The sequence below is a fragment of the Psychrobacter sp. H26 genome, assembly GCF_059073035.1.
Window position 1 is genome coordinate 2,537,546 of record NZ_JCACRW010000001.1, and the last position, 115,343, is coordinate 2,652,888.

Sequence of the window (115,343 nt, forward strand, 5' to 3'; positions counted from 1 at the left end):
CAACGCTATCCGCCATCGCACGGACATGACGTTTTGAGGTACCATCAGCGATGACGATGCGTTCGGTGACGTCGGTCAAGTCTTCTACATTCATTACAGTAATGTTCTTTGCTTTCATATCATCTAGAGCGCTTTGTACTATGGTCAAACATTCTTTTAGGCGTTCTTCAGTCATGGTTTTGGTCATAAACTTTAATCTCTTGAATCGTAAATATTAAAAATAAAGGGGTAAAACGCCAATTTGTCTTATCCGACTGATCACATATTGTCAGTCATGCATAAAAACAGGATAGGAAAAATGACATAGATAAGGCGATTTTAACGGAATTGAGCAGCAGAATATAGCTGATGGGCGATAATATAGTGATAAACAGCAGGATTTAGCCATTTAGCTAATGGATTGAATTCAGTATTGCTAATGATAGCATTTATTGATGCTATAGATGCGATTTGCCTGTCAGCGACGGGTATTTTATTTATTTTTTGTGCCAACTCTTGTAGTTGCTCACGTATTTGTGTGCTAGATACGGCAGTGATGGGCCGCGTATCTATATAAATGCGTCCTTGATTGGCGTTTTTCAAGTCAGAGCTATTTGGATCAGAGCTATTTAAATGAGCGCTGTCTTTCAAGTATTTGGAACTTGAGGTTAATAGTGTCATAGGTGAGTCTGTGATATGGGGCTGCAATGACACTGGCAGTTGCGAGTTGAGAGTAGAGATATCTTGAGCAGTCGTCGTATCTTGTCCAAATGATTGCTTACTGTCAGAAATCCCGTCATTGTTACTATCGTGGCTTGCACGATTGAACACCCATAGATTGACATAGTCAGTGAGTCGTAAACCATCTTTCCATTTGTCCAAGCTATGCGCGCTATCCATACCCATAATAAATATCAAGTTGTCGTTAGGGTATTGCTGCCTGAGTGCGCGCACACTATCAATCGTATAGACAGGTGGCGTTTGCCATAGCTCCAGCTCACTGATTTGTATTGGTGTGTCCTGTGTTGCGAGTCTTAGCATGGCTAAGCGGTGGTTAGGGTCAGTGCTTTGCGTTTTAAATGGTGAGCGTGCATTGGGTAGTAGGTAGACGTGCAAGGCGCGCTGTTTTTGTACGGCGATGGGTAGTAGGTGCTGATAGACAGACATAGCCACTTGTAGATGACCATTATGTACCGGATCAAATGAGCCACCAAGATACGCGCGGATAGCAGGTAGGGGTGAGGTGAGTGTGCTTTGCTGGTTGCTTGTGGTATTAGGCATAGTTATAAAGGGGCAGGCGCTTGTTGTGGTGATAGTACATGAGCTATTAGAGCATGGCAGTCATGAGTAAGTGATAGACCCATTGTAGAGGGCAGGTGAGCATCTGTCACCACTGCTTGTCCCCATAGCAACTGTATATCACCGCATTACCAGTAAAACGACAATAAAAAACCGACCATCATGGCGATAGTCGGCATTATATAAGAGGATAACTAGCAAGACCTATAGCAATTAAATCAAGTCGCTATGTGCTTGGATCGCCGTCAGTGCAATGGTATAGACGATATCATCAACGAGTGCACCGCGAGACAAGTCATTTACCGGTTTATTGAGCCCTTGGAGCATAGGACCGACACTGACGACATTGGCACTGCGCTGTACGGCCTTGTAGGTGGTGTTACCCGTATTGAGATCAGGGAAAATAAAGACATTGGCTTGACCAGCGACAGGCGAGTCAGGTGCTTTTTGTTTACCCACGCTCATGACCGAGGCAGCATCATACTGTAGTGGACCATCGACTTTTAGGTCTGGTGCACGCTCACGGACGATTTGAGTGGCACGGGCGACTTTTTCGACATCCGCGCCAGCGCCTGATGAGCCAGTAGAGTAACTGATCATTGCCACTTTTGGATCGATACCAAATGCGGCAGCTGACTGTGCTGATTGGATAGCAATCTCTGCCAGCTCTTCGGCGTTGGGGTCAGGGTTAATGGCACAGTCACCATAGACCACCACTTGCTCAGGCAACAGCATAAAGAACACAGACGATACTAAAGAGTATTGCGGTGCGGTCTTGATCAACTGAAACGCTGGGCGTACCGTGTTGGCTGTGGTATGAATAGCGCCTGAAACCAAACCATCAACTTCATCCAGTTGCAGCATCATGGTACCAAGATATACCGTGTCTTTTAGATATTCAGCAGCGACATCTTCATTGGTTTTGCCTTTGCGGCGTTCTACTACTGCGCTGATATATTTGCTCATATCGACACTATCAGGATCGATGATTTCTAGCCCTTCTGGCAACGTCAAATCACGGTTTTTGGCAACTTGTTCGACATCGCTACGCTTGGCAAGTAGGACGCAGTTGGCGATACCGCGGCTTTGGCAGATACAGGCCGCCTCAACGGTACGTGGCTCAGACCCTTCGGGCAGTACGATGCGTTTTTTGGCCTGTTGTGATTTTTTGACCAGCTGATGACGGAACGCTGATGGCGAGAGGCGTGGTTCGTGATTACGGCTGAAGTATTCTTTGATCCAGCTCAGATCTAAGTGCGCCGCCACGTAACGAGCCACTTCTTCTGCACGCTCGGTATCGTCGCTTGGAATCTCGGAGCTCATATGCATCAGGCTCTGTACCGTTTCATAACTATCGGTCTCGACACTCATAACAGGGATACCTGTTTTGAGCGCTGACTGCCATAGCTCAGCCACGGTTTTGCCTGGCGTGATACCACCAGTCAGCACCAGTCCTGCAAGTGGAATCCCATTAATACAAGCCAAGCCCGCCGCCAATAATAAGTCATCACGGTCACCAGGGACGACCATCAGTGTGCCACGCTTAAAGACTTCATTGACTCGGGCCACTGAGCGTGCTGTCAAGCTGATACGGTTTATACGACGAGTCTTTGCTTCACCGACATTCAGCCATGTAGCATCCAGCTCTGTCGCGATATCCCACGTACGCGGTACTGACAGTGAGTCACTAAATGGCACCACTCCGATGAGACGGAACGCTTCGGTATTGAACGATGGCGACAAGCGCTGCACTTCTTGCAAAAAGATCGGGTCTAAACTAACAACTGCTTCACCAGGGGCAACCGGTTGGTTATCAAAAGTATTGGGCACGTCTTGTACGCGCATCAAGATCACACCCAGCGTACGGGCATCGATGACACCGCCGAACTCACGGGCATGGACGTCGAGTTTGTCTGCTAAATAGGCAGGTTTACTGATATCTGCCGTACCAACAAAGATGATTTTGGCGTCTAAGGCATGAGCAAGCGCACGGTTGATCTGAGAGGCATAAGACGTCTCAGTGGTAGGTACAAGTCCTTCACAGATGACCACATCATGACCGCTATCCATGGTGTGGTAATTGGCAATTACCTCTTCCATCAAGTCATCTAAATTGTCATCACCTAGCATACGCTCAACGTGCTGACGGCTGATCGATTTGGGCGGTTTTAGACCAAACGCATGCATGGTTAGAGCGTTTGAGCTGTCTAGACTATGTTGCTTATCAAGCGTGTCATCTTGCAAGAATGGCTTCATAAAGCCGGCCTTGATGCCGTTATAATCAAAAGCACGAATCAAACCAAGAGCGGCCGATGTCACGCCAATACCGCGGCTAATGGGAACAAGTAAAATAGTTTGCATAATAAATCCTATGGTTTATTTTATATTTTTATAATGAATGCCAAGTAATCATTGCTCAATACTGCTCAATCTAGCCAAGATTTAGTGCTTGACGGGTCTCTTGAGCGATACGGTACTCTTCATCAGTTGGTACAACCCATAGCTCGACGCTACTATCTTCGGCATGAAAACTGCCTTCTTTACCGCGTATCAAGTTTGCGTTTTTATCAGCATCTATTTTTATACCGAAATGACGCATCACTGCCAAGATTTTGGTACGTGTAATGTCTGAGTTTTCACCGATGCCACCAGTAAAGACAATACCGGTAAATTCAGGTAGCGCACAGCTGAGACTGGCGAGATACTTACCCGCGCGGTAACAGAACATCTCGATAGCAAGCTGTGCGTCTTCATGACCTTCACTGGCTGCTTGTTCGATAGTACGCAAATCATTGGACAGACCTGAGATACCGAGGAGACCACTGTCACTGTTCAACATTTTATCTGTTTCTTCTAGGCTCATACCCAGCTGGCGCTTTAGATGCATGTGCAAGCTTGGGTCGACGTCGCCGCTACGAGTACCCATCATGAGCCCCTCAAGCGGTGTCAGCCCCATGCTGGTATCGAGGCTCTTGCCGTCGTATACAGCAGCAGCAGAACACCCATTGCCTAAGTGCGCCGTTAGCCAGCCATGTGGCCCTGTAGACTCAGTAATTTGGCTGGTGCGTTCTGATACGTAAGCGTGCGACGTCCCATGAAAGCCGTAGCGACGAATTTTGTGCTCTTCGTATAGATACTTTGGTAATGCATAGCGAAACGCGACTGGCGGCATGGTCTGATGAAAGGCGGTATCGAATACGACCACTTGCGGAATATCAGGATAGATAGCTTGAACTGCCTCAATTCCCAGGGCATTGGCAGGGTTGTGTAGGGGTGCCAACGCTTTAAGTCGCTTAACTTCTTCTAATGCATGAGTGTCAACGCGTACCGCTTCTGAGTACTCTCGCCCGCCATGTACCACGCGGTGACCGACAGCGATAAAATGATATTGCTCTAGTAGCTCAAGGATTTTTTGTAGTGCCAGTTTGTGTCGACCACCAGGAATAGATATCTCGAGCTTGTCACCATCTAGGGTAGTGTGTTTGATGCGAGCAGTATCAAGCCCTAAGTTTTCGGCCAGACCTGTGATACGAGTAGAGTTGTCATCACTAATCAACGCGTATTTGATGGAAGACGAGCCGCAGTTCAAAACCAATGTGGGGCTCGTCAGGGTTGATGTTTCAGTGTTCTTGTCATCAAAAGTGGTGGTTAGGTTGTCGCTCATGCTCTATCCTCAGGTTGGTGTTTATTAGGTGGCGCGTCATCATATCGTAAGCGTAATACAACGCGATATAAATAGACGCTTATAGCAATACAGCATTAATATTACTAAATAGTCAGGTCGATATCGTATCGTTTTTATAATAAATACATTAAACAAACATGCTACCGATTTGCATGATACTTATATTAGTTTAGACCAATGATTCTATTTTTTATAAAACAGTCTTAGGCGGCAAATCATCATAGCCACTCATCATAGTGCCAAGGTCGCGCTACAATGTAACATATTTTTGTACCTATACCTCGATGATGGTGTGGCTTAAGAGTGCTGCACAGTAGGCTACCATAACGTTGACATAACTATATTTATGAGTCGTACTTAAGTGCGATAGCCATGAGTACCCAATTGTTTTAGGACAGTATTGTTGGCAGCATAAACAATAAAAGAGCATCAAGTATTGTCAGAAGCATTGTCTAAATTGCGATAAAGCATGTTTTTGCATGGTCATCACCAATCAGTATCGTCAGCAATGTCTGACAATAGTTTCAAAGTAACGCTCAATACACAGCAAATTTATTAGCCATTCATGTTCAGTATACGTACAGCTTTGTGTAATAATGCTATGATTGAAATGATCGCATTGGCAGTTTTTTAGCTGCCTATTTGACTGTCTGTCCATTATGATTTTTTATCGCACTTACACCACTGCACGCTCATAGGTTATACGCTTTATGTCTATTACATCTCGCCCCTCAAACACTGAGCACACCTCATATCTGCTTACCAGTCGCCGTGCCATTGCTACTCTCATTATCGGCAGCGCCGTCATGGTAGGTGTATCAGGCTGCGGACAAAAAGGCGACTTGTATTTAGCTGAGTCCAGTAGCCAAACAGTCGAAGGCAGCTCATCTGTACTCAATAGTACAAGTAACCCACAAGATGCCGCCTTTGCGGGCATCGATGACGATACCTATCAAAAAAACGACTATCTAGATGAGCAGCAATTACTACCTGAACCGAGTACGGACCCCAATGACTATTAGCGTCTGGCTATCAAAGCTTAACGACTGCTGATACCTAATCATTAGGTCGTGCTCGCTACCCAAAATTTATGTTAACCCTGTTACCCTGATTATATTAGAGATGTTTATATGAGTCATTCTGAACTACCTGCTGACTTGACCGACTCTGCAACTGGCGAATCGGTCACTATCCAAACTGAGCAAGGGTTATACATCGACCCCAAAGCCTTGAGTGCTCATTTGCCTGCACTGAGCTATCGCGCTGATGCGCTATATATGGAGCAGGTCAGTGTCGATGAGCTAGCAAAACAATATGGTACGCCATGCTATGTCTACTCAAAGCAGGCGATACTCGACGTCTATCAGGCGTATACGGACAGTTTTGCCAGTCTTGATCATCAGGTATGCTATGCCGTAAAAGCAAACTCTAACCTTGCTGTACTTGGTGTGTTGGCACAGGCAGGTGCTGGGTTTGATATCGTCTCTCGTGGCGAGCTGATGCGTGTACTGGCAGCAGGTGGCGCCGCATCACGCGTTGTGTTTTCGGGTGTTGGCAAAACGTATAGCGATATTGAGTATGCACTGACCCAAGGTATTGGCTGCTTTAACGTCGAGTCTATCAGTGAGTTGACTCTAATCAACGAGGTCGCACAGTCACTTGATAAGCGGGCGCCAATCTCATTGCGTGTGAATCCAAATGTCGATGCCAAAACACACCCCTATATCTCAACCGGCCTCAAAGACAATAAGTTCGGCATCACTCATGAAGACGCACTAGCCGTATATCAGCAAGCGGCAAATCTATCGCATATCGATATCGTTGGTATCGACTGCCATATTGGCTCACAGCTGACAGAAGTGGAGCCGTTTGTCGCGGCATTAGATAAAGTTATTGAGCTGATACATAGCTTGCGCGATAGTGGTATTACGCTACGTCATATTGATCTAGGCGGCGGTCTGGGCGTGCGTTATATTGATGAGACACCAGTATCTATCGATGAATTCGCCGAGGCCTTATTGCCGAAACTTAGCGAGCTTGGATTGACTGTATTCTTTGAGCCGGGTCGTAGTATTGTGGCCAATGCTGGCGTGCTATTGACGCAAGTTGATGTACTTAAGCCAACGGAGCACAAGAACTTTGCGATCGTTGATGCTGCCATGAATGATTTGATTCGTCCTGCTTTATATCAAGCTGAGATGGCCGTGATCCCAAGCACACTCCCAAGCAACGGTATCGATACGGAAGGTACGCAGCCGTGGGATATCGTTGGGGCGATTTGTGAGACAGGTGATTTCTTGGCAAAAGACCGTTTGTTGTCATTAAGCACCAATGATGTCTTGGCCGTGACAGGTGCGGGTGCCTATGGCTTTACAATGAGCAGCAATTATAATTCGCGTCCGCGTGCTAGCGAAGTCATGGTGTCAGGTGATAGCCATCAACTGATCCGTAAGCGCGAAACGGTCGAAGCGTTATATGCTGATGAAATGTTATGGCAGGATAAATAAAACCGCAAAACTGAAACTGTAAAACTGAAACTGTTTTTGAGTAATAAAAAAAACCCACCATGATGATAATGGTGGGTTTTTTATGGCAAACCCTAAGTAACCAAAACAATTTTTAGTCATAACGATAAGTTAGTATTTGAGCGCGGTGATAATTATGATTGTATCTGGCAGCGTGCTAATATAAGCCATACATAAAAATAGGATAGGACATCAAGGATATGCTAATAGAGTTTACTAAAATGCATGGGCTGGGCAATGATTTCATGGTTATCGATTTGGTAACCCAGCGTTTGGAGTTGACTAAGGATTTGGTAGCGTTATTGGGAGATCGCCATTTAGGTATTGGTTTCGATCAATTGCTGGTGGTCGAGCCACCGATGCGCCCTGATGTTGATTTTAGCTACCGTATTTTTAATACTGATGGCACCGAGGTTGAGCAATGCGGCAATGGCGCGCGCTGTTTTGCCCGTTTTGTGCAGGCCCGTAAGCTATCTTTTAAGCAGCGTCTACGTGTGGAGACAGCCAGTGGTATTATTTCTTTGACCACGGATCGGTTTGGCTGGGTAGAGGTGGATATGGGTAAACCTCGGTTTGAACCAAATGAGATTCCTTTTAGTCCGAGAGCCACGACTAAAATTCAAAACACCTATCACCTTGATGTAAATGGCACGCCTGTGCAGCTATACGTTGCCAACATGGGTAACCCGCATGCCGTCATCAAGGTCGATGACGTACTCGATGCTGAAGTTGAAACGTTAGGTAAGGCCATCGAATCTCATCCTGCTTTCCCAGACCGCGTCAATGTAGGATTTATGCAGGTGATGAATCAGCGTCATATTCGTCTGCGTGTATATGAGCGCGGCGTGGGTGAGACTCAAGCTTGCGGTACTGGTGCCTGTGCAGCAGTAGCGGTTGGTATACGCGAAGGCTGGCTCGATGAAGGTGAAGAAGTCCGTGCACAGCTCTATGGTGGCAGCATGATTATCAAATGGCAGCCCGGCTACTCAGTCATGATGACGGGTCCGACTGCCTTTGTTTATGAAGGGGTATTTAGTCCAGATGGGTTAATGGCGCAAGCAGGTATCAAGCCAAACTCTGAAGGCTGATAACGTCTAAAGACTGCTGCCTATCATCAGGAAAATGATATAAATGTCGGGCAAATGATATAAACGGTACAGGTGCTTTTGATATGGTTATGTCCAATAAAGTCAGTCAAGCGATGCAGGCTACACCCTCTATGCCTTGGCTGTCAGATGAGCTGGCAGCCAGTATAGAGTCAGATGCGATATTACGAGAGCTACTGGTCCCTGTGCACCGCTGGCTCAATACCCTATCTATACGTAATCACTCACCGCATACGCTCACGGCTTATTTTGCAGGCTTAAACCAGTTGGCACTATTCTTACGTGGCAAGCGTTTGACATGGACACGCTGTGATAAGCGCCAATTGGCTCAGCATATCAGTCAGCGCCTCGATGAAGACAAACTTGCGCTTGCTAGCGTGCAACAAGAGCTGTCAGCGATTCGGCATTTTTATGGGTGGTTGATAGAAGAGGGCTTAGCACGTATCAATCCAGCCACCGGCTATCAGCTTCAACGTAGCCCTAGACCACTACCGTCTATTGCTGATGTTGATTTATTAACCCAGCTGCTTGATCAAGAAGTTCCCGATATACCAGAGCAGGCGCGCTTATGGCTACGAGATAAAGCGATGTTTGAATTGCTCTATAGTAGTGGTCTACGTGTCGGCGAGTTGGTTGCACTGGATATTGCGGATGTTGACTTGTCTGATTTGCGCGTTCGTGTCACGGGTAAAGGCAATAAGACACGTCTAGTGCCGCTGGGTGCAAAAGCAGCAGAAGCGATTGGACGCTATCTACCACATCGCAATCTATGGGTCGAGCAAATGGATAATGCTTTGTTTATCAGCGAAAAGCTCGGTACTCGGCTATCCACACGTGCTGTACAACAGCGCTTAAAAGTTGCGGCGACACGTGCAGGCATCGCCCAAAACATGTATCCGCATCTATTACGTCATTGTTTTGCTTCACACATGCTGTCAGGCAGTGGCGACTTGCGCGCCGTGCAGGAGATGCTAGGACACAGTGATATTAGTACCACTCAGATCTATACTCATGTTGATTTTGCCAAGCTAACCCAAGTCTATGACCGTGCCCACCCGCGCGCAACCCATGCTCAGAATGAGAGCAATCCTACCTAATAGCAGTCCTATCCACTATCCAATAGCAAACCTAGCGATATAGCAGTTTTGTTTATGCTAAACGATGACAATCAAAGATTGGTAGCTTTTGTCGCCCTTGTATTTGAGCTTGCTTGTCGAGCGAGGCCATGACGACAGCATAGCCTTTATTTGTTTCAGATGCGGTAGAGGAAGTCAGCTCACCACTGTCATGGCTCGTGATGACACTTCCATCAAACGCAGTAATGGCGGTATGTCCCCATGTCTGGCGAGTATTGCCATCTTTGTACCTATGGTCACCGCCTTGTGCGGCACCGATCACCATACATTGACTGTCTAGAGCGCGTGCCTGTAGCAGCAGCGACCAATGCGCTTGCCCAGTCAAATAGGTAAAAGCAGACGGTGCACTCAGTATGTCGGCACCTGCTTGGCGCAAACGCTGCGCCAATGCAGGAAAGCGCAAATCAAAGCACACCATCATGCCCAGCTGATAGACAGAACTGCCTGACTCCAAGGGAGCGACTATCGTCTGAGTGCCTGGCTCAAACGTTGCTGCTTCGTTATAGCTGCCTTGCTTATCAGCGACAGTTGCAGTAAATAAATGTATTTTGTCGTAGCGTGCTACCCGCGTACCGTCCGGTGCAAATAACTGACTGACTTGACGCAATCTACCGTCAGGGACTACAGCACCATCAGGACGATAAGGACAAGGCAATGAGCCTGCAAGTAGGTAAATACCATGAGTGCGAGCATAATCAGCCATCGTCGCTGAAAGCGCGTCAAAACGTTCTGCAGTCGCAAATTGCTGCCCCATACTACAGCAGTTCTCAGGTATAACAACGAGCTCAGCGCCTTGGGACTTAGCATCTATGATGGCAGATTGGATATCTGCTAAATTACTCTCGATACTCTGCTGACTGTTCATTTGGATAGCAGCTATGCTAAATTGAGGGTTGTTTATTGTGTCATTCATAACGGTGTTCTCCGTAACTGCTGAGTTTTAATGGTCGCTCATTGCATTTTATTTATTATAAATATTGGATGCTGTTGAACAGATCATTCATAATTATTGATTGGCTATTGATGCCAAAATGATAAGTTTATATAAAAAATATTTCAGACGTATCTGAGTAGAATATAAATTATCATAGCAAAATTGTGGCAAAAAATGCTATCGTCGTGTCCTAATAAGGTTATGACACAGCCTCGATTGGCACAATAAATATAAAATCACCAAGACTGGAGTTTAATAAGCCGCCCATGAGTATGTCGTTCGGATTGGCGACCACGCTGAGTAACTCACAAAAACTAACGCCGCAAATGCAGCAGGCTATCAAACTGTTGCAGCTCTCTAGTCTTGAACTCGCACAAGAGGTTCAGGCCAAGCTGGATAGTAATCCGCTGCTTGAACGTATTGAAGATGACGAAGAGTACGAGAGTAGCCATGACAATGGGGTAGACGAGTTAAGCGAGCCCCTAACACTTGATAGTTGGAATCAAGGTAGTGACTCATCAAAGACAGGGTCTGAGAGCAATACAGAGTATAGCAGTGACGATGCCACTGATAGCTTAGATAAGTTGCAGCAACCGAGTATCGATGACGGTGCGATGGATAGCGACAGTAGCTTTGATAGAGATAACTATGCCTCTGCCCAAACAGGCTCAGGCAGTAGTAGAAGCGACGAAGACTTTGACAGCTATCAAGGCGGTACCTCCTCTACTATTCAAGATCACGTACGCTGGCAGCTTAACTTTAAGCGCTTATCAGAAGTGGATACGCTGATTGCAGAGTATCTGATGGATTCTATGGATGACATGGGGTTTATTCGGATAGATGTCGATGAGTTATTACAAAGCTTCGATACCATGGCAAACTTCTATCAGTGGGATGAACGGGTCGAACACGATGAAGTCATGGCGGTATTACATATTATCCAGTCTTGCGATCCTATTGGCGTTGGGGCGCGTCACTTAAGTGAATGCTTAGCTATTCAGCTGTCCAAGCTAGATGCGCGCACCGAACATCTTACAGAAGCAAAAGCACTACTCACCGCAGGCGAGCACTTGGTGAGTAATAATATCAAAGCACTTACTGAACTGACGGGACTTGCACCTGAAAAGATCACGCCTGCCATAACTTTGCTACGTACTTTAAATCCTTCACCAGGATTACTATTTCAGATTAGTCAGCCGGACTATACCCAGCAGTCTGATAGTTATGACATTCCAGATGTGCTGGTTACTCCTATAAGAAGCCGTAAAGCGACCACCAACTCTGAAGCGTTAGAAGATGGCTGGCATGTACGCCTAAATCCTGACACGCTACCCAAGCTACGAGTCAACCAAGAATACGCCAATCTAGTCAAACGCGGTGATGACAGTCCTGACAATCAATATCTACGTGAAAACCTGACCGATGCGCGATTATTTATACGCAGTATCGAGGAGCGTAACCAAAACCTGCTAAAAGTAGCGACCAGCATCGTACGCTATCAACAAGAGTTCTTGCAGCATGGTGCAACTGCCATGCAGCCTCTTATCTTAAAGGTTATTGCAGAAGAGGTGGACCTACATGAGTCTACCGTTTCACGCCTTACAACAAGCAAGACCATCTTGACACCGCAAGGGCTGTTTTCGCTAAAGCATTTCTTTTCGTCGCATGTGAGTAGTACCGATGGAGACATTTCATCAACGGCTATCAGTGCTATGATCAAAAAGCTTATCGCCAACGAGGACCCCAAAAAACCACTATCAGACAGTCGACTCAAAGATGAGCTGCTAGCCGACGGTATTGATATTGCCAGAAGAACCGTCGCCAAATATCGCGAGGCAATGAATATAGGTTCGTCTACTCAGCGTAAGCAAAAATATTAAAAAAATCCCCAAAGACTCAGTTAAGCTTATTTAGTTTTCTGAGTCTTACAAGCTAGCCAAGTCATCAAGTCCTATAGCTTTTTGGCTTCTTCCTCGTAAATATTGCGTGCCGCTATCATTCGATCATCGATTTCTTCTAATGTTGATTGTAGCCTCATAAACTCTGCATTAGATTGTAGTTCGGTGTAATGCTGTGAGAGCTCCATCAGTCTAGACAAAGCAATACCCATCTCTGTTTGAGCATTTAGATAAGGTTCTGCTTTTTCCAAGCTTGCAGGTGGTTCTAAGTTAATATCGAAGCGATCTAAAGTTGATTTTTTAGCGGTGACTTGAGTGAAGGTCGACTCATCATTATGAGTATGGTTCCGTATGATTTTGGGAATATTACCTGCTACATCTTGTAAGCGTTGATAATGTACAAATAAAGACCTATATTCGACTTTTCGTTGTTCGTAGAGTGTACGCGCTAAAGCTATCTTCTGTTCTTGAGCGTCTATAGTTGCCAACAAATCTTGAAACACAGCATCAGAACTAAGAGCAGGATATCGATTTGAGATTTCTATAACAGTTGCTAACGAACTACTCAGGTTGGTTTGTGCCTGTTGATATTTTACCAATTCTTGAGTGTCATTAAATGTCTCTACACTCAATTGCAATTTACCTACTTCTGCTCGTGCCTCTTGCAGTTGTTTAAATGCGCTTTGCTCCTCATCATAAGGCTTTTTGACAACAGCTAGTAACTCAGGGACTAACGCCATTCTATTTCGATTTTCGCTTACCATTTCAGACCAAGCAATATTGAGTTTTTCATTTACTTGCTCGATTTCTTTCATAGCAGGTTTCTCATCACTAGTAGACGATTGGTTATCACTGCAGCCAGTCATGGTGAACGAGATTATTAGAGCAGTAAAAATGAGAGCAGGTCGGATAGACGTCATTATCATCATGAATTTAGCTCTTATTTGAATATAAAGTTTTAGGGCAGTAGAAGACGATATAAGTGGTACGCAACCTTTAATAGTAGCGTTAGATTATTTAATTGACCATAGTTTAAAAATAAAATTTTTTGATTATATAGAAACATGATAGAAACAACAGGTATTGTTACACTTAATTACAATTTAATGTCTTGCTACTATCTGATTTTCATGACAAATTAGAGTCATACCAACAACAAAATATAAGTGTCGAAGCATAGTATTTACTTGTAACTAATAAAGGAGACGATAAAAGGATACGTCGACATTTTACTAGAGACACTAGTATAGTAATTGGTAAGGCAAGGTGAAAAGAGCAGGAATGCGACTTCATCTGTTGAATGTAAGTTACAACTAAAAGGACAATAATATGAATGTTTCTATCAGTGGTCACCATATCAGTGTTACCGAAGCTATGGACACAGCAGTTCGCGAAAAGCTTGAAAAAGTAGAGCGACACTTTGATCAGATACAGAGTATTAAGGTGATATTATCGCTAGACAATAGCGGCGCAAGTGATGGTGGTAAAAAGAGCCATAAAGCTGAAGCAATTATGCGCGTCTCAGGTCAAGAAATGTTCGTCCAAGCATTAGAAGATGATATGTATAAAGCCATTAACGAGATGGCAGACAAACTTGATAGACAAGTACGCAAGTATAAAACCCGTCAAGAGCGCAAAAAGACTCAGGGTGCCGGACGAGATGGACGTTATCAAGACATCAGTCCAGCTGAAGCAGTACCAGCTGCCTAGTCTACTAATAAGTAGGGTTAGTTGAGTAGCGAATAGTCCTGCTACAGTTTCGTAAGACTAAAATATAATAAATTAGGAAAATAAAATAAGAAGTACGATAAACAGCTGCTCCATTAAGTAGCGAGCCAGTTAAATAGCAACTTAATGAAAAATCAACAACTAGTGATTTAACAAAGAAAAAAGACCTCAAACGTTTGATACGTTGGGGTCTTTTTTAGTACTGATATCAGAGTTTTAGAGTTGACGAGGGATGACAGTAAACCATAGTACAAAAACTTTCTAACCACCGCCAACAGCTTGCACTACTTCGATATTCATTCCTTCTACGATGTGTAGTTGGGCAAGTTCACTTTTTGGTATCAAATCACCGTCAACTTCGACGGCATAACGCCCTTGACTAAGCCCAAGTTCGTTGACGACCAGTTGTACAGTCTGATGAGTGGTTTGTAGACTTCTACCATTAACAGTAATGGTGCTCATATTAAATGCTCCCTAATGATTTAAGATTCCTTTTGTATCGTTCTATCTTTGCGATTGACGAGCGACTGTCTGGATAGTTGCTCATAGTATCGGCAAAATCTATTGTATAGACGACGAACTGAAGACGAACCCTAGATTAACGCGCGACATCGTTGGATCGAAACGCAGAGACTGCAAGCCATAACCAGCCAGCTATCATAAGTATTCCGCCAATAGGCGTGATCGCGCCAAACCAAAGTGGCGCACCAAGGGTCATAGCATATAGGCTACCAGCAAAGATGATAACACCACTCTGTAGTAACCAAGCCGTTGCCTGAGTGATATACCTCAATCGTATCAGCAGGCCAACAAACAGTAGTCCAAGCGCATGTACAAACAAATATAGCGTAGCCGTATGCCACCATTCGAGCTGTTGCTGGCTGGCTATGTCTTTTAAGCCATGAGCACCGAATGCACCCAAAGCAACAGCAACGGCCATATTGATCGCCGCAATACCAATCCAATTCAACATGACACAACTCTTATGATCATAAGACTATTGAATATCATCTGGTAAGATAACACTATCGATAGTCATGGCATCGCGGATTTTGTCCATCGCATTTTTCTCAATCTGACGCACGCGCTCAGCTGAGATAGAGTAGACCGCTGCCAGCTCATGGAGCGTGGATTTTTGCTCAGAGAGCCAGCGCTGCTCAACGATATCACGTGAACGGTCATCCAATGTACCCATAGCAGCGATTAGCGCTGACGAGTTGTTTTCTTCCCAGTCTTCTTCTTCTAGCTGTTCAGCAGGATCGATACCATCTTCCAAAAACAGCTGCGGTGCATAGCGACCGTCATCATCATCACTTGACTGCGCTTCAAATGAAGCATCGTAAGAGGTAAGACGTGACTCCATCTCTAGCACCTGCTTACGTGTGACATTTAAGTCATTAGCGATTGCGTCTGCTTCTTCTAGTGTCAGCTGGTTGTTGGTCTTTTTTAGGCTACGTAAATTAAAGAACAATTTACGATGGGCTTTGGTCGTCGCGACTTTTACAATACGCCAGTTGCGGATCACAAATTCATGAATCTCAGCTTTGATCCAATGTACCGCAAAAGAAACCAGACGCACGCCTTTATTAGGATCAAAACGTTTGACCGCTTTCATCAGTCCTAAGTTGCCTTCTTGGATCAAATCAGCTTGTGGTAAGCCATAACCTGAATAGCTGCGCGCAATATGAATCACAAAACGCAGATGCGACATCACCAGTAGACGCGCTGCCTCGACATCACCTTCATCATAATAGCGATGGGCGAGTTCTTGTTCTTGGACAGGGGTCAAGATAGGAATTTGATGCACAGTATTGATATAAGCACCCAAATTCACACCTGGCGCTGACAAATGCGTTGGCATCGCAGGCACCAAATCACGTGTATTCATATCACCTAACGTACTGGCATCATAAGGAGGACGCTGTGCAGCTGCTTTTAGTGCAGCATCGCGCGCATCGTTTTTTATAGGAGCTGAGCCGTCTTTTTTATTCGCATTTGCAGCATCAGAAGTAGTAGTAGCCATATTCTTGACCTTGGTTAAATAGTTAAGCAAACAGTCAGATAAAAATCTCTATAGTTATAATTGTAAAGGACAGCAGCGTTTAGTTGCTATCAGTTTTGGTAATGATGAAGTGATATATTGTAGCGAAACGCTGTAATGATGTGCTATCACCTGTCAAATCCGTAACGTCATTGACCATCAGTTTCAGGTCATCAGATGATTGTACTTGCTGGCTTTGTCGGCAAAACGCTGTGATATCAGCTTGTGAGTTGGGATCCGTTGCGACGATATATAGTGACTCACCGATCGCCACATTACGTAGTGCAACTTTAGTTTTCAATAAAGGCATCGGGCATGCAAGACCGCGACCATCAACAAAGTTTCTGATATCTAACAAAGGTAGAGCACTATCCACATCGCTTTTAGAATGATCTGCGATACTATGACTGGCTGGCAATAAATCTAATAGACGAGTCATTTCTTGTTGTACGGCATCGGACAAATCCGTTGATAAGCAAATAGCGTATGATCCTTGCGTGATGAGTGATTGGCTATCAGCGGACATAGAACAAACCTTGTGAATATTATTATTTTTTCATTAACAGATGAGCTGACAGTGCGCTTTCAAAATGGCTCTCTCAAATATACAAATCATGAATGAGAGTTCACTGTTGCGTTCCATTATACCAAATAGCCGATGTATAGTTGTATTTGAATATAGTCAACGTCATATTCGGTTCTCTAGAATCACACAATCATGTTGCACAATAGTGACGGGTCGCTAAGTTATTGGTAGTCAAATGAATAGTAGAATTGACCTGATAGGAACAAGCTCGTATAGTCGAAAAGACGCTATAAAAAATACGATAGGAAATACGCTTGCACTACATTGATAGCAAATCGTCGCGACTCGACAAAAAATATAAACGCTCAAAGACCAAGTTGACTACCAGACACGTCATGAGATTGAGCCTGTCAGTGGCTTTACTAGCGACGTCGACAGGTGCTCATAGTAATGACACCCAAATGCTGTCATTTGGAGAGTATGCGGGGCAAACAATAGACTCACGAGCATTAGAACTACCCAATTTGCGCGGGCAGGGACTAAGCTTTTCTGAGCAGTATCAAAACAAAATGCTTGGTGAATGGTCGCTACAGAATATTAATGGCCGTGTCAAAATGGAGCACGATCCATGGGTACAAGAAACGGTAAAAGACATGACGTGGCGACTGAACGCCCAAGCACGTCAGCAAGCACCGCTTGGTTTGGTAATTCTTGATAACCCTAGTATCAATGCTTTTGCGGCACCTGGTGGGGTCATAGGTATCAACACAGGGACGATATTGGCTGCTAATAGTATGGATGAGCTGGCAAGTGTCATAGCCCATGAAGTGGCGCACATCAGTCAACGTCACTATGAGCACGGCGCAGACGAGCGCAAAAAAGCGTTGCTGATGCAAATAGGGGGTATGTTGGCTGCGATCGCTGCATCAGCCGTCGATGGCGATGCCGCTGCGGCTGTCATGGCGGGTAGCCAGACGGTATCTATGAATAGCAGTATGGCGTTTAGTCGAAACAACGAGCGCGAGGCCGATCGAGTAGGGATGCAAATTATGACCCAAGCGGGCTATGACCCTCGAGCGATGCCGCGGTTTTTTGCCACGATGAATCAGCAAAGCCAGCTCAATCAGGTTGAAAATCGGTTCTTGCCCAGCTTTGTGCGCTCGCATCCGCTCAGTGGTGAACGCTTAAGTGAGTCGCAGAGCCGTGCTGGGCAGTATCCTACGTTGTCACTGAGTCAGCAGCAGCGCCATCAGGCATTGTTTGATCTGCTCTATTGGCGTGTACAAAGTACCGGCAAGCATGCCTCTGAAGTGACGCTCACAACCGCTGCCAAAAACAGTCTGGGAGCCAAGCTGGCATTGATGAGGTGGTATGGCGAGCAGCAGCGCTTTCAAGAGGCTAATAAGGTATTGGCTGAGATAGATAAACTCCCTGTGCTTCAGCGCCAAAAACTAGAGCCTTTACTATCAATTGCCCATAGTGAGCTACTCAGTGAGCAAGGCAAATGGCAGCAAGCGGTAGATATTTTAGAGAGTCAGCAGCGGCTCTATCCTGAGCGCCGTGACCTGCGTCTTTATTTGGCAGAAGCGCTCACCAACAGTAATAAACCGACACAAGCACAGGCATTGCTAAAACCACTTACAACGCAGCAACCAAGCGATCGTTATGCGTGGCAAAGCCTACAGCTGGCTAATGAAAAGCTTGCTAAAACCACAACGTCTCCGACACTGGCAAACATCGCGACCATTAATGCATTGCGCTATCGCAGTTATGATCAGTTGTGGAATGGACGTTATGAGAGTGCGCTCACCTCACTGACGCAAGCCAAGCAGTTGACTGAGAATTTGCAAACCACAGCGCAAGCCAATAGTGTGCGTCCGTTACTGGCCACTATCAACGCAGAGATCAAAGCAATAAAAACCGCCAAAGACTTTGAGCCTTAGGCGGTTTCAGTTTTGTCGAATTATTTTTGTATGATGTTACGTATCATACTTATCAATGCTCACAGTGCAAGCAAAGCTTTAGCCTTGTAACGTCTCTTTGACCATTTTAGAGATTAGGGCAGGATCAGCACGGCCAGCGGTTTTATTCTTTAATACACCCATTACGTTACCCATATCGCGCATAGAGGTGGCACCTTGCTCTTTGATTTCGGCATTGACCAACACCATGATCTCATCATGACTCATTTGCTGCGGCATAAACTCATTGATAAGATCAATCTCAAACTGCTCTTTTGCCGCTAAATCATCACGGCCATTTTCTGTAAAAATAGTGAGCGATTCTTGACGTTGTTTTAGCTGCTTTTGTAGTACCTCTAGTACTTGTGCGTCATCGAGCTCTGTCTGACGATCGATCTCGATCTGTTTAACCACTGACTGTACGTTGCGTAGTACTTTAACGCGCTCAAGCTCACGCGCTTTCATAGAAGTTTTGATACTGTCTGACAAAGTCTGTTTAAGTTGGCTCACTGCTATTATCCTTATTGATTTGTTAACTGCTGTTTATTAGATAGTGTTTAATTAAATTTTGGGGTAAAACCTGCTGATAGCGGGCTTTGATAAAAAGTGGCGTCAGCAGTAATAACAAAAATTGTAGCATAAAAAACGCCACTGATATCGATGGATAACAGTGGCGTTAGTGTAGCGCTTGTACTTAACTAATCAGATTATTGATTAGTACATACGAGTGGTACGAATAGTTTCGCGTTGTAACTTCTTCTTATAACGCTTTACGGCAGCAGCTTTTTTGCGCTTACGTACTTGCGTTGGTTTTTCATAAAACTCACGCTTACGTACGTCTGATAATACACCAGCTTTTTCACAAGAACGTTTGAAACGACGGATAGCGATATCAACTGGTTCGTTTTCTTTAACCTTAACTGCAGGCATGAAGACTCCTCGATTAGGATGAGATATAAGGGCATTAGTTTGGCTGTGTGTTAGTATTTAGCCGTAATATCTCAAGATTACTGGCATCAGCTCAAACTAGGACAATTCTCACGCATAAGTGTGAGGGCAAGTATTTTAATAAAAAATACCAACAAAGTCAATGATTTTAACGATTTATTGCTTATAAGCTATTTATAATTTCATATATGTTCTTTATATAAGTCAGTCTATAAGATCCGCTGCTTTAATTTATCATGCTCATACATGAGAACTCTCTAGAAATAAAAAGTCCTTACGGTCTATAACGGTTTAGTAGGAGTTTATGCTATGATAATTTCCATATTATAGTCAGCATATAAACCGTTTTATGTGTATTTTATTGAGGATTTGGCATGAAAAAGACAGCATTGAGCATGGCGTTTATTCTAGCGTTAGGTGCAGGCGTAAGCGCTTGTAGTGGCGGCGAAGAGCACGAAGAAGTACTAGCAATCGATCGCGTTGATGAAGCTGCTGAGCTTGCAATCAAAAATGGACCACCTGCTCAAGAGATGGAGTTCCCAGAGACGGCACCAATGCCAGCGACTGATGCAGCCACGACAGACGCTGATGGGACAGCGACTGCCGAAGCGGGAATGGCTGACGCTGATATGGCAGAAGCGGCGACTACAGATGGCACTTATACCGAAGCGGCACCCACTGATGAAAGTGCTGATATGGCAACGGAAGACGCAGCAGCCACACCTGCTGAATAAGCCAATTGAAAGGTCAGGTCATGATTGAGATACAGCAGCATATAAATACGCTGAGCTTGTCTGCAATTAGTATAAGCGTATTACTGGCATTAAGCGCTTGTAGTAGTGACAATGAGACGGCGACAGCACCAGTAGAGTCTGACGCTACTGAAGCAACAGTGGCAGCCGATGCAGCAGTCACTGATATCACTGACGATATCGATCCTGCAGAACAAACAACAATGGCAGAAACTGATGTCACTGCTGAGCAAGAAGTTCTGACTGCAAATTCTGGTAGCGCGCTGTATGAATCAAATTGCAAGGTTTGTCATACTGCTGGGTTACTTAATGCGCCAAAATATGGCGATAAAGCAGCTTGGACGGCTCGTTTGACCAAAGATAAAGAGGTGCTATATATGCACTCGGTCAAAGGTTTTAACAAAATGCCGGCTCAAGCGGTAGATGGTGTGACTGAGGAACAAGTCAAAGCGGCTGTTGATTATATGCTCGCGTCAGTAAGCTGATACGGTAGATATAGCATATATCAGCTATTGAAATTTGTTAAAATGACCGTCATTGTGACTGACAATGGCGGTTTTTTTATGCCCATTTTTATTCATATCACTCTCAGACGTTCGACTGGCTGTGTGTCACTTATCTTATTTACTATTGACAGTTTTAGAGTGATATAAAACCAAAGCGGTATAAGACAAAGACGCGACGAAAAGTAGTCCGAAAATAAAAGCATAAAGGCAAAAGTATGAAGGTATTGGGTTTAGAGACCTCTTGTGATGAGACGGGGCTAGCGATTTTTGATAGCGAGCAGATCAACAGCGAGAACCAAGGGTTGGTTGGTCAGGTGCTGTACTCACAGATTGAGCTGCATGCGCTCTATGGCGGCGTTGTACCTGAGCTTGCCAGTCGCGATCATATTCGTAAACTGGTGCCATTGCTCAACGAGCTGCTTGAGCAGTGCAATATGAATAAAAGCGATATCGATGCGATTGCCTATACCAAAGGGCCAGGGTTGATCGGTGCTCTAATGACGGGTGCGTTGTTTGGGCGTAGCTTGGCGTATGGTTTGGATATTCCCGCGATAGGTATTCATCATATGGAAGGGCATTTACTTGCGCCGCTTATGGGTGCCAATCCGCCCGCTTTTCCATTTGTCTCCCTACTGGTATCTGGTGGTCATACCTTACTTATTGCCGCTCATGGTGTGGGGCAGTATGAGATCTTGGGTGAGTCGATCGATGATGCAGCAGGTGAGTGCTTTGACAAAGCTGCCAAGATGCTGGGTCTACCTTATCCGGGTGGTCCTAATATTGCCAAGCTGGCAGAAACTGGCGATCTTGATGCTTATGCACTGCCAAGACCGATGCTCCATCGAGGTCTAGACTTTTCATTTAGCGGTATGAAAACAGCGGTACATAATTTGATTAAAGACACACCACTGTCTGGTGGTTCAGGCAATAGTACTGATAGTGATCCACAAGTCCGTGCCGATATCGCCGCTAGTTTTCAGCATGCGGTAGTCGATACACTGGTAAAAAAATGCGTTAAGGCCCTTAAGCAAGCAGATATGAGCCGTCTGGTCATTGCAGGCGGTGTCAGTGCAAATACCCATTTGCGTGAGATGCTAGAAGCTGAGCTGGCTAAGATAAACGCGACGGTCCACTATGCACCGCCTGCGCTATGTACTGACAATGGTGCGATGATTGCTTATGCAGGGTTTGAGCGCTTGCAAGCTGGTCAAGCAGATGACCTAGCGGTTAGCTGTATTCCGCGCTGGCCGATGACAGAGTTGCCATCTGTATAGTTGAGTATTTAGCCCAACACGTTTACATGAATTAAGGACATTCTATGCAGTGGCTTGCTATCGGTTTGGGAGCAGCGTTCGGTGCTTGTCTGCGAGCATGGCTATCGCGCTTCAACGCCCTGCATGGTTGGATACCACTCGGTACGCTGGGCGCCAATATTTTGGGCGGACTATTAATTGGGCTTGCGCTAGTATGGTTTGAGCGCATGGGCAGCAACTTATCTGAGCATGTGCGCGTGTTTGTGATTACTGGGTTCTTGGGCGGATTGACTACTTTTAGTACGTTTAGTGCAGAAGTGTTTGGCTTTATTCATGACGGGCGGCTGCTGGCAGGCTTAGCGCTCATCGGTTTGCATGTCGGACTGACATTATTGGCAACCGCAATTGGTTTTTATTTCTTTAAGGTCGTACTTTGAGCTTTTATCTATATTACCTGCTTGATCGGTGGTCTGATTTAAGTAGTCACCGAAATACAGTCTGTTTTAAATGGTCTGTTAATAGATTTGAGGAGTGAGATAGTTGGTTCCGTTGGGGGATAGTCAAAGTTTCTTGCTATATATTCTGATGAGTTGAACCCAAAATACATGCTTTGATTTAGACGTAATCAATTAGACAGTGCAGTTAATTTCGAGCTTAACTTGTGACTTTTTCAAGAGGCATAGTCTTCAATTCTATTGTTTTGCATTCAAAAACTATTTCTGTATCACCTAATAAAAATAGTGAATGTATAGTATTATTATCAGGCGTTACGTCTACTTCATGTGCCATTATAGTCATTGGTAATATTTGACAATTAATATCAACATTTATAATATCAGAATAGATGATTTCTATTAAATCTTTGCCATATCTTTGCTCGATCTTCAACGATATTTTATCGTGTTCTAAATCATAATAAATCGACTTGACTATGCCTTTATTAAACGTCTTCTCTCTATTATCTATTCCATTTAAATCATTTGATAAAATCGGGCTTAAATCTTTCCTACTTTTAAGTATCTCAGGTACTACTTCATCATAGTAGTACGTAAAATACCAAGTATGCTCTCCATAAGAATTTACAAAGTGTTTGATATGTTTCATTATAACTGTCCTTACATCTGACCCTACCGTTAATCTCGTAGGAATTAACTTGGGAAATTTTAATCATACAGCTCGATGCCTGTATAGCGCACTGAACATATAATAATGACTCATGGATTGGATATACTACTCTGGAAATGAGTTTAGAGACTAAATTATGTTTAAAGAAGAGTTAATGAAATTCTTATTGTCTACCGAGAGCTTTAATGAGCTTGACGAATCGTATATGTCTGACTTTGATTTTAAGCATGTTCAGGATATTAGTTATGAGCAGGGCTATCCTATGCTGATTGACTGTTGCGAGGTCTGGATACAATATCCGGAGTATACTTGGGAGTTAATAGATATTATGGGTAGTATAAAAAATATGATATCAACTAATACATTCCCAGATATTTTTATTGAGAACAAGCAAAATATCTTAGCTATCTATTTTGATACTGAAAATAGAGTTCGAACCCTAATTAGTAGAGTTCACGAAAGTGATAATGTTGATGAAAAGTTAATTGAAAGCTCTATAGAGTCAGGAATTAAGGATGAGAAACTTATGTTTGCTGGGCTTTTCTACCGCTCTAATATTAACTGGTCTGTTTAAACAGTGAGATGCTTGCAAATATATCCCTAAAATCCTTTTTGTACCCGTAACAATACTTATGATGAACAAAGATGATGTTATCTATTATCGAAGGCTCATTGCATGTATACAACGAAGTACACTGCGACTAACTAAACAACGCAATATACCGATATTATTGACCTACAGCCTAAGATTCAAGTCCTCACTAGGGAACCATCATTTTCCCTAACGCCTATCATAACGTAAGAAAGCGAACAGTATTTCATAACCAAAAAATGTAATAAACAGTGAAATATTAAACTGGCTTTACGATCCCTTCCAATAAATTGGCAAAGCCCTGCATATAAGCAATATCTTGACTAGAAGTACGTGTCGCCGCATACAACTGACAATGTACGCCATCACCTAATGGTCGTGAGACGACCCAGCCTTTTTTCTCATATTCAGTCACCACCCAGTCGGGTAGTGCCGCTACGCCGCGCTCGCTTGCAACCAACTGAATCAGCATCGCGGTCAGCTCTGTCGTACGGACATTCTCAAAGCTTACTTGTGCTGGTGTCATAAAGTTGGCAATGATATCGAGGCGTTTTGCTTCTACGGGATAGGCAATAAGCGTCTCGTTGGTCAAGTCATCTGGCTCGATAAAATCTTGCGCTGCCAAATCATGTGTTGGTGACAGCACCAAACGGCTCTCATACTCAAATAGTGGCTGATAGCTGATACCGTCGAGCGGCAAATCACTGGTGGTAATGAGCAGGTCAATATCACCTTCCATCAAGAGATGATGCGGCTCAGGCTCAAACCCTGTGGCAAAGTCGAGCTCGACATCCGACCACTCACGGCGATAGTGATTGAGTATCGGCATGAGCCAATCAAAACAACTGTGACACTCTGATGCCAGTCGCAACCGACCTGCTTGGCCGTGTGCTAAGCGTTTGAGGTTGGATTTGGTGCGGGTTACTTGTGGCAGGATATTGTCTGCTAATGATAAAACCGCCTTACCCGCTGGAGTAAAGCTAAGCGGACGAGTTCGGCGATTGACCAAGCTGATATCGTAATAGTTCTCAAGCTCTTTTAATTGATGCGAAACGGCAGAGGCGGTGACGTGCAGCTCGTCTGCTGCTGCCGCAAGTGAACCATGCGCACGCAGCGCGGTTAATGTATTAAGATGACGCAACTCAAGCATGATATTACCCAACCGCTACCGTGAGAAAAATTCATTATAGTCAATATAGCGCTGACTTTCACTCATAGTCCATCAGTAATGAGTAGTTAATGAGCAATTAATAAGCAATCAACATTTAGCGCTTACGTAATAACAGCTGTGAGATAACCACCAATACTAGTGAAGCAACCAACAATAATGTCCCTATCGCATTGACCTCTGGCTTGAGTCCTACACGTACCATAGAATAAATACGTAGCGGTAAAATCTCATAGCTTGGCCCTGTGACAAAAGTCGATACCACCACATCATCGAGCGATAAGGTAAAAGCCAGCAACCAACCCGCCATAACCGCTGGCAAAATCACAGGAATCAGTACCGTGCGCACCATCGTCGATTCACTGGCACCCAAGTCACGTGCCGCTTCCATCAAGCGCTCATCTAAGCTGTTCAAACGCGCAAAGACAGTAATGACGACAAAGGGTAGGCAAAAGGTAATATGAGCCAATAGCAGTGAGACAAAGCCCAATTGCAAACCAATCAGTAAGAACAGTGCTAATAACGAGATAGCCAATACAATCTCAGGCGACATCATCAGCACAAATAGCAGCCCATTTAGCAAGCCTTTACCACGAAAATTATAACGGTGTAGCGCCAGTGCGGTGAGCGTGCCTATCAAGGTTGAGACGGTAGCGGCCACCAGTCCTAGTACAATAGAATGCCAAAACGCATCGAGCATCGCTTGGTTGTTAAATAGCGACTCGTACCACTTTAAGCTAAAACCGCCCCAGTTATAACCGATTTTTGACTTATTAAATGACATCACTACCAAGACAATGATAGGTAGATATAACAAGGTATAAATAAGTCCGAGATAGCCTTTGGCAGCGATACTGCCGATTTTCAGCTTACGAGTTGTTTTGTTTGGTGAGCTATAAGACATTAGGCCACCTCATTAAAATCAGTTTTGCCAATACGGCGGCTACTAGCACGGTAAGCCAGCAGTAGTACTGCCATCGCAAGCGTCAATAGCACGCTCGCCGCCGCACCAAAGGGCCAGTCGCGGGCGTCCAAAAACTGGTTTTTGATGATATTACCGACCAGTAAGTTACGTGAACCGCCCAAAATATCTGCCACATAAAACATACCCATCGCCGGCAAGAGCACGAGCAGTACGCCAGAGATGATGCCCGGTGTCGTTAAAGGCAGCACCACGTGCCAAAAGGTTTGCGTTTTCGTAGCGCCCAAATCTTGTGAGGCCAGCAGCATATCATTGCGCAAATCGGTAAACACCGCATATAACGGCAATACCATAAAGGGGAATAACAAGTACGTGAGGCCTGCAATCACCGCGCCTTGTGTATATAAAATATCGATAGGGGTATCGATCACACCGATGGCGAGCAGCGACTTATTAATCAAGCCATTATTAGCAAAGAGCAGTTTGAGCGCATAGGTTCGTACCAAAGAGTTGGTCCAAAATGGCAGTATCAATAGCAGCATAAGTAGCGGTTGCCATCGTACTTTCACCCTAGATACTAGCCACGCAAAAGGGTAGCCCAGTAGCAAGCAGATCACCGTTGTGATACCTGCCATCCATAATGAATGGACAAATACCTCAAAATATAACGGATCAACCATGCGCACATAGCTGTCGATACTGATAGGCAAACTAATAAAATCGCTACTGTCTCGGGTCAAAAAGCTGACCGCGATTACCAATATATTTGGTAGTAGTGCAAAAATAAGTAACCAGCCCCAAATCAGCCAGAGCGTGACCGTACGAAATGGACTTTTGCTGCTTAGGTGATTGCGTGCCATCAGCTACCATCCTTGTGTGCAGTCGAATTATGTACATGGTCAGTATCATCTGGCAATACCCACTCCCAGCCATCGACCCATGAGACTTTTACGCCTTCGTTCAGTTTATAATCAAAGCTTGGGTCATCTTCATCAAAGAATTCAGAGGCCTTGATGATATGACCATTGGCCAATTCAATAATAGAATCTAAGGTACTGCCTTTATAGTTACTTTCGATGACGCGGCCTACTAGTCCGTTATGTTCACTGTCTTTTGGATCATAGATACGCAGATCTTCAGGGCGTAGTAATAAATTGACAATGTCGCCCACTTGCACATCATTAGCAAAATTGGGTCGACGCAGATTACGCCGCGTGGTTGGTCCCTCTTGTGCCTGTGCTTCACAGACTTCGACCTCAATGCGCCCATTGGTCACGTTGCCATTGCGATCTGGCTGGTCTGGATAGACACCTTTGACTTCGGCTCTAAATAGATTGGTCTCACCAATGAATTTGGCGGTAAACAAATTGGCGGGGGTTTCATAAATCTCGATAGGCGTACCGATTTGTTGGAACGTGCCATCTTTCATCACTGCGATACGATCTGACATCGACAACGCTTCTTCTTGATCATGGGTCACAAACACAAAGGTAATGCCCAGCTCGCGCTGCAAGCGCTTTAGCTCAGACTGCATTTGCAACCGCAGTTTGTGATCGAGCGCGGATAGTGGCTCATCGAGCAAGAGTAGCTTAGGTCGATTGATCACCGCGCGCGCGATTGCCACGCGTTGCTGCTGTCCACCAGACAAATCCTGCGGTTTGCGGTTGGCTAAATGCTCCAACTGCACCATGGCCAACATCTCATTCACCCGCGTTTTAATTTCATCTTTCGGTACTTTTTTTAGTGTCAGTCCATACGCGACATTTTGCGCGACGCTCATGTGTGGAAACAATGCGTACTGCTGAAAAACCGTATTGACCGGACGCTTATCAGCAGGCAAGCCTGCCATTTGTACGCCATCCAAGTGTATTGCGCCTGCATTTGGTTGCTCAAAACCAGCAATCAAGCGTAGCAATGTGGTTTTGCCACATCCTGATGGGCCCAGCAGCGTCAGAAACTCACCATGCTTAATATCAAGGTTGATGTCTTTTAGCACTTCGGTTTGATCGTAGGTTTTTTTGAGACCCGTTATTTTCAGTAGTGTCTTGTCATCATGAAGAGACGCAGAAGTAGTGTGCGTGTTTTGAGATGGGTCGGTCATAATATCTGTTCCTAAGCATCCGATATAGTAGCTGGCGTGGCCATCGAGGTCGCTCGCTGTCATCAAAAAACTGGCAGGAGCGTAAGCACGATTTGATTACTGTTTGATTGTTGCCTGATTCCTGCACATTATAGCAAACCCTTGATGCAAATCAGTGCAAGTTCGTTATCAGTGATGCGAGCCTTACCGCTATGACAGCGATAAACACGGCGATGTTTCCAGTGATATGTGCTCTATATAATGACATTTAAACAAAGTTTTTTATCATTTTTTGGCTGTTATTCCTATACAATCACAGTATGGCTGACAAACATCATGCACGTGATAAGCTGGCAGTTGTGCGTATACCCATGTTTGAATATATATGTAAAGCCACTCATAACTCTCATATTATTGATAATAAAGGATCTCTCATGCCTAACGATACACGTCCAACAACCGGTCAAGAAGCGCTTGAGCTGTTAAAAGAAGGTAACGCACGCTACGTCGATAGCCTTACCAGTACCGATGAATATATGCAGCGCCGCCCAGAATTGGTCAAAGACCAGAATCCATTGGCCATTATTTTGGGCTGCTCGGATGCACGAGTACCTGTTGAGATTGTCTTTGATCAAGGCTTGGGAGACTTGTTTGTCATACGTGTTGCGGGCAATGTGGTGGCGCCCTCACAGATAGGCTCAATCGAGTTTGCAGCAGAGGCTTTTGGTACACAGTTGGTGGTTGTGCTTGGACACTCCCAGTGCGGTGCGGTTACCGCTTGCGTTGAGACTTTGATCAATCCTGAACAGAATTACTCGCCTAACTTACAGTCTATCGTTGATCGCATTCGTCCAAGTGTCTATAACTTGCATGAATTGGCGACTGCCAATGGTCAATCTGTCGATGCAGATGAGCTGGTCGATCGCTCTATCCGTGCCAACGTACGTATGTCCGTCAGTCAGCTAAAGCATGGATCACGTGCATTAGAGGACCTGACCAATAGTGGTAAGCTGCTCGTCGTTGGGGCTGAGTATGATTTGGCAACAGGGAAGGTCAAATTCTTAGACAGCTAATATTTGCTTAAATATGAACATACTTTGTTCATACTCTTACAAAACCCTATCACTTATTTTGCTATTTTTTATTATGATGAGAGGGATGCGCGAGTCATGGCAGCCGAGTCTCGCGCAACCATAAATCTATTATTGAATTACATTAGGATAATTATGTCTACTCCCTCTAATAATAATGACTCAATTATAAACCAGCCAGCCAGCAGCGTTAGTACTGATGGCGTTCAATCAATCTCCGCGCAAACGACAGGGTTTACCTTTAACCATACGATGCTACGTGTCAAAGACCCTGCCAAATCACTAGAGTTCTATACGGGCGTTCTGGGTATGACACTGCTTGCGGTCAAAAAGTTCCCTGATATGGGGTTTGATTTGTATTTCTTAGCAAAATTGACGGAGAGCGAGCGTGAAAACCTACCATCTGGTGATGATTTAGAAATTTTTGCGTTCCGTCAGCGTGGTATTTTAGAGCTAACCCATAACTATGGCACTGAGACAAAGCCAGACTTTAGCTACCATGATGGCAATCAAGACCCGCAAGGCTTTGGTCATATTTGTTTTAGCGTACCGAATTTAGAAGAGGCGGTTGCTTGGTTTGATAAAAACGATGTCGAATTCAAGAAACGTCCAGAAAATGGCAGTATGAAAAACATTGCCTTTATCAAAGATGTCGATGGCTACTGGATCGAAATTGTACAAGCTGATTTGATGTCGTAATTGAGATATTGTGATTGGCAATGCAGCCAGTTGTTTATCCCTTAAACACGCGCTAAAACAATAATAGGAGTAACCCTTTATGCCCACCCCTGATGTGAGTCGCATATCGAACACGCTAACCGATGGTGTGACCATCTATCAACAAGTGGTCTATACCACGCAAGATTTGGCGAGCGGCTTTATCGAGCGCATTCCATACTTTGTAGCGGCGCTTATTGTTCTGGGTATTTTTTGGCTATTGTCTATTGTATTCAAAAAAGTGGTACATAAAATACTAGGCGCGCGCGTGCGTCATCAAAACTTGGTAAAGGTGTTCCAGCGGATAGGCGGGGCACTTATTTTGTTTATTGGCTTTATGATTGCCATGGTCGTTGCTATTCCAGGATTTACGCCTGCTAAGCTCATCGGTGCGCTTGGTATCGGTTCGGTTGCGATTGGTTTTGCCTTCAAAGACATTTTCCAAAACCTACTCTCTGGTATTTTATTACTGATATCAGAGCCATTTCGTATTGGCGATCAGATTGTCTCAGGGGACTACGAAGGTACGGTTGAAGATATCAAAATTCGTGCAACGACCATTAAAACGTATGATGGTAGGCAAGTGGTTATCCCAAACTCGGAGCTGTATACCTCGGCATTGACGGTTAATACTGCTTATAAACAGCGTCGTCTACAAGTGGCGGTTGGTATTGGTTATGAGGATGATATCGAAACCGCAAAAGCTGAGATTCTGCAAGCGCTAGACAAAGTCAGTAGCGTGTCAAAGAAGGCCACACCTAGCGTGATTGCGACAGGGTTCGGTGGCTCGTCTATGGATCTGATGGTACGCTGGTTCATCGAAGATGGCACGCAGGCCAACAAAGTCACCTCGATTCATCAAGTGATCGTCGAGATCAAAAACGCTCTTGATGCAGCAGACATCAATATCCCGTTCCCAATCCGCACGATAGATTTGAGCGACCCTTCAGTAAAGTCTATTGTTAAGCAAATAAACGAGCAACAAGGTGAAGACGCTAACCACACTAACGAAACCAACAAACCGGTGACCGAGTAGCTTGGCTGGTACAGAGTTCTCATTTGACCCGCTGCATCCCTCAGTGACCGATAGAAATCTCGCTGTCGGTATTATGAGGCTCGATATGGCTGGACAAGAAAGTGATGGTGCTTTCAATGAACTGACGGCGGCGGCAACCGCTACCTTCAGTCAGATCGTCCAGCAGAATCTAGCGGTACAGGTCGAATCCTTTTCTTTTGTAGGTCCTAGTCTTAACTCAAGCGAAAACGGTTATTTGGCGCTTGATTTCATTCAAATTGGCATTAATGAGAAAACCGAACGCAAAATCGCTTTTTTGCTTATCGTTACGGACGTAGAGGTTGCAGCAGCGTCGATGTCCTATCTCTTAGCCCTTCCTTCACAAATCACCAATGTCGCTGTGATCTCAACGCGCCGTTTGATCGCCTACGGAGAAGACAGCACTCCTAAGCCAGCGCTACGTACCGAGCGTTTAGCCAGCCTCATGCTGCATTGTTTTGGACGGCTACTCAATCTCAACTACGCGGACACACCAACCAATTATATGGCACGCGTCCAAGTGCCCCATGATCTTGATACCATGCGGCACTTCACAAATACACAGTATCAGCAAATGAGTAAAAACTTGCCGCGAGAGGCTAACGATCGTTACTCTGAAGGCAGCAAACTTGCTTTTATTATGCGGCATGCTTTCGGTAATATTCCACGTATTCTTCGCGGGGCTATTCGCGCCAATCCTTTGCGTATCGCTACCAAACTGCCAACCATGATCGCAACCGCGCTATCAGTGATTATTGTGCTCATCTTCGGTGGTGAGACTTGGGACTTTGCAGCCTCGGTCTCTTATAGTCAGTTGATGATATTTGTAGCAGCAAGTTTTTTGGCAGCCACGTTTGTACTGTACCGCGCTTTTTCCTTTCGGCTAGTATCCACGCGGCGAGGGCAGACGTCAGAGAGCTCAGTGGTCACGGCTGGAGCGACTTATGTCGCACTGATGCTGACTTTGATCTGTCTGTTTTTTATGTTTGGTGTGCTCATGTATGGTGTGGTGGTCTTTGTGTTTCCAGACCCATTGATGAGTACATGGACCTCTGACAAGGATGGCGCAACCTTTGCAGCTCACATGCGTCTAGCGGCTTTTTTGGCAGCTGTAGGGATACTATCAGGCTCGCTAGGTGGATCAGCAGACTCGCGCTCTGTGGTCCGCAATGTACTGTTTGCGGCTGACGAAACTTAATTTCAAAAACGAAAAAACCACGCTATCTTTGATAGGGTGGTTTTTGTTTGGCTATTTTTTATGAGTGCATAGCGTTAGTCATTTTTTGCTCTAAATTCTGTGTGGCACGATTTGCAGCTTGCACCCACTTCACCAAAAGCAGGCTGAACGTCACTGGCGCTAGTAGCTGTCTGTGCAGCAGCGCTCAGATCAGCAGTCACTTTTTGGAAATTATCGGCTTCAGCACTGAAGCCATCAGCATTTGACCAAACGGCTTCAGTCGCGTTACCCATAGATTCCTGGTTTTCAAAATGACTCCAAGGACTTGAAGCGTCTTCTGCCAAAAATGCGGCTTGTTCTTTGAACACTGCAGCATCGAATGTGTCAGGTGCTTTGACCATATCACCCATGACGCCCATCGCATCGCCCCAGCTTTTCATACTGTCTTGTCGTGCTTTGATATCAGAATCATCTGCTGGACTGCTACAAGCGGTTAAACCTAATGCAGCTGCCATCAAGGTGATGCCGAATAAAGACTTTAAAGATTTGTTGGTGTGAACCTGTGCCATATGACTTACTCCTTTAAACTTGGCCAATCGCAGACGTCATTGTAAACGCTCACTTTGCCTAAAATATTATTATAAAAATACTGCCAAAAATTCTTTTATGTACAGTGACCGTCAAAGAACTTCTCTTATTGTAGCCGTTATCTGCAAAATGGTGATGATATAGTTGTTATATCCTCGTAAGCGTTCAGGTTATTGTGAAGATATTTAAGACGTGTGGACTCAGTGCTCAGTTGTTTTGTTTTTATACTTTTATTTTTTGCTATAAAAACGCAATAACGTTCACGATAAATAGTAATCTTTAAACGAAAAAAGTCAGCTATTGCAGCTGACTTGATGGAAGTTCTCTAAAAAAACAGAACTCCTGATAATGATGATAGCAAGTACTGACAAATACGAACTATTTATGGACCTCTAATGCCAGCCAATTACGGGGCTTCAGATAATAGTCAGTCAACTCAAACTCAGGCGTGCCTTCAGCAGGCTCGAGGCGATAATGCCAGCTAGCAAGTGGCGGCATACTGACTAGTATAGATTCGATACGTCCATTACTTTGTAATCCGAACAACGTCCCACGATCGTAGACAAGGTTGTATTCAACATAACGACCACGACGATAGAGCTGAAATTCACGCTGCTCATCAGTATAAGGAGTATTTTTACGCTGCTCAAAGATGGGCATGATGCCGTCAAGATAACCATTACCAACTGCTTTCATAAAGTCAAAGCAAGTCTCAAAGTCCCAGCCGCGACTCTCGGTACTGACGTCATCATAAAATAAGCCACCGATACCGCGTTGTTCATCGCGATGACGCAGATGAAAATACTCATCGCACCACTGCTTGAAATCAGCATAAATATTGTCACCAAATGGCGCACACAGATCGTAGCAGACCTGATGCCAGTGCACGCAGTCTGCCAAAACAGGATAAAAAGGGGTCAAATCAAAACCACCACCAAACCACCAAATAGGCGCTTCGCCTTCTGCTTCTGCCACAAACAGACGTACATTGGCATGGCTGGTCGGTACATTAGGGTTTTTGGGATGGACAACCAGTGATACGCCCATTGCTTGGGCTTTGCGGCCAGCGATATTAGGATGACGTGCCGTCGCTGAGGCTGGCAGATTGTGGACATGAATATGGCTGAACATCACGCCTGCTTTTTCGATGACCGCGCCGTCGGCCAACACGCATGACCGACCGCCACCGCCTTCCGCACGCTCCCAGTTATCAGGGACGAAGGTGGCATCGCCGCCACCATCACGCTCTTGCGCTTCTAGAGAGTCACAAATACGCGCCTGCAAATCAACCAAAAACTCACGCACTCGCATGATGTCGCTGTTGGTTGGCGTGGCCACTGAGGCGATCTTGGGCAAGTCTGTCATGTTGTCTGTATGTGAAATACTCATAAGCTGTCTATTTATTCAGGTGTATGGCTGTATTAAAGTCTTTGTCGAGACTGAGGTCTTGATCCAGCAGATGTCCCATTCTATCGCGTTTAGTCGCTAGGTATTCAGCATTCATGTCATTGACGCCAACGAGCATGGGCACACGTTCAACGACATCGATACCGTGCTCAGTCAGATAAGCAACCTTATTTGGGTTGTTAGTGATGAGTCTCACAGCGTCAACGCCGATATGTGCCAGCATTGGCCCGCACATGTCATATATACGCGCATCAGCAGGCAGTCCTAACATAAGATTGGCATCTAGCGTGTCGTGTCCTTGGTCTTGGAGGGCATAAGCACGAATCTTATTGGTCAGACCGATACCGCGACCTTCTTGACGCAGATACAAAATAGCACCGCACCCAGCTTCTTGTATCGCTTGCATCGCGCTATTGAGCTGCGGACCACAGTCACATTTCAATGAGCTAAAGGCATCACCCGTCAGACATTCAGAGTGAATACGAACCAGTGGAATTGGAGAGTCCGAGTCAGTATTACTTGAGCGCTGTACAGTCGTGCTGCTAGTCTTTTGATCGACCGCAGACAGACCAGCAGTCAACATCACATGCTCTTGACCCTCGTCGTTCTCAAAGATATGAATATCAAACTCGCCGTGACGAGTTGGTAATTTGGCACTAGTGATAAATTGATATGACATTGCTGTCCTGCATAAGCCTATAATCGTGGCGGTAAAGCGTCTGTGATGTCTGTATTAAAAGAGCGACGATATCCTAACCCATATAATTTGGCTAAGGTATTATCAGTATACTCTGTTCGTAAAGAGCGCATGCTTATTGTATTTATTATAAAAACACACAAAGTTCACATACGACGCACGATGATTAAAGCGACAATTAAAAAAAAATGCTATTATGCCATACTATTTTGACGGATACAGTGACAAGTCTATACCCTTACATTACTATGTCGTCACTAACATCCGATATTGATGCAAACTAATAGGGCATAATAACAGTCTCTAACATAGCTTATAACACAGTCCCTAGCGGTAAAGCACACAGTATCAACGCACCACGCAGTATCAAACACGTAGTCTTAAAGCATGGTCTACCTTGGTAGTAGTGTGCTGATGGTATACGTAGCGCAGCTATATACAAGTAAAAGTTGCATGAATAATTATATGGTCGATTACATCAATAATGATGTAGATATTATTGGCGTTCCTTGGTTGTAGTCTTAACTATACTAGAGGCACGTCTTGTCAGCAGATTGGTAGGTATCGTACGGTTTATGCAGCAGTCACCTCACTCCCCAAAGTCTCAGTCCCTATCTGCATCAGTATCTGATCCTGCTGCCCAGCTATCGAGCTTACAGCAGACTTATACTGTGATTCCACGTGTACGCCCTAATACGCCATTGCTTGATTCGATAGACTCTCCCTCTGATATGAATACGTTGTCATCAGCTCAGCTAATTACGCTAGCTGATGAGCTGCGTCTTTTTTTGCTGTATTCAGCCGGTCAGAGTGGGGGACATTTTGGCGCTAATTTGGGTGTGATTGAGCTGACCATCGTGTTGCATTATTTGCTAGATATGCCGCAAGATCAGATTGTATGGGATGTGGGGCATCAAGCCTATGCGCACAAAGTATTGACTGGTCGCCGTGATCAGTTGGCGACCATTAGATCTAAAGATGGTCTGACGGCATTTCCTGAGCGCGCTGAGTCTGTTTACGATACTTTTGGCGTGGGGCATTCATCGACCTCTATCTCAGCAGGTCTGGGCATGAGTCTAGCGCTACGCTATCAAGGCCGAGCACAAACGGTTGCTTGTATTATTGGTGACGGGGCAATGACAGGCGGTATGGCGTTTGAGGCGATGAACGATGCCGTACAACAAGACGCTGATCTACTGGTGATCTTAAATGATAACGACATGTCGATATCTTGTTCTATCGGTGGGTTTTCGCGACATCTAGCAATGCTGTGGGAGTCAGGCTACCAAGTCGATATCTCTGAGACGGGCAAGCCGGTGCTGTGTAAGCGCCCTGATATGCAAGCATTTGATCGCCGTAAACGTCACAAAGAGATGCGTGACGTACCGATGTTAGAAGATAACTTATTTAAAGCCATTGGTTTTACCTATTTTGGTCCATTCGATGGGCATGATATTCCTGAACTCTTGCGAGTATTGTCACTAGCAAAGCAGATCAAAGGCCCAGTCTTGGTACATATATATACCACCAAGGGCAAAGGCTTTGCGCCAGCAGAATTAGATCCGGTTGGTTATCATGCGATTAGTAAGCTACCCGCCGAGAGTCATGATGACACGCCAAGCGAGTCTATAGAACCAACTAAACAATATGCAAAACCTACGCTGAAGTACTCGCAAGTATTTGGCAAGTTCTTATGTGATAAAGCGGACGAGGACAATAAGCTGTTGGCAATTACGCCTGCTATGGAAGAAGGCTCAGGGATGATTGACTTTGCTCGTCATTTCCCAGAGCGTTTTTTCGATGTGGCTATCGCTGAGCAACATGCGGTCACGCTAGCTGCGGGTATGGCAACCCAAGGCGTTAAACCCATTGTCGCGATCTACTCAACGTTTTTGCAGCGCGGTTACGATCAGCTGATTCATGATGTGGCTTTGCAAAATCTTGATGTGATGTTTGCCATCGATCGAGCAGGATTAGTTGGTGAAGACGGTGCTACGCATGCTGGCGTGTTTGATTTTGGGTTTTTGCGTGGTATTCCTAATGTCATCATTGCAGCACCAAAAGATGAGAACGAGTGCTACCATCTGCTCAATACCTGCTATGAATACCAAGGCTGCACTGCTGTGCGTTATCCGCGTGGCACGGGTACTGGCGCTGCTATCGAGCAACCAGCACAAATTTATAAAATTGGTGAAGCGGTTGTCGAGTCAGTCATTGGCAACGATGATGCGCCTCATAAGCTTGCATTACTGGCATTTGGTACGATGGTGGCAACAGCACAGCAAGCAGCTGAGAGCATAGCCATCGACACCACGCTGGCGTGTCAGGTACATGTGATCAATATGCGCTGGGTAAAACCTCTAGATACGGCGATGATTGAAAGATTGTTGGCGCAAGGGGTAACTCATATTGCAACGCTAGAAGAGCACATGGTTATGGGCGGCGCAGGTAGCGCGGTAAATGAGTATTTACTCAATGAATCTACAGCCTTCAAACGTCAGCGCCCGTCAGTTAGTAATATAGGTATTTCTGATCGCTTTATCGCTCACGGCTCACAAACAGAGCAATTGGCAGACTGTGGTCTAGACGTCGCTGGTGTGATAGGGCAGCTCAAGCAGCTCTTGTCATAGCACGGATTATTTCATTCTATGATTGTGTCACTCAATACTTTAAATATACATTGAATGACATAGATATTAGCTCTCTAAACAGAGCAAACGCCTGCTAGCCGTAGGTGCTAACTTTTTTACAACTTGCGCAGTGTCTGTGGCTACCAAAACATTGGTATCGTCAGCGTAATGGTTTTTTCGTTTTTATCGAACAATTTTAGTATAATGCGATTGTCGTTTATGAATTTTTATTTATAAAAGGCACGTTTTTAAATCGCATAGATGTGGTGTGATGCGGCGGCTGTTTGGCATGTTGTGGGCACAGAGTTGGTCTTATTTTTTATATTCATTCATCAAGCAAATAGGTTATTTATGGAACCCATGGTCGTCATCGCAGCGCGTACTGCTGAAAAAGTTGGTAAAGAGATTTTATATGCGCATCAAAACCGCCACAAAATTGAATTAGATATTGAGTCTAAAGGACTTGATGGTCTGGTCACGCGTATCGATCGCTTTAGCGAAGAGCTCACAATCGAGACGCTAAAAGCCAGCTACCCTGATCATTCGTTTTTGGGTGAAGAGTTTGGTATGCAAGAAGGTCGCGGTGAAGATGCTGATTGGTGCTGGATTATCGATCCACTAGATGGCACCAAAAACTTTGTACATGGTGTACCGCAGTTCTGTGTATCTATCGCCGTACAGCACAAAGGCGTCACACAGCATGGTGTGGTCTATGATCCTGTCCGTGATGAGATGTTCTCAGCGAGCCGCGGTAAAGGCGCACGCTTGAACAATCGCCGTATGCAAGTGAGCGAACGCAAAACGATCGATGGTGGTTTCTTTACGACCGGTCATCCGCTTGAGCGTAAGCGTAATGGCGAAGTGGTCTCTTTTGCTAAACAGCACTTTGAGAGCTTACAAAAAGTATCTGAGGCAGGTGGTCAGGTACGCCGTATGGGTTCAGCTGCGCTTGATCTATGTTATGTAGCGGCTGGTCGTTTTGATGGTTATTTTGAGATGTCTATCAAGCCTTGGGATATCGCAGCAGGTGAGCTGATTGTGACTGAAGCACGCGGCGTTGTGGTTGATCACACGGGCGCGCACAACTCTATGACGTCAGGTTCTATCTTTGCTTGTAACGTTAAGCTGCTAAAGCCATTGATGCAGACAGTCGTGCCAATCTGGGGCGACGCTATCTAAGCGGAGATTAAATGCGTAACTATCTAGCAGATAGCTATGAGCACTTGATTATCTGAAAAGCAAAAGCTGTTATCCAAACAACAAAAAGCTGGTTCCGTTATGGAGCCAGCTTTTTTGTTTTATCCTTATAGCTACTTTTGTCTTCAACAGTAATGCCTTTAAACGCCATCTCTTTACTGGTGGTCTCAAGCAGTTGCAATTCTTCTTCTATCAGCATCAGCATGTCCTGTACACGCGGTAAGGCTTTGCTACATGCAGTAATGCCAAACTCAATCCTATCTAAATAACTGGCTAAGGTAATATTCATGGCTTGACCATTAAATACGATAGAAGCGGGGTACAACGATTGTAAGCGTGCGCCGTTCCAGTAGAGGGGTTTCTCAGAGCCTGGAACGTTAGAAATAATTAGGTTAAATGCTTGTTTTTTAGGGAACAGCCCAGTCGCTAGATTAATACCTTCCCAAGCGTATGAGACGATACTGTAGTTAATGACTTGCGCTTGATTCATACGGCGAAAGCGGCGCTTGCCATTATTCATACTACGGTGGATCAGCTCTACTCTGCGCATCGGATCGTCTAAATGCGTGCCCAAGTTTGCCAATATAAATGACAACTGATTGCCCGATATGCTGTTGTCAGTGCGTAGTGACATGGGCACAAAAGCAATGAGAGGCTTGCTTGGCAACGCATCCATGGATATCAGATAACGACGTATAGCCCCAGCACAGACGGCTAGAACCACATCATTTCTACTGATTTTGAGTCTGTCAGCAATCATATTGAAGCGCTGTATATCATAGGACTGCGCCGCGATTCGGCGCGATGCTGATATACGCTTATTTAAGATACTCATCGGCGCATCAAACGTACCGACATAGCCTTCATCACCGTAGTTCTTGAGGTTATCTACCAACTCTGTAAACACTGGTTTGATGGTTGATATCTGCTCTTTTAAGATCTTTTTGATGGATCTTTCGGCAGGCAAGATAGCGTTGACTTGGTTACGGTGGCGCGCCATCAGTGACCACACGGGTAGCGTGACAGGCTCAGCAGGAGACTGTGACAAGGATTTTTTGACCAGACGCATCGCAGCGATACCATCAACGAGTGAGTGATGAATCTTAAAATACCAAGCAAATCGTTCAGGACCGCCTTCTACCTCTGGCTCAATCCCTTCAATGATATGACATTCCCACAGAGGCATCGCCCGATCTAGTAGCCGTCCATGCTCTCTTGACACATACATCAACAGCTCACGAACACGCCCAGGACTTGGAAGTGCGACATGATGAAAATGGTGCTCCACATCGAAATCTTTGTCTTTTTTCCAAAACACCAAATGCTCTAGCACCTGATTAAACGGGAAGCTTGGCGGTACATCAGAGTTTTGCATTTGCTGTACCAGCTGATAGACAAAATCACTATCCGCACCTTCTGGTAATTCAAATAAAAACAATCCGCCAACATGCATGGGCTGTTTACGCGACTCAAGAAGTAAGAACAACTGGTCGACTGCTGTGAGAAGTCGCATAATAAATCCTTTTATGACGATAATGAATAAAAAATTATAGCTGACAGAGCGCTGACCAAGTAGTCTTTCTGTCTTATTATTTTATAATTGGTCTTTATGTAATTCAGTTTAAAGGCTTACTGAAAAAAGTACCCTGTCTGCGGCGAGCTGGCAGTCGCCATCTTACGCACTGGCATACGACCTGCGAAAAACGCAGCACGACCTGCCCATACTGCATGCTTCATGGCATGTGCCATCATAACTGGGTTTTGTGCATTGGCGATAGCAGAGTTCATCAGGACGCCATCACAGCCAAGCTCCATGGCAATCGCCGCATCAGATGCCGTACCGACCCCTGCGTCGACCAATACAGGCACTTTGGCGTTTTCGATAATAAGACTGAGTGTATGACGATTCAGTAAGCCAAGTCCAGAACCAATCAAGCTGCCGAGTGGCATAATAGCGACGCAGCCCATGCTCTCTAGCTCTTGCGCGACGATAGGGTCATCTGAGCTATAAACCATGACCTCAAAACCATCATCGACCAGTACCTGAGCTGCCTTCAATGTCTCGGTGATATTGGGATAAAGGGTTTTTTCATCGCCCAATACCTCAAGCTTGACCAAGTTATGTCCACCTAATAGCTCGCGAGCCAGCTTGCACGTACGAATGGCTGTTTCGGCATCGAAGCAACCAGCAGTGTTGGGCAAAATGGTGTACTTGTCAGGTGAAATGACATCGAGCAAATTAGGCTCATTGCTATTTTGACCAATGTTGACACGACGAATAGCAACGGTCACGATCTCTGCTGCTGAAGCGGCGATGGCTTCTCCGGTCTCAGTCATGTCTTTATATTTGCCTGTACCGACCAATAGGCGGGAGGAAAAGGTACGACTACCAACGGTAAAAGTATCTTGCAAAAGTGGTGTCGGGTGAGTAGCAGTGCTAACGTTCTCTGACATAACTAAAAATCCTAATGGCGAGCGGGCGAGGTAGATATAATCGGTTGAAGATAATTCAGACACAAGGGATATAGGCGCAAGTACGGCAAGTCATTGCCGAGCAACGCCCCTACATGGTATGACATTGATTATAGCGAAATATCATGAGCCGTCTTTATAATATTAAAAAGTGGAATAGACAATAATAGCGCACCATCAGCAAAATAAAAAATCGATGCCTATATATACCGTAACCTTAAGCGAATGGTGATAGCCAAAATTGCCCACCGCATAAAATAATACGCGTCTAAAACAAAATGCTATTATAACAAACTCATCCAATCTTACTTGCACTCTTTTTGGTTTGGTCAGTGGTGTACAAGGTGTTTACAACGCTCGGCTATGATTTGGTTTTTGATACTATTTTTTATTAGGTCGTCTTTATGATGCAGTTACCGTACAGTTTTGCGAAACGCCATCAGATTTTGGCGATACTCGCGATTGACCCTGAATTGCCACCGACGTTAGTACTGACAAAAGCCACACCATTATCTGCAATTAATGAAGCGGTGCGGTTTTTGCAGCAGCAAGGTAACCGCAGCGTGCCAACTTACGAAAGTATCAGCGCAGATGACTTTGAAAAACGTATGAACGCCGCTTACGCTGGTAACACAGGAGAGTCGCAGCATATCGCCGCTGGTCTTGAAGATCATCCTGACCTTGATAGCCTAGCAGACAGTGTCCCCGAAACTGAAGACCTGATGGATCAGCAGGACGACGCGCCTATTATCCGTCTGATCAACGCATTACTGTCCGAAGCCATTCGTCTAAGTGCATCTGACATCCATATAGAGACTTTCGAGAAGCGCTTGGTTGTTCGCTTTCGTGTCGATGGTGAGCTCAAAGAAATCATCACGCCAAAACGCCAATTGGCGCCATTACTAGTCTCGCGTATCAAAGTCATGGCAAAGTTAGATATCGCTGAAAAGCGTGTACCGCAAGATGGACGTATCAGCTTGCGATTGGCAGGGCGCGAAGTGGACGTGCGCGTATCGACACTGCCATCGAGCTTTGGTGAACGCGTGGTGATGCGACTACTAGATAAGCAAGCAGGTCGCCTAAACATGACGTATTTGGGGCTGTCTGATAATGACTATACCGAGCTGAAACGTTTGATTCATCGCCCACATGGCATTATTTTGGTGACAGGCCCCACGGGTTCGGGCAAAACCACCACGCTCTATTCTGCATTGACTGATCTGAATGACCAAACTCGTAATATCTTGACCGCCGAAGATCCAATTGAGTTCCAGCTCGACGGTATCGGGCAAACACAAGTGAATAACAAAGTAGATATGACCTTTGCCAAAAGTCTACGAGCAATGTTGCGTCAAGATCCCGATGTGGTGATGGTGGGTGAGATTCGTGACTTAGAGACGGCAGAGATTGCCGTACAGGCTTCTTTGACAGGGCATCTGGTCTTGTCGACACTACATACCAACACGGCTATTGGTGCAGTGACGCGCTTGCAAGACATGGGTGTTGAGCCATTTTTGCTATCGTCTTCGCTCATCGGTGTGGTAGCGCAGCGTTTAGTGCGTACTTTATGTTCACATTGTCATGACTGGCAGGCAGCAGATACGGAGCAAGCCAAGCTTTTTGCCGAAATTGGCATGGCGTCAGATACAGATAGTAATACTGAAAAAGTAGTCAGTACACCCATTCAATTACCGAAACCCGTTGGCTGTGATAAATGTAATCAGTCAGGGTTTAGAGGTCGTACCGCGATATATGAAGTCGTGCCAATTGATGATACATTGCGCCGTATGATCCATAGCAATACGGCTGAATATGAGCTAGAAGAATATGCGCGCCTACAAACGCCATCGATTCGCGCAGATGGTCTACGTAAAGTGATAGGGGGGCGAACGACGTTAGAAGAGGTGCTGCGAGTCACAAAGGAAAGCGCAGTAGCGGATGACGAAATACTGGTCTAAGTTCGGTAATATACAAATGATTGGACAAGACAGCTAATAAGCAAAAATAGAGAAGTGGTGACTGATGTAGTGAGTACAAGACGACCAGCGAGGCAATCAATGAGATAAGTGCGCGATGTTCACATCGCGCACTTATCTCATTGATTGCCAATAGGTAACCTGCATTACAAGAAGTAAATAGCACAGGTTACCTCAATCCAACTTGTTATTTACTATCAACGGTCTCACTTTCTACAGTTTTGTCTGCTGAGCCTTGGCGACGTGCTTCTAGCTCAGATTTTGGAATCCAGGCCCAAGTCATCTCGACTACGATAGGGTCGCGGTCACTGTCAGACTCACGATCATCAATGACGCAAGGAATAACCATTTCACCCTTTGGTGTATTTAAAATCTCCAAGCGCTGCTCATCAGAGAGACTGGCCACCGCCGCAATTTGACCTTTTTTGATCGGACGATAAAAGTTAACTGAGTAGGATTTGATCAGTAGTATACGATCAGAGGGTAGGTTTAAACCCAAAATGAATCCTGTTGCTGTTTCAGCCAGCAAGGTAATGGCTACTGCGTGAATAGAGCCAATATGGTTCTGTACCGCTTTGACATTGTTGAGGCTGACGACCACTTGGTTTGGTTCGACGGTTTCGTAGTACACACCTGTCGTCCCTACGTAAGGCACGACTTTACCAAAGGCTTTAGACAAAATACTTGAGCGTGCACCAGCAGGTAGGTATTTGGTGACAGATAGCAGTTTGGTAAATTGGTTGTTAATAGGTTTCAGCGTACTGCTGGGTGTTTCGGTGGGTGGGTTTTTGTTGTCAGAGACTTTGGCTAGTCGTTTACCGGTTAGCTTGGCGGGTAGGTTTTTTAGTAATCCTGACATACAAAACTCCTTAATGTAGATAAATCGAATGATGTTTTTTGATAACGGCAACTGTGCGTAAAACCACTATAAACACTATGGTACATTAACCGCTACCTTTCGACTATTATTAGCATGAACTGCTGCGCTTATAAAACAGCAAGACAGTCAGCTAACCCGTAGATACCTTCACGCTTGTTACCCGCGTTATAATGACACGATATGATTATTTTATGAATGCTTCAATGCTGGATGCCGCTATGTCTGATATGTCTACCCCTGAGCCAACCAACATTATCTATACTGGCGTCTCAGGTACGGGGAAAACATATCGACTGCTCCAAATCGCCAAGCAATACACTGATTATCTGCCTGAGACCAATGGGGAAGAGCTGCTCGAGCAGTTGTTACAGGACTTAAGCTGGCGTGAGGTACTGTGTTTGGTATTTTTGGACCTACACGCGGAGCAGCAGGATTTGGTAAAGGTCAGAGAGCTGGTTGATCATCCATTTTTTATTACTAAAGCTGCACAAAACGCTCGCGAGAACAACCTAGAGAGTACCGCTTGGCTAGAGCTGCGCAGACATAGTCCTGTAGACTCTAAAACAGTCAGTTTCGACAATCGTGCCAGCCAAGCTTATTTTGATAAGGACAACAGCGGCGCATGGTATTTACTGCCTGAGAGTATGACGCTACTGAATGAGCTGGCACAGCAACTAGCAGAGTTCCAGCAGGCACAGCGTGATCACCAAGCCAAGCACAATCAAAACATCGGTCAGCAGCGATTTAGTATGGTGAGCTTCCATCAAGCCTATGGTTATGAAGAGTTTGTTGAAGGGATTCGCCCTGTCATGGCAGGCTCTAACCAAGCACACAATAACCAGGTAAATAATAACCAAGTAAACAATAGTAACGCTCATCAGATGCAAATGAGCTACGCAGTACAAGATGGGGCATTTTTAAAGTTGTGTCAGCGTGCGGCGCGTGACCCTCAGCAGCGTTACGCGATGCTAATCGATGAGGTCAACCGCGCCAATGTCTCACGAGTATTTGGCGAGCTGCTCAGTTTGATTGAGTCAGATAAGCGTGCAGGCAAACCAAATGCGATGACAGTAAATCTCGCATATTCAGGACGTGCTTTTAGTGTGCCTGATAACGTCGATATCTATGCCACTATGAATACTCAAGATCATTCGCTTGCGCCTCTCGACATGGCACTACGTCGACGCTTTCGCTTTATCGATTGTCCGCCGCAGCCTGAATTATTACCTATAATTAGTAGTAAGCGTAACGCAGCTGATAGCGTAGAGGCTGACACGATTGACTTGGGTAAATTACTAACGGGGCTCAATACACGTATTACACAGACGCTAGGAGTAGACGCTTATCTCGGGCATGCATTTTTATTATCAGTTGAGAGTTTGACTCAACTACAAACCGTTTTAGTCGAACAGATTATTCCGCAACTGGCACAAGCTGCTGGTGGTCAAGTTGCGATATTACAGTATATTTTTCAAGATGAGCAGCAGCCAATAAGCGCGCAGTTCATTCATGACAGCCATGTGCTGATCAATAATAAATCACAGGATTCGGTGAGTCATCAGCAGATTATGGCCAACCAAAACCATATGTTCACAGGGCAAGACAGCTTTCTTAGTCAATCCATGAACATGAGCAGCTACATAATCAATGCAGACCTTATTGCAAAGACTAGTAAATTCAACCAGCCTTCTATCTATCAGCGTCTGTACTAGCAAGGTGGCTGAATTATGATAAACGACAGCGTATACCACCAAAAAGGCTATGATAAGGGCTATGACGAAAATATCATTCGTGCTTATACGCCTCATAGGAACGCTAAAGCAAACAACGTCAAAACCAATATCATCACCGTATTCGAGCATCAACGCCTTACCGTATATGATTTTTTGCATGTGTCTGATTTTCAATGGTTGATGGCGCAGGAGTTTACTGTATTTACCATCAAGCGTAAGCAAGGACAGTGGCAGCTCAAGGTCGGACACTATATAGGCGTTATTTTACTGCCTAGTGGCATGACGCTTGAGCTACTACCAAAGCTGAATACATCCATTCAGAGCGACGATATCGCTCAAACGCGTCACTGGGTACAAGGCATGCTATCCGACTTGACTCGCCTTGATAGGCCAAAGAGTTGTAAGCTGCCCAACATGAAAAATCTCGGTCAATTCGCTAATCCGTTAATGCCACTACCCATAGAAGCACCACCATTGTCGGATTGGCTGATCACACAATTTTTACAGCGTCTAGTGCACTATCAACCAACCCAACATTATCAGGAGCGTGTCCAAAATCAGTCTTCAGTACAAGGGCGACTGCTCATCAAAGAGCAGCTAAGGCGCAATAGCACGCAGCCGCATCGATTTGTCTGTGAAAGCAGTGTGCTGAGTCATGATATGCTGGCCAATCGATTGATAAAAAGCGCACTAGTCTACTTGATGCCTTTATTTCTACAATCTGGATATTCGACGCTCTTGCAGCAGTGGCAGCACTTGCCTACGCTCGACCAACGTGAGATACAGCGCCTAGCGTCGACATATACTCAGGCAACAAAGCAACTAGACACTCTGCCACTACAAAGGCAAAAACTGCAAGCTGCTCATCAACTGGTAGATTTGGCTTATTGGTTATTACGGCAGTCAACTGCTGCAGCAGGCTATGGTGTTGACTCAACCAAACCAAATCGACCTAAAATGCGCTTGTGTTTGTTGATTGATATGAATCAAGCATTTGAGCAGTGGGCAAGTCAGCGTATCGCATCGATGTTCCAACGATTAAGTAATCACTGTCGTCCCCTGTATCAAACTCAAAGTGTTTGGCTAAACGATGCAGAAGGGCGGGCATGTCTATCTATAAGACCTGACCTACTGATATATCAAATGTCTGATAATCACTACCAGGGTCAGAGTGATACTGATCAGGATGATAGGGCAGTGACTAGGACTACAGTGACTAAGACTAAAGGTCACTACAGCCATGTTATCGATATCAAATGGAAATACTTACCTCATAGCAATGCTATTAGCGCGAGCGATGCTTATCAATTGACCAGCTATGCACAGGCTTATCAAGCAGGGCAGGTTTGGATGGTTTATCCCGTATTAGGAAATGAGAGGCAGCCAGTGGCACTCAAGCAGCAAATTCATCAAGCTCTTGATACCGATAATGATGATGGTTCAAGTGATGCGCATTTGTGGTTGATACCGTTTGATGTATTGACAGGGACAGTAAACGGTAATGGGCGACCACATTTGAATAGAGCATAATGACGCTAGTAGTAATACAGGCTATAGCTGATAGGCAGACTGAATGATTAAGATTGCTATTTAAAGGCTACCGATTAGAGACTGTCGATTAAAGGTTATCGACGATGTTTTCATGATAATCTGCTTTTTTAAAGAATTTAGAGATTATTTTAAATTAATTGAAAATAGGTGTTGACACAATCGCCTTTTCCCCTTAATATGTGCACCTCGATAGCGAGGAACATTAACAAGTTAGCGGCATTGCCAACAACGAGTTACTTAACAAACTATCGTGATAATAGAGAATTTCGGAGTGTGGCGCAGTTTGGTAGCGCATCTGGTTTGGGACCAGAGGGTCGTAGGTTCGAATCCTATCACTCCGACCATCTATTTTAAGAGCCTTACAGGCTTTTTTTTATGTATAATGGTTTAGTTTCTGATATAGTAAAAACTGTATTTTTGACTGAATGTGGTATATAAAAGTCCTCTAAGAGCGCCTGTAGCTCAGCTGGATAGAGCATCTCCCTTCTAAGGAGGTGGCCGCAGGTTCGAATCCTGCCAGGCGCGCCATTTAGCCTGCAAATCTTGCCTTATCAGGCATAGTTATGGCGGTTGTAGCTCAGTTGGTAGAGCCCCGGGTTGTGATCTCGGTTGTCGTGGGTTCGAGTCCCATCAGTCGCCCCATTTTTTGTATTATCCGTATAGATATCCTATATTTATACCAAAACCTATAAGCAATACCATTCGCCACTGTTGGCGTTTTTTTATGTCTGTTTGTTTTTCATCCCTCTGTAGCCTCCTACAATATTGAACCGTTCGAAGTGCCCATACTTTGTTGGTTTACGTCCTTTGTCTTTTGATATTCATATCGTTGTAGGTTTTTTCCAAAAGCCTAGATTCACTGTGTCTGCTCTATTATTAATTAGTAATACTTATGAGTGAATGGACACGAAGTTTCAAATCGGGCATTATGCTTATGTTTCGATTTATTCATCACACTAATCGTGTCGTCAACTGAGGTGTTAGGCACTGGCATAAAATAGCGAGTCAAAATATCCTATTGATTACGTTAGCGTTCAAAAGTATTTTAAATATATCTACATTTTTAAGCTTTATTATTGACCCTGTATGATTGAGGAACTGATTAATGGACGCATTGAGCGTATTGCTACAAAACGTGCACTTATTTGAGACCAAGTATTATCGTTTGAACGGTGCTGGCAATTGGTCTTACTCTATTACGAGAAAAGACACTATTTTGTTTTATTTAGTGATGTCTGGCGGTTTTTGTATTGATGTTGGTAATGGTCTAAGAGAAGCCCGCGCTGGTGATATGATTATGATCCCCAATGCACACAAGCATGTGAGCTATGCGCTCAATCATAATGGTGAGGTCGCCGAATCGCTTGATGAGTTATTGATTAACAGTAAAGATCGTACGCTTGACATCGATGGTGACGGTGACCCTAATTCGTCTTTGATACTTATCGAATGCAAATACGACAAAGAGATGATTAATCCTCTACTGTCTGTACTACCACCGATATTACCCGAGCTCAACGATGCCGCCGATGGTCGTTTTGAGGTTATTGATGTAGAGATTAAGCTGTTGACCTTGGAGGCTGAGCGTGAGCGTATGGGTAAAACCGCTGTCATCAATCATTGGGCAAGTATTATGATGATTGAGTGCTTACGTGTCTATATTGAGAGCTTGCCTGAAGCCACCGAAAACTGGCTCAAAGCAATGAAAGATCCGTTTTTGACCAAGGCGCTAGCCGCGATGCACGAAGCACCAAGCCAAAGCTGGACCATTCATAAGCTTGCAGAAGTAGCAGGAATGTCACGATCGAGCTTTGCTCAGCGTTTCAAAGACACGGTCGGCATGCCGCCGCTCACGTATCTGATCGATTACCGCTTGCGTTTGGCAGCGCGCTATTTACGATTACAGCAGAATAGTATCAGCCGCATCAGTGATATGGTGGGCTATGCATCCGACTCTACCTTTAGTCAGGCATTCAAACGTGTCTACGGCGTCTCACCAAAAGCGTATCGACAGCAGTATCAACAACAAAAACTCGCCTAGGTCAGTTTTGCTATATTGGTAGTATCTATTTATAGAAGCGCTAAAGCGACCAACATTGCTTTAGCGCTTTTTGCTTCGATTAACTATTTTAGTTTTATCCGCGATCTTTTATATACCGAGCAGGTATAGAGACATAGTATCTGATAGTTAGACCGTGCTATTTCGGTTATGCAAAGCTGACAAGGCGTGCGTGTTCAGGTACTATGAGGTAATGAGTCGTCGAGACATTAGCGTGTGCGTTTAGCGCACGATGTATGGCTGAATGCCAGTCCTAAAAAGGATCTAGACGATGTTTATTTTTGCTGCTGATGGTATGTTATGACTGAACCGACCGCAAAGCCAAGTACAGAAGCCAATAGCCAACAAGGCGCTACTGCAACTGCTAAAAAAGAAAATAATATTGATAAAGATAATTTGAGTAGCACACAATCAGGGCAGCCAGAGGATGTGAGACAAGTTCCTGATAAGGCAGCACTATTGACCTTATTTACTTTATCAGATGCCAAAGAAGAAGCGTACGAGTTAGGCGCTACAGAGCAGTCCAATACGCATACCTCAACCAGTCAGTCTACTGCCAGTGAGACATCTGTCGCAGCACAGCGAGTCGCGCTTTATCATACCCAGCATGAACGTACCCGGCTACTATATATGGCATCTGCCAATACGCGCCCCACATATTTGGTACAAACCCTCAAATCACAATTTATAGAATATCAGCAATACTTGCTTGCTCAGCAGCTCGATAAGCGTGGTCTGATGGATACGGACATGCTTGAACGACTCTGGCAACAGCTACATGTGGTCGATGATATCATCGCAGATATCGTGCGTCATATGCCTGCGCAGCAGCCAGCAGGTTGGCAGCTCACCACTCAGGATGGACGTAACCCATTGTGTTTTGCCACGGTCGGTAAGCTAAAACATGGCAAGCCCGTTCGCGATCAAGGCAGTCTCAACAGCTACGTACTTGGTCACTTTGGGGTAAGTAGTTTTACCTATGATCGAGGCTACTATATCGGTCATGTGGTGGGGTATCTATTCAGCTGTTATTTTTGCGCGCACTTATCGGTCAGTTATGGCGTAACGGCGCTTGGTCAGCAAGTGGTCGCCGATTATGACTATGCTAGTCTTGAGACCCCGCATATGGTTAGACTGCTACAAGGCTTGGATGGTTATTGTAAAAAACGTATTTATCAATTGGCGGTTATTTGTGCGCGTTTGAGCGTTTTTGCTAGTGACAAACGTATTGAGCGCATGCTGATCGCTGAGGTTAATGATTTTGATAAAAAGTTACAGCAGCAGCACTTGGATGTTTTATTATTACAAGGCTTGATGCCTGATAGTAACGACTCAACGCCGCTTTGATAGGTATGAATTTTTTCGTTAAATCGTACGCTATAACCATTTACCTATGACCCATTTAGGATATCTGCTGCTATGCCCGCTTATCATTTCAAAGCGCTTGATGACCATGGCAGTGTCCAAAAAGGCTTGCTAGAAGGGGACTCGGCGCGGCAAGTTCGTCAGCAGCTGCGTGATAAGCAGTGGACACCAGTCGAAGTCAGCGCTGTCAATGACCGGCAAAGCCAAAGTAAAAACCGTTACAAAAAACCATCTGCTTATGAGCTGGCGCTGCTCACACGCCAATTGTCTGTGTTGCTGGCGGCTGGTATTCCACTCGAGGAGACTTTGGCTGCGGTCGCCAAACAATCACCCAAGACGCATATCAAATCTTTGATGCTCGCTGTACGCTCACATGTCCTAGAAGGGTTGAGCTTAGCACGAGCACTACAACAAGCCGCTAGCTTTCCGCCACTATATATCGCCACAATTGCAGCAGGCGAAAAATCAGGTCATCTTGATCTCATCCTGAACCAGTTGGCAGACTACACCGAAAACCGTTTTGCCCTCCAAAAGAAAATCCAAGGCGCCATGGTCTATCCGATTGTACTGATGGTTATGGCAATTGCGGTGATTATGGGTCTGATGAGTTTTGTGGTGCCCAAAATTGTCAAAGTTTTTGAGCAGTCCGAGCAAGCCCTACCATTGATTACCCAAGTCGTTCTGACCTTATCGAATATCATTACTCAGTGGTGGTGGCTAATGCTTCTGGTATTGGCAGGGGCTGCATTTTTATTCTACCGTTTTGCTCAAACGCAGACGGGGAAATTAACCATTGATAGTGTGGTGCTTAGATTACCGATACTTGCCAGATTGTCCAAAGGATTAAATGCCGCGCGATTTGCTAGCACCCTTGCGATATTAGTACGCTCAGGCGTGCCTCTGATTGAGGCGCTGCATATTGGAGCTGCGGTCACGACCAATTTACATATTCAAAAAACGATTATCACTGCTGCCGATAGAGTCACAGAAGGCTCGAGCTTATCGAGCCAGTTAGAGAAATCCACTTATTTTCCACCGATGATGGTGCAGATGATCAAAAGTGGCGAAAACTCAGGTGAGCTAGAAAATATGCTAAGCCGTGCTGCCAATATGCAGGAGGCAGAAGCAACCAACTTCATCAGTACTTTGCTGTCATTGCTTGAGCCTCTGATGCTGGTATTGATGGGTGTGGTCGTGATGATTATCGTTATGGCAGTTATGCTACCTATCGTTAATATGAATGACTTGGCAGGATAGCGAGCAGTTACTTGAATTGCTGACACAAATCCGATATCTCTATCTTACCTATACGGCACATCTTGCTAAACTCTGAGCGAGCTTTCTTAAGATTTGCTTACTGTTGTATATTATTGTCTATGATATAGTTTTACTAGGGTAAATCTGAGCACCACGCTATAGTAAAAGTAAGATGAGACGACAGTTATAGACCTCACTGTTTGTTCAATATTGACCATAATGACAATCTGAGCGCCGCGCTGGATAAAAATAAAACCATGGTTTATAGTGATAATGATGTAGGATATTACTGATAAGATCTGACAGTAGTAAGCGCCACTAGAATGCTACTTTTACCACTGACATAACTGTGATGACCAAAGCGATGACTATGACTGACAACTCTCAAGTGAATACGATTCCAATAAGTGCCTATACTAAAAACAATAATAACGCTAAAAACAATAACAATGCCAAAATTAACAACAGTATGTTAGACGACTCAGCTACTGTAATTGTTCATCAGAGGCTGTCTTCAACGACGCTTTACAGTTCAGCACATAGATCTAGGCAGTCAGGGTTTACTCTGATTGAAATCATGGTCGTCATCGTGATCTTGGCTATCTTAGCGGGTTTGGTCGTACCTAAAGTCGTCGGACAAAGCGATAAAGCCCGTGTCAAAACTACTGAGACCGCGCTGGCTACTGTTTCAAACGCACTAGATATGTACAAAGTCGATAATTCACGCTATCCAACGACAGCTCAAGGATTAGAGGCACTGACAACACCGCCTGCCGATGCAAAGAATTATCCTGAAGGTGGTTATATAAAGGGTGGCTATCCGACAGATGGTTGGGAAAACGAGATGCAATATGTGGCCCCAGGTAGTGAAGGTCGCCCTTATGATTTGTTTTCATTGGGTGCAGATGGGCAGCAAGGTGGCGAGGGTCAAGATGCTGATCTTTACGCTCAGCTATAAGATTTGATTGTACAAACGCTTATGAAACCCATAGCATTATATTGTTTATAAACGTATTTGGTCACTTGCTCATATTTACTACCCTCTAAATATCAACCAATAATCCCTTATTGGTTGATATTTTTTATCAGCTTATAAAGTGCTCATCGTTCAATATGAGTGATGTATTGAGCGCTGATATTTTTATCAGCATGTTTATGCTGAGTTTATGCTTTTACTGCCAGGCTTTTACTGCTAACCATTATCAGAGGTAACGATTTATGCCCATTAAAACGCCAGCACTCCAAATAACTGCACTTAATAGACGCATTTCTAAATGCTGCGCGCTTGCACTTACTGTCACCAGTACCTCACTGATAGCCGCGTTATCAATGACAGCAATAAGTGCACAGGCTGCAGGATTGAGCGATTTATTTAATAGTAGTAGCTCATCGCAATCAAAATTTTTGCCAGTGGATGAGGCTTTTCAAGTCCTCAGTAGTGCCAAGGCAACATCTAAAGGTACACAATTATCTATTATCTTTGATATCACGCCAGGGCACTATGTCTATAAAGATAAGCTGACTGTGAGCTTTCCTAAAGGTGTGAGCGCAGCCCCATTTACGTTTAATCAGACACCCGTATCAATTGATGATCCGACCTTTGGTCAGGTTCCTGTATTCACGCAAAGAAGCATCGTTGCAACCACAACGCTGACGACCAGTAGTGGTAAAGGGGCAAAAAATGTTCCCGTTATGATTGGCTGGCAGGGCTGTGCAAAAGCTGGATTATGCTATCCACCAGAAAAAATCAAAACCAAGATAAATATTGCTGCAACGCGCAAATAAGTATCGCGCAGATCGATTCACATATTAGTCATAACAGGTAGCTATTCATGTCCATCAAGGCGTCATCACAACCTTTCTCACGAACTGCTAAAACGTCTCCAAAAAAATCGTACGTATTAGCGTTTGCTATTGCGAGCAGCTCGCTGTTAACTGGTTTGGCACCAATAACAGCGCAAGCTGCAGGATTGAGTGATTTATTTGGCAATAGTCAAAGCAACGCACAGTCGAAATTCTTGCCAGTGGATGAGGCTTTTCAGGTCATTAGCAGTAGTACACCTACCCAAACAGGTACGCGCCTGTCTATCAATTTTGATATCACGCCCGAACATTATGTTTACAAAGATCAAATAAAACTCACGCTACCGGCTGGCGTGAATGCAGCCCCTTTTACCTTTAGCCAACAGCCATACTCAATCGATGATCCGACCTTTGGTAAGGTGCTGGTGTTTGATCAAATCAATATGGTCGCAACGACCATATTGACTAGTAACAATGGCACAAGCATGAATGACGCAGCGATTGTCATTGGCTGGCAAGGCTGTGCAAAAGCAGGGCTGTGCTATCCACCCGAAAAAATCAAAACTACAGTTAACATCGCAGCGACGTCGCCGCAAATGAGATCAAGTAACGCTAGTACTGATAGCGCTGCTGCGAGTAATCTAACTGATGTGACAGCATCAACGAATGACAATGATACGACATCGATAGAGGCTGGTATAGCCAATACAACTCAGTCTGATGACGATCAAGCATTGATAGATGACGACGTTATTGACTATGACCTCATTGATGACAGCACTTTAGAATATGACTCTTTAAATGGCAGTACGTCGACGACCACGATTTCTGGGTCAGATACGAACATCTCAGGCAGCGCGACCAGTAGCGAAAACATCGCTGGCAATAGACTTGTCGATGGTGATCCTTTTGGGCTGGCCTCTCATCCTTGGCTTGCACTGGTGTTGCTATTTTTAGCAGGTCTGGGTTTGGCATTGACACCGTGCGTACTGCCGATGCTACCTATTGTTGCCAATATCGTGGCCCGTGAACAAAACCCAACCGTCAAACGTGGCGTTATTTTAACCACCAGTTATGCGGTTGGTGTGGCAACTGCCTATGGTGTTTTGGGTGCGGTTATTGCGGTGTTTGGTGAGTCACTAGGCATTATTGGGTGGTTGCAAAACCCAATTATTCTTATCAGCTTTGCCGTTGTTTTTGTATTATTAGCACTATATATGTTGGATGCGTTCACCGTGCGCTTGCCACATGTGCTAAGTAGAAAAATGCAACATCTAAGCCAAGCAGGTGACAGTAAGCTAGGTAGTACGGGGGGCAGTTTGATTGCTGGCTTCTTGTCAGCATTGGTAGTATCCCCTTGTGTCTCTGCGCCGCTATTCGGTGCGTTACTAGCCGTTTCGACCATTGGCAGTCCGTTGCTGGGTTTTGCCGCTTTATTTATGCTGGGTTTTGGTTTGTCAGCGCCGCTTATCTTAATAGGTGCGACCCAAGGCAAGATCATACCAAAGGCAGGCGCGTGGATGAACTGGGTCAAACAAGGCTTTGCCTTATTGTTATTCGCTGTGGCATTGCTTCTCATCGAGCGTGTGTTTATATCACCAGTCATGCTGATGGTATGGGCTTTGTGGTTTATGGTGGTAGCAATATGGGCGCGGAGTTGGCTGGGTAAAGGTCGTATGCTGACCCAAGCGTTGAGTCTCATCGTGGGTATTTGGGCCACTTGTTTGATCGTGGGGGCGGCACTAGGTAATGATGATAGCTTACATCCGTTAGCGTCATTAAGTGCTGCGCCCATGATGGCACCGTCGAATGCTACTTATCCAGTAGGGAGCAATAGCGCAAAAGATGAGAGGATCACGACGCTTGCCGAGCTAGATGCTATCGTGGCTTCCAATCCAAAAGTAATCATTGATTTGACTGCTGACTGGTGCGTTGAGTGCCGTATTATGGATAAAAACTTATTTCATAATCGTCCAGCCCAAATGCAAGACTGGCAACTGGTAAAGCTCGATATTACAGAAACGACTGAAGATTCCAAAGCTGTTTTGTCGCGCTACAAATTATTTGGTCCACCAGCATTGCTTTACTATCAAAACGGTCAATTGGTTAATCAGCAAGTAGGCGAAATCGGTCGCTTGGAGTTTGAGCAAACTCTAACAACGCTGAATAACTGATAATGAATAATTTTTAATTAGTAAGTATATTCAATAATTCGACTGGATAGCCTGATTTAGAATTAGTAATAAAGAGCAGCCGGTGTACCGTAATAACCGTACATCGGTTTTTTAGTGTCATTAAATCATGCTTGTAATATCTTATACCGATATCTATTTGGATAGAGATTAGGATTTTCTGATCGTATTTAATATGCCGATAACGCTAGTATAGTCTTTATATTTTCATTACAATAAAGTAACAATAGTGCAGGGATAGATCAGTCCGTCAATACTGTCTTTGGTGTTTATGTATTATTGATTTCTTCTTGTTTTTTAGCGGTGACGCTAACGGTTATACCCATTAATTCACATACTCTGCTAGCGATAATGCTGGTTAGATAAAGGATATTTATGTTTGCCCACATCACCACTCAGCGTCAATTACAACGTACCACTGTAATCAGTCGTAACGCCAGTAGCCAAACCAGGCATACTCATTTGAGTGTTGCCGTTGCTATCGCTTTGAGTTGTACAGCGGTACAAGTACAAGCAGCTGACAATAGTCAGACTTACAATGAGCTGCCAGTACCAGAAGCTGCATTTGAGTACGGCAGCGTGGAGACGACTCAGAATACTAGCAATAATGAGACATACACGAGCGTCACTGCTCAAAGTGGCAACGTCATTAGTAAAGAGTTTATTGCTCAACAAGCAAAGCTGTTTTCTGACTGTACGCAAGTTCAGAGTAGTGCTGCCCGTTTGGCGTGTTTTGACAAGGTGGCTGAGCAAGGAAAAACCCCAAGCTATACCACGACCAAACAGCCCGTTGATTTGGCAAAGACGTTTAAAACAACCATTTCAGGTAACCCGCAGGTTGTCTTTGTAGAAGAAAAATCAACCAATACTTTCAATGGCAACAGCACAACTACAGATCTAGCCGTCACTCAACAGACTGCTGCTAAGCGTATGGATACAGATGCAGATAGCCAGCAAGAGATTCAGGTTTTGGATAGCGTAGGCGTCACTCAAACAGATATCGAAAAGTATACACCGCTGAGCCTAGCGTATGATCTGGATCAAAATAGCGAGCGCGGTACTTGGACAGTAAGACCATACCGACCGACGTATTTGCTGCCGTTGTTTTATACTTTTGATCCCAACTTAAACCCAAGCACACCTTCTCAAGACATTGAGCCTTTTGACTCTAATGACATACGTGAAACTGAGCTGAAGTTTCAGTTATCACTGAAGAGTAAAGTAGCAGAAGATTTATTCGATACCAGTGCAGATTTATGGTTTGGCTATACTCAGGAGTCGCATTGGCAGGTTTATAACGAAGACAACTCACGACCGTTTCGTGCCACCGACTATCAACCAGAGATATTCTTGACCCAACCTGTGACAGCGGACCTTCCCTTTGGTGGACGTTTACGTATGTTAGGGGCTGGTGCTGTGCATCACTCAAATGGTCAGGATGATCCATTATCACGTTCATGGAACCGTGCTTATCTGATGGCAGGGGCAGAGTGGGGTAAGCTATCCGTCATACCGCGTCTCTGGGCTCGCGTGAATAGTGACAGTAGCAGCGATGATGACAACCCAGATATCGAAGATTACATGGGTTATGGCGATATCAAATTCTTATATGATTTGCCAGACCAGCAGAGTGTCAGCGGTACTTTACGTTACAATCCAAGCACCAATAAAGGTGCTGCACAAATCGATTATATCTATCCATTGTCAGAAAACGTCAATGGTATGGTGCAGTTGTTCCAAGGGTATGGCGAGTCTATTGTTGATTATAATCATGAAAACACCTCTATCGGCTTTGGTATTGTGCTTAACGATTGGAAAGGTCTCTAATATAGCAGAGCCTTATCATGCATTATGATGATAAATAATCTATGCACAACTTAGCACCGTATCAAACTGGACTGTGGTTGGCAGAGTATATAGATATACGCTGCCAGCTATGCCGTATTTACCGTAGTACATTAGCACCTCAGCTAATACCGCATCACGCGCTATCTAACGCTGGTCACTCGCCAAGCACAAAGCATGAGAGTACACAATCTAAGCTCGCATTGGTAACTAGCGACGCTTTGCTTACTCGTATTCATCATCAGATCAGACTTCGCCTGAGTAGTGGCTTACTTTGTACTCACTGTCATCATAGTATCGCGTGGCTCCCAGAACCTTTTGACGTTGATATCGCTTTTGGTAAATCGCTATCCATACAAGCGTCTACGTATTACGACTATCCAATACGCCAAGCAATTTGGGCATTCAAGCATCATGAAGACATGACCAAGCTACCTTTATTACTACATGTCATACGCCAGCTGCCACGCCCGCATGGCTGTCATCAGCATAATAGTGTGATTGTCGCTATGCCGACCACCGATCAACGCCTAGCCAAACGAGGTTTTGATCCTGTCAGTATTCTATCCGCGCAACTATCAAAGCACTGGAACATTCCATTGTGGCACGGTGTTCAGCGCATTGATGATACGATGAGTCAGCAAGGCCTGACACGTGCTGAACGCCTAAGTAACCTAGATAATGCTTTCGCGCTCTCACATAGCCCTCTTGTAAAACGCTTGTTGTTGTTCGATGATGTCTCAACGACAGGTGCAAGCTTACAGGCTTTAGCGAGAGCATTTATCGGACCTGAGCATCCAAATACGATAAATGCTCAACGTAATAGCAACTATCATATCTCAGCATATGCTTTAGCTCATGGTAGTCAATAGCATTAATAAAGCTATCTATTTGAAATTATTAATATATTGCTAATTCTTTGCCTTCACGATATATTATTAAATACGTATATAGTTGTTGACGCACTGAACAGGGATTTCTGTCGTTTTGTATATAAACTCAACAGAATGTTATGGAACAAAAATTGCATGTTATTAGTTAGATTAACTATAAAATTATTAGCAAAAGCAACACCAAATTTTAGTTACTTTAAAACAAAAACTGATAAGAGACAGACATTAGCAGTGCTAAATAGGGATTTGATGTGAATGCATCTGTGAATAATCGACAACCCAATAGACTGATGGCTAATTCAGGTTTTACCTTAATTGAGCTCATGGTAACGATTGCGGTACTGGCTATCATTGTAAGTATTGCCGCACCAAGTATCAGTACTCAGCTTGCCAACCAGCGGGTTAAGTCAACGGCTTCTATAATAGAAAGTGCTCTGAAAGAAGCCAAAGCTGAAAGTATCATCCGTCGACAAAACGTTAGTGTTATATATGATGCCTCTGCTACGCCGAAAAGTGTTACTTTGCAGGCCAATGGCAATAATATATCTAGCTACACGGTTAGTGCAAGCAGTACGATAAGTATTACACCTACAGCAGCAACGACAGTTGTTTTTCAGCCCAATAAATTAATTGCAGGTGACGACGAAATATTGTATTCCATATGCGATAGTGGCTCTGCCAACGAAACACTCGGTCAGGTACGTGTGAATAAAATTGCTAATATCAATACTACAAACACTGGGGGCTGCTGATGGTAGCGAAATTTACGCAGAAAGGTGTAGGGCTAATTGAGGTGATGGTCGCGCTATTGTTATTAACGGTAGCCGTGCTAGGTTATACTGCATTACAAGGTCAGGCTATCAAATCGACAAACGAAGCATACGAACGTACTCAGTCTTTAGTTATGATGCGAACGATAGCCGAAAAAATAAGAGCCAATCCTTCTGGTATAGCAACTTATGAAAGTAAGATAAATGCTGCTACTGCTAACAGTGCTCCAAGCAAAAAATGTGGCCTAAATGGTCAAACAGTAACAACACTTTGTACACCAGCAGAAACTGCAGAAGCTGAGAGCTATTCATTCAAAACAGAACTGGCGAACTATGATTTTCAGATTCAAATGCACCCTTGCCCAAACACAGGTGGCACAGGTACAGACGCAGCAACCAATATCATGTTCTCTTATTGCCTTATTTCTGCGTGGGGAGAAACAACACCTACCATTGGTGCAGATGACGAGACTGACTGTTTAACTGAAAGAGTGGTCGATGATAATGATGTTGTAGAGGCTGCTGGTGGCAACTATCATGTCAAATCAACGTGTATGATGATGGAGATATAATGTGAAAATAAACACTCATAGCTCTATCAAGCCTAATACACAGTGTTCAAGTGATGACTTACATACATTTAATATATCTCCTGTTCGTCATAATGGCTTTACATTGATTGAGTTGATGATAGCACTAGTACTAGGCTTACTAATCTCAGCTGCTGCGCTCCAGATATTTTATACCAGTTCTGTTAACAGCCGCAGGCAAGAAGCAAGCTCACAAATTCAAGACAATGCTACTTTTGGTTTGGCTCAAATGCAGAAACACATTAGGCGCGCAAACTATGGTGCCAAGGCAACAGCCACATTTGATGAATACTTCATGAATCACAGGACCCCTCAAGGCGGTATTGTGCTAACGGCACCAGCTGGTACCAGCTCAGTAAGCGGGGGGCCAAAAAACTGGTTGACGGATAATTTATCAGGTTTGGTACTGAACGGAGCTCAAGTCTCATCAGAGTGGTTGTCACAAAACCAATCATCTAAAAGTAAGAGTAATCTCAATGGCATAGCCAATAGTGATCAGCTAACTATTCAATATCAGGCAGGTTCAGCCACTATGTTTGATTGTGAAGGTGCTGCAATACCAGAAGATTTCTATGTTATTGAGCGTTATTTTGTTCGAGATGCAGGACTGGCATGCGCATCAGCTATTTATAATTACGATCAGTTGGTTGCTGGAAGTAGTACAGGGATTGATATAAAAAATTATACTGTTCCAGGTGAGACAAGTGCAACGACCAATAACTTAACAGGTGAAGGTACGATCATTATTCCTAATGTGGACTATTTTAGAGTCATGCTTGGTATATCGACAAGTACAGATTTTGCGACTGATCCTGCTAGTGCACGTATTGCTTATATGCCGATACCAGCAACTGTTAACACACTCAATAACCAACGTATCTTTGGTGTACAATTCGGTCTGTTAGCACGATCAGACAACCCAACTGCAACAGCGCAAAGTAATAGTGATTTGAGATTCACGATCCTTGATAAAAGTGATCAAAGTTTGAACTCTACAACGGCAGCTGGACCAAAAAACCTGCGTAATGTATACGAAAGCACTGTACTGATTCGCAATGCGAGAGGTGGGTTGTAATGGAAAAACAGATTAAAACAGAACAAAAAATAGTTATTACACACACTATGCATCGTGAGTCTGGTGCAGTACTAATCGTAGTGCTATTGGTATTGGTATTAATACTAATCGTAGGCGCGGTAGCTGTTCGACAGAGTACCACAGACCTTAGAGTAGCGACAGCAGGTCAAGTCAATCAGCTCTTGTTTCAGGCCAACGATGCGGCATTTATGAAAGTAGAAAAAGAAGATCGTGTTCTAAACGGTAGTCAAGATAGCATCGATATTCTCAAGGTTTATATGTCAAATATAGAACGATCTGGACACGAAGTGAGTTTGTGCGTACGACCACGGAGCACTCGATTATTCAGTATCCTTGAAATCAGTGAGCGTAACGAAAATGGTGGTTTGATGGCAAACAAAAACAATGGGTACTGTGACCCTAGTAATAGCGATGACTACGTGAGCGAAGGTCGAGTCATTACACAGTTGTCGTTTGTCAGGTCTGATGACTCAAGTTCAGAAGGTGCATTTGTACGAGAGGTAGTAGCCACCTACTCAGGCGATTTTGCTAAGCCGGAAACTGGTGGTAACGCTACTATTGGTTGTACTAAATTTCAAGGGTACGCAACGTCAGTTATACCGACTTTTTCTGACGTGCCACTTGGTGATTCAAGTAGTACAGGGACGGCGACAATCGCAGGTTGTTTTAAACAACCACGTACAGGAGCGTCTACCGTTGATACCTGCCTTGCTGCATTAAATGTGCCTTTTCAAACGCACCAACAGGAGTATGTAGATCAGCCTAAAGGTGCGGAATGTGTATCTGAGAATTGATCAAACTATATAGCATATGTACAAGTGAGACTTTTTAGAAGATAGACTTAGCTGAAAATAGACAGATCTATTCTATAATCAAATAATACGGGTGGTTATTATGAAAAATGCACGCAAATCTAGAAGTGACACCTCTCACCCTATTGTGAAAGAATGGTCATTGACACTATTGTCAGCTACAGTCATGGCTTGTATGACGAGCGCTGCTAGTCATGCAAGCGATTTGGAAATATATCAGGCACCCACTCAAGGAAGTGTTGTTGTCACCATGATGCTTGACAATTCAGGTAGTATGAACGAAAGAAGCATAGGGGCTGACTATAGTGACAGGTTTAACGTAAACTTTGCTAGCAATGGTCGATACTATTGTAATGTTAGCGGTATCTATCTTACCAATCAGGTTCAGTCTGAGAATAAAACTCAGATTGTCTATGATAATAACGGACTACCAACAACTAGCAGTAAAACCTATTCAGTCAACTACTGTCAATCAGGCACAACAAAGTATTATGATCGAATATCACGCTTAAAGATGGCACTCATGCCTATGTTTGCCAACCCAAAAAGCGATAATGGGTTTGGCTCTGATGCTGATATCAGTAAATACAAAATTGGTTTAGGCAGCTTTTTCTTCCGCTCATCAGATGAAGGCGGTGGTAAGATAGACTCACCAGCAGTAGATCTTACGCTTGATAACAGAAAGGTCTTTTTAGACAAAATCATCGCTCTCAAACCAGAAACCAATACGCCTCTAGCCAATGCCTACGCAGAGGCTGGTGCATATATGCTGGGGACAAAGACGTATACACAAAAAACTGAAGAAGCCAATTATCTGGTTGGCTACTCAGAGGTAAGAAGAATAGGTAGTGGAAAGGGTGCACAGGACAGGTATTATTTATATAAATGTGAAGACTATAAGGCAACTAAGAGTAGTTATGGTAGTTATGAATATTATGATTGTAAGGATGATGATGCCTACGATCGGCTCCAAAACAATAGCAAAAACTTAAATACCAATTTATTGGGTGGCTTCGATCAACAGTTCACAGTAAGTGGTGTTACCTATTACTTCCAAAAACGTGATAGCCAAACACAAAACGATAAATGGAGTGGTTTCTCACTTTCTGTAGACAGCAGCAAAAAAACACCTGACAAGACCAGATATCAGTCACCGATGAGTAGTACTACAGCGCAGTGTGATGCGCATGGTATCTTTATGTTGACGGATGGTGAGCCAAACAACTCATTTACAGAGCAAAGCACCTTAGACCTGATGAACAACAGTTTCTCAGGAGGGTCGAGTTCTATGGGGTCATCTTGTAATTCTGGACTGTCGTCCACTGGGTCAGTATTTGCTTCAAGTGCAGGAAATAAACCTGCATGGGAGTGTATTGGCGAGTACTCTCAGATATTGAATAGCACCAATAATCCAAAGACAATACCAGTCAAAACAGCAGTGGTTGGTTTTGGTAGTGTGTATAAAACCATTGAGAATGCAGATAAAGTCTCTAAGACGTATAATGGTGAAGTGATAAGTGTATACAACTGTGATGCATCAGGTGTTGGTAAAGATGCAAGCAACCTATGTAAGCTTGGCGAAAAAGGATATGGTTATGGTGCAGGTGGTTCTTTCTTCACCAGTGACTCAGTAGGGGTTTCAAATAGTCTTAAGACCTTTGTTAGAGGGTTGGGTGATAATGTTATCGAGCCCATATCAACAGGGACTATGTCAGTACCATTAGATAGCCTTGGTGGTCTTAAATCGCGCGGATTCGCCTATTTGCCGATACTTGAACCAGTACCAAAATCACCATTATTATGGAATGGTAACCTTAAGAAATATAAAGTAAAAAATGCAACGCTTGTAGGTGGAGATAATAATCCTGTGTTTACTAGCGAAGAGGGGGAATTTGCCAAGAATACACATGACTTATGGAATACTCTCTCCGGTGCTCTAAGACCAGATCAGGCCAAGCCACAAGTGGGCGGTGCTTATCAAAAAGTTTTTGAAAACGCGACTCCACCTACTATAGGTAATCGTAATCTATTTGTTGATAGTGGCGATAAGCTCGTCAATCTAACTGTTAGTGCAGATAACAAGCCTAATAACTTTGGTAAACCTAGTACCACACCAAGTCCGCTACCGAACTACACTAATGATCAAAAAATCACCCTTCTAAATTTTATGGGTTATGGCGTGCCAGCAAGTACCATTGTAGAAGATGGTAAAGCACTTGCAACCACTCAAAATAAGTCGCTCAAAAACATCGGTGGAGTACTGCACTCAGTACCACAATTAATTACACAAAAAGTAAACGTAGACGCAGCTGGTAGGTTTGATCTAAGTAGCCGAAAGGATTATGTTCTTTATGGCTCAATGGATGGTGCGCTACATATGCTAGATGACAGTACTGGTGAGGAAACTTTTACCTTTATTCCAAAACAGATACTAGATTTGCAGCCTGCGGCGATTGCTGGTACTGGTTCTGCCAAAGATGGTAGTTATCCATATGGAGTAGATGCGCCTTGGCTCACCTATGCATCATACACAGTAAAGTCGACCACCGAAGGATCAGGAGCAAGTGCACAGACTACAAACAGTTATGAAGCCGCTCAGAGCTTTGCTTTAGGTGGTCTACGTATGGGTGGATCTATGCACTATGCACTAGATGTCTCAAACCCCAAAGCACCTAAAATGATCTATAGTGTAGGTTCAAACTACGCCAATCGTCTAAAAGGGCTGACTACAGATATTAGTGGTGTCAAAAATGGTACTAGCGCTATCACTAGTGTCGCAACAGCAACAGCTGACCAAAAAGCCTATGCTCGTATGGGACAGTCATGGGGTAAGCCGACGCTTGGTTATGTTAAGAGTGGCGGCAAAAAAGTCATGGTGAGTTTTTTACCGGGTGGTTACGACGCTTGTTATGAAAACCCAAACTTTAAGCTATCTACGGTCAATACCGCCAATCTTGCCTGTAGTAATAAGGCGAGTGCACAAGGTAATGCCATGTATATGGTACAAGTGGGCGAAGTCGAAACAAACACGACAAGTAATGAAGAAACCGTAAAAACGTCTGCTGATAATGGCAAGTTACTATGGTGGGCGAGTAATGATGGGGTGGGAACCACCGCTACATCTCGTAGTAGCTCACTACAGTATTCAAAAGCGACAGATTTAAAACACAGTGTGGTAACACAAGTCAGAGCTTTAGATCGTAACTATGACGGTTTTATCGATCATATTTACTTCGCTGATCTAGGTGGGCAAGTATGGCGCGCTGATATTAACAATAATGCAGATACCACCAATTTTAAAGTTGACCGTGTTGTAAAAGTACTTGATGTCAGTGATCAGGTTGCAGGTGATGATGCACCCCCTCGTATCTACGAGCGCCCGTTAATCACATTCCATAATGGTACACATGCTTTCAGAGATGACAGCAACAGTGTAGGTCAGTATTCAGGTGTAGAGGCGATCGTGACAGTGGGTACAGGTGACCGTAGTAACCCTGTAACAGCTACAAGAAACAAGCCCAATGCCCTGTATAGCATTTTAGACAAAGATGTCAGCCGCAATGAGTTGTTTCATTATGGTACAGACCCTGCACCAACATTGAACTTACGTACACCAGTGATTAAAGTTTCTGGAAGTAGCGCAAGAAACGATAAGTTGCAACAGCTTACCTTTACGAGTACGGATTTGGGTACATCGGGTATTAGAGCGCGTATGCAAAACAACACTGTTCAAGGTTGGTATATGCCGTTGACACATTGGCTAGATGAGGATGCAGCAACAGGTGGAAAATATAAGCTAAAAATGTTCAATGAACCAGATGCTATCGCTGGTGTATTAATATCTTCTTCTTTCAATCCAGATGAAGGTCAAGATCCCAATGCATGTAGTGCAGGCGTAATCGGGGAGACACAACGTGAGCGCACCTGCTTACCTTATGGAGTATGCCTTGATAATACAAAAACTGAAATACTGACAGCGCGTTCATCATATAGTGCTGGTTTGGGTATCGTGGACAACATTATTAGTCAATACAATGACACGTCTACTTTCACATCATTAAAAAACTACTGTGAAGACGGTGATTGCGAACCAGACGTTATTTGCACAGGAGATGATTGTAGTGATGTTTACCAGTGCGTAGGCCCTGACTGTGACGCCGATGCTGGTATAAACGTGGATCAACGTATCAACCCATTGAGCTGGATGGAAAACTAAGATGTCATCTTTAAAGAGCAGTCGTCATGACATCAATTCGGGTTTTACGCTGATAGAGCTGATGATCGTTGTGATGATCATCGGCATATTGGCAGCTGTTGCGATACCGAGCTATCGTGCCTATGTTATTCGCAATGCTGAAGCAGATGTACAGCGAAAAATGCTATCTCTCTCCAATGAGCTCGAACAATGGCGTGCCAAAGCACTGACCTATAAGGGTTTTAAGCCACAGTCAGATAATATTGCGGACAGTACAGGCGCGATAAATCAGCCTAGTGATGATCCACGCTATATTATTAGACTTGGGCACCTCACAGGTAATACACCGACGTTTAGCACATTACATGAGGGTGGTGGCCGTGCTAATAACTGGGTAATGATGGCAACACCCGTTGATCTTACTGGTGCGGATAGCTTTAAAATCACTAGCCAAGGTCTGCGTTGTGCAAACAATGTAAACTTTACTATTGCAGCCGCTGATTGTGGAGCAGGGGAAGAGACATGGTAACAGGATCGTTTAAACGGTCTCGATTATCTATCAATAGACAATCGAGACATTCAGGCTTTACACTGATAGAAATTATGATTGTAGTGGCTATCATAGGTGTCCTAGCAGCAGTCGCTTATCCCAGTTATCAAAACTATGTCATAAAGACAAAGCGTGCTGACATGATGAGCGAGATGCAGCAAATCGCCGGGCGGATAGAATCCAACAAAATCAATTACAGACGCTACGACAATATACCGTTGTCTGTTATATTTTCAGGGGCAGTGGCTGCTGACGGTAGTGCTAGGTTCCCAGCATCAGGTTCAGCATTATACACCGTTTCAGCTACTCCAAGAAATGCAGCGAACACACAGTTGGCTGGTAGAAACTGGACGCTCACTGCGACTCCAATAACAGGTAGCCAAATGTCAACAGATGGCACGCTGACACTGGACAGTGCTGGACAAAAATGTAGGGGTACTGTATGTGGTGTAGACGACGAGTGGCAGTAATCGCTTATCATTCAAATTACCTGACAAAAAATGTCAGCTATAATTACGTTAATCTTCGACAATTTACATAAACTGACAATTTTAAGCAATAAACTGGCAATACTATTAACTTCTCCAGTATTGTCCGCTATGTTACTTATTAAAAGCGCTGAATGAGCATGTCTAATAGCTAAGATAGGTCATAAATTAAATGCTACAAAGTGACAAACATTAGTAAGAGTGTTAGTTAAAAGATATAAACGAATATTTTAAGCAGTTACGAGAAGTTGGCACACTACCTGCAACGATACTAGTAAGACAGTAGCTAGATTAGATACTTAGTCTAAACTGACACCTACAATCAGTGGTAGTGATAGCTAAGCAGAACCACGCATCATACTGCCATTATTTTATCGCAAAAGGAGTTCTTATGAACACTCAAAAAGGTTTTACCCTAATCGAACTAATGATCGTTATCGCTATTATCGGTATCTTGGCTGCGATCGCACTACCTGCTTATCAGACATATACTAAAAAAGCGCGTTTTACTGAAGTCGTGCTAGCTGCATCATCAGTGAAAGGTGCCGTTGACACTTGTTTCCAAACGCGTGGTGAAGGTGTTCTAGCAAATTGCGATGAGTTTGCAGAAATTGGTACAATTGCGGCAGAGGCTGCTGCAGGTAGCGAAGTTGATTCAGTTGCAATTAATCCTGTGGATGCTGTAATTACTGCTACTGGTGAAGCCACAGTCGATGCAAGAACCTATACGCTAACACCAACTGCCGCTAACAATTCATTGACATGGGCGGAAGGTGGTACTTGTATCGAAAATGGTCTTTGCTAATAGTATTCCTTTGAGAAATCTGGTGGTATAGATTAAATCACTTATTACCTAATAGTTAAACAATACCCTATTGACCAATGTTGGTAGTAGGGTATTTTTATACCCAGTATTTATATAGATCAATAGGAAGGTATGCTATGTCAAAACAAAAGGGGTTTACCTTAATCGAGCTGATGATTGTCATCGCCATCATTGGTATCCTTGCTGCCATTGCATTGCCTGCCTATGACAATTATGCTAAAAAGACCAAGTTTACTGAGGTGATATTTGCGGCTTCAGCGGTTAAAACAAGTATTGATAGTTGCTTTCAGGGAAGAGGAAATCACATATTGACCAATTGTGATAGCCTTTCTGAAGTAAGTATTGATGCATCTGGAGTGGCATCTGCCAGCAACGTCAATTCCATAACTATTGCTCCCAATACCGCTTTGGTAACGGTGACTGGCGAGCCTAGTGTGAACAGTGAGACGTATACACTACTCCCGACGGTGAGTAATGGCTCACTAAACTGGACCACTGGTGGCACGTGTATCGCTGCAGGCCTTTGTTAACTCTCCGCATATACTAGGACATTAGACACATGGTTCAACAACCCATACGAATTTGGTCAGACTCATTCAGAGCAGCTGCTATCCATCTGTTGGTGAGCTTACTCGTAGTAGGTGCATTAGCACTACTAATATTCAAGGTTTGGTATCCTATGCCATTGGCTACAGCCACTGGTGTGTTTATCATATTTGTTATGGTGTTCGTAGTAGATTTGTTCATTGGACCGTTACTCACGCTAGTTGTTTATAAGAAAAATAAAAAATCACTAGCGTTTGATCTTACCGTAATCGCAATCATTCAGCTTGCAGCGCTTGCTTTTGGTATCTATAGCCTATCGCAAGCCCGTCCAGTATGGTTGAGCTTTTATAACAATCGGTTCGAGGTCGTGAGGCTTAATGATATAGAGAGTGTCTATCTTGAGGAGGCTCCCAAAAAATATACTGAGATGTCACTCACAGGGCCCGAATGGGTAGCAGCAAGACCAGTAGGGGATGCTCAGGAAGTTGAGGATCTAGAGTTTGGCAATAAGCTAGGTGCAAAAATAGCGCATCAACCTGCATTGTACTATCCAATTGAACAAGCATATTCTGAGATAGCAGCAAAAGCTTATGAGTTGTCTAAACTCGAAGCCGCTAATAATAAAATGGATATTAAAAAACATATTAATCAAAACTCGAGAGCAACAGGTTGGTTGCCGTTATGGGGGCAACAAGAGCACATGGTTGTCTTGATTGATGAAAATGGTGTACCCCTGACGGTAGTTGATTTACGTCCTTGGACAGAAGAGCAAATGAACACAGTACTGACATCTACTTTATAATGAAATAAACCCATAAAAAACCACCTAACAGCATATCGCTATTAGGTGGTTTTTTATTGGCTTCATATATTGAGAAACGCTTAAAGAATTATCTCTCAAGATACTGTATTTTACCTTCTACGCCATCCCACTTAGCCGCTTCTGGCATTTGTCCTTTCATCTCAGTAATGTTTGGCCATTTTTGTGCCAACTCTTCATTGAGCTGAGTGAACATCTCTTGATCTTTCGGCACTTCGTCTTCTGAGAAGATCGCATTAGCCGGACACTCAGGCTCGCATAGCGCGCAGTCGATACACTCATCAGGATCGATGACGAGGAAGTTTGGGCCTTCATAAAAGCAGTCCACAGGACAGACTTCTACACAGTCGGTGTATTTGCAAAGAATACAGTTATCTGTAACGACAAAGGTCATAGCGAGGTCTACCTGTTATTGGATTGGCTGATATAGTCAATTTTTAAAAGCGCTACTGCGTCAACTTTACTTGAAGTAAGGTGTATACGTGCAGTCGATCGCATTGCAGCACTTTTAAATTTAATCAACTATAAGGGCTATATAGAATAGTGAAAAAATAAATCGTATTTTAGCGCCTTTGCTACTATTTGACAATTCCCTTTAATGACTAATGATTTTCTTTAGATGATATAGCATATCATGAGCCTGTTTAGGGGTCAGGCTATCAGGATCGATAGCACTCAGCTCGTCTTGTAAGCTAAATAGCTGATTTTGTTTTGGATTATCTATTGCGTCTACCGCTTGCGAAATATGGTTTATCTCGTGATTTAGAGTGTCACCATTATAATCCTTTGCTCGTTTATCCGTTACTGACTTAGCTAATTCATTTTTATCATCAGTAATTTTCTGATTATCTACTTTTAGGTCATCTGTTTTTAGGCTATCCGTTTGTAGATGATCGGCTAAGTAGCGTTTGGCATCATCTAACACTTGAGTGGGAATACCAGCCATTTTTGCGACATGTAATCCAAAGCTAGAGCTTGCTGCACCCTCCTTAATTTTATGAAGGAGTAACAACTGACCATCGACTTCGCTAGCGGCAACATGGACATTACGGATATTGTTGTGATGATCCTCATCGCTGTGTACCAATTGCGTCAGCTCAAAATAATGGGTGGCAAATAATGTCAGGCAACCAATCTCTACTAGGCGATTGATACAAGCGTGCGCAATGGCCAAGCCATCAGTGGTCGCCGTACCGCGTCCGACCTCATCCATTAATACGAGCGATTTATTCGTTGCTTGGTTTAAGATATTAGCGGTTTCTATCATCTCTACCATAAAGGTCGACTTGCCACCTGCCAAATCATCAGCTGAGCCGATGCGGGTAAAAATACGGTCAATATCACCGATATGAGCACTCGCTGCTGGCACAAAGCTACCGCAATGAGCAAGCAAGACAATCAGCGCAGTTTGGCGCATATAAGTGGATTTACCGCCCATATTGGGACCAGTAATCAGAAGCAGTCTTCCAGGATGCCCTTTTTCAGCACTATTAGCACTATCAACATGGGCGCTACCTAGCGTACAGTCATTGGCGACGAAGTGTTTGGTGCTTAATGAATGATTATTGTTGTGGTTGGTGTTATTTTGACTCAATGCGGCTTCGACCACAACGTGACGACCTTGACGAATATCAATGTTGGTTTGATTACGAGCGACTAATTCGTCTTCATCCTTCGACCTATGACCCATGACTGGGCGTTGCCAGTTGTAGGTTATGGCAAGATTGGCCCAGTTACTCAGCACGTCTATCTGGGCAATAGCAGCACTCAGCTGTTGTAGATCAGCCAGACTCTCATTTAATTGATTCAATAGCCCTTGATAGAGCTGTTTTTCACGAGCTAGTGCCAAAGATTGCGCGCTCAGATATTCTGTCTCGACTTCTTTTAGCTCATCGGTGATAAAACGCTCACTACTCTTGAGGGTTTGCCGACGGATAAAATGAGCCGGAGCGTTCTTTGCTTGCATTTTAGGCAGTTCAAAGTAAAAGCCACTGACTTTATTAAAGCCTACCTTTAGGCTGGGTAATTGATTGTCTTGACGAGCCTGTTCTACCATTTTATCTAGGGTGGCTTGGATATTGTCATGGAGGTGAGTGAGGCGATCGAACTCATCGTCATAACCCGCTGCCAGCATGCCACCATCACGTATATGTGCAGGTGGCTCTGTGATGATGGCGCGCTCGATCACTTCAGAGACAGCCTGAACAGCAGGGAGTTGAGCGGGCATTTGCTGCATCAACATCGGTAACAGGCCAGCGTCTTCAGGACTAATTCCCGATGCTGTCAATAGGGTGGTAAGCTGGGAGCTACTAGAGATACCATCGGCGAGCTTGCGCAAATCGCGAGGTTTTGCACTCATCAGTCCGATACGGCTACTAATACGCTCGATATCACCGATGGTATTCAATGTTTCACGTAGGCTGGTTACCAATGAGCTGTCTTTTGGGCTTTGAGTAGCTTGAGTTGAATTGCTATCGGTATTGAGTAGACATGCTATCGTGTCTAGACGCATATTAATATGTGAATGTTGGCGAAGCGGACGCTTCATCTGCTGCATGAGCAGTCGCTTGCCCATTGGCGTCTGGCAGTAGTTTAGAACCGATATCAAAGACGTACCGCTGCTACTAACAGGGGTAAATAGCTCAAGGTTTTTCTGGCTATTAGCATCGATAATCAGATAGTCATCACTATGCTCAACGATGAGCTGATTGACCTGTGGCACATGCCGCTGCTGAGTCTGCCGTGCGTAGTGAATCAGTGCAGCGCAACTAGATTGCGCCAGCACATTGTCCGCAATACCCAGACCATCAAGACGCTGTATTTCGAACTGCTGACAAAGTGTGTCACTAGCGTGCCCACGATGAAAGTCATTGGCAGCGACCTCTATGATGGGGCAGTCAAGATGCTGCCGTAACCATAGCATCCATTCTGTATCATTGCTTCCAATGCTGCCGCTAATGCTATCGCCAAATGCTTCGCTAATGATACATTCACTAGGTGCAAACCGTGCCAACACCGTCAACATCTGCGTCTGCAAGCTATCTGCATCGTCTTTGTCAGCACTCAAGGTTTGCGTGGTTAGGGTGCCAGCGGCCAAGTCCATTTGACTGACTGCTGCCTGTATGGTCTGGCTGCTATCTTGATTTTTTACACTAGCAATATCGATAGCGACTACAGTAGGTGTATGGTTTGGCGCAATGAGTGCATCATCAGTAATAGTTCCTGCTGTGAGTGTTTTGACAACTTCGCGGCGCATGATGCTACCAGCCGCCGACTTACCTTTACTCTTTTTTTGTTTGTCACCCATGCTAGGTAAGCTGGCGTTATCGTCAGCGGCAGGGCTACTGACAGCGTCGTCTACTTGCTCACAGACCACTACCGTTTGCCCAGCCGCGATCAAGCGTGCCATATAGCTATCGGCTGCATGGAAAGGAACTCCTGCCATCGCTATTGTATTACCTGCTTTGTCATTACCGCGGCGAGTGAGTGTGATATCTAATATTTGCGCAGCGCGCTTGGCATCATCGAAGAACAGCTCATAGAAGTCACCCATCCGGTATAGCAGCAGTGCTTGTGGATAGTTGGCTTTCATGGTTAGATATTGCACCATCATCGGTGTATGGTCTGATAGATTATAGACAGCATCGCCTATGCTCAACTGGTTAGAGGTCTCTTGTTTTAATAAGAGTTTTTCCGATGAATTAGGATTTGACGACTGATTTTGTACAGCTGGCTTTACGGTCATGCAGAGTCTCTTATAGTACTTTAATGAGTTGTAATGAGTATTTTGTGATAGGGGTGCTAAAGAATCATTTGTCTTATGCCCAAGTTTTATAGATAGCTTCGGCTTTATCAAGAAGCCTGTCACTTATAGATAAATAGCTTAACGATAAATTTTAAGCTAAGACGCAGAGGTAGTAAGCGTATAAAAATCGAACTATGTCAAACAAACAAAGGCACTGAAAAAGCTAAGAAATTTAAGAAAGTACTCACTATTTTAACACGTCCTGCGTGGTTTTTACCGCGGCAAATATCTACTCACTGCCCTTGTATCCATCAGCGCCATAACCATATATAATGACGGCACACTTAATTGGGCGATACTAAATTAGGTAGTACTTAGTCGAATAAAGACAAGGCCGCGAGCTAAGCTTTGGCTAATGCGCACTAATTATCGAATATTCCATAGGTCAAAAAATTATGTTATCAAAGATTATAGGCAGTGTGGTTGGCACTAAAAATGACCGCGAATTAAAACGCATGCGTAAAGTGGTCAGTAAGATCAACGCAAAAGAGGCTGAAATACAAGTCCTGTCTGATGAGCAACTACAACAAAAAACCGAAGAGTTTAAAGCGCGCCATCAAAAAGGCGAAAGCTTAGATGCACTATTGCCAGAGGCGTTTGCCGTTTGCCGCGAAGCATCATTACGTGTGAATGGTATGCGTCACTACGACGTGCAGCTGATCGGTGGTATCACCTTGCACGAAGGCAAAATCGCTGAGATGAAAACAGGCGAAGGTAAAACCCTGATGGGTACTTTGGCGATGTACCTAAACGCTATCAGTGGTAAAGGCGTCCATCTGGTCACGGTTAACGATTATTTGGCTGCTCGTGATGCTGAGCTAAACCGCCCACTATTTGGGTTTTTGGGTATGACCGTTGGTGTTATTTATTCGCAGCAGCCGCCACAAGAAAAAATCAATGCTTACCAAGCAGACATTACCTATGGTACCAATAACGAGTACGGTTTTGATTACTTGCGCGATAACATGGTGTTCAAGCTAGAAGAGAAGAAACAGCGCGCACTAAATTTCTGTATTATTGATGAGATTGACTCAATCTTAATTGATGAAGCACGTACACCGCTCATTATTTCGGGTCAAGCTGAAGATTCATCACGCATGTATGCGCTGATCAACACCATTATTCCTGTGCTGATCCGCTCAAAAGATGAAGAAGCCAACAAGAATAACGAAGAAGAAGATTTTTGGATTGACGAAAAAAATCGCCAGATTGAGATTAGCGAAAAAGGCTATGAGAAAATTGAGCGCTTCTTAATCGAAGTAGGTGAGCTTGGTGAAAACGAAAGCCTGTATAGCCCAAGCCGCTTGCCACTATTGGCTCACGTTCAGGCCGCCATTCGTGCGCATCATGTCTTTGTCAAAAACGTCCATTATATCGTCGATGAAGGCGAAGTGGTCATCGTTGATGAGAATACCGGTCGTACGATGCCTGGTCGCCGTTGGTCAGAAGGTCTACATCAAGCAGTAGAAGCGAAAGAAAGTGTGGAGATTCAAGCAGAGAACCAAACGCTTGCAACGACGACGTTCCAGAACTACTTCCGTCTGTATGACAAACTGTCTGGTATGACGGGTACTGCTGATACCGAAGCAGCAGAATTTAAGTCTACCTATGATCTAGATGTCATCGTCATTCCAACGCATGAGCCCATTGCTCGTATTGATATGGATGATCAGATTTTCTTAACAAAGTTAGGAAAGTACAAAGGTATCATCCGTGAGATTAAAGAAATTCAGGAAAAAGGTGCGCCAGTATTGGTTGGTACGGCGACGATTGAGGCCAGTGAGGAGTTGTCTTACTTACTCGATCAAGGAGGCGTCAAGCATAACGTTCTAAACGCCAAGCAGCATGAACGTGAAGCGGAAATCATCGCGCAAGCAGGTAGTCCAAAATCAGTCACGATTGCAACCAACATGGCAGGTCGTGGTACGGATATTATCTTAGGCGGTAACTGGCAATCCTTTATCGAAGATATTGATGCGGTCAGCCCAGAGGAGATGCAGCGTCTAAAAGCCCAGTGGCAAGTCAAGCACGATCAAGTTGTGGCCGCTGGTGGTTTGCATATTATTGGTTCTGAGCGCCATGAGTCACGCCGTATCGATAACCAGTTACGTGGCCGTGCTGGTCGTCAAGGTGACCCTGGTATGTCACGCTTTTTCTTATCGCTTGAAGATGACTTGATGCGTATTTTTGCAGGCGATCGCGTGGTCAACATGATGCGCGCAATGGGTCTAAAAGAAGACGAAGCTATCGAGCATAAGATGGTGTCTAGATCGATTGAGAACGCACAGGGTAAGGTTGAGAGCCGCGATTTTGATGCTCGCAAAAATCTATTGAAGTATGATGACGTCGCCAATGAGCAGCGTAAAGTGATTTATGGTCAGCGTGATGATCTGCTGGCTGAGATGGAGCTATTAGAGGCCATCGAAGTGATGCATAAAGAAGTCTACAATGCGATGATTAATCAGTTTATTCCGCCTGGTTCTATTGATGATCAGTGGAACGTCGATGGACTAGAAGATGAGCTTGAGGATGAGTTCAAGATCACAATGCCGATCAATGACTGGTTAGATGAAGACCGCCGACTGGATGAAGAAGGGCTACGTGAGAAAATCGTTCAGACGGCGATAGATCGTTATCACAGTCGCCGTGAGCAGATGGGTGAGCAAGACGCAGCTCAGCTTGAGCGTCACTTTATGCTACAAAGCCTAGATAAGCATTGGAAAGAGCATTTGACACAGATGGATCAGCTGCGTAAAGGGATTCATTTGCGGGGATATGCGCAGAAAAACCCTGAGCAAGAGTATAAGCGTGAGTCGTTTGAGCTGTTCCAGATGATGCTGGGCGCAATCAAGTCTGAAACCGTACAGGACTTGTCACGTGTCCATATTCCAACCAAAGAAGAGCTAGAAGCACTCGAAGCTCAGCAGCGCGAAAATGCCGCGCATATGCAGATGCAGTTCGAGCATGATGATGTCGATAACTTAGATAGCAGTGCGAATAGTGCCACCGCTCAGCCGCAACCACAGAACCGCAATACTGCTGGTGCAGCAGCAGCTGGCGTGAGTGCCGCTATCGCAGGCAACCCGAGTGATGCCAATGAACCAAACCCGTACGCTGGTATGAATATCAGTCGCAATGCCCCTTGTCCTTGTGGTTCAGGCCTCAAGTATAAGCAGTGTCACGGCAAGATCTAAGGATTGGTCATCATAAAGCAATACCTTTGAGCTGAAAAAAAAAGCCCTTATCTAAATCAGATAAGGGCTTTTTTATGTGAATACGAAGCTTTCTTGCACTGACATTTATTCTTATATGTCTGGCAGACAATTTGTATTGATTATTTACAAATTCAGCATAGGCGCGAATTTGCGGACACGCTATAGTGTTTAGCATATCTATTTGGGAGAGAGTTATGAGTTTAGAATTATTAAAACAGTTGCGGACTTCAGTAGCGTTGACAGGACTGCTAGCTGGTGCATTGACGATCAGCGCCTGTCAGCAACAATCAGAGCCAGAAGCAAGTATGGAAGGCGTTAGTACAGAAGAGTCTGTGCCTATGTCTGCTGAGCCTGCTGAACCGAGTGACGTTGTGGTCAATAGCGAAGATGCCTCACTCAATGAAGTAGAGGATGACACGGTTGCTTCTGTTAATAGCGGCGTGACACAGATACTATATTTGTGCTCGCCTGAGTTGAAAGTTGATGCAACCTACAAGGAAGAAACCAATCAAGTGGTAGTTGCAACTGACATGGGTACAGTAACATTGAATCAAACCAATGAAGGTACTAACCCTGAAGTGTTTGAAGTCGCAACATCGATTGATGGTGGTCAAGGATTCACTCAGTGGCGCGTCGCCCACGAAGCGCGTGATACAGGTGTGATGCGTACTGCTGGCACTGATGAGGCAAACGTTGATACTTTTGAATGTAACAAAGTCTCATAGTCAAGCATTAGAGGTTTTAGAACAAACAGCAAGTAATAAAAAGCAACGCGAGTAAGCGTTGCTTTTTATTGTCTGTAGCTTTTGCAGGCTAATAAACAAAAAGTCAGCCTCTCATCTATTTCAAACGAGTAGTGCCATTATTCTGTGACTCGTGCGCTAAGAATCCTTCTTCAGTGACGTCTAGCTCTTCATGCTTGAGCTCTACTTGAATGCTATCGGTATGTACGTGCGTGCTCTTATTGACGTCGATTTCTTGAATAGCATAAGTGTCTTTAGTAACCGTAGCTACTTGACGTGATAAAACAATTTCAATTGGCTCATCACCGATCTCTATTTGTTTACCATTAATAGTCACTACTGCCTTACTGTCTAGTGATGGCTCGACATGACGTAATATATCTTTTTCATCATAGTTACCTGAGAGCAGATCTTGACTCTCTGTATCGTGATACTCAGTACGAACAGTAATATATTCTTCTATAAGCTCAATAGGTACGTTGATTGTTTTTGTGCGCGCGTGTTTGGTGACAGTTACTTTACCCACATCTAAGCGCTCTTTATTAACAACTGGTCGTTCTTCTAATAGCTCTAGATGCCCAAAATTAACTACGTTCGATGTGTTGTCAGTTGATAGCTGTTGCTCATTGTCTAAATTGTCTTGGTATAGATCGCTATTGTTATTATCAGTAGACATGGTTATTTCCTTATTGTATGCGAGCAATGGATGATAGGCTTTTGAAATTATTTATAGTATATAAGATACTAAATATAGCGAGTATCTCTCAGTATAAATCGTGCAACAGATCACACAGAAAATTCTTGAGAGAAAGAATTAATCCATAAAAAAGACCAGAGTATAACTCCGGTCTCTTTATTAAATATAAGCGTGTATTTACTTTATAGATTACATACCACGAGCACGTCGTACGTCATCTGCAGTGATATCATCACGGTTTACTAGGTTACCTTCACGATCAACTACGTTGCCATTGTTGTCCACGTCTAGCTCTTCACGTTGGATAGTTTCAACAAGAGTCTCTGTATGACGATCTGTTGTTTTACCAACGTTTACTTCTTCAGTTACGTAAGTTTCTTTAGCCACACGAGCGCGTTCTGCTTCTAGCTCAACTTCTACTGTTTCGTTTACATCTACGTCACCGATACGGCGATCTGTTGGACGATCGACACTAGTGCGCTGGATATCAGCATGTTCTTCTTCTAACTCTACTTCAACATTGCGCTCTTCAGTTACGACGTGTTTGCCTACTTTTACTAGGCCAGCTACGATGCGGTCTTTATTTACTGTTAGACGCTCTTCTAAAAGCTCTAATGTATTTGGTGCATCATAAGAATGGTCTGCGATGTCTACACGCTCTTCAGCTGGTAGGGTATCAGCAGTAAAGGTTTGACGATCTTTTTCATACTGCTCTTTGTAACTGTACTGATAGTCATGGTCGTATGCTTCCATCGCCTCTACTTGTGATTTAGTCAAACTATCAAAGAATACGTCGTCACCTACAATACGTGCTAAACCTGCTGGTACTAGTACTTCTTTTGAGCTGAACCAACCACCTGCATCAACGATCAAATAGCGAATGCGACCAGTAGTGTCTTCTACTAGGGCACCTTCAATTTTACCGATCTTTTCTTCATTCACACCGTAAGCGGTTTTTTCTGTTGGATCATAATAGTCATCACCGATTAAGTCGCGGTGAGTGGCTTGGATATCTTTTAAACGGATTAGCTGGCTCATTATTGTCTTCCTTTTATATGAGTTTATAGTTTTAAAATTAATAGTTATTTTTAAGTTTTAACGCAATATCATTTGTATTACAAAGTTAGGATTGAACTATTGGAATAGCCCTCTCATCAACTTGTAGCTATCCTAACACCATGATTTTGGATGAGATATATGAGCAAGGTAGCAAAGTGTGCACTTGCCGTAATTGCGTGTAATAGGCTGTAAGTGCGATAACAGAGAAGGAGGTACAAGTTAACGCGCCTTAACATAGAGTAATGTTTGGCGTGTATTTTAATTAAATAGAAACAAAAAAAACCGCATCACCTAGGGCAATGCGGTTTTTGGGTAACATATATCAAGTAAGTGATATACTAAATAGTCAGTTACATTCTAAAGGTCATGTACAAGTGCAGATTGTATTTAAGGTAGCTCAATCGCAACGGCTACAGCTTCGCCGCCACCGATACATAGGGTCGCAACCCCTTTTTTGCCACCGGTACGCTTAAGAGAGTTGATAAGGGTAACGAGAATACGCGCACCTGAACAGCCTACTGGATGGCCAAGGGCACAAGCACCGCCTTCAACGTTTACTTTGGCATGGTCGATTTTTAGCTCGTCCATAGCAGCCATAGTGACCATCGCGAAGGCTTCGTTGATTTCCCATAGATCAACTTCATCTACTGACCAGCCAGCACTTGCGAGTACTTTTTCAATTGCGCCAATCGGTGCAATCGTAAATTCGCTTGGGTGACGCGAGTTTGATGCAGTCGCAACGATACGAGCCTGATAATCCAGACCTTCAGCTTTCGCTTGTGATTCTTTCATGACGACAACAGCAGCAGCACCATCTGAGATTGAGCTGGCATTTGCCGCTGTAACCGTACCGTCTTTAGCAAATGCTGGACGTAGGGTAGGGATGCGATCAGCATTTGCTAGGGCTGGTTGTTCATCAGTATCGACTGTCTGTTCGCCTTTACGAGTTTTAAACGTTATAGGCTCGATCTCATCTTTGAAATGATCGTCTTTAATCGCTGTTAGAGCACGGTTAAGTGATTCAATAGCAAACTCATCCATTTGCTCACGCGTATAGCCTTTTTCGTCTGCCATTTCTTGAGCAAACATACCCATTAGCTTACCCGTTTCAGCATCTTCTAGACCGTCTAAGAACATATGGTCTTTTACTTCTTTGTGACCCATACGGTAGCCACCGCGCGACCCTGGCATCAGGTAAGGGGCATTGGTCATTGATTCCATACCACCAGCCACAGCAACATCGAAGCTGCCAGCTTTGATACCGTCGTGCGCTTGCATGACTGCTTTTAGACCTGAGCCACATAGCTTGTTGATGGTCACAGCACCAGTCGCATCAGGTAGACCTGCTTTGCGCATTGCTTGACGAGCAGGGCCTTGACCCAAACCTGCAGTCAAAATACAACCCATGATAACCTCATCAATGTTATCAGCACTAACGCCTGAGCGTGTGAGAGCGGCTTTAATGGCAGTAGCGCCTAAATCTGTAGCGCTGACGTCTTTTAATACGCCTTGGAATCCGCCCATTGGAGTACGTGCGCCGTTTAAAATTACAATTGAATCATTTGACATCGTTATTATTCCTTATTACGTGTTTTGTTTAAAAATTTTGCTGAATGAATCAGACATTGATCAGCTAGCTGCACTTGTATGACTACAAATATTTTTATTACTAAAAGGGCCGATTCATTCAGTATTTTGTTTACGCTAGCTCATCTAAGCGAATGCGTACTACTTTATCAGTAATGGTATCGAGTTTTTCAATTTTTTCGATAGCTAGGTTCATCCGGCTCTCAACGACAGGCAAGGTCAATATAATCACAGGCACTTGACCGACTTTGTGAGCAGGCTTTTGCAAAATAGCATCGATATTGATACCAGCATCACTTAGGATGCGAGTGATGTCTGCTAAGACGCCAGGGCTATCGTAAGCATGTACGCGTAAGTAATAACCAGTAATCATCTGCTCAGCGCGTAATATTGGCGTGTCTGATAACTGTTCAGGGATGAATGCCAAATGCGGCACATGATGTCCGTGATTATTTTGATCGCTGCTGCTTTGATCGTCATTATCTTTGCTGCCAAGTACACGGACTAAATCCATGACATCTGCCATCACGGCAGAAGCAGTAGCGCCTGCACCTGCACCATCACCGCAATAGAGTGTTTGTCCAAGCGGATGTGAGTTGACCAACACGGCGTTTTTGACGCCATTGACATTGGCAAGTAACGCATCCTGCGGAATAAGCGTTGGATGTACACGCAGCTCAACACCAGCATCGTCGTCGTTACCTTGACCATCACGCCGCACTGCAAATCCTAAGTGCTTAATACGATAGCCCAGCTCCTCGGCATAGTTGACGTCTTGTAGAGTAATACCAGTGATGCCTTCACAGTAAACCTTGTCAAATTGCAATGGGATACCAAACGCAATAGAGGCGAGCAAGGCCAGTTTGTGCGCGGCATCAATACCTTCAACATCAAAAGTCGGATCTGCTTCTGCATAACCAAGTTCTTGTGCTTCGCTCAATACATCAGCAAATGGACGACCCTTGTCGCGCATTTCGGTCATGATAAAGTTGCCAGTACCGTTGATAATACCTGCAAGCCAATCGATTTTATTAGCAGCGAGAGCTTCACGCATCACTTTGATGATTGGAATACCGCCTGCTACTGCTGCTTCATAGGCAACGTGGACATTGTTTTCTTCAGCAAAAGCAAAGATCTCATTGCCATGCTCAGCCAATAAGGCTTTGTTTGCGGTTACTACATGCTTGCCATTTTTGATAGCCTGCATGATGACGTCTTTGGCTAGGGTAGTGCCACCAATCACTTCAATAACGATATCGACATTGTCGCTTGCCGCAATTGCCATCAAGTCACTGTTTTGCGTGATGTTTGTGTCGATATCATCACGCTGCCGACGCGTACCTACTTCGGTAATAATAATGTCGCGTCCACTACGGCGTTTTAGCTCATCTAAATTGTCATTGATTAGGTTGATCACGCCTGTTCCGACGGTTCCTAGACCAAGTATCGCTAGTTTGATGGAATTGCTCACAGTATCCTCAAGAGGTTGAATATAATGAAGTAAAACGCTGTGACAGTGCCAAATGAGCCTGCGGTACTAAACCGACAGTCTGTGCGCATTTTCTATGGCAGCCTCGCATACATACTTCATCATAGTTGAATAAAAAATGCTCAGATAAAAGGGTATTGCTGATGTTGCATCGTGCTTTATCGTATCATACCGACAAGCAGTTGTGACGTCTACACAATGTCGCCAAGGTCATATCGTCTACTGGTTATAAAGCGATAATAGCCGTAAATTTTGCCAGACAAATTATCAGTTAGCACCGACGGCTTGCGCCAATTGTGCCGCAGGTAGGTAGCCGCCCACTTGTTGTCCTGTCTCGGTAAAGATAGCTGGGGTGCCACGTACGCCAAGCCTTGACCCTAATGCCATATGTTCCTGTACTGGGTTTGCGCAGTTGGGGGCTTGTACATTGGCACCCATTTTTGCCTGATCCATAGCGGCGTTGCGGTCTTGACTACACCAAACTGCTTCCATTTTTGGTACCGACTCTTGGCTACGTGGCCATGCCAAGTAACGTACTTCAATACCGCGGGCATTGATATCATCCATCTCTTCGTGCAATTTACGACAGTAACCACAGTCTGCATCAGTAAAGGCATAGACAACAGCGGTGGTCGCCCCTTCTGCTGGATAAATAATCATCTCTTTTTTATCCACTGCTTTTAGCGCTTCTTGTGCGGTATTAGCGACCAAAGCGGCACTAATATCAACGGGTGCAGCATCACCAACGGCGACGATTTGTCCTTGGATAATATGCTTGCCGGATTTATCAGTAAAGAAAGACGGTAGCCCTTCAGCCGTCACCCAATAGATACCATCCATATCTGTCGGTACTGCTGAAACGATATTTTCTTCGATACCAGATGCTTTTAAATTTGCTTGTAATGCTTTGACAACGGTAGGGTCATTGTCAGCTGATGTTTCACCAGTTGATACTTTCCCAGAAGCAGCTTGAGCTTGTGTAGCACCGACCACGCTAGTATTGCTGGTTGCGTCCGCTGAATTATTGGAGCAGCCAGCAGCAACACCTACCAGTAAGGCACCTATCACAAAACGAGAGAGGGTAGTACGAGAAAAACGATGATACGTAGTGGTCTTTTTGCTAATAGGTGATGGCATACTGGTTTCCTATAGGCATCGCGCCTAATGATGAGTTCGTTATATAAAAACACTATATAGATAAACACTATGAACGTTTATCTATAGTGGTGTGTCTTAGTAGTGTTTTAAAGGTCTAATTTTATAGACATTTTCATGACTTGTTGATGGTACAAAGTAGGTGATGAGTGTCTCTATATTACCATAGTTATAGATAATGACAGCTGCAGTACATAAGCCAATTGGTGCAAATAATGCTAACTTTAAAGAATGGTTACTAACGTGAGCTAAAAAATAAGATACATTTGTACTATTTAATATATATGCCTGCCCTTGTAATCTACAGCTAATAGCATCGTTTTTATAAGAATTTATATCATTTAACGATTTACCTTTAACAAATTTGCTTTAAGGAGCACGCATGGCAGGTGCCAGTTTATTAACCTTACTCGATGACATTAGCATCTTAATGGATGATGTAGGCGTCATGACCAAAATCGCCGCCAAAAAAACCGCAGGCTTAGTTGGTGATGATTTGGCACTTAACGCCGAGCAGGTCACAGGGGTTAAGCCAAATCGTGAGCTCCCCGTCATTTGGGCAGTTGCCAAGGGCTCGGCCGTCAATAAGGTGATTTTAGTACCAGCGGCGCTCTTGATCAGCTATTTTATACCATGGTTGATTACCCCGCTATTGATGATCGGAGGTCTATACCTAAGTTATGAAGGGGCTGAAAAGGTCATTCATAAGTTTTGGCCAAAGTTGTTGCCTCATGATGAAGAACAAAATGCCCGCCTAAAAGCCAACGCAGATGACAACATAGACTTGGTTGCGTTTGAAAAAGACAAAATCAAAGGCGCGATACGTACCGATTTCATTTTGTCGGCTGAGATTATTGTTATCTCTTTAGGCGCGGTCACAGCTGCTGGCGGCGATATCGTTCAAAAAGGTATCGTGCTCTCGATAGTAGCTGCTGTGGTGACCGTCGGTATTTATGGCTTGGTTGCAGGTATTGTCAAAATTGACGATGCGGGTCTGCATCTCATTGAGAACTCGCAAGTGGGTGATAGCAAACGCAAGTTTGGTGAGTTTATGCTTGCAGCAGCACCGAAGCTGATGAAGTTTTTATCAATAGCGGGCACAATTGCGATGTTTTTAGTGGGTGGCGGTATTATTGTTCACGGTATCGGCTTTTTGCATCATAGCGTAGAAGACATTGCTCATCTTACTGGGGTGTTTGAAGGAGTGACCGCGTCATTACTAAATGGATTGGTCGGACTAATCGTTGGTGTTATCGTAGTAGCCATTGTGACGGCTATTAGTAAAATGCGTGGTGGCGACGCTACTGCGCACTAGGCAAGTCATTGCGCCTTTAGCTCAGCTATATAGTAGGCAAAAGAAATTAAGTTGAAAGCAAGCTAAGATCATTACGCCAAAAAGATAAAAAGCCCCGATACTTATAAGTATCGGGGCTTTTGTCTTCAGATCTACACGACTTTTATATTACCGTGCTTTAGCTATCATCACTGGTGTCATCAGCTTCTGCTTTTTCTACTTGCGTCGGTTTTTTATGCTCAGACTTAGGCTTACGACTGCGTGCCTTTGGTACTTTTGGCGTAGTCAGATTAAACATGCCTGTCTGCGGCAGTAATTGCTCAGCCACATTCTCGATCATGTTTTTGTAGCTAGCAATAGTCGTCTTAGATTTGGCTGCCTGACTATCGTCCTTACTTGCTTCTTTAGTAGACTCTTCTGCTTGAGCGTCGGTAACTTGCTCAGCTTCAGCTTCTACATTTTCAGTCGCTGATTGAGCATTCTCAAGCTCTAGTAACTGTTCGCTATCAGTGCTGACATCATCTGTCTGCTCTTGATTCACTAGTGCAGTTGCCTCAACCTTATGCGCGTCCACTTCAGCAGTATCTTGCTTGGACTCTACTAACGGTTCTTCGTTTTTTGAAGTTTGCTCGGTAGGGACATTTAAGTCTGCGGACTCTTGAGTGGGTTCTTGATAGTCAGGATGCTGACCACGTGGATCATTGCTAGCACGCTTACTGACAGTACGTGGCTCTACATCTGTCTTTCCTTGAGCTGCTGCAAATTGACTGACGGCTTGCGTCATCGCTTCAAAGCGCGTCAAATACTCGGCTGTTAATGGCTGATAACCGTAGTTACTAAAGTCAAAGCTCTGACTGGCCACGTCACTGTTGTTGACACTGTTTTTATCTTCAGTAGTACTATCAGTAGCTTTCGTTTGCTCAGCATGCAAGGCAACCGTTGCGATAAAGCAGTTGATAACGCCATCTTCTGCCAAGTGAGTTTGCGCGTCTGGCAGCGTTGTACGTATAAACTCACCAACTGTACCGCGTATTGCAGGAGTACTTACCGCAGCAGATTGTTCTACTTGAGGTGTTGACGCTGCTTGCTTTTGCTTGCTCTGTACGACTCGTGGATCGTTACTGGCTTGACCAAACTTCTCAGCAGTCACGTAACGTGCACCAAACAATGCCTCATGTGTCAGCTCAAGTGCTGAGTTACTCACGCTACTTATGCCTGCACTATTACTGTCAGACTGAGTCTTTTGAGCTTCATTGCCCTTACTCGTACTTTCAGCAGTATTGGTCTCCTGCTGTTTTGGAGTCTCTACCGTTTCTTTCGCATCAGCAGTGACCGGTGTTGGCGCTTCCGATTTACTTTCGGTGTTACTTGTAGAAGTCGATGGTGTTTCTACAGGTGCTTTTCTTTCTTTAGCAACTGGCTCATGTACAGGTGTCTCGTTCTGTACCTCAGCTTTGGTAGCATCACTCTTATCATTATTAACTTTACGCTCTGACGTTTCTACCGTACTTTGCTTATCGTCGCTTCGCTTATCCGCCTTTTGAGCCGTGGTATTTTGCTTTTCAGCGTTTTGCTCACTGCCAATAGGTTGGCTAGCAAAAGGCTGTTGAACAGCGCTTTCTTCAGTACGCTCGTTTTTCACCGTTCTGTTTTCTTGGCTATACCTATCGTTAGGTTGAGGTTTTACCTGTGCAGATTTGCTGTCATCTAAAGACAAGTGCACGACTTCTGACGCTTTTAACGTAGCGGGTGCTTCGTTGACCTGTAGCACGACTTCGTTAGGATCTTGACTACGGCGCGTACCAGAGTGGTTTTTGCTATTGGTGGCATCGCTGTTCTTAGCGTTTTGCTGCTTGCTTTGCTCAATATTGTCAGCCGTTAGCGTCTCACCGCGCTCCAGCTTGCCACGTGAGCCACGTTGGCTATGCGATTTACGCTTAGCACGAGTCTGCTCATCAGGCTTTTGGCTGGTTTCGTTCTCAGTCTTGTCAGCTTTGTTCTGCTCATTCGCGCTGCGATTGCTGTCTTGACGATTGTTGCGATTGCGATTGTTGTTACGTCTGCTATCTTGCTGACGCTTTTCTGTCTGATTTTGGTCTTGATTGTCAGACGACTTATTATCAGCGCTATTGTCTGTACTACTGACGTTATTAGTGGTCTCGTCAGCTGTCTCTTTTCTTTGACGCGGCTTAGAAGATCTAGACTTACGGGTCTTACGTCTTCTTCTATCCTCGTTGTTATTTTCATCAGTATCACTGTCGTTGTTGCGGCGAGCTTGCTGACGGTTGCTATTACTGTCTGACGATTGACTGTCATCTTTTTGACTATTGCTTTGTTGAGCTGGTTGCGCACTATTTGTGCCAGCACTATTCAACGCACTGCCATCGACTTGACCGAACGAACCTAAGCTTTGGGCCCCAGTGTTTACTAGCGCTTCAATAGCTTCAGCGGCATCACGACTGCTGACACTAGGTGTTGTGGACGCTTGCGGTGCTTGAGCAAATAGGTTAGATAACCAAGCAACGGCTTGTGGTTGAGCAGTCGTTTCGATGTTTCGAGTCTGCGGCGCGACTGGTACCGAAGTGCTTTGGGTTTTGCTATCTTGCGGTGCAGACGCAGCATCATTGGTATTTTTATGATTACGGCGATCATTGCTATGATTTACCGTCTCATTTTGCGTTTGTGACGCTTTGCTCTGCTGCGCATTTGGGCGGTTTGGTTTGTTGCTGTCATTTGGCGTTTTGCGTGGCTGGCGAGTAGGCTGCTGCTCAGGACGTTCTTTTTCGGCAGTTTGCCAGTCAACATTGTAGCCAAGATCGCTGTGCTCTTGTTCCTGAGCATCAGTGATACGCTCATAGCTCGATGGAGCAAAACCATCACGGTTAAAGTGTAGCTTGAAGTTTGGTGATTCTAGATGCGCATGTGGCAAAATTGTGATACGTGTGCCACTGTCTTGCTCAAGATACACCAAGCTGTCACGTTTTTCATTTAGCAAGAATGCTGCGATGTCTGTGGGCACTTCTGCTTGTACTTCACCTTGACGCTCTTTAAGCGCAATTTGCTCGATTTGACGCATGATAGAGAGTGACAATGAACGCAGGTCACGAATCATACCATTGCCGTGGCAACGCGGGCAGATATAGCCCGTTGACTCCTCTAGTGAAGGACGCAGACGCTGACGGCTCATTTCCATCAGACCAAATTTAGAAATATCACCGAATTGTACGCGCGCACGATCGTATTTGGTGGCGTCAATCAGACGTTTTTCCACTTCTTTTTGATGTTTGTTGTCATTCATGTCAATGAAGTCAATAACGATCAAACCACCCATATCACGCAAACGCAGCTGACGAGCAATTTCATCAGCGGCTTCTAGGTTGGTGTGATAAGCGGTCTCAGCAACGTCTGAGCCTTTGGTTGACTTGGCTGAGTTGATATCGATAGACACCAGAGCTTCTGTTTGGTCGATAACAATTGAGCCACCTGAAGGCAGACGTACTTCGCGCTGATAGGCAGTTTCGATTTGTTTTTCAATATTAAAGCGTGAAAACATCGGCTCGTAATCGGTGTATTTGCGTAGCTTTTCGGCTTGCTTTGGCATCACTGCATCGATAAAGCCTGCCGCTTCAATGTAAGCGTTTTCGTTATCGATCCAAATCTCAGAAATATCATCACGCAAATAATCACGCACAGCACGAGTGACCACACCCGCTTCTTGGTGGACCAAGCGCGGTGACGGATATTTTTGGTTTTGTTCTTGGATGGCTTGCCAGATATTAAGCAAATGGTTGAGATCGTGCTGCAAGTCTTCTTGGGTTTTGCCAATACCTGCCGTACGAATAATAACGCTCATGCCTTTTGGCAGATCAAGATTGCTCAGCATGCGCTTCATGTCTTCACGCAGTTTGCCTGAGATCTGACGTGAGATACCGCCGCCACGAGGGTTGTTTGGCATGAGTACCAGATAGCGACCAGCTAATGAGACATACGTCGATAGGGCAGCACCTTTATTGCCGCGCTCTTCTTTTTCGACTTGAACGATAAGCTCGTCGCCTTCTTTGATCAGCTTTTTGATATTTTCATCACGTGGGTTGCCGCTTAGGTATTCAGCAGAGATTTCACGAATTGGCAAGAAACCCTGACGCTGTGAGCCATACTCAACAAACACGGCTTCGAGTGATGGCTCGACACGGGTCACATGACCTTTATAGATGTTAGATTTTTTTTGCTCGCGGGTACGGTTTTCTAAGTCGAAATCGTATAAGTGGTTGCCTTTACATAAGGCGACACGAATCTCTTCGTTTTGAGTGGCGTTGATCAGAATGCGTTTCATATTTATATCCTATATGAGTACGCATAACAACGATAAGACAGTCTTTAGAACATAGTGGCAAGTGTGGCTAATATTACATTAGCGTTTACAGATATTAGTTAACGGTAAAACGTAAATCGTGGGTTTCATAAAGCACAATGGCTTTTTCAATGGCTTTTTTTACCTGAAGTGGTTAGCGATACTCATGTCAATGTAAATAATATAGGGTGTAAGGCTATGGTATTTGTATATTGTCATCAGTAAATTTAGTACATATAGCGAATTCATCAAGCCTGGTTAAAGTCAGTACATTTCGTCGGTCGTGATTTTGGCGCACGTTGTAAGCGTGGGCAATGGTCAGTTGCAGTGTTCAAAAGTACTCATATTAAAAAGGCGTGCTGCTGTTGCCATTTATCCATCAAAGTCTAACAATAATATCGCGATCGTGGTGGCTATTATATGTAGTCCGTCAGTCAGCGATTATCTATTCAGGTAAAGCGATTGGTTACTCTTTGTTTATCGTTCTTTGTCTGTCGTTAATAATATCTTGGGTGTCTCAAGGTTAGGTGTCACGGCTTTGGCTATCAGCGGGGCGTACTTGGCAAACAGAGTAATGAACCAGCGCATCAGCATGGTATTGTATTTACATTTTGTCGTCATCTGTTTGACCACCGATACTTCGGCAGCTATCGAGTTACTTTTCGATCCTAACGCTAGACTACCCATACTTGCTCAACTATGCTGGCATAAAGGACCATCAGACAAGTACTCATTAAACAATAAATAGTTATCAGGTAAAGTCGTTGTCATGCAGTTAGTGAGTCAATGTGGTGTTGTCATCCGTTGATAAATAGATTTGTTGTCATATTTACGAACGTGATGGTATTTAGTGTCACTATTTGTTTTATGGTATCGAATAACATTCAATACAGTGTTTTTAATTTATGAAGCGATATTTGGTAAGTAATACCTTTAAGTAAATAATGCGCCCTAAATCAGATCAAACGTCTAATATCAGCAAGGTAAATAGCATAGACCTCTTTACTAGCAATCAGTAAACACTGGAAAGTAATAAAACGGTGACCAGCTATCTGAAACAACAATGATTATTGTCGTAGTCTCTGCTTAATTGTCGCTCAACATGCTAAACTATAACAAATCTTTGTGTAAACACCTAACTAAAAATGACAAACTCAAAAATGACTGACGATGCCCCTACCCATGAAGCCCCTGCTATTTTCAATAGCAAAACACGCCCGCAAAGCGCTGACGATGAGATTAGTAACTTTGGTAAGGTAAACTACCTTGAAGTAACGCGCCATCAACATGATCAGCGTTTGGATAACTTTTTGTTGAACCGCTTAAAGGGATTGCCAAAACCGCACATCTATAAAATGATTCGCTCAGATGAAGTGCGCGTCAATAATAAGCGCTGCAAGGCCCACGATAGAGTACAACGTGAAGACGTCGTACGCATTGCACCTGTGGAGCTGGCGACACGCGAAAAACCAATCATCAGCACCGAGTTTGCCAAGAGCTTGCTGGCACGTGTGGTCTATGAAGATGAAGGTCTGATCGTACTCAATAAGCCCTCTGGTATCGCTGTGCATGGAGGTAGTGGTCTGGACTTTGGGGTGATCGAAGCCATGCGTGAGGTAACCGGTAAAAAATACCTAGAGCTGATACATCGTATTGACAAAGATACCTCAGGGCTATTGATGATCTCTAAAAAACGCTCAACGCTAAAAGTGTTGCAGCAGCATTTGGTCGATAAGACCATTCAGAAGCATTATTTATGCCTAGCGAAAGGGCAACCTGCACTCAATGAGCAACGTATTGATGCGCCACTGCTGCGTTATACACTAGCCAGTGGTGAGCGCCGAGTCAAAGTAGATAGCCAAGATGCGCAGGCAAAAGAAAGCCAGACTGATATCATTGTCCATGATCGTTTTGTGATGGCGGGTCAGCCAGTAAGTGTCATCGAAGCCAAGCCAATGACAGGACGTACACATCAGATTCGTGTGCATTTGGCACATATTGGTCATGCTATCTTGGGTGATGACAAATATAATGTCCATGATAAATCGGGTGTGCATCGCCTGTGTCTACACGCATGGCGCCTAGATATCCCAGGCTACAAGACTATTACTGCGCCATTGCCAGACGATATGGCAGATTGGTTACCAGAGACAACGCAGTTGCCTGGGTAAGTTTAAGAAAATTACTGCGGCTTGACTTATTAGGTCATTGCTAGAACACCAAAACGTCACGAACTCTTATTTTTATAAATAAGCCGCCGTGACGTTTTCGTATCTCCTATTGCTGTTATTCGTTAAGGTAAATTCATGACTGTACCAATGACAACCAAAACTACACATCTTGCCAAAAATACTCAGTCTGCAAACGAGCATCATCTCTCTGATAAGACACTGATTATTTTTGATTGGGATGGCACATTGATGGATTCAATCGGCTTAATCGTTGATTCTATGCATGTGGCGGGAGAGGCGCACGGGTTTGAAACCACTGATAAAGCGGTCAAAGACATCATTGGCTTGAGTTTGATGAATGGTATAGAGATTTTATATCCTCATGCCAACGAGTCGCAAATGCTCGCCATTCAGCAAGCCTATGCAGAGTACTATATTGCCAACAGTCATGCGACGCCGCTATTTGAGCCGATAGAAAATATGTTGCAGACTTTGCAGCAGCAGAATAAAAAGCTTGCGGTCGCAACAGGTAAAAAAAGAAAAGGGCTAGATCGTGTGTTAGATGCCTCAAAGAGTCACCATTATTTTGTGATGACGCGCTGTGCTGATGAATCCGGCTCAAAACCTAATCCGCAGATGTTGACTGATATCTTGGAATATACGCAGCAGCAGATTTCTGATGCTGTTTTTATCGGTGACAGTATCTATGATATTCAGATGGCAACAGCATTAGGTATGACCAGTATAGCAGTGAACTATGGCACGGCAACGAGTGCAGAACTTGCCGCACAAAACCCTACTTATCAGGTTGATACCCCGCAGGCATTGGTCGAGCTATTGTGTGCTTAAATAACAGTATCATTATATTATATAAAAAAAGGGTTTATCGTTATTATCGATAAACCCTTTTTAACTCAAAACTATCGTATTTATTTCTCTTCTTCTTGAGTACCTTCTTTTTCAATGGCTTCTTCTAGTTCAGCACCTTCTAATAACGCAAAAGAGGACTCAATGATTTTATCGGCATCGAGCTGATACTCGTACCAGTTGCCCATGACACCCGCCAGCTCATCAAGACCTTCTTTTCTGAGCGCCGAGAATAATTGAATAGTACAGTTCAAACCTAATTTTTTGAGTCTTTTGCGCGTATTGAGTAGGGCGTTTTTGGAAGCGCCATACTTAAGTTTATCTGCTTTCGTCAATAGAATGTGTACTGGTAGCTCGCCATCTTTTGCCCAATGCAGCATCTGCTCATCAAAAAACTTAAGGGGGTGACGAATATCTGTCATCAGCACCAATCCTGCCAAGCTTGAGCGTGATACTAAGTACTCTTCTAGCTCAACCTGCCATTCTTTTTTCATCTCAAGCGGTACAGCGGCATAGCCATAACCTGGCAAATCGACCAATCGTCTGTCAGTGTCACCGATACTAAAAAAGTTAATCATTTGCGTACGTCCAGGCGTTTTAGACGAACGCGCCAGTTGACGCTGATTGGTCAAAGCATTGATGGCCGAGGATTTACCAGCGTTCGAGCGACCTGCAAAGGCGACCTCTAAGCCCATATCAGGAGGACAAAGCTTAAAAGTAGGCGCTGATGTCATAAATTCAGTTTGTTGAATTTTTTGACGGGACTTGGTGTTGAACAGCGCATGTTCGGCTGCAACATCTGTAAACGGGGTATTCATAAATGGCTCATTAATCTTAAAAATTGGATACGGTGATAAAACGTTAGTTTTTGGATATTAAATTGGTACTGAAATGCAGGTAATGTATGAAAGCCATTTGCTCTCAATAAATTCAATCTAAATCACTAGTTATACACTATAAAAGTTACGACTTTACATTGGCAGCTATTCTATACCATTACCTGTCTTACTTATTGAAATAACTGCGATTAGCATCATATAAATAGTAGAATAACATTAAAGTTAATGGTTCATAAGACAAGTTGATGGCGTTAACAAAGCCACATCCAATTTGCCTATGCTTACATGACATATATTGTTACAATGTTTAGTGAAAGACGTTTAATAGAGCGATTGATGAGACACGTGAAATATCACGAGGAGGTGCTCAATGTTTTCAATCAATAAACTTCTTAGTAAAGGTCATGCGGCTATAACCGCTAATGGCGCTGCATTCTTTTTGAGCATTGCCATGATCAGCAGTGCAAGTGCGGCTGACGTTACCAATATAGCCACCATGTATAATAACTCATGTGCAGCCTGCCATGATAGTGGCGCGTTGAATGCTATTAAAAAAGGCGATAGTACCAAGTGGCAACAGCTCATCGAACAAAAAAGCATGCCGACGCTTATTCAGTCTGTTAAAGGTGGTATGACGCAGATGCCAGCAGGTGGTCTCTGTGACACCTGTAGTGATGATGACTATCGAAAACTCATCGAGTATATGAGTCAGTAGTCAGCTTATAAATGAAGCCCAAGTATATGAAACAAAGCGCTGGTCTTGTGGCCTTGATGCGCTTTTTGTTTTTGTGTGGTGCTTTAGGCTGTATCAGTTAGAAAACTGATGAATACTATGATTAAGTAGGCAAATGATACAAAGTCTTGCTATAATAATCGAAAATAAACCCTGATATTAGTAAGTACTTTTCAGACTGCTTGTGTCCGATACCTCAAAATATGCGCCATGCTCATTGTTAAAGAGACGGCTATATCGGGTATCCTATCCATGCAATCATTCTAGATAATGCTTACGCCGAGCTAGTAGGATTTGTATCAATGAAAAAGTTAATCGCTGCTGCCAGCTTATGCGTTGCAAGTTTCAGCGTACAAGCTGCTATTGTTGTTCCTGAGCATGATATCGAAGCAGGTCAGAAAATTGCAGAAACCGTTTGTGCTGCGTGTCATGGTCTTAATGGTGTCAGTGTTGTTCCTGCACAGCCAAACCTTGGTGGTCAAAACGTAAAGTATCTATACAAACAGTTGGTCAACTTTAAAGCAGGCTATCGCAAAAACGGTATCATGCAGTCTCAGGTGGCAAACTTGTCTCAGCAAGATCTGGCTGACGTGGCAGGTTATTATGCTACTCAAGCGCCTTGGGGTGTCGGTTACGGTAACCCTGCAACCAACCAAGAAGCAACCAAGTTGTTTTTGGGCGGTGATAAGTCACGCGGTGTCATTGGCTGTGCCGGTTGTCATGGACCAGATGCCGCAGGTAACACTTGGGCTGCGTTTCCAAAGCTAGGCGGACAGCATGCTGAGTATATTGCGACCCAGCTAAAACTATTCCGTGCTGCGGGACGTGTTGATGATATCGATAGCGATGACCAAAAACGAGTCAATGATGCTGCCAAAGAAGGTGAGATGGGTATGATGCAAACGGTTGCATCGAAGCTATCAGATCGTGACATTCGTATTTTGTCAGACTATGTGAGTGCTATTCATTAATTGGCTCGCATTGATGCATACTAGTAACAGCCACTTGTAGATAAAATGGCTAAGTACTGCATTTTGTATCTACTATGCCTGAACTATTAAACCCCGTTTTCGGGGTTTTTTTATAACTGTTTGTCTCTTATATCAGACAAGCAATAAAAGCTTAACTCCTTTACAGATGCCTATCATTGGTCTGTATAATTACAAATTATCATTATTCACTTTATATCAAATCTAAAAACATGATTAGCCTTATCAAATTCGCTTAGTCTACAATGCGTAGTACTGATAGCGACTTCTTCTGCTACTCAAGTTTTTGTCGATGATATCAGATCGTTTGGATTGAGATTATGATGACCCGTTATGCCTCTTATTTTATCGCGGCGCTGTTACCGTTACTCCTGTTTCGTTGGTTTGCACCAACATCAATTGGTGAAATTGATTTTTGGTTACTATGGCTGCTAGCAATGGTAGTCGTTGCATTGCCAGTGGTTTATGCTGAGATTGCATTGGCCTACCGCAGTGTAGAGGGGCCTCTAGCTGGCATGCAAAAGCTGACTCGTGAAGCTGATGCGAGCCCAATGTGGCGAAGCTTTGGTTGGCTTGCGTCATTGGTCTCTATTGTGATCGCGGCATTGATCATATCAGGTGCCAGCACTGGTATATTAGGCGCGCTTACTGAGCTAAATAGTGTACCCAATATACCAAGCTTTGCTGTTGCTGCTGGGTTGATGGTTATTGCTGTCTTACTAAGTTTATTAGGCGTGGCACCATTACCCATTGGATTAGGACTGATGGTAGTCGGGCTGGTACTGGGTGTCGCAAATGGTGTGCCAAATGCTGGTTTTGCTATGACGGATATCAGCTTGGCGGAGTGGGCGCGCGCAGTGGCACTGGCATTGGTCAGTGTCGGTGCAGGTACAGGGCTATACTGGTTCGCTCAGAACTTGGTTAGAAAACAAACAGTCACAGCAGTAGAAACCAGCGACCAGCAAGCACAAAGCAGGGCTGCCGCTCGTCATTACCGTGCAACAAAATTGGTATTACCGATTTGGATATTACAGTTAATTGTGGGTGTTGTAGCCTTGTTTATCAGTAGTATGTCATTACCTCCGATTGGCCAGCTATCATATTGGATCGGGGTACTGTTCGTGGCAAGCTACCTATTACATTACAGCACACAGCAGTTAACGCATAAATTTGGACTGTTAGTCAGCTTAATAATCACTTTTGCTTTAGCGTTGCTACTGGTAGTTGCCATTCCAACGCAATGGCTGGTAGGTATCTTAGTGATAGTTAGTAGTGTCGCTGTATTGTTATTATCGATATTTGCAGGGTGGCAGATGAAAATCAGTCATCTACGTAAGTCATTGAACTTTAGCAATGAAGCGTTCTATAACTTGTGGCGCATAGCAATACGTTTGGTGGTGCCATTAGCATTACTACTAGCACTGATAGGTTGGGTGATGCAGTGGTTGAGCTAACGGGGAATACCAATAGTAATGGTACGCTGCAATCTGTTGAGTCCAAGCTAATGACGGTATATCTGGCGTATGCTGAAGATGAGCAGCGTCAGCATTACTTGGCATTAGAAGTCATATCTGGTACCAATCTATATGATGCACTGAATCAAGCAGGATGGTTGGAGAAGTTTGCAGAATTAGCAGAGTGGTGTGAGCAAGTCAAAGATGTGGCTACGCCAACGGCTAAACGTTGGCATGTAGGTATCTATGCACAAAAACAGCCGCTCAGTTACGTATTACAGCCTTTTGACCGTATTGAGGTATATCGCAGTTTGAGCGCTGATCCAATGTCTCAGCGCAAAAACAAATCTCGCGGATAAATGATTGGCAGTTAGAACTTATAGCTTTAGTTAAATCTCATAATCTTACTGACTATGATGCTGGTAAGCTCTCGATACCTTCGATACGCGTGACCAAGCCATTGTCATCGAAGTACACCACTAAGTGTTGGCTGGCATTTTTGACATCAGCAATACCTTTACGGCTACCTTCTGTGCCTGCTTTATAGTCGTAGATATAGTCCCAGCGCTTAGGCTCAAGGGTATCTCGGATCGCAGGGCTACCAAGAATATAGAGCACTTGGTTTTGGTTCATGCCTACTTTTAGTTTTTGTGCTTGGACTTGAGTAATCGCTGTCCCTTGTGGCAAATCAATCTTATAAACACTCAGTAATGAGCAGCCAGACATAGCGACAGTAGCGCTAAGCATGCTGGTCATGACAATTTTGCGTAATACACTGGCATGGCTCAACGGACGAAAATTTAATGTCTTTATCATGGTAAGATGACTCATAAGAAATGAATTAGGCGCGGCCAACGTTAGATGATGCAAGTCTGACCGACAATCTTGGACAAATGATACGTCATTTACTTGCAATTGCCTACCACTTACGACATTATTTACCAAACACTACCTGAGCGATTTTATTATTTATATTTTAAATTCATGTGCTTGCATGGTGTCATCTAAAGAACAATAAGCAAGAGATTCGCTTCAGTAGCGCTGTTTTTATAATATTAAAATCACTTATATTCAAAAAAATAATCCTTAACGATTATTTATCTCCTATTTTTTAGTTTTTAATTTGCTAAGACTGTCACAGTCAGAAGGGATATTATGGCTTCTTTTACCAATCAAGATTTACGCAGAGCCGGATTAAAGGTTACGCTACCGCGTATCAAAATTCTAGAACTGTTAGAGAGTGCAGAACTGCATCATATGAGTGCAGAAGAAGTATACAAAGCGCTGATCGAGCAAGGTGAAGATGTTGGTCTAGCAACAGTCTATCGTGTGCTGACTCAGTTTGAGCAAGCAGGTATTGTTGAGCGTCATAACTTCGAAAACAATCTATCAGTGTTTGAAATCACCCAAGAAGAGCATCATGATCATCTGGTCTGTGATGTTTGTGGCAAGATTATTGAATTCCACAATGAAGTGATCGAGGAAGAGCAGCTCAAAGTAGCGGAGACGCACGGCTTTAAACTCTCAGGTCATTCGCTAGTATTATATGGTATCTGTGCTGACCAAGCTTGTAGAGACAGTGCGAAGTAACGACTTTATGGCTTCATAATCTTTTGGTTCGTTATCAGTATATTTATATCAAAAAGCCCTCGTATCAGTAACGAGGGCTTTTTTAGTTATTTCATTATCATACTATGGCAAAATTGACTGTCTAACTGACATCCAACGATAGGCTGTCAGCACCTTCATCTAAATTGGCCTTACCATTTTTGCTGCTAAGTTTGATTTTGAGGCGCAAGTCATTAGGCGAGTCAGCATGGAGAATGGCTTCTTTATAAGTGATTTCTCCTTGTTCATACAAGTCAAATAACGCCTGATCAAAGGTTTGCATACCGCTGTCTCTTGAGCGCGTCATGACATCTTTGATCTCGTGTACCTCACCTTTACGAATATAGTCACTGATCAGCTGAGAGTTCAATAAGATTTCAATAGCCGCGCGGCGTCCTCTGCCGTCAGGAGTTGGGATGAGTTGCTGAGCGATAATGGCTTGTAGGTTCAAGGATAAGTCCATAAAGAGCTGATTATGGCGACTGGTTTCAAAGAAATGAATGATACGGTCAATGGCTTGGTTAGCATTGTTGGCATGCAGGGTAGCAAACACTAAATGTCCTGTCTCTGCATATTGAATCGCATAGCTCATGACTTCACGGTTACGAATCTCACCGATCAAGATAACATCTGGTGCTTGGCGTAGCGTGTTCTTCAAGCCAGCTTCAAAGGAGTGGGTATCAATACCGACTTCACGCTGAGTAATGATACAGCCACGATGTTTATGCACAAACTCGATAGGGTCTTCAATCGTAATAATATGTCCATGCGAGTGCTGATTGCGATGTCCTATCATCGCCGCAAGGGTAGTGGATTTACCTGTACCCGTCGCGCCTACCAGTAAGATGATACCGCGCTTTTTCATGGATAGCTCTTTGAGCGCTGGTGGTAGGCGTAGCTCTTCGACCGTAGGAATTTTATTTTCAATTTTCCGTAGAATCATTCCTGCCATATCGCGTTGTATAAATGCACTGACTCGAAATCGTGCTTGCTGTGCTTCATCAGTGATCGCAAATTGACACTCGTTCGTTTCTTTAAATTCTTGTTGTTGGCTTGGTGTCATTACTCCTTTAACCAATGTCATTGTTTGATCAGCACTTAAAGGGGTTTTGCCCACAGGCAAAATTTTTCCATTTACTTTCATGGAAGGTGCTACATCAGCAGTAATAAAAAGGTCAGAACCATTTTTATTAATCATTAATTGCAATAATTTATCAATGTCCATATCGTACCTGCATTTGATGTAAGTAGATTAAATATTATTTGAAGTTATATTTTAAAAACTATAAACAAAAACCAATAGAACCTAGCCAGTATTACTCCTTTTGTTTGGCTTAAATTGTATTATAAAAATGCCTCAGGTTGCTTAGCATAAGGACGAGCCACATCTTTACTAATTGTGCCTTTGCCTACCAAATTCTTTAGGGTTTGATCGAGTGTGATCATACCTTCACCTGCACCCGTTTGAATGGCAGAATACATCTGAGCAATTTTATTTTCGCGTATCAAGTTACGAATAGCTGGCGTCCCTAGCATGATTTCGTGAGCTGCTACACGGCCACCGGCTTGACGACGCAACAGTGTCTGTGAAATCACGGCCTGCAGCGACTCCGATAGCATGGCACGAATCATATCTTTTTCAGCAGCAGGGAAAACATCAATGACACGGTCAATCGTTTTGGCAGCTGAGCTGGTGTGCAACGTACCGAACACTAAGTGACCTGTTTCTGCTGCTGTCAGTGCCAAACGGATAGTCTCAAGGTCACGTAGCTCACCGACCAAGATTACGTCTGGATCTTCTCGTAATGCTGAACGCAATGCCGGCTCAAAACCCAATGTATCACGGTGTACTTCACGCTGGTTGATCAGGCTTTTCTTTGACTCATGAACAAATTCAATCGGATCCTCAATCGTTAAAATATGCTCTTTACGGCTTTCATTGATATAGTCAATCATCGCTGCAAGCGTCGTTGATTTACCCGAGCCTGTTGGACCGGTTACCAATACTACGCCGCGTTTGAAGTCTGAAACACGTCTGAAAACATCTCCCATTCCCAAGTCTTCCATCGTCAAAACTTTGGATGGAATCGTACGGAAGACCGCACCTGCACCGCGGTTTTGATTAAAAGCATTCACCCGAAAACGAGCTAAATTGGGGATTTCGAAAGAAAAATCTGTTTCAAAAAACTCTTCAAAGTCAGCACGCTGCTTGTCATTCATAATGTCATAAATGAGCTGATGAACTATTTGGTGAGTCATCGCAGGCATATTGATACGGGTCATTTCACCATCGGTACGAATCATCGCAGGCATACCTGCTGAAATATGTAAATCTGATGCCTTGTGTTTTACGGTAAAACGTAGCAAATCTTCAATACTTAAAGCGTTTTTTTCAGCCATAATTCGATATTCCTATCAATCAGTCAGCGTAAGACAAAAGAGCGTGAGAGCACGTGATAAACTATAGATCAGTTGCTCTATACAAGCATGTGATATTTATGAGTCAACCGGTGCGCAGTCCTTGTGATTGCTATCATATTTAGTAGCATATGTTAATGCATGTAACAATATCATAACAAGACTGTGAGTATTTAACCATCCACTCCTGAATAAAATATAAAATTAATTATTTTCAAGCTCAATTTACATATAAAAAATAAGTGATTTATTTTAGTGGTGAGATTTAATTATCTTATTTACTATTCATAATAAAGATTTTCTGCACAGACTATTAAAAAACCAAAAAAAACGAGAGCCTGATATATGAAAAATACGACAAAGACAAACTGCAATATTGATAATCAAATGTTGATTGATAATTGGCAGCAAGTAAAAACACAAATGACTCAAGTTTATGAACAAGCAGCCGATCATGCAGACAGATCTGCCAATCATACGACCTTGCTAGCAGTTTCGAAAACCAAACCTGCTGACATGGTGGCAGCTTTAGCCAAGCAGGGACAGCGAGATTTCGGTGAAAACTACCTGCAAGAAGCTATAGAGAAAATCAATTCGCTAAAGTCACAGTCTGAAGGTGACAAGATTGTGTGGCATTATATCGGTAGTATTCAGCGTAACAAGACGCGTGATATTGCAGAGCATTTCGATTGGGTACAGACTCTTGAGCGCGATATTATCGCTAAACGCTTGAATGATCAGCGCCCAGCTGATCTAGCGCCATTGAATGTGCTGATACAACTTAATATCGATAATGAGGAGAGTAAATCAGGCTGCTTACCAGAACAATTACCAGAACTGATCACAGCGATTCAAAGATACGAGCGTCTACAGTTACGCGGTTTGATGATTATCCCTGCCAAAACAGACACAAATGCCTTTGCTAGAACCAAAGCTCTGTTTGAAGAGGTCAAAATCAACTACCCAGAGTTAAAGGCTTGGGATACGCTTAGCATGGGGATGAGCGGTGATATGGCAGAGGCAATAGACAATGGCTCTACCATGGTGCGTGTCGGTACGGCTATCTTTGGGGCGCGAGACTAGGGCGTGTCCCTTAAGCTGAATAGTAAGCAGACTCAGAATGGTTTAATCGTTGTCAAGATATTCTGGGTCTCTTGGGAATGTTTTGATACTATCCGTATTGGCTATACGGTTTTGTTTGAGCTATTGGCTCATTTTTATGACAGTGATAAAACGAGTATACACTCTGAAGCGTTGCGTACTCGTCTGATTGAATCATAGCTTACTCAGTCATTGGTTAAGCAGCCTCTTCTAACTTGGTCACTAACATTTGAGTGATTTTGAGATTGTCAGTCGCAATAATCTCAAATCGATAATTGGCATACTCAATAGTATCGGTCTTTTTTGGGATTTTTCGGAGCATATACATCATAAAGCCGCTAATAGTTTCATAGTTCTCGCTACGCGGTAAGTCAACGATATCTAAGGCGCGAATCACGTCTTCGATAGGTGTCATACCATCGATGAGCCAAGAGTTGTCAGTACGCTGAACGATCGGTTGCTCTTCAAGCGTCACAAGCTCACCCATCACAATACTCATCACATCTTTGAGCGTGATGACACCAACCACGAGCCCATATTCATTGACGATAACCGCAAAGTCAGCGCCAGTAGATTTGAACATCTCTAACACTTCAAACAAAGACAATGTATCAGGCACGAAAAGAGCTGGTTTTAACAAGGTTTTATTGGTGACGCTAACCTCTTGCTGGTTTAGCACCAATGCCAAAAAGCTGCGTGATTCTACATAGCCGACGATATGCTCTAAATCATCATCATGACAGACCAAGAACTTGTTGTGTGGCTGTGCAATCATGATCTTTACTACATCTTCGGTACTGGTATTGGTATCAAAATAAACGATGTTTTCGCGTGGGTTCATAACTGAGGTGACAGTACGCTCTTGCATATCAAAGATATTTTCTATGAGGTGGTGTTCTTGTTTTTTTAGCACACCAGCTTCGGCACCAGCATCCATGACGGCATAGATATCTTCTGGGGTCATATCATCTTGACGTATGGTTGAAATACCCAGAAATCTAAACAAAATATTTGCAGCGCCATCGAATACCCATATGACTGGTTTTAATACAAAGATTAATAATATCATTGGGCGTACCAGTCGTACGGCTAACGCCTCAGCATTCGACATGGCCAAACGTCTAGGCATCAAATCGGCAAGTAAAGAAAACAAGCTGGTGATGAGCACAAACGATATGACTGATGCTACTGCCTCGCTACCTAATAACTGCTCAAGATAAGGGCTAATGGCTGATTCACCCACAGCACCCGCAGAGATTGCCACTGCATTTAGCACCACCTGCACGACAGTAATAAAACTACCAGGGTGTTCCTGCATTTTGAGAACATCAAAGGCACGGACGTCTCCTTCTTTTGCCATGATTTGGAGTTTTATTTTGCGTCCAGCAGCAATGGCAATCTCAGTAGCAGAAACACAGGCACTCAAGGCAAGCAGTAAAAGAAGAAACACACTAGCGGTTAGCAAACTCATGACGTACTCGAAAAAAGAAATAATCGGTGGGAGGGTACAAAAGAAAATCGTTATTTATGAAGATTGTTGATATATAGAAACCAAAAAAGCTGGGCAAGCACCCAGCTAATCGTAAAATTCAGGACTGTGTAAAACCAGCTAACTAGCCCATAGCGACTTCTACATTTTAGAAGTTGCCAGAGGTGCAATATTTAGCCTTTTATTGACCATTTATTGACTAATGGATAACGACGCTCACGTCCAAAAGCCTTGTGGGTAATTTTCGTACCGATAGGAGACTGCAAGCGTTTGTATTCGCTGTTGTCTACCATCTTGATGACTTTTGCCACCATGTCAGCGTCGAAACCTTTATCGATAATTTCCTGATAGCCCATATCTTCATCGATATATGACATCAAAATACTGTCTAATACATCATAATCAGGCAAGCTGTCTTGATCTTTTTGATCGGGACGCAGTTCAGCTGATGGCGGGCGAGTGATAACGCGCTCAGGAATGACGGGGGTGTCTTCTAAACGATTGCGATAGCTTGCCAATTTATAGACTTGTGATTTGTACACGTCTTTTAAGACATCAAACCCACCTGCCATATCACCATATAAGGTTGAGTAACCAACGGCTAACTCTGATTTGTTACCTGTCGTGATGACCAGATGACCAAATTTGTTAGACAGCGCCATTAGTACGACACCGCGAGCACGGGCTTGGATATTCTCTTCAGTAGTGTCAGCCGGTGATTTATTGAACAATGGGGCCAATGTATGACGGATACCTTCAACAGCATCAAAAATAGGACATACGGTATAAGAGACATTCAAGCGACGCGCTTGAGCCTGTGCATCTTCTAAACTGATCTGAGAGGTGTACTCATATGGCATCATGACCGCGTAGACTTTGTCAGCGCCTAGTGCATCAACAGCGATACAAAGCGTCAGTGCCGAATCGATACCACCTGATAATCCAACGATAATGCCAGAGAAGCCAGAATGATTGACATAGTCGCGCAGACCGACGACTAATGCTTGATACATCTCTGACTCACGGCTTAGTGTTAGCGGTGCTTTGGCTTGGCTGTCAAATTTGGCAGTCTTTACATCTAAAGTGGATAATAATAGTTGATTCATAAAGCGTGGTGCTTCATGGGCCACGCTACCATCTGCTTGTATGGTCATAGAACCGCCATCAAACACCAGGTCATCTTGACCTCCAACAGCGTTGACATAGACGATAGGTAGATTGTTTTCGCGGCTACGCTTGGCAAGCATGGCCTTGCGGTTGTCTTGTTTTTCGATTTCAAAAGGTGAGGCGTTTAAGCTAACAATGAGGTCAGCACCTTGTTTCTTGAGTTCGGCGATAGGTGCCTTTTCCCATAGGTCTTCGCAGATGAGTAGACCTATAGTAATGCCTTTATAGTCAAACAAAACTTGGTTACGACCTTTATCAAAATAACGACGCTCATCAAACACGCCATAATTTGGCAAAATTTGCTTATGATAAAAGCCTTTTTGATGACCGTTGTGCAAGATAGCGGCAGAGTTAAACGTACCGTGATGATCGACATGCGGATAGCCGACAATCATAACGATATCGTCGATATCACTCAGGGTAGATAGGGCGCTTTTGACGCGGCCTGATAAGCTTGGACGTAGCAATAAGTCTTGTGGAGGGTAGCCGAGCAAAGCCAGCTCTGGGAATACAATGACGTCAGCCCCTTGTTCGCGAGCTTGTAATGCAAGGGTACGCATTTTTTCGACGTTGGTTGCGATATCACCTACCAAAAAATGTGATTGGGCTAAAGCAAACGTGACAGTATCTTGTGATTTATTGGTCTTGCTAGTTTCGTTTGAGGGGTTAGAGTTTGGGTTATCAGTGTCTTTTGACATTGTTATTGTTCCTATCGATATATTATTAAAATGTGGTGAATTTTTATTGGTTTAAAATAAGTCCTAAATACATTCAAAACTTCGCTCTAAACTATCACGCTCGAATATTGAGCGGATATAAAGAGTCTAAATCTGGCATAAGCGCTAAGACAATATGTAAAATTTTACTCGCTATACCTGCTGTCCCAACTAATCACGCCATCTTAAAATTAGCGTTTATAATAGTCTAGATGACAACGATACAAGAGGATCTAGACTCTGCCTTATCAGTTATAGTGTCTGTGCCAAGGACAAAAATAAATGCGTTCAAATACACTTAACTATATTGAAAAGCTTAAAATAATTGCTTTAGTATAACATCAATTGTCACGACAAATAGAACGCACCAGTGAATTCCCTCATAAGATAGCAGTTTAATAGCTGCACACAAAAGTGGTTTCAATTACACCATTTTTACATACCAAATCCATGCATTATGCGCTAGTTATTGTGGTCATCATCTAGTAAGCTTGCATAGACAAAGTTGTAAGTAAAGATTACAACATAGCGTTATATAATTATCGTACTTTATTGCATAATAAAGTGTAACAACGGCGCTTTTCGTTATGTCCTTATGAGAGTGATAGTCTGTAAATATTTGACACTATCATGCGATTTATTAGCGTCAACGTCGTTTTTATTGATATATAAATAAGCTACCACACTCGCCTATGGATACCATTTATGGACACCGTCTATAAGCTGGTGTTCATCACCCATTTATAAACTCGCCAGCAAGCTGTCGTTTGCTGTCCGCTCTTGGTTTATACGCTATGATTGAAAACTGGACAAAAGAATTTATTATTCAGCGCCTACTTGCCATCACGTTGTTGGTTGCGCTATTTGTATTGTGCTTTCAAGTGGTGCAGTTTTTTATTGTGCCTGCACTGTGGGCTGCGATTTTGGCATATGTGACGTTTCCTGTTTATAAGTTTTTTCACGAAAAAGTTAAATTAAGTCCAGATTTTAGTGCTGCGATTATGACGGTGAGTATCTCTTTGATGATAGGTATACCACTGGTCATAGGTGTTTTTATTTTGCAGCAAGAAGCTCTAAGTCTCATTAGTAATTTGATATACCGTATTAAAGTGGGTTATTTGGATGTGCCCGACTCACTCAAAGAGCTGCCTATCATTGGGCAGCAAGTCAAAGATGTACTGTGGCGAATTAATAAGAATCCAGAAGGGACATTAGAGACCTTTCGTCTTTGGGTTCAGTCGCATCTGTATTATGGCAAGATCGCATTCGATGTGGTGTTTAGTGCGCTGGCCAAACTTGGTATGGCACTGATGACCTTATTCTTTTTTTATCGTGATGGCACCAGTTTGGTACGCCAAATTCGCCAAGCGCTACGCAACATTATTGGCAACCGCATCGATGGCTACATTGACTCTGTGGGTACAACCACCCGCGCGGTCGTATACGGTATTGGGCTGACAGCACTGGCGCAAGCGACGCTCGCTGGCATTGGCTATTACTTCTCTGGTGCGCCAAGTCCTATCTTATTGACCATCGTCACTTTCATTATTGCATTGATTCCATTTGGGACCCCATTCGTTTGGGGCGGTGTATCGATTTGGCTATTGAGCCAAGGGCATACTGCAGGTGGTATCGGCTTGGCACTATGGGGCGTATTGGTGATCAGTTGGGTAGATAATTTGATTCGTCCTATCGTCATTAGTGGTGCGACCAAAATTCCTTTTATTATTATTTTTATTGGGGTATTGGGCGGTCTGACCGCATTTGGTTTTGTTGGGTTGTTTATCGGTCCTGTGGTGCTGGCCATCGGTCTTGCCGTATGGCGCGAGTGGATATCACAGCACAAAAATGAGATATTTGCTCAGCAAGAGGTCAGTCTCTCTGAAACTGGTGCTGTAACACTAGTACCTAGGTCAAAAAAAGAGACAGTTGATAAAAACGAATCTACATAACAAGCTCTCATCGATAGAGAAAATTGTAAATGACAAACTCGAACGTTGCAGGCGCTATAGGTAGTAAGGTGGATAAGATGAGCATAATTAAGGGCATTACTATCGTTGCTGATAGCAATATCGCTAGTCTAAGTGAGTTTTTTAACGCTGAGACGCTGGGTAAGCTGACTGGGCAAACCGTCAATATCATAAGCACTGCTGGCCGTGATATTGATGCACATTTGCTTGCTGAGGTACAGCCAGATATATTACTGATACGCTCTGTGACGCGAGTAGGTGAGGCATTATTGGCTGACAATCATAGCGTGCAGTTTGTCGGTTCGGCGACTATCGGTACCGATCATGTCGATCAAGACTATCTCACCATGCGTAATATTACTTTTGCCAATGCGGCAGGCTGTAGTAAGCATTCTGTGGCTCAGTATGTGTTGACGTCTATTTTGACGTTGCGTCCGCAATATTGGCAGCAGTCGACAACATCTACGAAGCCTATGACACTAGGCATCATTGGACTTGGTAATATTGGTAGTACGCTTGCTCAGTATGCACATGATTTAGGATGGCAAGTACTAGGTTATGATCCCTTAGTCCCGGCGTCCACAACCAATAATGCTAGCCTTGAGCAAGTCCTGTCTCAAAGCGACGTAGTCAGTCTACATGTGCCTTTGACGACCGAGAAAGCCGATAACAATCCTCGCGGGAGTGAGTATCCAACCTATCACCTTATCAATGCAGAGGCATTGGCAGTGATGTCCGCTGATACGATACTGATTAATAGCGCACGTGGTCCTATCATTAATGAAAGTGACCTAATGAGCGATATTGATCGTACTGGGCGACAAGTGGTACTAGATGTGTTTGAGTATGAACCAAAAGTTGCTGCAAGATTATTATCGAAGCTTGCTATTGCTACGCCGCATATTGCGGGCTATACGCTAGAGGGTAAACTGCGAGGCACACAAATTATTTATGATGCCCTATGCGCGACGCTTGCGATAATACCTGTACAGTCGATGTCTAATCTGCTACCACTCAATATGTTTCTATGGTCCGAACTAAAAGCACATCCAGACAGACTGGCTAAGTTCTATGACATCATGCAAGATGACGCTGCATTGCGAAACAAAGTATCTAATAATGTGTCTAGCAATGTACCTGATGAACAGATAAAAGGACAGGTCAATGGGGCTGATTTTGATCAGCTGCGTCGTGATTATCATTTACGCCGTGAATGGCAAGCTTGACTTCTCACGTTTATTATTTAAATCTCAAACGATTACGTCGTTATCAATCTATTATTCGTGAATCACTGTAGACCGTTATGAGCCAACCAAACAGCATTCCCAGTCACGACACAAAACCAAAATATGCACCAACCATGACACTTGCGATGGCACAGCAGCGTGCGCAGTTCATCGGAGATATTCGACAGTTTTTTACGAGTCGCCAAGTGCTTGAGGTACAGACACCGCTTTTATCGCAGGCAGGTAATACCGATACTTTCTTACAGTCAGTAGCAGCGCAGGTGACCTACCAAGATCGTCCTCGCACTTACTACTTGCACACGTCTCCCGAGTTCGCGATGAAGCGTTTATTAGCAAGCTGGCAAGTACCTATTTATCAAATCTGCCCTGTCTTTCGAGATAACGAAATAGGCGTGCGCCATAATATCGAATTTACGATGCTCGAATGGTACCAACCTAATTACAGCCTAGATGACATGGCAGGTGAGCTTAATGAGTTGTTGGCGGCGCTTTATGGTCATTCGATTGTGATGAGTCATTATCGCTATGTCGATGCCTTTATGGATTTCGTTGGTATACATCCGTTGACAGCCAGTCTGTCTGCGCTACAAGCCGTAGCAGAAGATAGTGGTCTGACAGGGTTTGATTTCAACAACACTGACGATAGCGAGGAGAGTCGTCGCCAGAGCTGGCTGGATTTGTTGTTCAGTCATGCAGTAGAGCCAAATCTGGGACATGATCTACCGACATTGATTATAGAGTATCCCCCTGCGACGGCGGCATTGGCAAAAACGGCTTTAGATAAAGAGGGCAATAAAGTCGCAAAGCGTTTTGAGCTGTATATCAATGGCATTGAGATTGCTAACGCCTATGATGAGCTGGCAGATGGTCAGGCATTGCGAGCACGCTTTGAACAAGACAATCAATTGCGTCAGCGTCATAATCTGCCCCAAATGCCAATCGATGAGCACTTATTAGCGGCGTCTAATGATTTAATACCTTGTAGCGGTATCGCAGTTGGTGTTGATAGGTTGCTGATGGTCATAACAGGTGCAAGCAGTTTAGAAGAGGTGATTCCTTTCCCTAGCGGGCAAGCATAATGAGCTAGTAGGTTTTTAACTTATTTGTAGACCAAACAGCAGAAGGTCGTTACCGATGTACCAACTAAATGTGGGCAATCTGGTAACGACCTTTTTATGCGTTATATCTGTAAGTTAATATGTTAAATGATAGCTACCCGTATGATAGTAACTTGTAAAGTGCCTTATACGCTAGCGACTGCTTCATTAATATCGATATCACCATTATGTAGATTGAATACCTTACCTATAGTGTTGTCCGCTGTGAGTACAGAAGCCAATGTCGTCGCGACGTCTTCAATGGCATTTTCGCCAGAGCTGGTATCATTAATAGTAATTTTACCAGTACCTGCACGTTCTTTTAGTGCGCCCGGTTGTACAATAGTGTAATCAAGCGCACTGTTGACCAACCAATGGTCTGCATAATGCTTGGAGATATAGTAATCTTTTAGATCTGCAATACCAGGGTTTTCGTCCCATTTTTCGGTCTCTAGCGAGAATACAGAGCTAAGCATAATATAGCGTTTGATACCTTTGTCCTCAGCCGCCTGCATCGTTTTTACAGCACCGTGCAAATCAACTTCTAATACGTTTTTGCCGCCAGATCCTGCCACGAAGTAGACCGCATCGATATCTTGATCCAATTGTTTTGCGATCGACTCTTTACTTGCCATAATATCTAAATCTAACTGAGTGTAACGGTCACTATCAAATAACTTTTCTTCCTGACGGGTTGTTCCAATGACTTGATGATCATCAGCCAATAGCTGCTTAACCAAATCACCACCTACACGACCACTAGCACCAACGACTAAAACTTTCATAATAATTCCTATTTTTATCTAAATTTTGTTGTTTGGTTTTCTTATAGAATGTTTATACAAATACTATTTATATAAAAACCATTTATATAAAAAACTGAATATAGCGTAACAAAAATAGGCAGCACGCTTCGTTATAAAGCGTGCTGATTGAATGGTGTTTGGTTATAGAGTGTATATGGTTTGCAAGGAGGTAAGTAAAGCTCACGAAACGCCGTTATAAAAAGGGCTTTGTTCTATAAGCTTATAACAGATAACTGCCAAGAAAATGAGAGGTACTAACGAACTAGACGATTGAGACCGTCAGCAAAAGCTTTTTTGTCACGGTCGCCATACGGTTTTTGTCCACTCATTTCTTGTAGCTCTAACACGCCAGTGCCTCGCATGGTGTCCATAAAATCACGCATGTTAAGCTTTTGCTTTATGTTGTTTTTATCATAAACCACGCCGCGCGTCGTCAGTACCATACCACCTTTGTCCAAGATGTCGTTTGCCAAAGGAATATCACTGGTGATAGCTAAGTCACCTGCTTGTATCTGCTCAACGATATAATCATCAGCCTTATCAAAACCTGATGGCACCACAGTCATGACCAGTAGGGGCGATTTGCGTAGCTTGATCGGCTGATTGGCCACAAATATTGCCATAGTCTTGGTACGCTCAGCTGTTTTGATAATCAAGTCTTTGGCAATCAATGGCACTGAGTCGGCATCTACCCAAATTTGCATTATTTTTTGGCCTTCTCGGTATCTGATGAAGGGACTGATAGACGGTCTGGTTGGCTGTCTTTATTTTTCAACTCATTGTCTGTATTGTCATTCTGATCATCATTCGTAGCATCGCCTTCTACCGTTTTGGTTTGCACATTGACACTCGCATACTCTTTATCGAGCCCTACCTTATTCGGCAATATAGAAACCAGCTTTGCCATAGCAGGTTCTAAATCAGTCACGTCATTGGGCATTAAGGTGATATGAGCAATCTTGCGATCGTCACGTTCAGCTTTGTGATAGCTATGATAATGAGCACCATCGATGTTTAACACTGCACTGATATCGGGATACTGTCCCAATACATTGACCATAATTGCAGGATGCACGTTATCTGTATCGCCTAATGGTAAATTGACCACGGCACGGATATGGTTTTCGAATTGGCTAGTAATAGCGCCTTCGATACTCCAGTGACCAGAATTGTGTACTCGTGGCGCGATTTCATTAGCCAATATCGTATTGTGACCGCGAGCATCTTTGGTGACAAACAGCTCAAGTGCCATGACACCGACATAGTCTAAGTGGTTCATGACTTTGGTAATAGCATCTGTTGCTTGCTCAAACAGGTGGCTTGTACCAACCGCAGGTGCTTGAGTTTTTGCCAAAATACCGTTGTGATGATGATTTTCGACCAAATCGTAGCAGCGTACCTGACCGTCTTGCGCTCGTGCGGCAATGATAGAAACCTCACGGCTAAAGTTAATAAACCCTTCGGCAATCAGCGGCGCAGGCGTTGGAGTGAGCGAGCCTTTACCGCTGACCGCATCTTTTAGCTCAAGCCAAGCCGCTTTGATGTCGCTGTCTTGTTTGATGACAAATTGTCCTTTGCCATCGTAACCACCGCGACTGGTTTTCAGGACGATAGGTAGTCCTAGATCTTTGCAAGCTTGCTTGAGCTCAGTCTCGGAACTAACTTCCAGAAAAGACACCGTCGCAATATCGAGCGTGTTAAACATCTGCTTTTCTTTTAGGCGATCTTGAGCGATATCAAGGGCAATCAATGGCGGGAACATGCCTTGTTTGCTGCCAGATTTTGACAAACTAACCAGTTGCTCGACCGTAGACGTTGGTGTGTTTTCAAACTCTAAGGTAAACACATCAGCGGCTGCGATAAACGCTTCTAATTGATCGCTATGAAAGACACGGCCATATAAGCTAGCAGGGCAGTCAGGGTTGTCTTCTAAAAATACGCATTGGTAGCCGAGTGGCATCGCGGCTTCGGCAAGCATCATACCAAGCTGACCACCGCCTAAAATACCGATGGTACGAATGGTTTGGGTAACAGGATAAGCGTTTGCTGTAGTCATGGCAGGCTCTTTGAATAAAAGTGAATGAGGTCTGATGTATATTAAAATTTAAAACCCAATGGGTGAAAATAGGAAAAGGTGCACTGTATGCACCTTATCTTTAGTAGGACTGAATCAAAAATAAATAATGATAGCTTTACTCTTATGCTATCAAAAGTGCTGGTCAATCTATATGCAATCAATGCACTTAGGTATTGATAATACCAGGTGTTGGGCTAGCAAGAATGGTGTCGGTTTGCGTCTGGCGCATGCTATCGAGCTTGGTTGCAATCGTATCATCATGCAATGCCAATACTTGAATCGCAAGTAGAGCAGCGTTATAAGCACCAGCAGCACCAATCGCCAATGTCCCAACCGCGACGCCTTTAGGCATCTGTACGATAGACAGTAGGCTGTCCCAACCACTTAGCATTGAGGATTTTACAGGCACCCCAAAAACAGGTAGTGGTGTTTGGCTTGCGCACATACCCGGCAGGTGAGCGGCACCGCCTGCACCAGCAATGATGACTTGCAGACCATTATCTTTGGCGTTCTTGGCATAATCAAACAGTCTGTCAGGCGTACGGTGTGCAGAAACCACTTCACAATCAAAAGCAATGTCAAAGTCTGCTAGCAATTGTGCAGCCGCGTTCATGGTCGCCCAATCCGACTGCGAACCCATGATAATGCCAACTTTCGGTTGACCAGCAGGAGAGGTGATAGGGCCGTTCTGGTTAGCAGCAGTATTTGTGGTGCTCATGACTGGGTATCCTCAAAAAGACCATCATACAAAAGTTTTGCTATAGTCGTAAAGCCAAGTTTGATTTTTAATACTTGCTTAGTATTAAGAGCCACAACATCACTGGTTTATATCTGTTTTCTTATCATGATAATGCTGTACAAAATGAGACGCTGCTAAGGGTAGAGGCTGTTCGGTATCAAGCTGATAGCAGGTGAGGTAGCCACTATCCACAGCTGCTGAATAATCTGTACAAGCAACTTGTGGACTAAGTGGCTCAGGAGTGCCTGTCAGCCAATAGTGGCCGACAAACACAGGTTTATGTGTTTTGAGCGCAAAATCAATATTTTCAGCGAGTGCATTGGCCGGTATTTGTGCCATTCCTGATGAGGGTACGCGAGCAACCTCGCGAAGCGTACGTTTATTTAGCTCATCAAGCCACCAGCGTACCCGCACTCGCGAGCGCTTTGTGCCTTCTTTATCAACCATTACGATGCCGTCAGGCAAACCAGTTTCGACGCCCTTTAGTACGCGCTCTAGTGCATCGAATTCGACAGTATCTTCTTTGGCAGTTGCGATCAGACCGTCAGTGGTTAGGCAGTTATCATCAGTCAAAAATAATTTGAGGATGTCCATACTATCTACGTCCCAGCATGCATGTACAAAACAAGCATAGTCTTTCTCAATCCATAAAGGTATCTCATACAAACGCTGCAACCAGTACTTATGTAGCTCTGAACCAAATGCGGTCTCTGCTAAAAATGCTTCGTGCTGACGCTTATGTATAGCATTATGCGTTCGTAGATACTCAGTCTTATCATGAGGATTGAGCGTCGCATAAGCCAATGCATTGTATTCATGATTGCCCATCACTGCATCAGCCACGCCCGCATCTATCATAGCAAAGACAATCTCAAGCGTTGCCAACTGCTGTGAACCACGGTCAATCAAATCCCCAATGAACAATGCTTTATGGCCCGTAGGCGGGACAAAATGCTGACCATTATGCTTGTAACCTAATTGGTTTAATAAACCGACCAGCTTATCTGCATAACCATGAATATCACCGATAATATCTATAATCATAACGAGTGGTTAAATCTCACATATAAAAGTAAATGGTTGCTCAACAGCTGGATGCTAAAGGCTGTTTGTTCTGATGCTCTTCATTTTAACAATGCTCCTAATTTTAACAACGTTCTTCATTCTAAATAAAGTAAGTCTAAAAACCAGGCGATAATAGAGCATTTATAAAATGGGGCAGCACTTTGGGTTCCAAGATAATGGTAGCAACGACACCGAACGCGCCGCCCCACATATGGGCCAGGTGATTGATATTGGAACCACCGCGTTTGTCAGCATAAATACTATAGAACACATAAGCGACAGCAAATAATATTGCAGGAATCGGAATAACGGCAAACAAATAAATGCGTTCCCATGGCGCTAGCAAAATGAAAGCAAATAAAACGGCTGATACGCCGCCTGAGGCACCAAGGCTTAAGTAACTGGCATTGTTTTTATTTTTCAGGTAGCTTGGAATCATGGCCACAACAATAGCCAACACATAAAAAACGACAAAACCATAGCCGAATAAGAATGAGCGATACAGACCTTCGATAGCTCGACCGAAGAAATACAGCGTAAACATATTGAAAAGTAGATGCATACTATCGGCATGAATGAAGCCATGCGTCACAAAGCGATCCCACTGTCCATTGTTTACAGCTGGTGGATAAAATATGAGTCGATTGAGTAGCTTTTTGTTTTGCCATGCCAACAAGCTGACAATAACCGTGATAATGATAATAAGGGTCGTATGGTTTAACAAAGGATAATCCTTAGGCCGCGCCTGATGTGTGACAATGCGATAAATGACAGTGTTCAAAACCTAAGCGCTAAGGCTGAATGAAAACTAAATATGACCGATAATTAACGTACTAATAATAAATCTAAGCTATTCATAGAGTAATAAAACAATACTAACAGTAGTTATAAGGTTGCAAATGTTTATTATGTGACAAAACGATGCTTTTTTATGCTTTTATAGTGAGTAATGTAGCAGTGTATCATGTGAGTTGAGTAAACAATCTATGGATGCGGCATCTTAATTATGAATAAGAAAATACGAAAGAGAAGGTACGAGCGAGAAGGTATGAACAATAAGATAGTGCCGTGTATATAATTAAAAACGAGCAATTAACCTTTATGGATTTCAAAAGCCGAACGAGGCAGTGACTTATGAGTATTATTGATCAATTAGAGCAGACGGTTACCTCAGCTGTATTGGGTGAGCACAATAGTAGCGATAGCGTGGCATATATCAGTCTCCTTGAGCAGTTTTATGCGATTTTAGCTGCGCGTTTGGCGGTACCGCAGGTTTATTCGCAGTTGCTTCGTAACGATCAAGTAATGGCTAATGACAATATTCCTGAAAAGTCTTTATTTGAGCAGTTGTGGCATAGTGAGGTATTACGAAATACAATTATTCAAGAGCTGTCAACCACACATCATATTGATGAGTCGATCACTGCTCAGTTGCTTATCAATGCTGCACCCTTAGCTTATCGTGAGCTAAAAGCACTCGCTAATGGGCAGTTTTTACCAGCATTTTTACAAGCAGAGCAGCCTTCGCTACGCCCATATCTACCCATATGGGCAACACCAGTTATTACATCTACTCTAGACGTAGATAGTAAAAGTAATGTCAGTCAAGACATTCCGTCAGCTGCTATGGCGGATAACTCTATCGGACCATTGAGTGATAGTACGTCAACTATGTTAGATAGACTTGATGATCCCAGTCTGAACACCAGCACTGTTCCTACTATTACAGCCGCTGCAACTACAGACCCTGATGGCGGACAACCTCGTGTAGGACCTACTGACGGATTGGGTGAAGAGACTCGATTCGGTAGTGACGATGCCATTCATGCCAGTCCAGCAGCACATCATTTGGCAGAGAACGGCAGCCTGAAGCGAGAGCAAGTACGCACTCGTAATCAGCGAAACGATTTGCTGATACGGGTGTTTTTGTTGATAGTAGCACTTGCCGGGCTTG

At 43.9% G+C, this 115,343-nt stretch carries 99 protein-coding genes and 3 tRNA genes (2 of these 102 running past the window's edge); 58 read left to right on the forward strand and 44 right to left on the reverse strand.

The window, feature by feature from the left end; genetic code table 11:
* The 4 genes from rsfS to AC5JPT_RS10555 all read right to left on the reverse strand — a co-directional run.
* Positions 1–187, reverse strand: the 5' end (the start) of a protein-coding gene (gene rsfS / locus AC5JPT_RS10540; protein ID WP_443525250.1) for a ribosome silencing factor. The gene continues 227 nt to the left of window position 1, outside the view; 187 of the gene's 414 nt are visible here — the first part of the coding sequence; the start codon lies at positions 185–187; its stop codon lies beyond the left edge, outside the window.
* Positions 188–318: 131 nt separating this feature from the next.
* The gene (locus tag AC5JPT_RS10545; RefSeq protein ID WP_493858055.1) at positions 319–1,260 is read right to left on the reverse strand and encodes a nicotinate-nicotinamide nucleotide adenylyltransferase; all 942 of its coding nucleotides are present in this window, start codon (positions 1,258–1,260) and stop codon (positions 319–321) included.
* Positions 1,261–1,491: 231 nt separating this feature from the next.
* Complete coding sequence (gene pta / locus AC5JPT_RS10550; RefSeq protein WP_493858056.1) at positions 1,492–3,639, reverse strand: phosphate acetyltransferase; 2,148 nt, start codon at positions 3,637–3,639, stop codon at positions 1,492–1,494.
* Positions 3,640–3,709: 70 nt separating this feature from the next.
* On the reverse strand, positions 3,710–4,942 hold the full coding sequence (locus tag AC5JPT_RS10555) for an acetate/propionate family kinase (protein WP_493843859.1): 1,233 nt from the start codon (positions 4,940–4,942) through the stop codon (positions 3,710–3,712).
* 731 nt (positions 4,943–5,673) lie between these two features.
* Here AC5JPT_RS10555 and lptM point away from each other — a divergent pair.
* The 4 genes from lptM (at position 5,674) to AC5JPT_RS10575 (ending at position 9,691) form a co-directional block, all read left to right on the forward strand.
* Positions 5,674–5,985, forward strand: a complete 312-nt coding sequence (gene lptM, locus AC5JPT_RS10560; RefSeq protein ID WP_443525253.1) for an LPS translocon maturation chaperone LptM — start codon at positions 5,674–5,676, stop codon at positions 5,983–5,985.
* 255 nt (positions 5,986–6,240) lie between these two features.
* Positions 6,241–7,470 (forward strand): diaminopimelate decarboxylase, encoded by a 1,230-nt coding sequence (gene lysA / locus AC5JPT_RS10565; RefSeq protein ID WP_493858467.1) that lies wholly within the window; start codon positions 6,241–6,243, stop codon positions 7,468–7,470.
* Between the two features lie 218 nt (positions 7,471–7,688).
* The gene (gene dapF, locus AC5JPT_RS10570) at positions 7,689–8,576 is read left to right on the forward strand and encodes a diaminopimelate epimerase (protein ID WP_319051200.1); all 888 of its coding nucleotides are present in this window, start codon (positions 7,689–7,691) and stop codon (positions 8,574–8,576) included.
* Between the two features lie 83 nt (positions 8,577–8,659).
* Entirely contained in the window at positions 8,660–9,691 is a 1,032-nt protein-coding gene (locus AC5JPT_RS10575; protein WP_493858057.1) for a tyrosine recombinase XerC, read from the forward strand.
* A gap of 52 nt (positions 9,692–9,743) precedes the next feature.
* Here AC5JPT_RS10575 and AC5JPT_RS10580 read toward each other — a convergent pair whose 3' ends face one another.
* On the reverse strand, positions 9,744–10,643 hold the full coding sequence (locus AC5JPT_RS10580) for a nitrilase-related carbon-nitrogen hydrolase (RefSeq protein ID WP_493858058.1): 900 nt from the start codon (positions 10,641–10,643) through the stop codon (positions 9,744–9,746).
* Positions 10,644–10,930: 287 nt separating this feature from the next.
* Between AC5JPT_RS10580 and AC5JPT_RS10585 the strand changes: the two genes are divergently transcribed.
* On the forward strand, positions 10,931–12,544 hold the full coding sequence (locus AC5JPT_RS10585) for an RNA polymerase factor sigma-54 (RefSeq protein WP_493858059.1): 1,614 nt from the start codon (positions 10,931–10,933) through the stop codon (positions 12,542–12,544).
* 71 nt (positions 12,545–12,615) lie between these two features.
* Here AC5JPT_RS10585 and AC5JPT_RS10590 read toward each other — a convergent pair whose 3' ends face one another.
* Positions 12,616–13,377 carry a LemA family protein gene (locus tag AC5JPT_RS10590; protein ID WP_493858060.1) on the reverse strand — a complete coding sequence of 254 codons (762 nt, stop codon included), beginning with the start codon at positions 13,375–13,377 and terminating at the stop codon, positions 12,616–12,618.
* A gap of 514 nt (positions 13,378–13,891) precedes the next feature.
* Between AC5JPT_RS10590 and hpf the strand changes: the two genes are divergently transcribed.
* On the forward strand, positions 13,892–14,272 hold the full coding sequence (gene hpf / locus AC5JPT_RS10595; protein WP_319051195.1) for a ribosome hibernation-promoting factor, HPF/YfiA family: 381 nt from the start codon (positions 13,892–13,894) through the stop codon (positions 14,270–14,272).
* 279 nt (positions 14,273–14,551) lie between these two features.
* Here hpf and thiS read toward each other — a convergent pair whose 3' ends face one another.
* The 4 genes from thiS to AC5JPT_RS10615 form a co-directional block, all read right to left on the reverse strand.
* Positions 14,552–14,752, reverse strand: coding sequence for a sulfur carrier protein ThiS (gene thiS, locus AC5JPT_RS10600; RefSeq protein WP_319051194.1), 201 nt, complete (start codon positions 14,750–14,752; stop codon positions 14,552–14,554).
* Positions 14,753–14,888: 136 nt separating this feature from the next.
* Entirely contained in the window at positions 14,889–15,263 is a 375-nt protein-coding gene (locus tag AC5JPT_RS10605) for a DUF423 domain-containing protein (protein WP_493858061.1), read from the reverse strand.
* 24 nt (positions 15,264–15,287) lie between these two features.
* Positions 15,288–16,178, reverse strand: a complete 891-nt coding sequence (gene rpoH, locus AC5JPT_RS10610; RefSeq protein ID WP_319051242.1) for an RNA polymerase sigma factor RpoH — start codon at positions 16,176–16,178, stop codon at positions 15,288–15,290.
* A gap of 214 nt (positions 16,179–16,392) precedes the next feature.
* Entirely contained in the window at positions 16,393–16,857 is a 465-nt protein-coding gene (locus AC5JPT_RS10615; RefSeq protein ID WP_493858062.1) for a sulfurtransferase TusA family protein, read from the reverse strand.
* Between the two features lie 377 nt (positions 16,858–17,234).
* Here AC5JPT_RS10615 and AC5JPT_RS10620 point away from each other — a divergent pair, with 377 nt between their 5' ends.
* Positions 17,235–18,800, forward strand: coding sequence for a M48 family metalloprotease (locus AC5JPT_RS10620; RefSeq protein ID WP_493858063.1), 1,566 nt, complete (start codon positions 17,235–17,237; stop codon positions 18,798–18,800).
* Between the two features lie 78 nt (positions 18,801–18,878).
* Here AC5JPT_RS10620 and AC5JPT_RS10625 read toward each other — a convergent pair whose 3' ends face one another.
* Both AC5JPT_RS10625 and rpsU read right to left on the reverse strand, forming a co-directional pair.
* The gene (locus tag AC5JPT_RS10625) at positions 18,879–19,328 is read right to left on the reverse strand and encodes a GatB/YqeY domain-containing protein (protein ID WP_493858064.1); all 450 of its coding nucleotides are present in this window, start codon (positions 19,326–19,328) and stop codon (positions 18,879–18,881) included.
* 204 nt (positions 19,329–19,532) lie between these two features.
* On the reverse strand, positions 19,533–19,748 hold the full coding sequence (gene rpsU, locus AC5JPT_RS10630) for a 30S ribosomal protein S21 (RefSeq protein ID WP_110921885.1): 216 nt from the start codon (positions 19,746–19,748) through the stop codon (positions 19,533–19,535).
* Positions 19,749–20,140: 392 nt separating this feature from the next.
* Between rpsU and AC5JPT_RS10635 the strand changes: the two genes are divergently transcribed.
* From AC5JPT_RS10635 to crcB, 4 genes are all read left to right on the forward strand, one after another.
* Positions 20,141–20,500, forward strand: coding sequence for a hypothetical protein (locus tag AC5JPT_RS10635; protein ID WP_493858065.1), 360 nt, complete (start codon positions 20,141–20,143; stop codon positions 20,498–20,500).
* Between the two features lie 20 nt (positions 20,501–20,520).
* On the forward strand, positions 20,521–21,003 hold the full coding sequence (locus tag AC5JPT_RS10640; RefSeq protein ID WP_493858066.1) for a c-type cytochrome: 483 nt from the start codon (positions 20,521–20,523) through the stop codon (positions 21,001–21,003).
* 236 nt (positions 21,004–21,239) lie between these two features.
* The gene (tsaD, locus tag AC5JPT_RS10645) at positions 21,240–22,298 is read left to right on the forward strand and encodes a tRNA (adenosine(37)-N6)-threonylcarbamoyltransferase complex transferase subunit TsaD (protein WP_493858067.1); all 1,059 of its coding nucleotides are present in this window, start codon (positions 21,240–21,242) and stop codon (positions 22,296–22,298) included.
* Positions 22,299–22,342: 44 nt separating this feature from the next.
* Positions 22,343–22,714 carry a fluoride efflux transporter CrcB gene (gene crcB, locus AC5JPT_RS10650; RefSeq protein WP_493858068.1) on the forward strand — a complete coding sequence of 124 codons (372 nt, stop codon included), beginning with the start codon at positions 22,343–22,345 and terminating at the stop codon, positions 22,712–22,714.
* 217 nt (positions 22,715–22,931) lie between these two features.
* Here crcB and AC5JPT_RS10655 read toward each other — a convergent pair whose 3' ends face one another.
* The gene (locus AC5JPT_RS10655; protein ID WP_493858069.1) at positions 22,932–23,381 is read right to left on the reverse strand and encodes a hypothetical protein; all 450 of its coding nucleotides are present in this window, start codon (positions 23,379–23,381) and stop codon (positions 22,932–22,934) included.
* A 157-nt stretch (positions 23,382–23,538) separates the two neighbouring features.
* Here AC5JPT_RS10655 and AC5JPT_RS10660 point away from each other — a divergent pair, with 157 nt between their 5' ends.
* Positions 23,539–23,976: a hypothetical protein gene (locus tag AC5JPT_RS10660; protein WP_493858070.1), complete on the forward strand. Its 438-nt coding sequence runs from the start codon at positions 23,539–23,541 to the stop codon at positions 23,974–23,976.
* A gap of 277 nt (positions 23,977–24,253) precedes the next feature.
* Here the strand turns inward: AC5JPT_RS10660 and AC5JPT_RS10665 are convergent, their stop codons facing one another.
* From AC5JPT_RS10665 to potA, 4 genes are all read right to left on the reverse strand, one after another.
* On the reverse strand, positions 24,254–25,144 hold the full coding sequence (locus AC5JPT_RS10665) for a LysR family transcriptional regulator (protein WP_493858071.1): 891 nt from the start codon (positions 25,142–25,144) through the stop codon (positions 24,254–24,256).
* A gap of 115 nt (positions 25,145–25,259) precedes the next feature.
* Positions 25,260–26,066 carry a spermidine/putrescine ABC transporter permease PotC gene (gene potC / locus AC5JPT_RS10670; RefSeq protein WP_493858072.1) on the reverse strand — a complete coding sequence of 269 codons (807 nt, stop codon included), beginning with the start codon at positions 26,064–26,066 and terminating at the stop codon, positions 25,260–25,262.
* Positions 26,066–26,944 (reverse strand): spermidine/putrescine ABC transporter permease PotB, encoded by an 879-nt coding sequence (gene potB / locus AC5JPT_RS10675; RefSeq protein WP_493858073.1) that lies wholly within the window; start codon positions 26,942–26,944, stop codon positions 26,066–26,068. Before potB ends, potC begins: the two co-directional genes overlap by 1 nt.
* Positions 26,944–28,185: a spermidine/putrescine ABC transporter ATP-binding protein PotA gene (potA, locus tag AC5JPT_RS10680; protein WP_493858074.1), complete on the reverse strand. Its 1,242-nt coding sequence runs from the start codon at positions 28,183–28,185 to the stop codon at positions 26,944–26,946. Before potA ends, potB begins: the two co-directional genes overlap by 1 nt.
* Before the next feature lie 413 nt (positions 28,186–28,598).
* On the opposite strand from potA, the gene AC5JPT_RS10685 reads away from it, so the two are divergent.
* The 4 genes from AC5JPT_RS10685 (at position 28,599) to AC5JPT_RS10700 (ending at position 32,224) form a co-directional block, all read left to right on the forward strand.
* Positions 28,599–29,237, forward strand: a complete 639-nt coding sequence (locus tag AC5JPT_RS10685; RefSeq protein WP_319051178.1) for a carbonic anhydrase — start codon at positions 28,599–28,601, stop codon at positions 29,235–29,237.
* Positions 29,238–29,390: 153 nt separating this feature from the next.
* Positions 29,391–29,954: a lactoylglutathione lyase gene (gene gloA / locus AC5JPT_RS10690; RefSeq protein WP_493858075.1), complete on the forward strand. Its 564-nt coding sequence runs from the start codon at positions 29,391–29,393 to the stop codon at positions 29,952–29,954.
* Positions 29,955–30,033: 79 nt separating this feature from the next.
* A complete protein-coding gene (locus tag AC5JPT_RS10695; protein WP_443525278.1) occupies positions 30,034–31,008 on the forward strand; it encodes a mechanosensitive ion channel family protein in 975 nt (324 codons plus the stop codon).
* Between the two features lie 85 nt (positions 31,009–31,093).
* Positions 31,094–32,224, forward strand: a complete 1,131-nt coding sequence (locus AC5JPT_RS10700) for a hypothetical protein (protein WP_493858076.1) — start codon at positions 31,094–31,096, stop codon at positions 32,222–32,224.
* A gap of 74 nt (positions 32,225–32,298) precedes the next feature.
* Here AC5JPT_RS10700 and AC5JPT_RS10705 read toward each other — a convergent pair whose 3' ends face one another.
* The 3 genes from AC5JPT_RS10705 to ribA all read right to left on the reverse strand — a co-directional run bounded on the left by AC5JPT_RS10705 (position 32,299) and on the right by ribA (position 34,877).
* On the reverse strand, positions 32,299–32,772 hold the full coding sequence (locus tag AC5JPT_RS10705; protein ID WP_493858077.1) for a c-type cytochrome: 474 nt from the start codon (positions 32,770–32,772) through the stop codon (positions 32,299–32,301).
* 397 nt (positions 32,773–33,169) lie between these two features.
* Complete coding sequence (gene hemF, locus AC5JPT_RS10710; RefSeq protein ID WP_493858468.1) at positions 33,170–34,156, reverse strand: oxygen-dependent coproporphyrinogen oxidase; 987 nt, start codon at positions 34,154–34,156, stop codon at positions 33,170–33,172.
* A gap of 31 nt (positions 34,157–34,187) precedes the next feature.
* Complete coding sequence (gene ribA / locus AC5JPT_RS10715) at positions 34,188–34,877, reverse strand: GTP cyclohydrolase II (RefSeq protein ID WP_493858078.1); 690 nt, start codon at positions 34,875–34,877, stop codon at positions 34,188–34,190.
* A 593-nt stretch (positions 34,878–35,470) separates the two neighbouring features.
* Here ribA and dxs point away from each other — a divergent pair.
* Together dxs and AC5JPT_RS10725 are read left to right on the forward strand one after the other, a co-directional pair.
* A complete protein-coding gene (dxs, locus tag AC5JPT_RS10720) occupies positions 35,471–37,525 on the forward strand; it encodes a 1-deoxy-D-xylulose-5-phosphate synthase (RefSeq protein WP_493858079.1) in 2,055 nt (684 codons plus the stop codon).
* Positions 37,526–37,876: 351 nt separating this feature from the next.
* Positions 37,877–38,704 (forward strand): inositol monophosphatase family protein, encoded by an 828-nt coding sequence (locus AC5JPT_RS10725; RefSeq protein WP_319051171.1) that lies wholly within the window; start codon positions 37,877–37,879, stop codon positions 38,702–38,704.
* Between the two features lie 97 nt (positions 38,705–38,801).
* Here AC5JPT_RS10725 and AC5JPT_RS10730 read toward each other — a convergent pair whose 3' ends face one another.
* Complete coding sequence (locus tag AC5JPT_RS10730) at positions 38,802–40,235, reverse strand: WS/DGAT/MGAT family O-acyltransferase (protein WP_493858080.1); 1,434 nt, start codon at positions 40,233–40,235, stop codon at positions 38,802–38,804.
* A 116-nt stretch (positions 40,236–40,351) separates the two neighbouring features.
* Complete coding sequence (locus tag AC5JPT_RS10735) at positions 40,352–41,134, reverse strand: thiazole synthase (protein ID WP_493858469.1); 783 nt, start codon at positions 41,132–41,134, stop codon at positions 40,352–40,354.
* A gap of 467 nt (positions 41,135–41,601) precedes the next feature.
* On the opposite strand from AC5JPT_RS10735, the gene gspE reads away from it, so the two are divergent.
* Positions 41,602–43,152 (forward strand): type II secretion system ATPase GspE, encoded by a 1,551-nt coding sequence (gspE, locus tag AC5JPT_RS10740; protein ID WP_493858470.1) that lies wholly within the window; start codon positions 41,602–41,604, stop codon positions 43,150–43,152.
* A gap of 205 nt (positions 43,153–43,357) precedes the next feature.
* Here the strand turns inward: gspE and AC5JPT_RS10745 are convergent, their stop codons facing one another.
* Positions 43,358–44,029, reverse strand: a complete 672-nt coding sequence (locus AC5JPT_RS10745) for a DUF4442 domain-containing protein (protein ID WP_493858081.1) — start codon at positions 44,027–44,029, stop codon at positions 43,358–43,360.
* Between the two features lie 212 nt (positions 44,030–44,241).
* Here AC5JPT_RS10745 and AC5JPT_RS10750 point away from each other — a divergent pair, with 212 nt between their 5' ends.
* From AC5JPT_RS10750 to tfpZ, 23 genes are all read left to right on the forward strand, one after another.
* Positions 44,242–45,762, forward strand: coding sequence for an McrB family protein (locus tag AC5JPT_RS10750; RefSeq protein WP_493858082.1), 1,521 nt, complete (start codon positions 44,242–44,244; stop codon positions 45,760–45,762).
* Between the two features lie 15 nt (positions 45,763–45,777).
* Entirely contained in the window at positions 45,778–47,313 is a 1,536-nt protein-coding gene (locus AC5JPT_RS10755; protein WP_493858083.1) for an McrC family protein, read from the forward strand.
* A 288-nt stretch (positions 47,314–47,601) separates the two neighbouring features.
* A tRNA-Pro gene (locus tag AC5JPT_RS10760) sits at positions 47,602–47,678 on the forward strand.
* Between the two features lie 107 nt (positions 47,679–47,785).
* Positions 47,786–47,862: transfer RNA gene (locus AC5JPT_RS10765), tRNA-Arg, on the forward strand.
* 38 nt (positions 47,863–47,900) lie between these two features.
* Positions 47,901–47,976 (forward strand) — tRNA-His (locus AC5JPT_RS10770).
* Between the two features lie 463 nt (positions 47,977–48,439).
* Complete coding sequence (locus tag AC5JPT_RS10775) at positions 48,440–49,375, forward strand: AraC family transcriptional regulator (protein WP_493858084.1); 936 nt, start codon at positions 48,440–48,442, stop codon at positions 49,373–49,375.
* A 318-nt stretch (positions 49,376–49,693) separates the two neighbouring features.
* Complete coding sequence (locus tag AC5JPT_RS10780; RefSeq protein ID WP_493858085.1) at positions 49,694–50,740, forward strand: hypothetical protein; 1,047 nt, start codon at positions 49,694–49,696, stop codon at positions 50,738–50,740.
* A gap of 72 nt (positions 50,741–50,812) precedes the next feature.
* Positions 50,813–52,015: a type II secretion system inner membrane protein GspF gene (gene gspF, locus AC5JPT_RS10785; protein WP_493858086.1), complete on the forward strand. Its 1,203-nt coding sequence runs from the start codon at positions 50,813–50,815 to the stop codon at positions 52,013–52,015.
* A 370-nt stretch (positions 52,016–52,385) separates the two neighbouring features.
* Positions 52,386–52,973, forward strand: coding sequence for a type II secretion system major pseudopilin GspG (gspG, locus tag AC5JPT_RS10790; RefSeq protein WP_493858087.1), 588 nt, complete (start codon positions 52,386–52,388; stop codon positions 52,971–52,973).
* 260 nt (positions 52,974–53,233) lie between these two features.
* Positions 53,234–53,800, forward strand: a complete 567-nt coding sequence (locus AC5JPT_RS10795) for a protein-disulfide reductase DsbD N-terminal domain-containing protein (RefSeq protein WP_493858088.1) — start codon at positions 53,234–53,236, stop codon at positions 53,798–53,800.
* Positions 53,801–53,847: 47 nt separating this feature from the next.
* Positions 53,848–55,992 (forward strand): cytochrome c biogenesis protein CcdA, encoded by a 2,145-nt coding sequence (locus AC5JPT_RS10800; RefSeq protein WP_493858089.1) that lies wholly within the window; start codon positions 53,848–53,850, stop codon positions 55,990–55,992.
* Positions 55,993–56,385: 393 nt separating this feature from the next.
* The gene (locus AC5JPT_RS10805) at positions 56,386–57,837 is read left to right on the forward strand and encodes a phospholipase A (protein ID WP_493858090.1); all 1,452 of its coding nucleotides are present in this window, start codon (positions 56,386–56,388) and stop codon (positions 57,835–57,837) included.
* Between the two features lie 41 nt (positions 57,838–57,878).
* Complete coding sequence (locus AC5JPT_RS10810) at positions 57,879–58,727, forward strand: ComF family protein (protein WP_493858091.1); 849 nt, start codon at positions 57,879–57,881, stop codon at positions 58,725–58,727.
* A gap of 272 nt (positions 58,728–58,999) precedes the next feature.
* A complete protein-coding gene (locus tag AC5JPT_RS10815; protein ID WP_493858092.1) occupies positions 59,000–59,500 on the forward strand; it encodes a prepilin-type N-terminal cleavage/methylation domain-containing protein in 501 nt (166 codons plus the stop codon).
* Complete coding sequence (pilV, locus tag AC5JPT_RS10820; protein WP_493858093.1) at positions 59,500–60,090, forward strand: type IV pilus modification protein PilV; 591 nt, start codon at positions 59,500–59,502, stop codon at positions 60,088–60,090. Before AC5JPT_RS10815 ends, pilV begins: the two co-directional genes overlap by 1 nt.
* Before the next feature lies 1 nt (position 60,091).
* Entirely contained in the window at positions 60,092–61,183 is a 1,092-nt protein-coding gene (locus AC5JPT_RS10825; protein ID WP_493858094.1) for a PilW family protein, read from the forward strand.
* The gene (locus AC5JPT_RS10830) at positions 61,183–61,998 is read left to right on the forward strand and encodes a PilX N-terminal domain-containing pilus assembly protein (protein WP_493858095.1); all 816 of its coding nucleotides are present in this window, start codon (positions 61,183–61,185) and stop codon (positions 61,996–61,998) included. The genes AC5JPT_RS10825 and AC5JPT_RS10830 overlap by 1 nt, the downstream gene beginning before the upstream one ends.
* Positions 61,999–62,098: 100 nt before the next feature.
* The gene (locus AC5JPT_RS10835) at positions 62,099–66,232 is read left to right on the forward strand and encodes a pilus assembly protein (RefSeq protein WP_493858096.1); all 4,134 of its coding nucleotides are present in this window, start codon (positions 62,099–62,101) and stop codon (positions 66,230–66,232) included.
* Position 66,233: 1 nt separating this feature from the next.
* The gene (locus tag AC5JPT_RS10840; protein ID WP_493858097.1) at positions 66,234–66,740 is read left to right on the forward strand and encodes a type IV pilin protein; all 507 of its coding nucleotides are present in this window, start codon (positions 66,234–66,236) and stop codon (positions 66,738–66,740) included.
* Positions 66,734–67,231, forward strand: a complete 498-nt coding sequence (locus AC5JPT_RS10845) for a type IV pilin protein (RefSeq protein ID WP_493858098.1) — start codon at positions 66,734–66,736, stop codon at positions 67,229–67,231. The genes AC5JPT_RS10840 and AC5JPT_RS10845 overlap by 7 nt, the downstream gene beginning before the upstream one ends.
* A gap of 409 nt (positions 67,232–67,640) precedes the next feature.
* Complete coding sequence (locus AC5JPT_RS10850; protein ID WP_493858099.1) at positions 67,641–68,054, forward strand: pilin; 414 nt, start codon at positions 67,641–67,643, stop codon at positions 68,052–68,054.
* Between the two features lie 137 nt (positions 68,055–68,191).
* The gene (locus tag AC5JPT_RS10855) at positions 68,192–68,605 is read left to right on the forward strand and encodes a pilin (protein WP_493858100.1); all 414 of its coding nucleotides are present in this window, start codon (positions 68,192–68,194) and stop codon (positions 68,603–68,605) included.
* A gap of 29 nt (positions 68,606–68,634) precedes the next feature.
* Positions 68,635–69,423, forward strand: a complete 789-nt coding sequence (gene tfpZ / locus AC5JPT_RS10860) for a TfpX/TfpZ family type IV pilin accessory protein (protein WP_493858101.1) — start codon at positions 68,635–68,637, stop codon at positions 69,421–69,423.
* Between the two features lie 88 nt (positions 69,424–69,511).
* Here tfpZ and fdxA read toward each other — a convergent pair whose 3' ends face one another.
* Positions 69,512–69,835 (reverse strand): ferredoxin FdxA, encoded by a 324-nt coding sequence (fdxA, locus tag AC5JPT_RS10865; protein ID WP_194363584.1) that lies wholly within the window; start codon positions 69,833–69,835, stop codon positions 69,512–69,514.
* 201 nt (positions 69,836–70,036) lie between these two features.
* Positions 70,037–73,186 (reverse strand): DNA mismatch repair protein MutS, encoded by a 3,150-nt coding sequence (mutS, locus tag AC5JPT_RS10870; protein WP_493858102.1) that lies wholly within the window; start codon positions 73,184–73,186, stop codon positions 70,037–70,039.
* A gap of 455 nt (positions 73,187–73,641) precedes the next feature.
* Here mutS and secA point away from each other — a divergent pair, with 455 nt between their 5' ends.
* Both secA and AC5JPT_RS10880 read left to right on the forward strand, forming a co-directional pair.
* Positions 73,642–76,440, forward strand: a complete 2,799-nt coding sequence (gene secA / locus AC5JPT_RS10875; protein WP_493858103.1) for a preprotein translocase subunit SecA — start codon at positions 73,642–73,644, stop codon at positions 76,438–76,440.
* Positions 76,441–76,655: 215 nt separating this feature from the next.
* Complete coding sequence (locus AC5JPT_RS10880) at positions 76,656–77,186, forward strand: hypothetical protein (protein WP_493858104.1); 531 nt, start codon at positions 76,656–76,658, stop codon at positions 77,184–77,186.
* 115 nt (positions 77,187–77,301) lie between these two features.
* Here the strand turns inward: AC5JPT_RS10880 and AC5JPT_RS10885 are convergent, their stop codons facing one another.
* From AC5JPT_RS10885 to AC5JPT_RS10905, 5 genes are all read right to left on the reverse strand, one after another.
* A complete protein-coding gene (locus AC5JPT_RS10885) occupies positions 77,302–77,880 on the reverse strand; it encodes a YsnF/AvaK domain-containing protein (RefSeq protein WP_493858105.1) in 579 nt (192 codons plus the stop codon).
* Between the two features lie 210 nt (positions 77,881–78,090).
* Positions 78,091–78,939, reverse strand: coding sequence for a DUF2382 domain-containing protein (locus AC5JPT_RS10890; RefSeq protein WP_493858106.1), 849 nt, complete (start codon positions 78,937–78,939; stop codon positions 78,091–78,093).
* A 408-nt stretch (positions 78,940–79,347) separates the two neighbouring features.
* Entirely contained in the window at positions 79,348–80,529 is a 1,182-nt protein-coding gene (locus tag AC5JPT_RS10895) for a thiolase family protein (RefSeq protein ID WP_493858107.1), read from the reverse strand.
* Positions 80,530–80,659: 130 nt separating this feature from the next.
* The gene (locus tag AC5JPT_RS10900) at positions 80,660–82,018 is read right to left on the reverse strand and encodes a homoserine dehydrogenase (RefSeq protein WP_319051238.1); all 1,359 of its coding nucleotides are present in this window, start codon (positions 82,016–82,018) and stop codon (positions 80,660–80,662) included.
* A gap of 285 nt (positions 82,019–82,303) precedes the next feature.
* Positions 82,304–83,173, reverse strand: a complete 870-nt coding sequence (locus AC5JPT_RS10905; protein WP_493858108.1) for a DsbC family protein — start codon at positions 83,171–83,173, stop codon at positions 82,304–82,306.
* Between the two features lie 400 nt (positions 83,174–83,573).
* On the opposite strand from AC5JPT_RS10905, the gene AC5JPT_RS10910 reads away from it, so the two are divergent.
* Positions 83,574–84,506, forward strand: a complete 933-nt coding sequence (locus AC5JPT_RS10910; RefSeq protein WP_493858109.1) for a DUF808 domain-containing protein — start codon at positions 83,574–83,576, stop codon at positions 84,504–84,506.
* A gap of 157 nt (positions 84,507–84,663) precedes the next feature.
* Here the strand turns inward: AC5JPT_RS10910 and AC5JPT_RS10915 are convergent, their stop codons facing one another.
* Entirely contained in the window at positions 84,664–88,818 is a 4,155-nt protein-coding gene (locus AC5JPT_RS10915; RefSeq protein WP_493858110.1) for an Rne/Rng family ribonuclease, read from the reverse strand.
* 495 nt (positions 88,819–89,313) lie between these two features.
* Positions 89,314–89,523 (reverse strand): hypothetical protein, encoded by a 210-nt coding sequence (locus tag AC5JPT_RS10920; protein ID WP_493858111.1) that lies wholly within the window; start codon positions 89,521–89,523, stop codon positions 89,314–89,316.
* A 473-nt stretch (positions 89,524–89,996) separates the two neighbouring features.
* On the opposite strand from AC5JPT_RS10920, the gene AC5JPT_RS10925 reads away from it, so the two are divergent.
* Together AC5JPT_RS10925 and AC5JPT_RS10930 are read left to right on the forward strand one after the other, a co-directional pair.
* The gene (locus AC5JPT_RS10925) at positions 89,997–91,007 is read left to right on the forward strand and encodes an RluA family pseudouridine synthase (protein WP_493843803.1); all 1,011 of its coding nucleotides are present in this window, start codon (positions 89,997–89,999) and stop codon (positions 91,005–91,007) included.
* A 135-nt stretch (positions 91,008–91,142) separates the two neighbouring features.
* A complete protein-coding gene (locus AC5JPT_RS10930; RefSeq protein WP_493858112.1) occupies positions 91,143–91,856 on the forward strand; it encodes an HAD family hydrolase in 714 nt (237 codons plus the stop codon).
* A gap of 80 nt (positions 91,857–91,936) precedes the next feature.
* Here the strand turns inward: AC5JPT_RS10930 and yihA are convergent, their stop codons facing one another.
* Positions 91,937–92,692, reverse strand: coding sequence for a ribosome biogenesis GTP-binding protein YihA/YsxC (gene yihA, locus AC5JPT_RS10935; RefSeq protein WP_493858113.1), 756 nt, complete (start codon positions 92,690–92,692; stop codon positions 91,937–91,939).
* 391 nt (positions 92,693–93,083) lie between these two features.
* Between yihA and AC5JPT_RS10940 the strand changes: the two genes are divergently transcribed.
* The 4 genes from AC5JPT_RS10940 (at position 93,084) to AC5JPT_RS10955 (ending at position 96,248) form a co-directional block, all read left to right on the forward strand.
* Complete coding sequence (locus tag AC5JPT_RS10940; protein ID WP_493858114.1) at positions 93,084–93,428, forward strand: c-type cytochrome; 345 nt, start codon at positions 93,084–93,086, stop codon at positions 93,426–93,428.
* A gap of 320 nt (positions 93,429–93,748) precedes the next feature.
* Positions 93,749–94,417 (forward strand): c-type cytochrome, encoded by a 669-nt coding sequence (locus AC5JPT_RS10945; protein ID WP_319051135.1) that lies wholly within the window; start codon positions 93,749–93,751, stop codon positions 94,415–94,417.
* A gap of 338 nt (positions 94,418–94,755) precedes the next feature.
* Positions 94,756–95,889: a hypothetical protein gene (locus AC5JPT_RS10950; RefSeq protein ID WP_493858115.1), complete on the forward strand. Its 1,134-nt coding sequence runs from the start codon at positions 94,756–94,758 to the stop codon at positions 95,887–95,889.
* On the forward strand, positions 95,877–96,248 hold the full coding sequence (locus tag AC5JPT_RS10955) for an RnfH family protein (protein ID WP_493858116.1): 372 nt from the start codon (positions 95,877–95,879) through the stop codon (positions 96,246–96,248). Before AC5JPT_RS10950 ends, AC5JPT_RS10955 begins: the two co-directional genes overlap by 13 nt.
* Before the next feature lie 52 nt (positions 96,249–96,300).
* Here the strand turns inward: AC5JPT_RS10955 and AC5JPT_RS10960 are convergent, their stop codons facing one another.
* Positions 96,301–96,720 carry an outer membrane protein assembly factor BamE gene (locus tag AC5JPT_RS10960; RefSeq protein ID WP_319051132.1) on the reverse strand — a complete coding sequence of 140 codons (420 nt, stop codon included), beginning with the start codon at positions 96,718–96,720 and terminating at the stop codon, positions 96,301–96,303.
* A 324-nt stretch (positions 96,721–97,044) separates the two neighbouring features.
* On the opposite strand from AC5JPT_RS10960, the gene fur reads away from it, so the two are divergent.
* On the forward strand, positions 97,045–97,479 hold the full coding sequence (gene fur / locus AC5JPT_RS10965; protein WP_319051131.1) for a ferric iron uptake transcriptional regulator: 435 nt from the start codon (positions 97,045–97,047) through the stop codon (positions 97,477–97,479).
* 121 nt (positions 97,480–97,600) lie between these two features.
* On the opposite strand, the gene AC5JPT_RS10970 is transcribed toward fur, so the two are convergent.
* Positions 97,601–98,722 carry a PilT/PilU family type 4a pilus ATPase gene (locus AC5JPT_RS10970; protein WP_443525337.1) on the reverse strand — a complete coding sequence of 374 codons (1,122 nt, stop codon included), beginning with the start codon at positions 98,720–98,722 and terminating at the stop codon, positions 97,601–97,603.
* A gap of 119 nt (positions 98,723–98,841) precedes the next feature.
* On the reverse strand, positions 98,842–99,897 hold the full coding sequence (locus tag AC5JPT_RS10975; protein WP_493858117.1) for a type IV pilus twitching motility protein PilT: 1,056 nt from the start codon (positions 99,895–99,897) through the stop codon (positions 98,842–98,844).
* Positions 99,898–100,260: 363 nt separating this feature from the next.
* Here AC5JPT_RS10975 and AC5JPT_RS10980 point away from each other — a divergent pair, with 363 nt between their 5' ends.
* Both AC5JPT_RS10980 and AC5JPT_RS10985 read left to right on the forward strand, forming a co-directional pair.
* Positions 100,261–100,998, forward strand: coding sequence for a YggS family pyridoxal phosphate-dependent enzyme (locus tag AC5JPT_RS10980; protein WP_493858118.1), 738 nt, complete (start codon positions 100,261–100,263; stop codon positions 100,996–100,998).
* Between the two features lie 3 nt (positions 100,999–101,001).
* Complete coding sequence (locus AC5JPT_RS10985) at positions 101,002–101,196, forward strand: hypothetical protein (protein ID WP_493858119.1); 195 nt, start codon at positions 101,002–101,004, stop codon at positions 101,194–101,196.
* Between the two features lie 16 nt (positions 101,197–101,212).
* Here AC5JPT_RS10985 and paeA read toward each other — a convergent pair whose 3' ends face one another.
* Both paeA and AC5JPT_RS10995 read right to left on the reverse strand, forming a co-directional pair.
* Positions 101,213–102,487, reverse strand: a complete 1,275-nt coding sequence (gene paeA / locus AC5JPT_RS10990; protein WP_493858120.1) for a polyamine export protein PaeA — start codon at positions 102,485–102,487, stop codon at positions 101,213–101,215.
* Positions 102,488–102,678: 191 nt separating this feature from the next.
* A complete protein-coding gene (locus tag AC5JPT_RS10995) occupies positions 102,679–104,370 on the reverse strand; it encodes an NAD+ synthase (RefSeq protein ID WP_493858121.1) in 1,692 nt (563 codons plus the stop codon).
* Between the two features lie 812 nt (positions 104,371–105,182).
* On the opposite strand from AC5JPT_RS10995, the gene AC5JPT_RS11000 reads away from it, so the two are divergent.
* From AC5JPT_RS11000 to epmA, 3 genes are all read left to right on the forward strand, one after another.
* A complete protein-coding gene (locus AC5JPT_RS11000; RefSeq protein ID WP_493858122.1) occupies positions 105,183–106,340 on the forward strand; it encodes an AI-2E family transporter in 1,158 nt (385 codons plus the stop codon).
* An 86-nt stretch (positions 106,341–106,426) separates the two neighbouring features.
* The gene (locus AC5JPT_RS11005) at positions 106,427–107,584 is read left to right on the forward strand and encodes a 4-phosphoerythronate dehydrogenase (protein WP_493858471.1); all 1,158 of its coding nucleotides are present in this window, start codon (positions 106,427–106,429) and stop codon (positions 107,582–107,584) included.
* A gap of 77 nt (positions 107,585–107,661) precedes the next feature.
* On the forward strand, positions 107,662–108,684 hold the full coding sequence (gene epmA, locus AC5JPT_RS11010; RefSeq protein ID WP_493858123.1) for an EF-P lysine aminoacylase EpmA: 1,023 nt from the start codon (positions 107,662–107,664) through the stop codon (positions 108,682–108,684).
* Between the two features lie 164 nt (positions 108,685–108,848).
* On the opposite strand, the gene AC5JPT_RS11015 is transcribed toward epmA, so the two are convergent.
* The 6 genes from AC5JPT_RS11015 to AC5JPT_RS11040 all read right to left on the reverse strand — a co-directional run bounded on the left by AC5JPT_RS11015 (position 108,849) and on the right by AC5JPT_RS11040 (position 114,113).
* A complete protein-coding gene (locus AC5JPT_RS11015) occupies positions 108,849–109,487 on the reverse strand; it encodes an SDR family oxidoreductase (protein WP_493858124.1) in 639 nt (212 codons plus the stop codon).
* Between the two features lie 275 nt (positions 109,488–109,762).
* Positions 109,763–110,212 (reverse strand): YaiI/YqxD family protein, encoded by a 450-nt coding sequence (locus tag AC5JPT_RS11020; protein WP_102093310.1) that lies wholly within the window; start codon positions 110,210–110,212, stop codon positions 109,763–109,765.
* Positions 110,212–111,564, reverse strand: coding sequence for a 5-(carboxyamino)imidazole ribonucleotide synthase (locus AC5JPT_RS11025; protein ID WP_493858125.1), 1,353 nt, complete (start codon positions 111,562–111,564; stop codon positions 110,212–110,214). The genes AC5JPT_RS11020 and AC5JPT_RS11025 overlap by 1 nt, the downstream gene beginning before the upstream one ends.
* 187 nt (positions 111,565–111,751) lie before the next feature.
* Positions 111,752–112,303 carry a 5-(carboxyamino)imidazole ribonucleotide mutase gene (purE, locus tag AC5JPT_RS11030; protein WP_493858126.1) on the reverse strand — a complete coding sequence of 184 codons (552 nt, stop codon included), beginning with the start codon at positions 112,301–112,303 and terminating at the stop codon, positions 111,752–111,754.
* 99 nt (positions 112,304–112,402) lie between these two features.
* Positions 112,403–113,368, reverse strand: coding sequence for a metallophosphoesterase (locus tag AC5JPT_RS11035; RefSeq protein WP_493858127.1), 966 nt, complete (start codon positions 113,366–113,368; stop codon positions 112,403–112,405).
* 136 nt (positions 113,369–113,504) lie between these two features.
* On the reverse strand, positions 113,505–114,113 hold the full coding sequence (locus tag AC5JPT_RS11040) for a rhomboid family intramembrane serine protease (protein ID WP_493858128.1): 609 nt from the start codon (positions 114,111–114,113) through the stop codon (positions 113,505–113,507).
* A 410-nt stretch (positions 114,114–114,523) separates the two neighbouring features.
* Here AC5JPT_RS11040 and AC5JPT_RS11045 point away from each other — a divergent pair, with 410 nt between their 5' ends.
* On the forward strand, positions 114,524–115,343 hold the 5' portion of the coding sequence (locus AC5JPT_RS11045; RefSeq protein ID WP_493858129.1) for a hypothetical protein. It continues 878 nt past the right edge of the window; only the first 820 of its 1,698 coding nucleotides appear in the window; it begins with the start codon at positions 114,524–114,526; its stop codon lies off the right edge, out of view.

Coding starts and splice junctions, on each gene's coding strand:
- crcB (WP_493858068.1), top strand. CDS start 22,343: ATGCAGTGGCTTGCTATCGGTTTGGGAGCAGCGTTCGGTGCTTGTCTG.
- AC5JPT_RS10700 (WP_493858076.1), top strand. CDS start 31,094: ATGGCTGGACAAGAAAGTGATGGTGCTTTCAATGAACTGACGGCGGCG.
- fdxA (WP_194363584.1), bottom strand. CDS start 69,835: ATGACCTTTGTCGTTACAGATAACTGTATTCTTTGCAAATACACCGAC.
- lptM (WP_443525253.1), top strand. CDS start 5,674: ATGTCTATTACATCTCGCCCCTCAAACACTGAGCACACCTCATATCTG.
- lysA (WP_493858467.1), top strand. CDS start 6,241: ATGGAGCAGGTCAGTGTCGATGAGCTAGCAAAACAATATGGTACGCCA.
- AC5JPT_RS10925 (WP_493843803.1), top strand. CDS start 89,997: ATGACTGACGATGCCCCTACCCATGAAGCCCCTGCTATTTTCAATAGC.
- AC5JPT_RS10545 (WP_493858055.1), bottom strand. CDS start 1,260: ATGCCTAATACCACAAGCAACCAGCAAAGCACACTCACCTCACCCCTA.
- rpsU (WP_110921885.1), bottom strand. CDS start 19,748: ATGCCTGCAGTTAAGGTTAAAGAAAACGAACCAGTTGATATCGCTATC.
- AC5JPT_RS10970 (WP_443525337.1), bottom strand. CDS start 98,722: ATGGACATTGATAAATTATTGCAATTAATGATTAATAAAAATGGTTCT.
- AC5JPT_RS10845 (WP_493858098.1), top strand. CDS start 66,734: ATGGTAACAGGATCGTTTAAACGGTCTCGATTATCTATCAATAGACAA.
- paeA (WP_493858120.1), bottom strand. CDS start 102,487: ATGAGTTTGCTAACCGCTAGTGTGTTTCTTCTTTTACTGCTTGCCTTG.
- AC5JPT_RS10660 (WP_493858070.1), top strand. CDS start 23,539: ATGTTTAAAGAAGAGTTAATGAAATTCTTATTGTCTACCGAGAGCTTT.
- AC5JPT_RS10745 (WP_493858081.1), bottom strand. CDS start 44,029: ATGTCAGGATTACTAAAAAACCTACCCGCCAAGCTAACCGGTAAACGA.
- AC5JPT_RS10905 (WP_493858108.1), bottom strand. CDS start 83,173: ATGCCATCACCTATTAGCAAAAAGACCACTACGTATCATCGTTTTTCT.
- AC5JPT_RS10945 (WP_319051135.1), top strand. CDS start 93,749: ATGAAAAAGTTAATCGCTGCTGCCAGCTTATGCGTTGCAAGTTTCAGC.
- tsaD (WP_493858067.1), top strand. CDS start 21,240: ATGAAGGTATTGGGTTTAGAGACCTCTTGTGATGAGACGGGGCTAGCG.
- hemF (WP_493858468.1), bottom strand. CDS start 34,156: ATGACAGACTTGCCCAAGATCGCCTCAGTGGCCACGCCAACCAACAGC.
- yihA (WP_493858113.1), bottom strand. CDS start 92,692: ATGAATACCCCGTTTACAGATGTTGCAGCCGAACATGCGCTGTTCAAC.
- AC5JPT_RS10960 (WP_319051132.1), bottom strand. CDS start 96,720: ATGAGTCATCTTACCATGATAAAGACATTAAATTTTCGTCCGTTGAGC.
- AC5JPT_RS10800 (WP_493858089.1), top strand. CDS start 53,848: ATGTCCATCAAGGCGTCATCACAACCTTTCTCACGAACTGCTAAAACG.
- AC5JPT_RS11020 (WP_102093310.1), bottom strand. CDS start 110,212: ATGCAAATTTGGGTAGATGCCGACTCAGTGCCATTGATTGCCAAAGAC.
- gspF (WP_493858086.1), top strand. CDS start 50,813: ATGCCCGCTTATCATTTCAAAGCGCTTGATGACCATGGCAGTGTCCAA.
- AC5JPT_RS10855 (WP_493858100.1), top strand. CDS start 68,192: ATGTCAAAACAAAAGGGGTTTACCTTAATCGAGCTGATGATTGTCATC.
- AC5JPT_RS10840 (WP_493858097.1), top strand. CDS start 66,234: ATGTCATCTTTAAAGAGCAGTCGTCATGACATCAATTCGGGTTTTACG.
- AC5JPT_RS10640 (WP_493858066.1), top strand. CDS start 20,521: ATGATTGAGATACAGCAGCATATAAATACGCTGAGCTTGTCTGCAATT.
- secA (WP_493858103.1), top strand. CDS start 73,642: ATGTTATCAAAGATTATAGGCAGTGTGGTTGGCACTAAAAATGACCGC.
- potC (WP_493858072.1), bottom strand. CDS start 26,066: ATGTCTTATAGCTCACCAAACAAAACAACTCGTAAGCTGAAAATCGGC.
- AC5JPT_RS10880 (WP_493858104.1), top strand. CDS start 76,656: ATGAGTTTAGAATTATTAAAACAGTTGCGGACTTCAGTAGCGTTGACA.
- AC5JPT_RS10605 (WP_493858061.1), bottom strand. CDS start 15,263: ATGTTGAATTGGATTGGTATTGCGGCGATCAATATGGCCGTTGCTGTT.
- hpf (WP_319051195.1), top strand. CDS start 13,892: ATGAATGTTTCTATCAGTGGTCACCATATCAGTGTTACCGAAGCTATG.
- AC5JPT_RS10615 (WP_493858062.1), bottom strand. CDS start 16,857: ATGTCCGCTGATAGCCAATCACTCATCACGCAAGGATCATACGCTATT.
- AC5JPT_RS10975 (WP_493858117.1), bottom strand. CDS start 99,897: ATGGCTGAAAAAAACGCTTTAAGTATTGAAGATTTGCTACGTTTTACC.
- AC5JPT_RS10810 (WP_493858091.1), top strand. CDS start 57,879: ATGCACAACTTAGCACCGTATCAAACTGGACTGTGGTTGGCAGAGTAT.
- AC5JPT_RS10895 (WP_493858107.1), bottom strand. CDS start 80,529: ATGTCAAATGATTCAATTGTAATTTTAAACGGCGCACGTACTCCAATG.
- AC5JPT_RS10585 (WP_493858059.1), top strand. CDS start 10,931: ATGAGTATGTCGTTCGGATTGGCGACCACGCTGAGTAACTCACAAAAA.
- AC5JPT_RS10780 (WP_493858085.1), top strand. CDS start 49,694: ATGACTGAACCGACCGCAAAGCCAAGTACAGAAGCCAATAGCCAACAA.
- AC5JPT_RS10665 (WP_493858071.1), bottom strand. CDS start 25,144: ATGCTTGAGTTGCGTCATCTTAATACATTAACCGCGCTGCGTGCGCAT.
- AC5JPT_RS10555 (WP_493843859.1), bottom strand. CDS start 4,942: ATGAGCGACAACCTAACCACCACTTTTGATGACAAGAACACTGAAACA.
- AC5JPT_RS10695 (WP_443525278.1), top strand. CDS start 30,034: ATGCCCACCCCTGATGTGAGTCGCATATCGAACACGCTAACCGATGGT.
- AC5JPT_RS10575 (WP_493858057.1), top strand. CDS start 8,660: ATGGTTATGTCCAATAAAGTCAGTCAAGCGATGCAGGCTACACCCTCT.
- gspG (WP_493858087.1), top strand. CDS start 52,386: ATGACTGACAACTCTCAAGTGAATACGATTCCAATAAGTGCCTATACT.
- thiS (WP_319051194.1), bottom strand. CDS start 14,752: ATGAGCACCATTACTGTTAATGGTAGAAGTCTACAAACCACTCATCAG.
- AC5JPT_RS11035 (WP_493858127.1), bottom strand. CDS start 113,368: ATGATTATAGATATTATCGGTGATATTCATGGTTATGCAGATAAGCTG.
- AC5JPT_RS10580 (WP_493858058.1), bottom strand. CDS start 10,643: ATGAATGACACAATAAACAACCCTCAATTTAGCATAGCTGCTATCCAA.
- AC5JPT_RS10705 (WP_493858077.1), bottom strand. CDS start 32,772: ATGGCACAGGTTCACACCAACAAATCTTTAAAGTCTTTATTCGGCATC.
- fur (WP_319051131.1), top strand. CDS start 97,045: ATGGCTTCTTTTACCAATCAAGATTTACGCAGAGCCGGATTAAAGGTT.
- AC5JPT_RS10995 (WP_493858121.1), bottom strand. CDS start 104,370: ATGTCAAAAGACACTGATAACCCAAACTCTAACCCCTCAAACGAAACT.
- dxs (WP_493858079.1), top strand. CDS start 35,471: ATGCAGCAGTCACCTCACTCCCCAAAGTCTCAGTCCCTATCTGCATCA.
- purE (WP_493858126.1), bottom strand. CDS start 112,303: ATGAGCACCACAAATACTGCTGCTAACCAGAACGGCCCTATCACCTCT.
- AC5JPT_RS11015 (WP_493858124.1), bottom strand. CDS start 109,487: ATGAAAGTTTTAGTCGTTGGTGCTAGTGGTCGTGTAGGTGGTGATTTG.
- AC5JPT_RS11025 (WP_493858125.1), bottom strand. CDS start 111,564: ATGACTACAGCAAACGCTTATCCTGTTACCCAAACCATTCGTACCATC.
- AC5JPT_RS10885 (WP_493858105.1), bottom strand. CDS start 77,880: ATGTCTACTGATAATAACAATAGCGATCTATACCAAGACAATTTAGAC.
- epmA (WP_493858123.1), top strand. CDS start 107,662: ATGAGCCAACCAAACAGCATTCCCAGTCACGACACAAAACCAAAATAT.
- AC5JPT_RS10805 (WP_493858090.1), top strand. CDS start 56,386: ATGTTTGCCCACATCACCACTCAGCGTCAATTACAACGTACCACTGTA.
- AC5JPT_RS10950 (WP_493858115.1), top strand. CDS start 94,756: ATGATGACCCGTTATGCCTCTTATTTTATCGCGGCGCTGTTACCGTTA.
- mutS (WP_493858102.1), bottom strand. CDS start 73,186: ATGACCGTAAAGCCAGCTGTACAAAATCAGTCGTCAAATCCTAATTCA.
- ribA (WP_493858078.1), bottom strand. CDS start 34,877: ATGTCATATCAATTTATCACTAGTGCCAAATTACCAACTCGTCACGGC.
- AC5JPT_RS10635 (WP_493858065.1), top strand. CDS start 20,141: ATGAAAAAGACAGCATTGAGCATGGCGTTTATTCTAGCGTTAGGTGCA.
- AC5JPT_RS10730 (WP_493858080.1), bottom strand. CDS start 40,235: ATGCGACTTCTCACAGCAGTCGACCAGTTGTTCTTACTTCTTGAGTCG.
- AC5JPT_RS11000 (WP_493858122.1), top strand. CDS start 105,183: ATGATTGAAAACTGGACAAAAGAATTTATTATTCAGCGCCTACTTGCC.
- AC5JPT_RS10980 (WP_493858118.1), top strand. CDS start 100,261: ATGAAAAATACGACAAAGACAAACTGCAATATTGATAATCAAATGTTG.
- AC5JPT_RS10685 (WP_319051178.1), top strand. CDS start 28,599: ATGCCTAACGATACACGTCCAACAACCGGTCAAGAAGCGCTTGAGCTG.
- tfpZ (WP_493858101.1), top strand. CDS start 68,635: ATGGTTCAACAACCCATACGAATTTGGTCAGACTCATTCAGAGCAGCT.
- pta (WP_493858056.1), bottom strand. CDS start 3,639: ATGCAAACTATTTTACTTGTTCCCATTAGCCGCGGTATTGGCGTGACA.
- AC5JPT_RS10830 (WP_493858095.1), top strand. CDS start 61,183: ATGGAAAAACAGATTAAAACAGAACAAAAAATAGTTATTACACACACT.
- pilV (WP_493858093.1), top strand. CDS start 59,500: ATGGTAGCGAAATTTACGCAGAAAGGTGTAGGGCTAATTGAGGTGATG.
- potA (WP_493858074.1), bottom strand. CDS start 28,185: ATGACCGACCCATCTCAAAACACGCACACTACTTCTGCGTCTCTTCAT.
- gspE (WP_493858470.1), top strand. CDS start 41,602: ATGCAGTTACCGTACAGTTTTGCGAAACGCCATCAGATTTTGGCGATA.
- AC5JPT_RS10930 (WP_493858112.1), top strand. CDS start 91,143: ATGACTGTACCAATGACAACCAAAACTACACATCTTGCCAAAAATACT.
- potB (WP_493858073.1), bottom strand. CDS start 26,944: ATGGCACGCAATCACCTAAGCAGCAAAAGTCCATTTCGTACGGTCACG.
- AC5JPT_RS10655 (WP_493858069.1), bottom strand. CDS start 23,381: ATGAAACATATCAAACACTTTGTAAATTCTTATGGAGAGCATACTTGG.
- AC5JPT_RS10920 (WP_493858111.1), bottom strand. CDS start 89,523: ATGGGTAGTCTAGCGTTAGGATCGAAAAGTAACTCGATAGCTGCCGAA.
- AC5JPT_RS10725 (WP_319051171.1), top strand. CDS start 37,877: ATGGAACCCATGGTCGTCATCGCAGCGCGTACTGCTGAAAAAGTTGGT.
- rpoH (WP_319051242.1), bottom strand. CDS start 16,178: ATGAATACACGTGATTTGGTGCCTGCGATGCCAACGCATTTGTCAGCG.
- AC5JPT_RS10835 (WP_493858096.1), top strand. CDS start 62,099: ATGAAAAATGCACGCAAATCTAGAAGTGACACCTCTCACCCTATTGTG.
- AC5JPT_RS10755 (WP_493858083.1), top strand. CDS start 45,778: ATGATAAACGACAGCGTATACCACCAAAAAGGCTATGATAAGGGCTAT.
- gloA (WP_493858075.1), top strand. CDS start 29,391: ATGTCTACTCCCTCTAATAATAATGACTCAATTATAAACCAGCCAGCC.
- AC5JPT_RS10890 (WP_493858106.1), bottom strand. CDS start 78,939: ATGAGCCAGCTAATCCGTTTAAAAGATATCCAAGCCACTCACCGCGAC.
- AC5JPT_RS10795 (WP_493858088.1), top strand. CDS start 53,234: ATGCCCATTAAAACGCCAGCACTCCAAATAACTGCACTTAATAGACGC.
- AC5JPT_RS10915 (WP_493858110.1), bottom strand. CDS start 88,818: ATGAAACGCATTCTGATCAACGCCACTCAAAACGAAGAGATTCGTGTC.
- AC5JPT_RS10750 (WP_493858082.1), top strand. CDS start 44,242: ATGAATGCTTCAATGCTGGATGCCGCTATGTCTGATATGTCTACCCCT.
- AC5JPT_RS10590 (WP_493858060.1), bottom strand. CDS start 13,377: ATGAAAGAAATCGAGCAAGTAAATGAAAAACTCAATATTGCTTGGTCT.
- AC5JPT_RS10910 (WP_493858109.1), top strand. CDS start 83,574: ATGGCAGGTGCCAGTTTATTAACCTTACTCGATGACATTAGCATCTTA.
- AC5JPT_RS10940 (WP_493858114.1), top strand. CDS start 93,084: ATGTTTTCAATCAATAAACTTCTTAGTAAAGGTCATGCGGCTATAACC.
- AC5JPT_RS10850 (WP_493858099.1), top strand. CDS start 67,641: ATGAACACTCAAAAAGGTTTTACCCTAATCGAACTAATGATCGTTATC.
- dapF (WP_319051200.1), top strand. CDS start 7,689: ATGCTAATAGAGTTTACTAAAATGCATGGGCTGGGCAATGATTTCATG.
- AC5JPT_RS10775 (WP_493858084.1), top strand. CDS start 48,440: ATGGACGCATTGAGCGTATTGCTACAAAACGTGCACTTATTTGAGACC.